At 67.9% G+C, this 100750-nt stretch carries 81 protein-coding genes and 2 pseudogenes (1 of these 83 cut by a window edge); 45 read left to right on the top strand and 38 right to left on the bottom strand.

What is annotated here, in order from left to right; genetic code table 11:
* The 3 genes from AC1RVY_RS24660 to AC1RVY_RS24670 all read left to right on the top strand — a co-directional run.
* A protein-coding gene (locus AC1RVY_RS24660; RefSeq protein WP_492808708.1) for an MFS transporter crosses the window boundary here: on the top strand, positions 1 to 231 show its end. Its footprint begins 999 nt before the window's first position; the window shows 231 of its 1230 coding nt (coding positions 1000–1230); its start codon lies beyond the left edge, outside the window; the stop codon is at positions 229 to 231.
* Between the two features lie 134 nt (positions 232 to 365).
* Complete coding sequence (gene alaC, locus AC1RVY_RS24665; RefSeq protein WP_492808710.1) at positions 366 to 1592, top strand: alanine transaminase; 1227 nt, start codon at positions 366 to 368, stop codon at positions 1590 to 1592.
* A gap of 182 nt (positions 1593 to 1774) precedes the next feature.
* Positions 1775 to 2473: an IPTL-CTERM sorting domain-containing protein gene (locus AC1RVY_RS24670; protein WP_492808712.1), complete on the top strand. Its 699-nt coding sequence runs from the start codon at positions 1775 to 1777 to the stop codon at positions 2471 to 2473.
* A 100-nt stretch (positions 2474 to 2573) separates the two neighbouring features.
* On the opposite strand, the gene AC1RVY_RS24675 is transcribed toward AC1RVY_RS24670, so the two are convergent.
* From AC1RVY_RS24675 to AC1RVY_RS24720, 10 genes are all read right to left on the bottom strand, one after another.
* Positions 2574 to 3404, bottom strand: coding sequence for an urease accessory protein UreD (locus AC1RVY_RS24675; RefSeq protein ID WP_492808714.1), 831 nt, complete (start codon positions 3402 to 3404; stop codon positions 2574 to 2576).
* A 96-nt stretch (positions 3405 to 3500) separates the two neighbouring features.
* A complete protein-coding gene (locus AC1RVY_RS24680; protein WP_218293595.1) occupies positions 3501 to 4046 on the bottom strand; it encodes a nucleoside deaminase in 546 nt (181 codons plus the stop codon).
* A 245-nt stretch (positions 4047 to 4291) separates the two neighbouring features.
* Positions 4292 to 5341, bottom strand: coding sequence for a patatin-like phospholipase family protein (locus AC1RVY_RS24685; protein ID WP_218341478.1), 1050 nt, complete (start codon positions 5339 to 5341; stop codon positions 4292 to 4294).
* A 113-nt stretch (positions 5342 to 5454) separates the two neighbouring features.
* Positions 5455 to 6222, bottom strand: coding sequence for an ABC transporter permease (locus tag AC1RVY_RS24690; protein ID WP_218293597.1), 768 nt, complete (start codon positions 6220 to 6222; stop codon positions 5455 to 5457).
* Positions 6223 to 6242: 20 nt separating this feature from the next.
* The gene (locus tag AC1RVY_RS24695; protein WP_218293598.1) at positions 6243 to 7067 is read right to left on the bottom strand and encodes an ABC transporter ATP-binding protein; all 825 of its coding nucleotides are present in this window, start codon (positions 7065 to 7067) and stop codon (positions 6243 to 6245) included.
* 218 nt (positions 7068 to 7285) lie between these two features.
* Positions 7286 to 8320 (bottom strand): ABC transporter substrate-binding protein, encoded by a 1035-nt coding sequence (locus AC1RVY_RS24700; protein ID WP_492808717.1) that lies wholly within the window; start codon positions 8318 to 8320, stop codon positions 7286 to 7288.
* Between the two features lie 351 nt (positions 8321 to 8671).
* On the bottom strand, positions 8672 to 10978 hold the full coding sequence (locus AC1RVY_RS24705) for an NADP-dependent malic enzyme (RefSeq protein WP_492808719.1): 2307 nt from the start codon (positions 10976 to 10978) through the stop codon (positions 8672 to 8674).
* Positions 10979 to 11353: 375 nt separating this feature from the next.
* On the bottom strand, positions 11354 to 12841 hold the full coding sequence (locus AC1RVY_RS24710) for a nucleobase:cation symporter-2 family protein (RefSeq protein WP_492808721.1): 1488 nt from the start codon (positions 12839 to 12841) through the stop codon (positions 11354 to 11356).
* A 211-nt stretch (positions 12842 to 13052) separates the two neighbouring features.
* The gene (locus AC1RVY_RS24715) at positions 13053 to 13742 is read right to left on the bottom strand and encodes a GntR family transcriptional regulator (RefSeq protein WP_492808723.1); all 690 of its coding nucleotides are present in this window, start codon (positions 13740 to 13742) and stop codon (positions 13053 to 13055) included.
* 38 nt (positions 13743 to 13780) lie between these two features.
* Positions 13781 to 15061: a C4-dicarboxylate transporter DctA gene (locus tag AC1RVY_RS24720; protein WP_218293603.1), complete on the bottom strand. Its 1281-nt coding sequence runs from the start codon at positions 15059 to 15061 to the stop codon at positions 13781 to 13783.
* Positions 15062 to 15304: 243 nt separating this feature from the next.
* On the opposite strand from AC1RVY_RS24720, the gene AC1RVY_RS24725 reads away from it, so the two are divergent.
* A complete protein-coding gene (locus tag AC1RVY_RS24725) occupies positions 15305 to 16645 on the top strand; it encodes a glycerate kinase type-2 family protein (RefSeq protein WP_492244208.1) in 1341 nt (446 codons plus the stop codon).
* Positions 16646 to 16717: 72 nt separating this feature from the next.
* On the opposite strand, the gene AC1RVY_RS24730 is transcribed toward AC1RVY_RS24725, so the two are convergent.
* Positions 16718 to 17647 (bottom strand): LysR family transcriptional regulator, encoded by a 930-nt coding sequence (locus AC1RVY_RS24730; protein WP_218293605.1) that lies wholly within the window; start codon positions 17645 to 17647, stop codon positions 16718 to 16720.
* Positions 17648 to 17768: 121 nt separating this feature from the next.
* Here AC1RVY_RS24730 and gcl point away from each other — a divergent pair, with 121 nt between their 5' ends.
* From gcl to glxR, 3 genes are read left to right on the top strand one after another with little or no spacing between them, the layout of a single operon-like run.
* A complete protein-coding gene (gcl, locus tag AC1RVY_RS24735) occupies positions 17769 to 19559 on the top strand; it encodes a glyoxylate carboligase (protein WP_492808726.1) in 1791 nt (596 codons plus the stop codon).
* Positions 19560 to 19595: 36 nt separating this feature from the next.
* Positions 19596 to 20375 (top strand): hydroxypyruvate isomerase, encoded by a 780-nt coding sequence (gene hyi / locus AC1RVY_RS24740; RefSeq protein WP_492808728.1) that lies wholly within the window; start codon positions 19596 to 19598, stop codon positions 20373 to 20375.
* Between the two features lie 50 nt (positions 20376 to 20425).
* Positions 20426 to 21340 carry a 2-hydroxy-3-oxopropionate reductase gene (gene glxR / locus AC1RVY_RS24745; RefSeq protein WP_492808730.1) on the top strand — a complete coding sequence of 305 codons (915 nt, stop codon included), beginning with the start codon at positions 20426 to 20428 and terminating at the stop codon, positions 21338 to 21340.
* Positions 21341 to 21449: 109 nt separating this feature from the next.
* Here glxR and ggt read toward each other — a convergent pair whose 3' ends face one another.
* Together ggt and AC1RVY_RS24755 are read right to left on the bottom strand one after the other, a co-directional pair.
* Positions 21450 to 23234 carry a gamma-glutamyltransferase gene (gene ggt, locus AC1RVY_RS24750; protein WP_492808732.1) on the bottom strand — a complete coding sequence of 595 codons (1785 nt, stop codon included), beginning with the start codon at positions 23232 to 23234 and terminating at the stop codon, positions 21450 to 21452.
* 237 nt (positions 23235 to 23471) lie between these two features.
* Positions 23472 to 24179: pseudogene (locus AC1RVY_RS24755) on the bottom strand (GNAT family N-acetyltransferase); the annotation flags it as partial.
* A gap of 141 nt (positions 24180 to 24320) precedes the next feature.
* On the opposite strand from AC1RVY_RS24755, the gene pdxR reads away from it, so the two are divergent.
* Positions 24321 to 25835, top strand: coding sequence for a MocR-like pyridoxine biosynthesis transcription factor PdxR (gene pdxR / locus AC1RVY_RS24760; RefSeq protein ID WP_492808734.1), 1515 nt, complete (start codon positions 24321 to 24323; stop codon positions 25833 to 25835).
* A gap of 63 nt (positions 25836 to 25898) precedes the next feature.
* Here the strand turns inward: pdxR and AC1RVY_RS24765 are convergent, their stop codons facing one another.
* From AC1RVY_RS24765 to AC1RVY_RS24785, 5 genes are all read right to left on the bottom strand, one after another.
* Complete coding sequence (locus tag AC1RVY_RS24765; RefSeq protein WP_492808736.1) at positions 25899 to 26576, bottom strand: IPTL-CTERM sorting domain-containing protein; 678 nt, start codon at positions 26574 to 26576, stop codon at positions 25899 to 25901.
* 316 nt (positions 26577 to 26892) lie between these two features.
* Positions 26893 to 28134 carry a M20 family metallopeptidase gene (locus AC1RVY_RS24770; RefSeq protein WP_492808738.1) on the bottom strand — a complete coding sequence of 414 codons (1242 nt, stop codon included), beginning with the start codon at positions 28132 to 28134 and terminating at the stop codon, positions 26893 to 26895.
* A complete protein-coding gene (uraD, locus tag AC1RVY_RS24775) occupies positions 28131 to 29909 on the bottom strand; it encodes a 2-oxo-4-hydroxy-4-carboxy-5-ureidoimidazoline decarboxylase (RefSeq protein ID WP_218293613.1) in 1779 nt (592 codons plus the stop codon). The genes AC1RVY_RS24770 and uraD overlap by 4 nt, the downstream gene beginning before the upstream one ends.
* A gap of 2 nt (positions 29910 to 29911) precedes the next feature.
* Positions 29912 to 30895: an allantoinase PuuE gene (gene puuE / locus AC1RVY_RS24780; RefSeq protein ID WP_218294409.1), complete on the bottom strand. Its 984-nt coding sequence runs from the start codon at positions 30893 to 30895 to the stop codon at positions 29912 to 29914.
* 40 nt (positions 30896 to 30935) lie between these two features.
* The gene (locus tag AC1RVY_RS24785; RefSeq protein WP_218341466.1) at positions 30936 to 31604 is read right to left on the bottom strand and encodes a GntR family transcriptional regulator; all 669 of its coding nucleotides are present in this window, start codon (positions 31602 to 31604) and stop codon (positions 30936 to 30938) included.
* 108 nt (positions 31605 to 31712) lie between these two features.
* On the opposite strand from AC1RVY_RS24785, the gene uraH reads away from it, so the two are divergent.
* Entirely contained in the window at positions 31713 to 32063 is a 351-nt protein-coding gene (gene uraH / locus AC1RVY_RS24790) for a hydroxyisourate hydrolase (protein ID WP_218293615.1), read from the top strand.
* 41 nt (positions 32064 to 32104) lie between these two features.
* Here uraH and AC1RVY_RS24795 read toward each other — a convergent pair whose 3' ends face one another.
* Positions 32105 to 32587 (bottom strand): hypothetical protein, encoded by a 483-nt coding sequence (locus AC1RVY_RS24795; RefSeq protein WP_218294410.1) that lies wholly within the window; start codon positions 32585 to 32587, stop codon positions 32105 to 32107.
* A gap of 127 nt (positions 32588 to 32714) precedes the next feature.
* Between AC1RVY_RS24795 and xdhC the strand changes: the two genes are divergently transcribed.
* The gene (gene xdhC / locus AC1RVY_RS24800) at positions 32715 to 33548 is read left to right on the top strand and encodes a xanthine dehydrogenase accessory protein XdhC (RefSeq protein WP_255594503.1); all 834 of its coding nucleotides are present in this window, start codon (positions 32715 to 32717) and stop codon (positions 33546 to 33548) included.
* Between the two features lie 220 nt (positions 33549 to 33768).
* Entirely contained in the window at positions 33769 to 35028 is a 1260-nt protein-coding gene (locus AC1RVY_RS24805; protein ID WP_369641742.1) for a urate hydroxylase PuuD, read from the top strand.
* A 95-nt stretch (positions 35029 to 35123) separates the two neighbouring features.
* On the opposite strand, the gene AC1RVY_RS24810 is transcribed toward AC1RVY_RS24805, so the two are convergent.
* A complete protein-coding gene (locus AC1RVY_RS24810) occupies positions 35124 to 37001 on the bottom strand; it encodes an EAL domain-containing protein (protein WP_492808742.1) in 1878 nt (625 codons plus the stop codon).
* Positions 37002 to 37231: 230 nt separating this feature from the next.
* On the opposite strand from AC1RVY_RS24810, the gene AC1RVY_RS24815 reads away from it, so the two are divergent.
* Both AC1RVY_RS24815 and AC1RVY_RS24820 read left to right on the top strand, forming a co-directional pair.
* A complete protein-coding gene (locus AC1RVY_RS24815) occupies positions 37232 to 37855 on the top strand; it encodes a Crp/Fnr family transcriptional regulator (RefSeq protein ID WP_218293617.1) in 624 nt (207 codons plus the stop codon).
* A 332-nt stretch (positions 37856 to 38187) separates the two neighbouring features.
* On the top strand, positions 38188 to 40293 hold the full coding sequence (locus tag AC1RVY_RS24820) for a diguanylate cyclase domain-containing protein (RefSeq protein WP_218293618.1): 2106 nt from the start codon (positions 38188 to 38190) through the stop codon (positions 40291 to 40293).
* Positions 40294 to 40405: 112 nt separating this feature from the next.
* Here the strand turns inward: AC1RVY_RS24820 and xdhB are convergent, their stop codons facing one another.
* Both xdhB and AC1RVY_RS24830 read right to left on the bottom strand, forming a co-directional pair.
* On the bottom strand, positions 40406 to 42835 hold the full coding sequence (gene xdhB / locus AC1RVY_RS24825) for a xanthine dehydrogenase molybdopterin binding subunit (RefSeq protein WP_492808745.1): 2430 nt from the start codon (positions 42833 to 42835) through the stop codon (positions 40406 to 40408).
* Positions 42832 to 44457, bottom strand: coding sequence for a xanthine dehydrogenase small subunit (locus AC1RVY_RS24830; RefSeq protein WP_492808747.1), 1626 nt, complete (start codon positions 44455 to 44457; stop codon positions 42832 to 42834). The genes xdhB and AC1RVY_RS24830 overlap by 4 nt, the downstream gene beginning before the upstream one ends.
* Before the next feature lie 191 nt (positions 44458 to 44648).
* Here AC1RVY_RS24830 and AC1RVY_RS24835 point away from each other — a divergent pair, with 191 nt between their 5' ends.
* From AC1RVY_RS24835 to AC1RVY_RS24900, 14 genes are all read left to right on the top strand, one after another.
* Entirely contained in the window at positions 44649 to 45581 is a 933-nt protein-coding gene (locus AC1RVY_RS24835; protein WP_492808749.1) for a LysR family transcriptional regulator, read from the top strand.
* Positions 45582 to 45661: 80 nt separating this feature from the next.
* Positions 45662 to 47263, top strand: a complete 1602-nt coding sequence (locus tag AC1RVY_RS24840) for an ABC transporter ATP-binding protein (protein ID WP_492808751.1) — start codon at positions 45662 to 45664, stop codon at positions 47261 to 47263.
* The gene (locus AC1RVY_RS24845) at positions 47256 to 48329 is read left to right on the top strand and encodes an ABC transporter permease (protein ID WP_218293623.1); all 1074 of its coding nucleotides are present in this window, start codon (positions 47256 to 47258) and stop codon (positions 48327 to 48329) included. The genes AC1RVY_RS24840 and AC1RVY_RS24845 overlap by 8 nt, the downstream gene beginning before the upstream one ends.
* Complete coding sequence (locus AC1RVY_RS24850) at positions 48329 to 49249, top strand: ABC transporter permease (RefSeq protein ID WP_218293624.1); 921 nt, start codon at positions 48329 to 48331, stop codon at positions 49247 to 49249. Before AC1RVY_RS24845 ends, AC1RVY_RS24850 begins: the two co-directional genes overlap by 1 nt.
* 114 nt (positions 49250 to 49363) lie before the next feature.
* On the top strand, positions 49364 to 50530 hold the full coding sequence (locus AC1RVY_RS24855; RefSeq protein ID WP_218293625.1) for a BMP family ABC transporter substrate-binding protein: 1167 nt from the start codon (positions 49364 to 49366) through the stop codon (positions 50528 to 50530).
* Positions 50531 to 50765: 235 nt separating this feature from the next.
* Complete coding sequence (locus AC1RVY_RS24860; protein WP_492808754.1) at positions 50766 to 51743, top strand: aromatic ring-hydroxylating dioxygenase subunit alpha; 978 nt, start codon at positions 50766 to 50768, stop codon at positions 51741 to 51743.
* Positions 51743 to 52795, top strand: a complete 1053-nt coding sequence (locus tag AC1RVY_RS24865) for an adenosine deaminase (RefSeq protein WP_492244195.1) — start codon at positions 51743 to 51745, stop codon at positions 52793 to 52795. Before AC1RVY_RS24860 ends, AC1RVY_RS24865 begins: the two co-directional genes overlap by 1 nt.
* Before the next feature lie 273 nt (positions 52796 to 53068).
* Positions 53069 to 54643, top strand: coding sequence for a methyl-accepting chemotaxis protein (locus AC1RVY_RS24870; protein WP_492808756.1), 1575 nt, complete (start codon positions 53069 to 53071; stop codon positions 54641 to 54643).
* A gap of 114 nt (positions 54644 to 54757) precedes the next feature.
* Positions 54758 to 55888, top strand: coding sequence for a BMP family ABC transporter substrate-binding protein (locus AC1RVY_RS24875; RefSeq protein WP_492808758.1), 1131 nt, complete (start codon positions 54758 to 54760; stop codon positions 55886 to 55888).
* 83 nt (positions 55889 to 55971) lie between these two features.
* Complete coding sequence (gene guaD / locus AC1RVY_RS24880) at positions 55972 to 57270, top strand: guanine deaminase (RefSeq protein ID WP_218293630.1); 1299 nt, start codon at positions 55972 to 55974, stop codon at positions 57268 to 57270.
* A gap of 80 nt (positions 57271 to 57350) precedes the next feature.
* Positions 57351 to 57923 (top strand): dCTP deaminase, encoded by a 573-nt coding sequence (gene dcd / locus AC1RVY_RS24885; protein ID WP_056167817.1) that lies wholly within the window; start codon positions 57351 to 57353, stop codon positions 57921 to 57923.
* 219 nt (positions 57924 to 58142) lie between these two features.
* A complete protein-coding gene (locus tag AC1RVY_RS24890; RefSeq protein WP_492808761.1) occupies positions 58143 to 59264 on the top strand; it encodes a helix-turn-helix transcriptional regulator in 1122 nt (373 codons plus the stop codon).
* 4 nt (positions 59265 to 59268) lie between these two features.
* Positions 59269 to 60378: a helix-turn-helix transcriptional regulator gene (locus AC1RVY_RS24895; protein WP_492808763.1), complete on the top strand. Its 1110-nt coding sequence runs from the start codon at positions 59269 to 59271 to the stop codon at positions 60376 to 60378.
* A gap of 7 nt (positions 60379 to 60385) precedes the next feature.
* Positions 60386 to 61507, top strand: coding sequence for a LuxR C-terminal-related transcriptional regulator (locus AC1RVY_RS24900; protein WP_492245852.1), 1122 nt, complete (start codon positions 60386 to 60388; stop codon positions 61505 to 61507).
* A gap of 84 nt (positions 61508 to 61591) precedes the next feature.
* On the opposite strand, the gene AC1RVY_RS24905 is transcribed toward AC1RVY_RS24900, so the two are convergent.
* Positions 61592 to 61993, bottom strand: a complete 402-nt coding sequence (locus AC1RVY_RS24905) for a hypothetical protein (protein ID WP_492245851.1) — start codon at positions 61991 to 61993, stop codon at positions 61592 to 61594.
* A 49-nt stretch (positions 61994 to 62042) separates the two neighbouring features.
* Complete coding sequence (locus AC1RVY_RS24910) at positions 62043 to 62408, bottom strand: hypothetical protein (protein ID WP_492808766.1); 366 nt, start codon at positions 62406 to 62408, stop codon at positions 62043 to 62045.
* Positions 62409 to 62651: 243 nt separating this feature from the next.
* Between AC1RVY_RS24910 and AC1RVY_RS24915 the strand changes: the two genes are divergently transcribed.
* Genes AC1RVY_RS24915 through AC1RVY_RS24925 form a run of 3 tightly spaced genes read left to right on the top strand, consistent with a single transcriptional unit; the run spans position 62652 to position 66044 of the window.
* Positions 62652 to 63578, top strand: a complete 927-nt coding sequence (locus tag AC1RVY_RS24915; protein WP_492808768.1) for a hypothetical protein — start codon at positions 62652 to 62654, stop codon at positions 63576 to 63578.
* Positions 63559 to 65061, top strand: a complete 1503-nt coding sequence (locus AC1RVY_RS24920) for a hypothetical protein (RefSeq protein ID WP_492808770.1) — start codon at positions 63559 to 63561, stop codon at positions 65059 to 65061. The genes AC1RVY_RS24915 and AC1RVY_RS24920 overlap by 20 nt, the downstream gene beginning before the upstream one ends.
* A gap of 14 nt (positions 65062 to 65075) precedes the next feature.
* Positions 65076 to 66044: a hypothetical protein gene (locus tag AC1RVY_RS24925; RefSeq protein WP_492808772.1), complete on the top strand. Its 969-nt coding sequence runs from the start codon at positions 65076 to 65078 to the stop codon at positions 66042 to 66044.
* A gap of 78 nt (positions 66045 to 66122) precedes the next feature.
* On the opposite strand, the gene AC1RVY_RS24930 is transcribed toward AC1RVY_RS24925, so the two are convergent.
* Positions 66123 to 66497 (bottom strand): hypothetical protein, encoded by a 375-nt coding sequence (locus AC1RVY_RS24930; protein ID WP_369641761.1) that lies wholly within the window; start codon positions 66495 to 66497, stop codon positions 66123 to 66125.
* 350 nt (positions 66498 to 66847) lie between these two features.
* On the opposite strand from AC1RVY_RS24930, the gene AC1RVY_RS24935 reads away from it, so the two are divergent.
* The 5 genes and pseudogenes from AC1RVY_RS24935 (at position 66848) to AC1RVY_RS24955 (ending at position 71386) form a co-directional block, all read left to right on the top strand.
* Positions 66848 to 69688 carry an IPTL-CTERM sorting domain-containing protein gene (locus tag AC1RVY_RS24935; protein WP_492808774.1) on the top strand — a complete coding sequence of 947 codons (2841 nt, stop codon included), beginning with the start codon at positions 66848 to 66850 and terminating at the stop codon, positions 69686 to 69688.
* A gap of 328 nt (positions 69689 to 70016) precedes the next feature.
* A complete protein-coding gene (locus tag AC1RVY_RS24940) occupies positions 70017 to 70178 on the top strand; it encodes a hypothetical protein (RefSeq protein ID WP_492808776.1) in 162 nt (53 codons plus the stop codon).
* 127 nt (positions 70179 to 70305) lie between these two features.
* On the top strand, positions 70306 to 70587 hold the full coding sequence (locus AC1RVY_RS24945) for a hypothetical protein (protein WP_369641764.1): 282 nt from the start codon (positions 70306 to 70308) through the stop codon (positions 70585 to 70587).
* A gap of 111 nt (positions 70588 to 70698) precedes the next feature.
* Positions 70699 to 70881 (top strand): annotated as a pseudogene (locus AC1RVY_RS24950) (dCTP deaminase); the annotation flags it as partial.
* 145 nt (positions 70882 to 71026) lie between these two features.
* Positions 71027 to 71386, top strand: a complete 360-nt coding sequence (locus AC1RVY_RS24955; protein ID WP_492808778.1) for a hypothetical protein — start codon at positions 71027 to 71029, stop codon at positions 71384 to 71386.
* Between the two features lie 74 nt (positions 71387 to 71460).
* Here the strand turns inward: AC1RVY_RS24955 and AC1RVY_RS24960 are convergent, their stop codons facing one another.
* The 3 genes from AC1RVY_RS24960 to pcp all read right to left on the bottom strand — a co-directional run bounded on the left by AC1RVY_RS24960 (position 71461) and on the right by pcp (position 74862).
* Positions 71461 to 73152, bottom strand: a complete 1692-nt coding sequence (locus AC1RVY_RS24960; protein WP_492808780.1) for a sensor domain-containing diguanylate cyclase — start codon at positions 73150 to 73152, stop codon at positions 71461 to 71463.
* A complete protein-coding gene (locus AC1RVY_RS24965) occupies positions 73149 to 74114 on the bottom strand; it encodes a delta(1)-pyrroline-2-carboxylate reductase family protein (protein WP_492808782.1) in 966 nt (321 codons plus the stop codon). Before AC1RVY_RS24965 ends, AC1RVY_RS24960 begins: the two co-directional genes overlap by 4 nt.
* Positions 74115 to 74184: 70 nt before the next feature.
* Entirely contained in the window at positions 74185 to 74862 is a 678-nt protein-coding gene (pcp, locus tag AC1RVY_RS24970; RefSeq protein ID WP_492808784.1) for a pyroglutamyl-peptidase I, read from the bottom strand.
* Positions 74863 to 75016: 154 nt separating this feature from the next.
* Here pcp and ypfJ point away from each other — a divergent pair, with 154 nt between their 5' ends.
* The 3 genes from ypfJ (at position 75017) to AC1RVY_RS24985 (ending at position 79824) form a co-directional block, all read left to right on the top strand.
* Positions 75017 to 75892, top strand: coding sequence for a KPN_02809 family neutral zinc metallopeptidase (gene ypfJ / locus AC1RVY_RS24975; protein WP_218293637.1), 876 nt, complete (start codon positions 75017 to 75019; stop codon positions 75890 to 75892).
* A 72-nt stretch (positions 75893 to 75964) separates the two neighbouring features.
* Positions 75965 to 78160 carry a SulP family inorganic anion transporter gene (locus AC1RVY_RS24980; RefSeq protein ID WP_492808786.1) on the top strand — a complete coding sequence of 732 codons (2196 nt, stop codon included), beginning with the start codon at positions 75965 to 75967 and terminating at the stop codon, positions 78158 to 78160.
* A gap of 161 nt (positions 78161 to 78321) precedes the next feature.
* Positions 78322 to 79824 (top strand): DEAD/DEAH box helicase, encoded by a 1503-nt coding sequence (locus AC1RVY_RS24985; RefSeq protein ID WP_218341446.1) that lies wholly within the window; start codon positions 78322 to 78324, stop codon positions 79822 to 79824.
* A 76-nt stretch (positions 79825 to 79900) separates the two neighbouring features.
* On the opposite strand, the gene AC1RVY_RS24990 is transcribed toward AC1RVY_RS24985, so the two are convergent.
* The 8 genes from AC1RVY_RS24990 to AC1RVY_RS25025 all read right to left on the bottom strand — a co-directional run bounded on the left by AC1RVY_RS24990 (position 79901) and on the right by AC1RVY_RS25025 (position 89343).
* The gene (locus tag AC1RVY_RS24990) at positions 79901 to 80581 is read right to left on the bottom strand and encodes a nitrous oxide reductase accessory protein NosL (RefSeq protein ID WP_255591719.1); all 681 of its coding nucleotides are present in this window, start codon (positions 80579 to 80581) and stop codon (positions 79901 to 79903) included.
* Between the two features lie 15 nt (positions 80582 to 80596).
* Entirely contained in the window at positions 80597 to 81178 is a 582-nt protein-coding gene (locus tag AC1RVY_RS24995) for a nitrous oxide reductase accessory protein NosL (RefSeq protein WP_492808789.1), read from the bottom strand.
* Complete coding sequence (locus AC1RVY_RS25000) at positions 81175 to 81990, bottom strand: ABC transporter permease (RefSeq protein ID WP_010461614.1); 816 nt, start codon at positions 81988 to 81990, stop codon at positions 81175 to 81177. Before AC1RVY_RS25000 ends, AC1RVY_RS24995 begins: the two co-directional genes overlap by 4 nt.
* A 2-nt stretch (positions 81991 to 81992) precedes the next feature.
* Complete coding sequence (locus AC1RVY_RS25005) at positions 81993 to 82937, bottom strand: ABC transporter ATP-binding protein (RefSeq protein WP_492254764.1); 945 nt, start codon at positions 82935 to 82937, stop codon at positions 81993 to 81995.
* Positions 82912 to 84198 carry a nitrous oxide reductase family maturation protein NosD gene (locus AC1RVY_RS25010; protein ID WP_492808792.1) on the bottom strand — a complete coding sequence of 429 codons (1287 nt, stop codon included), beginning with the start codon at positions 84196 to 84198 and terminating at the stop codon, positions 82912 to 82914. The genes AC1RVY_RS25005 and AC1RVY_RS25010 overlap by 26 nt, the downstream gene beginning before the upstream one ends.
* Positions 84198 to 86819, bottom strand: coding sequence for a 4Fe-4S binding protein (locus tag AC1RVY_RS25015; RefSeq protein ID WP_492808794.1), 2622 nt, complete (start codon positions 86817 to 86819; stop codon positions 84198 to 84200). The genes AC1RVY_RS25010 and AC1RVY_RS25015 overlap by 1 nt, the downstream gene beginning before the upstream one ends.
* Before the next feature lie 218 nt (positions 86820 to 87037).
* Positions 87038 to 88963, bottom strand: a complete 1926-nt coding sequence (nosZ, locus tag AC1RVY_RS25020) for a TAT-dependent nitrous-oxide reductase (RefSeq protein ID WP_492808796.1) — start codon at positions 88961 to 88963, stop codon at positions 87038 to 87040.
* Between the two features lie 23 nt (positions 88964 to 88986).
* On the bottom strand, positions 88987 to 89343 hold the full coding sequence (locus AC1RVY_RS25025; protein ID WP_218293644.1) for a hypothetical protein: 357 nt from the start codon (positions 89341 to 89343) through the stop codon (positions 88987 to 88989).
* A 231-nt stretch (positions 89344 to 89574) separates the two neighbouring features.
* Between AC1RVY_RS25025 and AC1RVY_RS25030 the strand changes: the two genes are divergently transcribed.
* Together AC1RVY_RS25030 and AC1RVY_RS25035 are read left to right on the top strand one after the other, a co-directional pair.
* A complete protein-coding gene (locus AC1RVY_RS25030; protein ID WP_218293645.1) occupies positions 89575 to 89991 on the top strand; it encodes a c-type cytochrome in 417 nt (138 codons plus the stop codon).
* 11 nt (positions 89992 to 90002) lie between these two features.
* Complete coding sequence (locus AC1RVY_RS25035) at positions 90003 to 91049, top strand: FAD:protein FMN transferase (RefSeq protein ID WP_492245839.1); 1047 nt, start codon at positions 90003 to 90005, stop codon at positions 91047 to 91049.
* 8 nt (positions 91050 to 91057) lie between these two features.
* On the opposite strand, the gene AC1RVY_RS25040 is transcribed toward AC1RVY_RS25035, so the two are convergent.
* A complete protein-coding gene (locus AC1RVY_RS25040; RefSeq protein WP_492808799.1) occupies positions 91058 to 91900 on the bottom strand; it encodes a symmetrical bis(5'-nucleosyl)-tetraphosphatase in 843 nt (280 codons plus the stop codon).
* Between the two features lie 24 nt (positions 91901 to 91924).
* On the opposite strand from AC1RVY_RS25040, the gene AC1RVY_RS25045 reads away from it, so the two are divergent.
* Both AC1RVY_RS25045 and AC1RVY_RS25050 read left to right on the top strand, forming a co-directional pair.
* Complete coding sequence (locus tag AC1RVY_RS25045) at positions 91925 to 93232, top strand: hemolysin family protein (RefSeq protein WP_218293647.1); 1308 nt, start codon at positions 91925 to 91927, stop codon at positions 93230 to 93232.
* Between the two features lie 157 nt (positions 93233 to 93389).
* Positions 93390 to 93698 (top strand): H-NS histone family protein, encoded by a 309-nt coding sequence (locus AC1RVY_RS25050; RefSeq protein ID WP_218294417.1) that lies wholly within the window; start codon positions 93390 to 93392, stop codon positions 93696 to 93698.
* Between the two features lie 258 nt (positions 93699 to 93956).
* Here the strand turns inward: AC1RVY_RS25050 and AC1RVY_RS25055 are convergent, their stop codons facing one another.
* Positions 93957 to 94838, bottom strand: coding sequence for a helix-turn-helix domain-containing protein (locus tag AC1RVY_RS25055; RefSeq protein ID WP_492808802.1), 882 nt, complete (start codon positions 94836 to 94838; stop codon positions 93957 to 93959).
* Here AC1RVY_RS25055 and AC1RVY_RS25060 point away from each other — a divergent pair.
* The 3 genes from AC1RVY_RS25060 to AC1RVY_RS25070 all read left to right on the top strand — a co-directional run.
* Complete coding sequence (locus AC1RVY_RS25060) at positions 94837 to 95367, top strand: hypothetical protein (RefSeq protein ID WP_492808804.1); 531 nt, start codon at positions 94837 to 94839, stop codon at positions 95365 to 95367. The two genes, AC1RVY_RS25055 and AC1RVY_RS25060, sit on opposite strands and share 2 nt — an antisense overlap.
* 218 nt (positions 95368 to 95585) lie before the next feature.
* Positions 95586 to 98513: an aconitate hydratase gene (locus AC1RVY_RS25065; RefSeq protein ID WP_369641780.1), complete on the top strand. Its 2928-nt coding sequence runs from the start codon at positions 95586 to 95588 to the stop codon at positions 98511 to 98513.
* 161 nt (positions 98514 to 98674) lie between these two features.
* The coding region (locus AC1RVY_RS25070; RefSeq protein WP_492808806.1) for a PAS domain-containing protein at positions 98675 to 100750 on the top strand (2076 nt) is incomplete at its 3' end.

Below are 100750 nucleotides of genomic sequence, written 5' to 3' on the forward strand. Positions count from 1 at the left end.
GACGTGGCGGGCGAAGCGCAGACCCTGGCCGCCGCGCTCAACCACTCGGCCTTCAACGCCGCCAACGCGCTCGGTGCCTGGCTCGGCGGCGTGGCGATTTCCGCCGGCATGGGCTGGACATCCACTGGCTGGGTGGGCGTTCTGCTGGGCATCGGCGGCGTGGGCATGTTCGCGTGGTCGATGGGCAGCGAGCGGAACACGCAGCGCGCCACGGCGGGCCTCAAGGCCTGAGCGTAGCGGCGGCGCTACAGCGCCGCCCTCTGCAGACCGGCCACCGCGTTCTGCGTTACAGTGAACCCGGGCCAACCCCATTGTTGGCCACGTCGCTCGGACGGTTTCGGGCGCTTACGTGAAAGTTCACCAGCATGTCTGCTTCTCAGGGCAAGCGCCGCTTTGCGCGCATCGATCGCCTTCCCCCCTACGTCTTCAACATCACGGCCGAGCTCAAGCTCGCAGCGCGCCGCCGTGGCGAGGACATCATCGACATGAGCATGGGCAACCCCGATGGCGCGACCCCGCCGCACATCGTGGCCAAGCTCACCGAGGTGGCCCAGCGGCCCGACACCCACGGCTACTCCGCCAGCAAGGGCATCCCCCGCCTGCGCCGCGCCATCAGCCACTGGTACAAGGACCGCTACGCGGTGGACATCAACCCCGACACGGAAGCCATCGTCACCATCGGCTCCAAGGAAGGGCTGGCCCACCTGATGCTGGCCACGCTGGACCGGGGCGACACCGTGCTCGTGCCCGACCCGAGCTATCCCATCCACATCTACGGCGCGGTGATCGCCGGGGCCGACATCCGCAGCGTGCCCGTGGCGCCCGACGTGGACTTCTTCGCCGAGCTGGAGAAAGCCATCCGTGGCAGCTACCCCAAGCCCAAGATGATGATCTTCGGCTTTCCCAGCAACCCCACGGCGCAGTGCGTGGAGCTGTCGTTCTTCGAGCGCGTGATCGCCCTGGCCAAGAAGCACGACATCCTGGTGGTGCACGACCTGGCCTACGCCGACATCGTGTACGACGGCTACCGCGCCCCCAGCATCATGGAAGTGCCCGGCGCCAAGGACGTGGCCGTGGAGTTCTTCACCCTCTCCAAAAGCTACAACATGGCCGGCTGGCGCGTGGGCTTCATGGTCGGCAACCCCGACCTCGTGGCCGCGCTCGCGCGCATCAAGAGCTACCACGACTACGGCACCTTCACCCCCCTGCAGGTGGCCGCCATCGCCGCGCTGGAGGGCGACCAGCAGTGCGTGAAAGACATCGCCGCCCAGTACCAGCGCCGCCGCGACGTGCTCTACAAGGGCCTCACGGAGTCGGGCTGGGCCGTGGACTGCCCCAAGGCCAGCATGTACATCTGGGCCCGCATCCCGGAGCCCTACCGCGCCCTGGGCTCGCTCGAATTCGCGCGCCAGCTGCTGGACAAGGCCAAGGTCTGCGTATCGCCCGGCATCGGCTTCGGCGACCAGGGCGACGAGTACGTGCGCTTCGCCCTCATCGAGAACGAGGCCCGCATCCGCCAGGCGGTGCGCGGCATCCGCGCGATGTTCAAGGCCGATGGTTTGCTGAAGGTGCCTGCGGCCATGGCGGCCTGAGGCCTGCCGAAAACGCCCGCCGGGATGGCGGCTGCTTTCGAAGCGGGCTCCTGCGGGACGGGCCGCCGCTGATCGGGCGGCTTCATGGGGGCCCATCGGCGTATAGGTATTGCGGGCGAATGCCTATACGATCCCTCTCCTGTTGTTTCACAAAACGCGGAGGGGGGTCCATGAAGGAATGTATGAAGAATTGGCTCGCGGCGCTGGTGATGCTGTGCGCCGCAGCCGTGGCCCATGCGCAGCCCACGACCTACGTGGCCACCGCGACCGGCAACTACAACCTGTTCATCGATTTCACCCTGTGTGTGACGGGCCCCTGCCAGAACTTCAATACAAGCATGGGCGCATCAGGCTCGTTCACAACCTCCGCCCCGCTGGCGGCCAATCTCTCTGCCGCGAACGTGGCGCCCCTGGTCACGGCCTTCAGCTTCTCGGATGGCATCAATACCTATTCCAGTGCAGACCCGGCCGTCCGCATCTTCTTTTTCAACGTATCCACCAACGCCTCCGGCGCCATCACCACCACGAACATCCGGATCCAGCGCTGGCTGACCGGAACCTCTCCCCATGTGCCGGGTGACCGGCATTCCTGGGTCTTGTTCCTGGCAACAGGGGAAGTCGACCACAACGCGCAGTGCCTCACCGTCGGCGCCTCGCCCGCGGGTGTGCCGGATTCATGCGTTCTCGTCCTGGGTGCCGACACCAGCCGGTCGCTGGCATTTGGTTCCGCCCGGGCCTGGGCCGTGGCGCCCTCTGCCGTCACCGCTGTTCCCACCCTGGCCGAATGGAGCCTGGCCCTGATGGCCGTGTTCATGGCGATTGCCGCCTTGGTGGCACTGCGCCATCGTTCCTGGGCCAGCGCAGGCTCCGTGCCCTCCTGACGGGACGCGGCCTGGCCCCGCTGGGCGCAGCACTGCGGCCGGGTTTCGGCCGTGCCGTGTGTGCCGCCCTGGCCAGGCCGGGCCAGCAGGCCTGCTGGCCCTACATGGCCCAGATGCGGGGCGCTTCGCCCTCCAATTCCCACAGCACCTCCCGCCAGGCCATGCGCACGGCCTTGAGCAACTGCATCGCGGGCTCCACCTGTGGCGCCAGCACGCGCAGCACGACCATCTGCGCATTGGGGCTGGTGGCGCCGGCGCTGGCCTGGAGTGCATGGCCGTCCACCACGGCGCGCGCGGCGTCCAGGGCGGCGTCGCGGCGGGGGCGGTCCAGCGGGGTGCCGGCGGCAAAGAACAGGCTGGCCAGGCAGCGGTGCCCCGCCAGGCCCAGGGGACTGTTCAGCAGGCGCTGGTCGGCCGCGTCGATCACGCCGCGCTCCAGCCACAGGCCGGGCACTTCGAGGTGCTGTGCGAAGCGGCCGGTGTCGAACGGCTGGTTGGCGTGGGGCAGGCCCAGGGCCGTGACGTCCCAGCCCATGCATTCGGCGCCGGGGGCGAGGTTCAGCGTGAGGTGGTTCTCGGCATTGCAGGCGCTGTAGCACAGCGCCTCCAGCGGCAGCCATTCGAGCCGCGCACCCTCGGCCAGGGTGAGGTGGCTGCGCTGCAGCGCCAGCGGGCCGGTGGATCGGTAAAAGCGCGTGGCGCCCGGTGTGGTGACGAGGCCGTGCGCGCCCGGGCCCACGGTGGCGGTGATGTCCAGCGTGTCGCCGCCCACCAGTCCGCCGGGCGGATGCACCAGCACGTTGTGGCAAATCGCGTCGCCTTCGGGGTACAGGCTCTGCAGGATGCGCAGCGGTCCGCTGTGCTCATGGCGCGCCACGGTGCGGGCGTTTTCTACCGAGTAGTTCAGCTGCAGGCGCGCGTGCCAGGGCATGGTGCGGGTGTCTTTTGCTATTAAATAAGTAGCTGATTATGCCCCGTGGGCAAGCGGTGGCGGCCCAGGCGCCGGGCCCTGGCGAAGCCTTCTCGCTCAGGACGACCAGAACCCCACGTGTGGCGCGCTGGCTTCGGCCACGAGGGCGGGGCCGATGCATTCGATGAAACGGGGCGACGCCGCCAGCACGTCGCGCCCCGAGAGGGCTGCTGCTGCCGCTGCTGCCGCATAGGCCTGCCGGGAGCGGGGCACCTGCAGGGCGTGCAGGCGCGCCGCGTCGATGCCGAACACCACGCGGCCGATGCCCGACCAGAAGATGGCGCCCGCGCACATCACGCACGGCTCTGCCGAGGTGTAGAGCGTGGCACCCGCCAGCGTGTCGCGGTCCACGCGCGCGCTGATCTGGCGCACGGCATTGGTTTCGGCATGGCCGGTGCAGTCGCCCGTTTCGGCGGTGTTGCAGTACGCCTCGGACAGCAGCTCGCCCTGCGCGCCGATCACCACCGCGCCAAACGGCGGGTTGCCGCGCGCGCGGGCACGGCACGACCACGCGATGGCCTGACGCAGGTACACGCCGTCGTTGGCGGCAAGGGCGGCTGCTTCGCCGGGCTGGGGGGGCGCTGCGGACATGAGGGCAGGCATGGGCTGTCTCCGGGCATGGTGTGTTGCGCCCAGCGGCATGCATGGGGCATGCCAAGAACATTGTGTGACATGTGTGCATGGCTTTCGCCGTGCTGCCCGAGGCGCGGGGCGGTCCCCGGTGGCGCGGTGGGGGTGTGGTGGGCACGCCGCAGCAAGGAGCCGTTCCCGTGACGTGGGCGATACCGTACCGGGCGCGCATGTCGCGCAGCGGGGCCGGGCCCTCGGGGGCCTGCCGGGCCGGCAGGCTACCTGCCGGGCGCGGGGCAGGGGTCGTCCAGCCCCGCCATGCCCGCCAGCCTTTGCAGGCGCGAGCGGTTGTCCAGGCAGGACTTGTACTCGGCCTCCAGGACCTTTTGCTGGGCTTGCTGCGCCGCGCGGGCGCGCTCGGCCTGCAGCTGCGCGATGCGTTCGCGGATCTGCGGCATGGCGGCCAGGGCGGCCTTCTCGCCTTCCAGGATCGCGCCGGCGCGCTGGCTGAAATCCGCCGGGCCGATGTCCAGCACCTTGGGGCTGATGATGACGTCGGCGCGTGCCAGTTCGGCCTGGCCCAGCTTCTGGCCCATGATGGCGATCGACTGGTTCAGCGCGCCCAGCATGTTGCCTGGCGACTGGCCCCGGGCCTTGTTGGAGATGTCCACGGCGACCACGATGTCCGCGCCCAGCTGGCGCGCCGCATCCACCGGCACGGGGCTCACGATGCCGCCGTCCACGAAGTGGTACTTGCCGATGGTGACCGGCTGGAACACGCCCGGCACGCTGCTCGAGGCGCGCACGGCCTGGCCCGTGTTGCCGCGCGAAAACACGGTGCGCTCGCCGTCCTCGAGCCGGGTGGCCACCACCACGAAAGGCTTGGCCATTTGCTCCAGGGGCTTGCGGCGCACCTGCTCGTTGACGTAGTCCTCGAGCTTCTGGCCCAGCACCAGACCGCCGGACGACAGCTGCAGGTCGCGGATCTTGGCTTCGTCGAGCGCCACGGCTTTTTCCTGCATCTCGAACGCATTCATGCCGCTGGCGTACAGCGCGCCCACCACGCTGCCCGCGCTGGTGCCGGAGACGACGGCGGGGGCGAAGCCATTGGCTTCCAGCATCTTGATCACGCCGATGTGCGCGAAGCCCTTGGCGGCGCCCCCGCCCAGGGCGATGCCCACCTTGATGGGCGCGCCTGGGGATGGGGTGCCGGTGGCGGCCGCGCCCTGCGCGGGCGTGGCGGGCTGTTGCGGGGGCGTGCCGCCGCACGCCGCGAGGCCCAGGCAACCCACAAGCGCCAGGGGGCGCAAAAAGACTTCCAACCGCATGCCAAGGAATCCTGTTGTCGACGGGGCGGCGAGTATAGCGGCAGGCTGTAAAGAAGAGAGGCGCTGCCTGTGGCGCCGGGGCCTTGCAGGCCGCTACCGGCGCGGCCGGGCCTTCACTCTCCCTGCGAGCCCCGGTGGGCCCAGCCGGTGGTGCGCTTTTCAACCCAGCTGAACAGTTCGTACATCACCATCGCCATCGCGCCCACCACCATCAGGCCGGCGAACGCCAGGCCCATCTGCATGGAGGAGCCCGCGCTGATCAGCAGGTAGCCGATGCCTTCGTTGGCGGCGGTCATCTCGCTCACCGTGGTGCCCACGAAGGCCAGCGTGATCGCCACCTTGAGAGAGCCGAAGAAGTAGGGCATGGAGCGCGGCAGGCCGACCTTGGTGAGCACGTCCCAGCGCCTGGCGCCCAGCACGCGCAGCACGTCTTCGAGTTCGGGCTCCAGCGTGGCCAGGCCGGTGGCGATGTTCACCATGATCGGGAAGAAGCTGATGAGGAACGCCGTGAGGATGGCCGGCCCCACGCCGATGCCGAACCACACCACCAGGATGGGCACGAACGCCGCCTTGGGCAGCGCGTTGAAGGCGGTCATCAGTGGATAGACCGCCGCGTAGGCGATGCGCGAACTGCCGATCACGAAGCCCAGCAGCACCCCCACCACGATGGCGATGCCAAAGCCGGCCATGGTCACCCAGAAGGTGCGCCATGCGTGGCCCGCGATGACGCCGCCGAACTCGACCAACTGGGTGGCGATGGCCCAGGGGCTGGGGAAGATGAACTCGGACACGTTGAAGGCCGAGCAGATGATCTGCCAGAGCAGGATGATCGCGACCAGCAGGATCCAGGGAGACCAGCGTTCTACGGTTTTCTTGTGCATGGAAACAGGCTCGGATCAATCTATTGCTGGAGGGGCGCGCCGGCCTTGCGCAGGGCGCCGATGTGGCCGCGCAGCTCGTGCACGATGTCGGTGAATTCCTTGGTGTAGGTGATCTCCAGCTCGCGCGGGCGCGGCAGCTCGATCTCCTTCCTGACGACGAAGCGGCCCGGGCTCTTGCTCATCACGTACACCGTGTCGGCCAGGAAGACCGACTCGCGCAGGTCGTGGGTGACCAGGATCACGTTGAACCGCTGTTCGGTCCACAGGTCGCGCAGGATGCACCAGAGCTCCTCGCGCGTGAACGCGTCGAGCGCGCCGAAGGGCTCGTCGAGCAGCAGCATCTTGGGCTCGTGGATGAGCGCGCGGCAGATGCTGGCGCGCTGCTGCATGCCGCCAGACAGCTGCCAGGGGAACTTGTCCTCGTAGCCGGCCAGGCCCACCTTCTGCAGCAGGCGGCGCGCGCGCTCCTCGTACTCCTTGCGCTTTTGCTTGAAGCTGCTGCGGTACGGCTCCACGATCTCCAGCGGCAGCAGCACGTTGTCCACCGTGGTGCGCCAGGGCAGCAGCGAAGGGGCCTGGAAGGCCATGCCCGAGATCTTGAGCGGGCCGGTCACGGGCTGGCCGTCGATGAGGATCTTGCCCATCGACGGCATCTTCAGGCCCGTGGCCAGCTTCATGAAGGTGGACTTGCCGCAGCCCGAAGGACCGACGATGGCGATGAACTCGCCGCGCCGCACCTGCAGGTCGATGGCCTCGACGGCGAAATGGTTCTGCGCGCGCAGCTCGTCGTTGTAGGCGAGCCAGACGTCACGAAAATCCACGAAATAGGAATCGGCAGCCTGCATCAGGTGTCCGTAAATAAAGGTTGCGCACCGGGCCGGGCGAGCGGCCCATGCATTTCAGTTTTCAATAGCGCCGAGCGCCACCCACCCCGCACGAAACTGGCGAGGCTCAAGCCAGCGCCCCCGTGCAAGGACCGCCCCGCCGCATGGGGGGCGGCCCCCTCCGGGATTGCGAAGCCATGTGAGAGAGGGGAAAGGCGCGAAGCGACTCAGGGTGTGTTTCACTTCTTGGGCAGGATGTTCAGCTCGGCCGCGCCGGGCAGGAAGCTGGCGTTCCACACATCGTCGGCGTTCACGCGCGTCTTGGTGTTGAACGCATCCGACACCTGCGAGGCCATCAGCGACAGGCGGCCGGGCTTGGCCTGGCCAAAGCCCTCGGCGCGCGCGTCGGGGCTGTTGATCACGGTGTCGATGGCCAGTTGCAGGCGGCGCGTTTCCAGCGGCACGTTCACGATGCCGTCGCGCGCCTTCACGTGCTCGATGGCCGCCCCGGGGTTGGCGATCACTTCCTTGGCGCCCTTGGCGAAGGCCGAGAGGAAGGCCTTGATGGCCGCGGGGTTCTCCTTGATGAGCTTCGGCGACGCGATGATCACGTTGCCGTAGAGCTTCACACCGAAGTCGGCATAGGGCAGCACCACCACGTCGGCCGCCTTGGCGCCACGCGCCTCCAGGTTCAGGAGCGAGGTGAAGGTGAAGCCGGTGATCGCGTCCACGTCGCCGCGCACCAGCATGGTCTCGCGCAGGGGTGGGTCCATGGCGGTCCATTGCACGCTGCCGATGGCGTTGGCCTTCTGGAAGATGGGGAACGCGCGGCGGCCCGCGTCGAACACGGGTGCGCCGAGCTTCTTGCCCGCCAGGTCGGCCGGCTTGGCGATGCCGCTCTTCTTGAGCGCCATCACGGAGGCGGGCGTGTTGTTGTAGACCATCATCACCGCCACGGGCTTGTTCTGCGCGTCGGGGTTGTTGGCGTGGAACTCCATCACGGCGGCCAGGTCGGCAAAGCCCATGTCGTAGGTGCCCGAGGCCACGCGCTGCACGGCGCCGCCCGAGCCGTTGCCGGCATCCACCGTCACATCCAGGCCCACCGCCTTGAAGTAGCCCTTGGCCACGGGCTGCAGGAACAGCGCGGCGGGGCCTTCAAAGCGCCAGTCGAGCTGGAACTTGATCGGCGTGGGCGTTTGCGCCTGGGCCAGCGAGAACAGGCCGGTGGCGGCCATCATCAGCACGGTGGTTTGCAAGAACGAGCGTTTTTTCATGGGGGCTCCTGTCAGAAGACGGCAAGGGACGCGGCGAGCGAAGAACAAGGACGAAGAAAGAAGAACAAGAAGGGCAGGCGAGAGGGACGGGCAACACGGCGACCGACCGGTGGGGCCGGGCGCGCGGGGCCCATGCCGTCAGGGTCAGCAAAAACGATGCCCGCTTTGGTGGTTGTAATGTCAGGCAGCGGACCATTGTTCACCGAAGCGGTGCAGGCGCGCATGCAGGGTTTCCCGAAATGGTGCGCCGCAGGCACACCCGCCGGCCGCTCCGGCGCTGAAGGCCCCGCCACGGTGCATGCCAGGGGGGCTGGCAGGCGCCGCGGGCATTGCACCCGCGGCGCGGCGCCCTTACTTGGGGCGTGCCGCCGCGCTGGCCACGGCCAGCGCCGTCATGTTGAACACGCGGCGCACGGTGGCGGCGGGGGTGAGGATGTAGGCCGTGGCCGCACCGCCCATGAGGATGGGGCCCACGGTCACGCCACCGCTGGTCGTGGTCTTGAGCACGTTGTAGAGGATGTTGGCCGCGTCCAGGTTGGGGCAGATCAGCAGGTTGGCCGAATCGGTGAGCGTGGAGTCCGCCATGTAGGCATTGCGGATGTTGGGCTCCAGCGCGGCATCGCCATGCAGTTCGCCGTCGCATTCGATCCCGGGGTGGGCGGCCACGAACAGGTCGCGCGCCTCGCGCATCTTGCGGGCCGAGGCGCGCTTGGACGAGCCATAGCTGGAGTGCGACAGGAAGGCGACCTTGGCCGGCAGGCCAAAGCGTTGCACCTCCTGCACCGACATCCAGGCGATGTCCGCCAGCTGCTGGGCCGTGGGGTTCTCGTTCACATAGGTGTCGGCGATGAAGAGCGTGCCCCGGTTGGTCATCAGCGCGTTGAGCGCGGCGTAGTCGTTCACGCCCTCCTCGCGGCCCAGGATGCTGTGGATGCGTTCCAGGTGCGTTTCATAGGTGCCCACCAGGCCGCAGATCATGGCGTCGGCATCGCCCAGGGCGACCATCAGCGAGGCGATGATGGTGTTGGAGCGGCGCACGGCGGCCTTGGCCACTTCGGGCGTGGCGCCGTTGCGCTTCATGAGCTGGTGGTAGTGCTCCCAGTACTGGCGAAACCGGGGGTCGTCCTCGGGGTTGCACACTTCCACGTCCTGTCCCAGGCGCATGCGCAGGCCGGCCTTCTCGATGCGGGCGGCGATGACGGCGGGGCGGCCGATCAGGATGGGCACGGCGATCTTGTCGTCGATGGCCATCTGCGCGGCACGCAGCGCGCGCTCGTCCTCGCCGTCGGCATAGGCCACGCGCTTTTGCGCGTCCGGCAGGGCCTTGGCCGCGTTGATCACGGGGCGCATCAGCATGCCGGTCTGGTAGACGAAGCGCGACAGGGCCTCCTTGTAGGCCTCCATGTCGGTGATGGGGCGCGTGGCCACGCCCGATTCGGCCGCGGCCTTCGCCACGGCGGGCGCGATCTTGAGGATCAGGCGCGAGTCGAACGGCGTGGGGATCAGGTAGTCCGGGCCGAAGGTGAGCTCCTTGCCCGCATAGGCGCTGGCCACCTCTTCGCTGATGTCGGCCTTGGCCAGGTCGGCGATCTGGCGCACGCAGGCAAGCTTCATCGCCTCGGTGATCTTCGTGGCGCCGCAGTCGAGCGCGCCCCGGAAGATGTAGGGGAAGCACAGGACGTTGTTGACCTGGTTGGGATAGTCCGAGCGGCCCGTGGCGATGATGCAGTCGGGGCGGATGGCCTTGGCGAGTTCGGGGCGGATCTCGGGCTCGGGGTTGGCCAGGGCCAGGATGATGGGTCTGTCGGCCATCGTCTTGACCATCTCGGCCGTGAGCACGCCGGGGGCCGAGCAGCCCAGGAAGACATCCGCGCCGTAGACGGCGTCGGCCAGCGTGCGCGCGTCGGTCTTCTGGGCGTAGCGCGCCTTGGATTCGTCGTAGCCGCCGGGGCGGCCTTCATAGATCACGCCCTTGGAGTCGCACATGAAGATGTTTTCCACCTTCACGCCCAGGCCCACCATCACGCCCACGCAGGCAATCGCGGCCGCGCCCGCGCCCGAGACGGCGATCTTCACCGCGCCGATGTCCTTGCCCACCAGCTCCAGGCCGTTGAGCAGCGCGGCGCTGGAGATGATGGCCGTGCCGTGCTGGTCGTCGTGGAAGACGGGAATGTTCAGCCGGTCGGACAGCTGCTTTTCGATGTAGAAGCACTCGGGCGCCTTGATGTCCTCGAGGTTGATGCCGCCCAGCGTGGGTTCCAGCGCGGCGATGATCTCCACCAGCTTGTCCGGGTCGCGCTCGGCCAGTTCGATGTCGAACACGTCGACGCCCGCGAACTTCTTGAACAGGCAGCCCTTGCCCTCCATCACCGGCTTGCCGGCCAGCGGGCCGATGTCGCCCAGGCCCAGCACGGCGGTGCCGTTGGTGATCACGCCCACGAGGTTGCCGCGCGAGGTGTAGTCGAACGCCTTGGACGGGTCGGCCTGGATGTCCAGGCAGGGGTAGGCCACGCCGGGCGAGTACGCCAGCGACAGGTCGCGCTGGTTGGACAGGGGCTTGGTGGGAGTGACCGAAATCTTGCCCCGGCTGGGGTTGCGGTGGTATTCGCGCGCGGCGTCGCGCAGGGCCTCTTCGGCGGCGGAAAGTGTCTGGGTCATACGGAAATCCTGGAGATGCTCAGCAAAATGCCAAATGAGCTTACCCCATGGCAGGAGGCGCCGGAATGGGGGTTAATGCCTTCATTGCATGGAATCCGCCCCTCGCCGGATACTGGCCGCCCGGGCGCGCGCCGGGCCCGTGGAGGGCCCGCGCAGCGGCAGGGGCAGCGCGGGCCGGGCGTGGGCGGGGCTTGCGCGGGCTGCGGGCTTCCACGTCGCCACCGTGCGCGCCGTTGCGGAGGCACTCTGCGTGGCGCGTTCGGCCGCTCATTCCACCTGCCTTGGTCACAGGTGTTTTGCTGCGGCGGGTGCCGGCTGCCCGATGCCGCCGGCCCGCCCCGGCGCCGGGGTGGCGCGCGGCCGCGGTCCCCTCCATCAATGTGCGTCGGCCTGGCGGGCCGCATTCACGGCGGCCGAGGTGTCGCGGCTGGCGCCATTGAAGAACACATTCAGCGCCACGGCCGTGATCGAGGCCAGCAGGATGCCGGATTCGATGAGGGGGTGGATGGCGTGTGGCATCCACTGGCGGAAGTTGGGAGCGATCAGCGGGATCATGCCCACGCCGATCGACACCGCCACGATCATGGCGTTGAAGCGGTTGTTCTTGAAGTCCACGCCGCCCAGGATGCGGATGCCCGTGGCGGCCACCATGCCGAACATCACCAGGCCCGCACCCCCCAGCACCATGGTGGGCAGGGACTCCACCAGCGCCGCCATCTTGGGCAGCACGCCCAGCACGATGAGGATCACGCCGCCCGCCACGCAGACAAAGCGGCTCTTGACGCCCGTGACCGCCACGAGCCCCACGTTCTGCGAGAAGCTGGTGTACGGAAAGGTGTTGAAGATCCCGCCCAGCAGCGTGCCCAGGCCGTCGGTGCGCAGTCCGCGCGTGAGCGCGTTCTGGTCGATCTTGCGGTCGGTCATCTCGCCCAGCGCCAGGAACATGCCCGTGGATTCGATCATCACGACGATCATCACGAGGGTCATCGTCAGGATCAGGATGGGGTCGAACACGGGGCTGGCGATCTCGAAGGGCAGGACCAGGTCGAACCACTGGGCCTTGGTCACCTTCTCGAACGACATCAGCCCCATGGCCACGGCCACCACGGCGCCGATGACGATGCCCAGCAGCACCGAGATGTTGGCGATGAACCCCTTGGCGAACTTGGCGATCAGCAGGATGGAGACCAGCACCAGGGCCGAAATGCCGACGCCCGTGAGGTCCGCGTAGCGCGGGTTGGGCACCGTGGGCACCACGGCGAATCCCTTGGGGACGGGGGGCAGCGACGAGCCCGGAGCGCCCGCCGCGGACTGCATCTCGGTGAGCCACTTGAGGTGCTCGGGGTTCACCATGCTGGGGGCCGTGGGGCCCACCGGGTTGCCAAAGATCCAGTTGATCCCCACGCGCATGAGGCTGATGCCGATGGTGGCAATGATGGTGCCGGTGACCACGGGGGGGAAGAACCGCAGCATGCGGCTGACCAGGGGCGCGATCAGGATCGAGATGACCCCCGCGCCGATCACCGAGCCGAAGATCAGCCCGGCGCCGGCCGTGCCGCCCGTGCTCTGCGCCATCGACACCATGGGCGCGACGGAGGCGAAGGTCACGCCCATCATCACCGGCAGCTGGATGCCGAACCAGCGCGACGCGCCCAGGGCCTGGATCAGGGTGACGAGCCCGCAGACGAACAGGTCCGCCGAGATGAGCTTGGCCACCTGGTCGGGAGTGAGGTTGAGGGCCCGGCCCACGATGAGGGGCACGGCCACGGCGCCGGCATACATCACCAGCACGTGTTGCAGGCCCAGGGCCGTGAGCCGGCCCACCGGCAAATGTTCGTCCACGGGATGTACGGGCGGGTGCATGGGAGGTTCCTTTGGGTTGACGGGGGTGTGGGGATTCAGGGGTGGAGACGGCGCATCAGATGGTGCACAGTTGTCCATACAAAAATCGTATACACATTAGCCCGGCCGTTGATCAAGGTAAACCCTAGGGCGTGCCAGGGCCTCGCGCGCCGCACGAAAAAAAGGAGCGGTCGGCCGGGGCCGCCGCAAGGGGGGCGGGGTGGCCCGGCCGCTAGGGACCGGCCGGCGCGCGCTTGCCCAGCGGTGTGAGCGAGTCGCGCAGGCGGTCCCTCACCAGGGGCTCGGTGGGGTTCAGCGCGCCTTCCACATGGCCGATGTGCGTGAGCATGCGTTCGCGCGCCAGGGCGGTGTCGCCGGCCTCCAGCGCCTGCACGATGGCCGCGTGTTCGGCGCAGGACTGGCTCGCCTCGTGCCGCGACTGGTAGAGCGACGCCGCCAGCGTGGTGCGCGCCGTGAGGTCGCGCAGGATGTCGCTGAGGCTGCGGTGGCCCATCGCCTCGGCCAGGCAGACATGGAAGTCCGCCAGCAGGAAGGCGCGCGTCGCGGCGTCGGCGCCCTCGATGGCCAACTGTTCCTGCGCGATGTGGGCGCGCAGGCGGCGCGTCACGGACTGCAGCGGCCGGCCCGCGTCCGCCAGGATGCCCGACTCGATGATGCGCCGTGCCGAGAAGGCATCGCGCGCGTCCTCCACCGAGGGTTCCACCACATACCAGCCCCGGCGCGGGCGCACCTCGACGAAGCCGCGCGCCTGCAGCTGCATGAGGGCTTCGCGCACCAGGGTGCGGCTCACGCCGAAGAGATCGGCCAGTTCCTGCTCGCCCAGGCGCTCGCCCGGGGCGAGCTTCTGGGCGAGGATGGATTCCACCACCTGCTGGGTGATCTGGGTCTGGTTGATGCTCATGGCCGGATTGTCGCGTGGTGGGCGGGGGCGGAGCCCTGTCAGGCGCGCGGCAGCGGCGGCTCGCGGCCGTCCAGCACGGCGTGGGCCCGTTCGCGGTCGATGTCGCCTTCCCAGGCCGCCACGGCCACGGTGGCCACGCAGTTGCCGATCAGGTTGCCCAGGGCGCGGGCGATGCCCATGAACCAGTCCACCGACAGCACCAGCACGAGGCCGATGGCCGGGATGGCGGGAATCGCCTGCAGCGTGGCGGCCAGCACCACGATGGCCGAGCCCGGCACGCCGTGCGCGCCCTTGGACGTGACCAGCGAGATCGCCAGGATGGTGAGCAGGTCGGCCATCGAGATCGGCGTGTTCGTGGCCTGGGCGATGAACACGGCGGCCAGCGTGATGTAGATCGAGAAAGCGTCCAGGTTGAACGAATAGCCCGTGGGGATGACCAGGCCCACGGTCGAATCGCGGATGCCCAGGTGCTTGAGCTTGGCCATGATCTGCGGCAGCACGCTGTCCGACGAGGTGGTGGCGAACACCACGGCCAGCTCCTCGCGCAGGTAGCGCAGCAGCTTGAACAGGCTGAAGCCCGAGAAACGCATGATGAGGCCCAGCACCACCACCACGAACAGGAACACCGCCGCATAGAACAGCACCACCAGCATGCCCAGCTGCTTGAGCGAGCCGATGCCGTACTTGCCCACCGTGAAGGCGATGGCGCCCAGCACGCCCAGCGGCGCCAGCTTGATGATCAGGCCCATGGTCTTGAAGAGCACGTGCGACAGGTCTTCGATGAGGGTGGTGACCCGCGCGCCGCGCTCGCCCATCAACGCCAGCGCGCAGCCGAAGACGATGGAGAACAGCAGCACCTGCAGCACGTCGCCATTGGCGAAGGCGCTCACGGCCGTGGTGGGGATGAGCTTGAGCAAGAAGTCGCTGAAGCCGCCGCCGGTGAGCTTGCTCGCGTTTTCCGCATAGGCGCCCATGGCCTTGGGGTCGAGCGCCTTGGGGTCGATGTTCATGCCCACGCCGGGTTCGAACCAGAACGCGAGCGCCAGGCCGAGCACCAGCGCGATGGACGTGACGACCTCGAAGTAGATCAGCGACTTGACGCCCACGCGGCCCACGCGCCTGAGGTCGCCCGTGCCGGCGATGCCGTGCACCACCACGCAAAAGACGATGAGCGGAATCAGCATCTTGATGAGCTTGATGAAGCCGTCGCCCAGGGGCTTGAGCTGCACGGCGGTATCGGGCCAGAACAGCCCGACGGCCACGCCGGCAATCAGGGCCAGGATCACCCGGCCAAACAGGGAGTTGAGGAAGCGGAGCATGGGAAACCCTTTGAAAAGGAAGGAACTTGCATGGCGATCAATCTTGCATACAAGAACTGTAGACAAGTGCGGCCGCCCGGAATATGGGGTTATCCCGGGCTGGGGCCTGCCCGGGAAGGGGCCTCAGTGCGCCCGCACGGGTGCGTGGAGCCCTGCCGCCGGCGTGGGCGGTTGAAGTTCTTTTGACTTGCGCGCGGGGTATCGCCGGGCGTGGTGCGCCACAATCGCCCGCGGAGACCACCCATGACCCGCAACGACCCCGTGCCCGATCCCGTCCGCCAGGGCGGAGACTTCCTCGAATACCTGTACCGCGTGGCCGTGCGCCGCGCGCTGCCGCTGCACAACACCGCAGCTTTCCTGCCCGCGCCGCCCAGCCGCGAGAGCGGCGGCCGCACCCTGGTGCTGGGCGCGGGCAAGGCCGGTGGCGCCATGGCGCAGGCCGTGGAGGCGCTGTGGCCCGCCGACGCGCCGCTGTCGGGCCTCGTGGTCACGCGCTACCACCACACGCCGCCGCGCCCCGAGGGGCTGGCGCAGCGCATCGAAGTGGTGGAGGCCGCCCACCCCGTGCCCGACGCGGCGGGCCTGGCCGCCGCGCAGCGCATGCTCGAATGCACCCGGGGGCTGACCGGGAACGACCTCGTGCTGTGCCTGATCTCGGGCGGCGGCTCGGCCCTGCTCACGCTGCCGGCCGAGGGCCTGACGCTCGAGGACAAGCAGCGCATCAACAAGGCGCTGCTGGAGAGCGGCGCCGCCATCGACGAGATGAACTGCGTGCGCAAGCACCTCTCGCGCATCAAGGGCGGGCGCCTTGCGGCGGCCTGCGCGCCAGCGCGCGTGGTCACGCTCACCATCAGCGATGTGCCGGGCGACGACCCCTCGGTCATCGCCAGCGGCCCCACCGTGCCCGACGCCACGACCTGCGCGGACGCGCTGGCCATCCTGGCGCGTTATCGCATCGACATCCCCGACAGCGTGCGTGCCGCGCTGGAGGCGGGTGATCTGGAAACCCCCAAACCCGGCGACGCCGTGTTCGCAGGCCACGCCGTGCACATGACGGCCACGCCCCAGCAGTCGCTGGAGGCCGCGGCCGAGGCCGCGCGCGCGGCGGGCGTGCCGGCCTACATCCTCTCGGACGAGATCGAGGGCGAATCGCGCGAGGTGGGCAAGGTGCACGCCGCACTGGCACGGGCCGTGGCGCGGCACGGCCAGCCGTTCGCGCGGCCCTGCGTGATCCTCTCGGGCGGCGAGACCACCGTCACCGTGCGGCAGCGGCCACCTGGCGCCCCCAGGGGCCGGGGCGGCCGGGCGGGCGAGTTCTGCATGGGGCTGGCGCAGGCGCTGCAAGGGCAGGCGGGCGTGTGGGCGCTGGCGGCGGACACGGACGGCATCGACGGCGTGGAAGACAACGCCGGTGCCCGCGTCGCGCCCGACACCCTGGCGCGCGCTGCCGCGCAGGGCCTCTCCGTCACGGACCACCTGGACCGCAACGATGCCTATGGCTACTTCGATGCGCTGGGCGACCTCGTCATCACGGGGCCCACGCACACCAATGTCAACGACTTCCGGGCGATCCTGATTTTGTAGCGGCTCGCGCTTGTCCTCCCTGGGTTTCAAGCAAAAAATGCTTGAAACCGTTGACTGGAAAGCGCGGGCAGCTCACTTTTTTGACAAGCCTTCGCGCGGCAAGGACGCCACCCAGTCCTTGCCGAAGCGCCCCTGCAAAAACGCGACGAAGGCCTGCACCTTCTGCGGCACCAGGCGCGGCGACGGGTACACCGCATGGATCTCCTGCTCGGGCAGGCGGCAGGTCTTGAGCACCTCCACCACGCGCCCGGCGGCCAGCGATTCGACCGCCACGTAGTGCGGCAGCGCCGCGATGCCCATGTGCGCGCGCGCCGCCGCCAGCAGGGCCGAGAGGTTGTTGGAGCGCAGCCGCCCCGTGACGGGCACCGACACCGCCTCGCCGCTCGCATTGCGCAGCCGCCACAGGTCGTTGCCCTGCACGCTGCTGTAGATCAGCGTGGCGTGGTCCTTCAGGTCCGACGGCCGGCGCGGCGTGCCGTGGCGGCGCAGGTAGGTGGGCGAGGCCACCAGCACCCAGGGGTTCATGCCCAGCGTGCGCGCACCCAGGGCCGAGTCGGCAAGCTTGCCCAGGCGGATCGCCACGTCGATGCCCTGGGCCACCAGGTCGGTATAACGGTCCTCGAAGCTCAGGTCCAGCTGCACCTGCGGGTTCTGCGCCATGAACTCCAGCGCCAGCGGCACCACCACGCGCCGCCCGAACGCGACCGAGCTGCCCACGCGCAGCTGGCCGTGCACCTGTGTCTGGCGCACGCGCACCACGCTCTCGGCCTCGGCCACATCGGTCACGATGGCCTTGCACTTTTCGTAGTACAGCGCGCCGGGCTCGGTCAGGCTCACGCCGCGCGTGTTGCGGTTGAGCAGCCGCACCTTCAGGTGCGCCTCCATGGCGGCGACCTGCTTGGTCACCGTGGGCTGCGTGGTGGCGAACTCCCGCGCCACCTTGGTGAAGCTGCCGGTCTCCACCACGCGCACGAACATCTGCATGGCATCGAGGCGGTCCATGGTCTGTCTCCTGTTGCGGTCCAGATTTATTCCTGGCTGGAATAAATTTTATGGTCCATCGCCACCTTCCGCCCAACGAGGGGCTTGCCTAAAGTTTGACCATCCACAAGGAGGTCAAGCAATGGCAAGAATGAAGGCAATCGAAGCGGCCGTGAAGGTGCTCGAGAAGGAAGGCGTGAGCGTCGCGTTCGGCGTGCCCGGCGCCGCCATCAACCCGCTGTACGCGGCGATGAAGGCGCATGGCGGCATAGGCCACATCCTGGCGCGCCATGTCGAGGGCGCCAGCCACATGGCCGAGGGCTACACCCGCGCCGTGGCCGGCAACATCGGCGTGTGCATCGGCACCAGCGGCCCGGCCGGCACCGACATGGTCACCGGGCTGTACTCGGCCAGCGCGGATTCCATCCCCATCCTGTGCATCACCGGCCAGGCGCCGCGCGCCCGCCTGCACAAGGAAGACTTCCAGGCCGTGGACATCGCCACCATCGCCAAGAGCGTGACCAAGTGGGCCACCACGGTGCTGGAGCCCGCGCAGGTGCCGCAGGCGTTCCAGCAGGCGTTCCACCTCATGCGCTCCGGCCGGCCCGGGCCGGTGCTCATCGACCTGCCCATCGACGTACAACTGGCCGAGATCGAGTTCGACCCCGACACCTACGAACCCCTGGTGCCCTACAAGCCCGCCGCCACGCGTGCCCAGATCGAGAAGGCGCTGGCCATGCTGAACGACGCGGAGCGCCCGCTGATCGTCGCGGGCGGCGGCATCATCAACGCCGATGCATCCGGCCTGCTCGTGGCGTTTGCCGAGGTGCTGGGCGTGCCGGTGATCCCCACGCTCATGGGCTGGGGCAGCATTCCGGACGACCACCCGCTCATGGCCGGCATGTGCGGCCTGCAGACCAGCCAGCGCTACGGCAACGCCACGATGCTGGCCAGCGACTTCGTGCTGGGCGTCGGCAACCGCTGGGCCAACCGGCACACGGGCTCGGTCGATGTCTACACCCGGGGCCGCAAGTTCGTGCACGTGGACATCGAGCCCACGCAGATCGGCCGCGTGTTCGCGCCGGACTTCGGCATCGTCTCGGACGCGGGCGCCGCGCTCAGGCTCTTCGTGGACGTGGCGCGCGAATGGCAGGCCGCGGGGCGCCTGAAGGATCGCAGCGGCTGGGCCGCCGAATGCCTGGGCCGCAAGCACAGCGTGGACTACCTGCGCAAGACCCACTTCGACAGCGTGCCCATGAAGCCGCAGCGCGTGTACCAGTGCATGAACCGCGCGCTGGGCAAGGACGTGTGCTACGTCTCCACCATCGGCCTGTCGCAGATCGCGGGCGCGCAGTTCCTGCACGTGTACCAGCCACGCCACTGGATCAACTGCGGCCAGGCCGGCCCGCTGGGCTGGACGGTGCCCGCAGCCCTGGGCGTGCGCGTGGCCGACCCGGCACGCAAGATCGTGGCGCTGTCGGGCGACTACGACTTCCAGTTCATGATCGAGGAGCTGGCCGTGGGCGCGCAGTTCAAGCTGCCCTACCTCCACGTGCTGGTCAACAACAGCTACCTGGGCCTGATCCGCCAGGCGCAGCGCACCTTCAGCATCGACTACTGCGTCCAGCTCGCGTTCGACAACGTGAACATGGCCGAGGGCGAGGCGGCGCGCGGCTACGGCGTGGACCACGTGAAGGTGGTCGAGGGCCTGGGCTGCAAGGCCATCCGCGTGCACCGTCCCGAGGAGTTCGCGCCCGCCATCGCCCAGGCCGAGGCCTGGATGGCCGAGTACCGCACGCCGGTGGTCATCGAGGTGATCCTGGAGCGCGTGACCAACATCGCCATGGGCACCGAGATCGACAGCATCGTCGAATTCGAAGCGCTGGCCACGCAGCCGGCGGACGTGCCCAGCGCGCTCGCAGTGCTGGACTGACCCCACCATTTCCTGACTGATACCGGAGACCTGTTCATGCCCCGTTTCGCTGCCAACCTCAGCATGCTGTTCACCGAGGTGCCTTTTCTCGACCGCTTCGAGCGCGCCGCGCGCACCGGCTTCGAGGCCGTGGAGTTCCTCTTTCCCTACGAGTTTGTGGCGGAAGACATCCGCGAGCGCATCGACCGCCACCAGTTGCAGATCGTGCTGCACAACCTGCCCGCGGGCGACTGGGCCGCTGGCGAGCGCGGCATTGCCTGCCACCCCGCTCGCATCGTGGAGTTTCGCGCCGGTGTGGCCCAGGCCATCAGCTATGCCCAGGCGCTGGGCGTGCCGCAGCTCAACTGCCTGGCCGGCAAGGCGCCTGCGGGTGTGGAGGCGCAGGTGCTGCGCCGCACCCTGGTCGACAACCTGCGCTTTGCCGCCACCGAGCTGAAGGCCGCCGGTCTGCGCCTGCTGATCGAGCCCATCAACCCGTTCGACATCCCGGGCTTTTACCTCACCCGCACGGACCAGGCGCTGGACCTCCTCGACGAGGTGGGCGCCGACAACGCCTTCGTGCAGTACGACATCTACCACGCGCAGCGCACCGAAGGCGAACTGGCCGCCACGCTGCAAAAGCACCTGCCGCGCATCGGCCACGTGCAGCTGGCGGACAACCCCGGCCGCCACGAGCCGGGCACGGGCGAGATCAACTACCGCTACCTGTTCGCACACCTGGACCGGCTGGGCTATGGCGGCTGGGTGGGCTGCGAGTACCGGCCCGCGCGTACCACGGAAATCGGCCTCGGCTGGCGCGCTGCGCTCACGGCATGACCCGGCACAGACCCATGGACGAATCACCACAACACAAGGAGAAAAAGAACATGACCGACACCCCCCTCAAACTCGGCTTCATCGGCCTGGGCATCATGGGTGCGCCCATGTGCGGCCACCTCATCGCCGCCGGCCACCAGCTGTACGTGCACACGCGCGGCCGCGTGGCGCCGCAGATCGCACAGAGCAGCGCCACGCAGTGCACCACGGCGCGCGGCGTGGCCGAGCGGGCCGACATCATCTTTCTGATGCTGCCCGACACGCCCGATGTGGAGAAGGTGCTGTTCGGCGCCGACGGCGTGGCCCAGGGGCTGAAGGGCAGCACGGCCAAGGTGGTGGTGGACATGAGCTCCATCTCGCCCGTGGCCACCAAGGACTTCGCGGCGCGCACCGAGGCCGTGGGCGCGCAGTACCTGGATGCGCCCGTCTCCGGCGGCGAGCTGGGCGCCAGGAACGCCACGCTGTCCATCATGGTCGGCGGCCCCGAAGCGGTGTTCGAGCGCGTCCGGCCGCTGTTCGAGCGCCTGGGCAAGAACATCACCCTGGTGGGCGGCAACGGCGACGGCCAGACCGCCAAGGTGGCCAACCAGATCATCGTCGCCCTGAACATCGAGGCCGTGGCCGAGGCGCTGCTCTTCGCCGCCCGCGCGGGCGCCGACCCGGCCCGCGTGCGCCAGGCGCTGCTGGGCGGCTTCGCGTCGTCAAAAATTTTGGAGGTGCATGCCGAGCGCATGATCCGGCGCACCTTCGACCCCGGCTTTCGCATCGGGCTGCACCAGAAGGATCTGAACCTGGCGCTGTCCAGCGCTCGGGCGCTGGGCGTGCCGCTGCCCAATACGGCCATGGCGCAGGAGCTGTTCAATGCCTGCGTGGCGCATGGCGGCCAGGGGTGGGACCACTCGGCGATGGTGCGGGCGCTGGAGAAGATGGCGAACTTCGAGATCGGGCAGGCAGTGCCGGCCTGATGCGGGCCGCCATGAAAAATCCCGCTGGCCTTTCGGCGAGCGGGATCTTTGAAAAAATGGCTGCCAGCGCTTGTCCATCAAGCGCGGTTAGCTATTGATTCAGGAGCAATCAATACCCCAGCGTCTTCCCATCCGGGTTGCGCGGGTCCGAGTATCCGTACAGCGCGCCGCCACGGATCTGGATGGTCTGCGTGCGGCCCATCGACGGCTTCACCGCGATGTTGTGGCCGCGCTGCTTGAGGAGCGCGATGGTATCGGGCGAGAGGCCCTTTTCCACGCGCAGCTCGTCGGGCGTCCACTGGTGGTGCACACGAGGTGCCGCAGCGGCTTCGGCGGGGTTCATGCCGAAGTCGATGGTGTTCACCACCGTCTGCAGCACCGTGGTGATGATGCGCGCGCCGCCAGGGCTGCCGGTCACCAGCGTGGGCTTGCCGTCCTTCAGGACCAGGGTGGGCGTCATGGACGACAGGGGGCGCTTCTTGGCGGCCACCGCGTTGGCGTCGCCGCCGACGAGGCCGTAGGCATTGGCCACGCCGGGCTTGGCCGAGAAGTCGTCCATCTCGTTGTTGAGCAGGATGCCCGTGCCCTTGGCCACGATGCCGCTGCCGAAGTTGGTGTTGAGCGTGTACGTCACGGCCACGGCGTTGCCGGCCTTGTCCACCACCGAGTAGTGGGTGGTCTGGTCGCTCTCATACGGCTGGGGCTGGCCGGGCTTGATGCTCTTGCCGCTGCGTGCGGTGTTGGCGTCGATGCCCTTGGCCAGGGACTCGGCGTAGCGCTTGGAGGTCAGGCCCTTCAAAGGGATCTTCACGAAGTCCGGGTCGCCCAGGTACTCGGCGCGGTCGGCGTACGCGAGCTTCATGCTCTCGGCCATGTAGTGGATGGTCTGCGCGCTGTTGGGGCCCCACTGGGCCAGGGGCAGGGGCTCCAGCATGTTCAGGATCTGCACCAGGTGCGGGCCGCCGGAGGACGGGGGCGGCATGGTCACGATCTCATAGCCACGGTAGGTGCCGCGCGTGGGCACGCGCTCGGCCACCTTGTATTCGCGCAGGTCCTGCAGCGTGAGGGCGCCGGCGTGCGGTGCCATCTCGGCGGCGATCTTCTGGGCGATCTCGCCTTCGTAGAACGCCTTGGCGCCCTGCTGGCCGATCAGGCGCATGGACTGGGCCAGGTCTTTCTGCACCAGGGCGTCGCCCACCTTCAGCGGCGCGCCGTTCCTCCAGAAGATGGCCTGGGTGGCGGGCCATTGGCCCATGTTCTTCTTTTCCTGGTCCAGGATCTTGGCCAGGGTTTCGCTCACCGGGAAGCCCTTGTCGGCCAGCTCGATGGCGGGGGCGATCACGCGCGACAGCGGCAGGGTGCCCCAGGTCTTGAGCGCATGCTCCATGCCGGCCACGGTGCCGGGCACGCCCACGGCGTAGTGGGTATACAGCGACTTGCCGTCCACCACATTGCCCTTGGCATCCAGGTACATGTCGCGCGTGGCCTTGATGGGCGCCACTTCGCGGAAGTCGAGCGCCACGCTCTTGCCGGTCTTGGCGTCGTGCACCACCATGAACCCGCCGCCGCCCAGATTGCCCGCATTGGGCAGGGCCACGGCCAGCGCAAAGCCGATGCCCACGGCCGCGTCCACCGCGTTGCCGCCGGCTTTCAGGATGTCGAGGCCGATCTGCGAGGCCAGCTCCTGTTCGGTGGCGACCATGCCGTTGCGCGCCACCACCGGGTGGAACACGTCCATGTCGAAGTCGTACGCGGCGCTGGCGGCCTGGGCCGAGGCCGTTTGCTGTACGGCGGGCGCGGGCGCCGCTGCCGTGGTGGGTGTGCTGCCGCAGGCCGTGAGGCTGGCCAGCGCCAGCGCCAGGCTGGAGGCCAGCAGCGTGTGTCGGATGTTCATGGGTGATGCTCCTGAGATGGTTTTTTGCTCTGTAGGAAGGGGAGGGCGGGTGGACCCTGCGAAGGGCGCCCGCGGCAAGTGTAGGGTGGGCCCGCGCTGCGTGCGGGCGGCGGGTTATGCCGATTGAGTATGCAGCCTGTGCATGCCCGTCATTCCCGCTTTCTGTGCAGAAGAATGCGCCACGGGGCCGCGCTCCTCGATGCCTCAGCGCGGTGGTTGCGAAGCCCCTGGGCCCAGTGATTCGCGCACCTGGGTCAGCGAGCGCCGTTGGCGCCCCTGCGCATCCTGGTTGTCTTCCGACAGCCAAGCCTCGAACGCCTGCCGCAAACCAGGCCATTCGGTGTCGATGATGGAAAACCAGGCGGTGTCGCGGTTGCGGCCCTTGTAGACCACGGCCTGGCGGAAGATGCCCTCGAACTGGAATCCCAGGCGCGCGGCGGTGCGCCGCGAAGGGGCGTTGAGGCTGTCGCACTTCCACTCGTAGCGGCGGTACCCCAGCGTGTCGAACACGTAGGCCATGAGCAGGAACTGCGCCTCCGTGGAGGCGGGTGTCTGCTGGAGCAGGGGCGAAAACATCACGTTGCCGACCTCGATGGCGCCATGGGTGGGATCGATGCGCATCAGCGCCAGGGTGCCCACGGCCTTGCCCGTGGCCTTGTCCACCACCGCGAAGTGGCGCGGGTCGGTGCTGAGCGCGGCGGTGTGTGCGTAGCGGCCGTAGTCCTCGGGGGTGTCGAACGGGCCGGTGAACATGTAGGTCCAGGCGCGTGGGTCCGGCGCGAGCCGGTAGGCCGCATCCAGGTCGGCCGCGTGGCGGTCGGCCTGCAGCGGCTCCAGCTGGCAGTGGCGGCCCACCAGGGTGACGGCGCCGGGCTGGGGGCGGGGTGTCCAGCCGGGGACGGGGGTACCAATGGGCTGGGCGAGATCATTCATGGAGGTGGACATGGAATTGCGCGGTCGAAGGGTCAAAAAAAGAGAGGTTGAACCGGTGACTCTAGGATTCTTGTGGACCATTCAAAAGATCCACTCATGCAAAATCTGATGGTGCCACCGAGGCTGTGAACTGGTGGTTTTTCACCGGCCACCATGACCCCACGCCTCCCCGCCATCGACCCCGTCCGCCATGTCCTGCTGGAAGCCCCGCTGGTGCGTGACCGGCAGGGCGACTCGCTGCAGCGCCAGCTCCTGACCCGCATCCGCGATGCCATCCTGGATGGGCGCTTCCCTTCGGGCTGCCGCCTGCCGGGGTCGCGGGATCTGGCGGTGGACCTGGGCGTTTCGCGCAATAGCGTGACAGCGGTCTATGAGCAGCTGGGGGCCGAGGGCTACATCGAGCTGAGCCGCCGGGGCACCAAGGTGTCCGCGCTGGACCGCAGTCGTGCCCGGGGCCATGCGGACCCCGCGCGCGCAGCGCCGCCCCGCCTGTCCGAGCGCGGCACGCGGGTGGTCAGCCGCTTTGCCGATGCGGCCGAGACCCTGGCTTTCAGGCCGGGCGTGCCGGCGCTGGCGCGGTTCCCCCTGAGCGCATGGAAGAGCTGTTTTGACCGCGCCTTCAAGGCATCTGGCGTGTCGGCCCTGGGCTATGGCAATCCGGCGGGCGAGGCCGCCTTGCAGGGCGCCATCATGCGGCACCTTGCGGTGGCACGCGGCGTGCGCTGCGAGGCGGGCCAGGTGGTCATCACCGAAGGCGCGCAGGAGGCGCTGAACCTGTGCGTGCGGCTGGTCACCAACCCGGGCGACACCGCCTGGGTGGAGGACCCGGGCTACCGGGGGGCGCAGACCGCCTTCCAGTGCGGAGACCTGAAGGTCGAAGCCCTGCGGGTCGATGGCGCGGGCCTGGTGGTGCCTGCCGATGCCTGGTCGGCGGCGCCGCCCCGGCTCATCTACACCACGCCGTCGCACCAGTACCCCACGGGCGGGGTGCTGCCCGTGGCCCGCCGGCTCGCGCTGATCCGGCAGGCGCAGGCCTGTGGCGCCTGGATCATCGAGGACGACTACGACAGCGAGTTCCGCCACGCGGGCGAACTCATTGGTGCCATGCAGGGCCTGGTGCCACAGGCGCCGGTGATGTACGTGGGCACATTCAGCAAGACGCTGTTCCCTTCCTTGCGGCTGGGTTTTGTGGTGCTGCCGCAGGCCCTGGCCGCAGCGGCCGCGCCGCTGCTCAAGGAGACCCTGCGCGGCGGGCATCGCCATGAGCAGCTGGCGCTGGCGGAGTTCATCGACAGCGGGCAGTTCAGCCGGCACCTGGGGCGCATGCGACGCCTGTACCGGGGCCGGCAGGCGCTGCTGCGCGATGCGCTAGCGCAGCACCTGGCCGTGCCCCATGCGGTGCTGGGGGGCGACAGCGGCATGCACCTCACGGTGCGCCTGCCGCCCGAATACCCCGACCAGGCGATTGCCGAGGCGGCCCGCGCCTACGACATGGCGCCGGCACCACTGTCGCGGTTTGCCCTGCGCGCTCGGCCCGAAGACAACGGCCTGGTGCTGGGCTACGGCAATACGTCCGAATCGCAGTACCCGGCCCTGGTGCAGCGGCTTTCGCGGCTGGCCCAGGCGCGGCGGGCACGGGTCCCTGGAGCCGCAGGGGCACCGGGTTGAACGGGACCTGTTCACGCGGCAAGGGGCACGCCCGCGCGCGCGTTTCGCGCGCGGGGCTCGGGGCTAAAGGGTTCTGCGGCGTACCGCTGCAAGGCCTGCAAGGCCCAGGATGCTGGCGGCGAGGATGAGGCTCCACTCAGAGAGCGTTGGAACGGTGGCCGCCGCCGCAGAGGACCAGGACACCGTCGCGCCGCTCGCACGGGAAGCGCTGCCGTCTGCCACTTCGAGATCGCAGGAATCAGCGGTCCCGGCGGGAGAGGTCCCGAGGGCCGTGCATTGGTAGTTGTGCCCCCCTTGCGAGGTGCCGGTGATCACCATGAGCGAGGTCCGGTCATTGACCGCATGTGGTGACACGCCGGTTTCCCAGCGGCTGATCACGACGGCGGCATCGGTGACCGCGCCCGCCGCATCGGTCGTGACCTGAAACAGGTAGATGCGGGTGGCCGGATCCGCGCTGGAGTACGTGGTCAACCCATCGCTGAAGCTGAAGGATGTCACCAGGGCCGCGATGCTGGCCCCTGCCAGGTTAGCCGGCAAGGGGCTGGCCGTGGTGAACGAACCCGAAACCCCCGTGGCCAGCGTGAAGTTCTGGCACGGGCCCGTGGCGCAGGCCGCGTAGTCCACTTTGCTTGTGTAGTTGCCGGTGGATGCCGCGGTGTGCACCGTGGACTGCGCGTGGGCCCAGCTGGCGAAAAACAGGATGGCGGCCGCGCTGATCCAGCGTTGGAATTTGCTCTGCATTGGTATCCGATCTTGGGTGACTGATGGAGGGCCGGCCTGCCCCCTTTTTTGCTAGTGCGAAGGCACGGGCAATCCACCCTGGGGGTGGTGATGCCCCGAGGGCCAGGCGCTGTGCGGAAAGCGATGCGTTGGCAGCGCCGCGATTGGCCCTTGGGCATCGCAACGCATCTGCCAAGAAGAGGGTGAACAGGCCCTGGTGAATGGGCCAACGCATACTAGGTGATCTGCGCGAATCGCGAAAGCTTTTCCTGCGCGATGGGCTGGAGCGGCGCCAGCGCTTGTGCCGTGAGGCGCCGCGCTGTCTGGGGGCAGGACCCTAGGCCAGCAGGTCGCTCAGCGTGCGCGCGATCACCTTGGTGGCGCGGCGCAGGTCTTCGAGCTGCAGGCGCTCGTCGGCGCGCTTGGCGTGCGATTCGAGCACGGTGCGCGGGCCGGAGCCGTAGATCACGCCGGGGATGCCGCGCTCCACATACAGGCGCACATCGGTGTACAGCGGTGTGCCCACCGCGGGCACGGGCTCGCCGATCACGGCCTGCGCATGCTTCTGGATGGCGTCCACCAGCGGCTGGTTGCCGGCCAGCGGGGTCATGGCGTTGGCCAGCAGCAGGCGCTTGATGTCCACGCTGATGCCCGCGCGCTCGCCCGCGGCCTGCTCGATCACGCGGCGGATGGCGGCTTCGACCTCCACCGGGTTCTCTTCGGGGATCATGCGGCGGTCGAGCTTGAACATCACCTTGCCGGGCACGACGTTGGTGTTGGTGCCGCCCTCGATGCGGCCCACGTTCAGGTACGGGTGCTTGATGCCCGCCACCTTGGACGTCACCTTCTTGTACTCGTCGTTCTGCGCATACAGCGCGTTCAGGATGTGCACCGCGCCCTGCAGCGCGTCCACGCCGGTGTGGGGCACGGCCGCGTGGGCCATCTTGCCGTGCACGGTCACTTCCATCTGCAGGCAGCCGTTGTGGGCGGTGACCACTTCGTAGCTGAAGCCGGCGGCGATCATCAGGTCGGGCCTGGTGAGCCCCTTTTGCAGCAGCCAGCCGGGGCCGAGTTCGCCGCCAAATTCTTCGTCGTAGGTGAAGTGCAGTTCCACCGCGCCCCGCGAGGGCTTGGCGGCGGCTTCCAGCGCGCGCACCGCGAAGGTGAAGCTGGCGAAGTCGCTCTTGCTCACGGCGGTGGCGCGGCCGTACATGGCGCCGTCCACAATTTCGGCGCCGTAGGGGTCGTGCGTCCAGCCTTCGCCGGGGGGCACCACGTCGCCGTGGGCGTTCAGGGCAATGGTCTTGCCGCCGCTGCCGTACGGTCTGCGCACGATGAGGTTGGTGATGGATTCCATGCCGTAGGCCAACACGTCGGCGGCCGGCACGGCGTGCTTCTCGGCGGTGTAGCCAAACTCGGTCAGCAACTCGGCGGTGCGTTCTGCGTGGGGAGCGTTGTTGCCGGGCGGGGTGTCGGTGGGCACGCGCACCAGGGCCTGCAGAAAGCGCACTTCCTCATCGAAGTGCTGGTCGATCCAGGCGTCGAGAGCGGCGTAGGCGGTGGGGGTGTTTGTCGTCATGGTTGTTGTTCCTCGGCAAGTTGGCGCAGGACCTGGGTGAAGGCGTCCACGGCCAGCTGCATGTCGTTGTTGGTGGTGGATTCGAGCGGGTTGTGGCTGATGCCCGAGTTCAGTCCGCGCACGAAGAGCATGGCCTGGGGCATGATTTCGTGCAGCTTCATCGCATCGTGTCCCGCCCCGCTGGGCATGCGGAACACGGGCACGCCCAGCGTGTCCACGGCGCGCTCCCAGTGGTGCTGCCAGGCGGGCGCGCTGGGCGCGGCGGCGGCGCGCATGGATTCTTCCAGCGTGTAGCGCAGGCCGCGCCGGGCGGCGATCCTGGCGAGCTGCTCCCTCACGTCGTTCACCAGCGCGTCGCGCTGGGCGTCGGTGGGCGCGCGCAGGTCCAGGCTGAATTGGCAGCGGCCGGGCACCACGTTGATGGAGCCCGCGGGCACCTGCAGCTGGCCGATGGTGCCCACCGAGTCGCCGTCCTGCGCGGCGCGCTGCTCCACGTACAGCGCGAGTTCCGCCACGGCCACGGCCGCGTCGCGGCGGCGGTCCATGGGGGTGGTGCCGGCGTGGCTGGCGGTGCCGATCATTTCGCACAGAAAACGCACGCTGCCGTTGATGGAGGTGACCACGCCCAGGGGCAGGTCCAGCTCGTTGAGCACGGGGCCCTGCTCGATGTGTACCTCGATGAAACCCAGGTATTGCGCGGGGTCGCGCTGGAGCTTGGGGATGTCGTCGATGCACAAGCCCGCGTGCTGCATGGCCGCGCGCATGGTCACGCCGTCCACGTCCTTCTGGTCGAGCCAGGCGGGGTTGAAGTCGCCAATGAGCGCGCCCGAGCCGAGGAACGTGGCCTTGTAGCGCTGGCCTTCTTCTTCGGCAAAGCCCACCACCTCGATGCCGAAGGGCAGCCGCCGGCCGGCGCGGTGCAGTTCGCGCACGCAGGCCATGGGCACGAAGATGCCCAGGCGGCCGTCGTATTTGCCGCCGTTGCGCACCGTGTCGTAGTGCGACCCGGTGATGAGGTAGCGGGCCCCTTCCGTGGCCGGGTGGTAGCGCCCCACCACGTTGCCCACGGCGTCGATCTCCACCTCGTCGAAGCCGCAGTCGCGCATCCAGTGGCTGATGCGCTGGGCGCAGGCGCGGTGCGCGTCGGTCAGATACGTGACGGTGAGCTGGCCCTTTTCAGCGAAGCCGGGGTCGGAGTGTTCGGCCAGCTTTTCCTGCCAGTCCCACACGTCGTTGCCCAGCACGGGCTCGGCGGCGAACTTGTCGTTCAGGCGGATCTCGGCGATGCGGTGGATGTTGCGCAGGGCCTCGGCCAGTTCGAACTCGGGGTGGTTGTCCAGGCGCCGCGCAAAGGTGTCGATGATCTCCTGCTTGGGCAGGCCCGTGCCGCGCGGCCCGCGCACCGCCAGGATGAACGGGAAGCCGAAGCGCTCGTTGTAGGCGGCGTTGAGCGCCTGGATGCGCGCGAACTCCTCGGGTGTGCACTGGGTGAGGCCCGCCTTGCTCTGCTCGTTGGTGGACTCGGCCGTGAGGTTCTTGGCCACCATCGCTTTGCCCGCCAGTTCCGGGTGGGCGCGGATCAGTGCCAGCTGCGCGTCCTGGCCCGCCGTGCGCACCACCTGGGCCAGCGCGTGCTGCAGGTGGGCCTGCGAGCGGAAGGGCCGCTGCGCCAGCGCCTGCTCGGCGATCCAGGGCGAGTGCTCGTACAGGCCATCGAGCAGCTGCAGGGCCTCGGCGCTGCTGGCGGCGTTGAGTTGTTCCAGTGTCAGGGCCATGGTCAGCCTGCTTTCTGTGAAGGGTAGGGGTGCGCCTGTTTCCAGTGGCGCGCGATGTCGATACGGCGGCACACCCACACGTCGCCGTGCCGCTCGATGTGGTCCAGGAAACGCTGCAGCGCGGTGATGCGGCCGGGCCGGCCCAGCAGGCGGCAGTGCATGCCGATGCTCATCATCTTGGGCGCGTTGTCGCCAGCCGGGTCGCCTTCGGCGTACAGCGCGTCGAACGTGTCCTTCATGTACTGGAAGAACGGGTCGGCGTGCGAGTAGCCCTGCGGCAGCGCGAAGCGCATGTCGTTGCAGTCGAGCGTGTAGGGCACGATGAGCTGGGGCGCGGTGGTGCCATCGCTCTTTTTCACGTCCATCCAGAACGGCAGGTCGTCGCCGTAGTAGTCGCTGTCGTATTCGAAGCCGCCGAAGTCGGCCACGAGGCGGCGGGTATTGGGACTGTCGCGGCCGGTGTACCAGCCCAGGCCATGCACATGGCCTTCCGAGCTTCCTCGGGGGCCCGTCATGCGCTCAATGATCTCCATGGCCTCGACCATGTGGGCGCGCTCGACCTCTTCGGGCACATGCTGGTAGTGGATCCACTTGAGGCCGTGGCAGGCGATCTCGTGGCCCAGCTGCACGAACGCCTGGGTCAGCTCGGGGTGGCGCTGCAGTGCGCTCGACACGCCGAACACGGTGAGCGGCAGCTTGCGCTTTTCGAACTCGCGCAGGATGCGCCACACGCCGGCGCGCGAACCGTATTCGTAGATGCCTTCCATGCTCATGTGCCGCTCGGGGTAGCTCGCGGGGTTGAACATTTCGGACAGGAACTGCTCGCTGCCCGCGTCGCCGTGCAGCACGGCGTTCTCGCCGCCTTCTTCGTAGTTGAGCACGAACTGCACGGCGATGCGCGCACCGCCCGGCCATTGCGCATGGGGCGGGGTCTTGCCGTAGCCGATGAGGTCGCGGGGGTAGGGCTGGGTGGAGTCGTAGATCATGGGCATGAAGGATTCAAGGGGTCTGTCACGCGCTGGGATGTCACGTGCTGAGCGCGGCGGCCAGGTCGCTGGCCGGGCGCTTGCGGTCGAAGGTCAGGCTGGCTTCCACGTGCTCCAGGTGGGCCTGCATGAGGGAGACGGCCAGGGCCTCGTCGCGCGCGGCGAGCGCGGCCACGATGTCGCCATGCTCCTCGTGGGAGTGTTCGGCGGCGCTGGCCGACTGGTACATCAGCGTGATGAGGGCGCAGCGAGAGATCAGGTCGCCCAGCATCTGCGCCAGCACCTCGTTGCCCATGAGCTCGGCCATGCGCACATGGAAGTCGCCCAGCAGCTCGGTGCGGCTGCTGGCATCGGCCGTGCCCATGGCGGCCTTCTCGCTGGCGACGTGGGCGCGCAGCGCCTTGATCTTGGCGGGCGTCACGCTCTGCACGAAGGCGCGCGTCATCTCGGTCTCGAGCATGCGGCGCACGGCGAACACCTGGCGGGCCTCTTCGACCGAGGGGGTGGACACGAACGCTCCGCGCGCGGGCTCCAGCGTGACGAGGCGGTTCTGCGCGAGCTGGAACAGCGCCTGGCGCACCAGCGTGCGCGACACGCCGAAATGGTCGGCCAGTTTCTGCTCGGCCAGCTTGGTGCCCGGCTGCAGGCGGTGCTCGACGATGGCGCGGGTCAACGCGTCGACAATGGCACTGGTGGATGAAGATTCCATGGTTGCATGATACGTTGGATGGCGAAAAGTGTATACACTTTTGGTCTACACGCTGCGATCTGGCAATCCTCGCCGATCGGCCGTGGCCCCCACTTCAGGAGATTCCCTATGGGATTGAGCACCCACGTTCTGGACACCATGAATGGCTGCCCCGCGGCCGGCATGGAGATCGCCCTGTATTCCACCGACGGCGACAACGCCACCCTCATCAAGCGCCTGGTGTTGAACCATGACGGCCGCACCGATGCGCCGCTGTTCGACAATGCGACCCTGCGCGCTGGCACCTACCGGCTCAGCTTCAATGTGGCGGGCTACTTCAAGGCGCGCGGCGTGCAGCTGCCCGAACCCAATTTCCTGAACCTGGTGAGCCTGGATTTCGGCATCGCGCACGCCGACCAGCACTACCACGTGCCGCTGCTGGTGAGCCCGTGGAGCTATTCGACCTATCGCGGGTCGTGAGGGGCGGGGCCCAGCCAGGGCCCGCGCGCACGGGGATGTGCCTACAGCTGCCCTTCGGTCAAGGTATCGAGCTGGAAATGCCCGCTCTTGTCCCACAGCCAGGTGTCGGTGTAGGTGACCTTGCCCAGGCGCGCGGGCACCGGGAAGGGCGCCGCTGCGCGCACGGTGCGCTCGATTTCCGCGACCACCTCGGGGGCATGGCGCGGGGCACGCATCCACCGCAGGCGCGTCACTTTGCCAGCGCGGTCGATATCCACCTCCAGCACGCCGATCGCATACAGCATGGGGGGCAGCTTGCCCTTGAACACGCGCTGCGCGTTCAGGCCGTAGAGGTGGGTGGCGGCGTCCTGCCGGTACGCCCGGGGGGTGGTCGCCGCCGAGGCGCGGGCCGAACCGGCGCTTGCGGGCACGGGGCCCTTGACGCCGCTGGAGGCATCGGTGCTGGGTGCACGGCTGTCCTGCGCGGGCGGCGCAGGTTCGGGAGCCGACTTGCATGCCGCCACCAGCGCTGCGATGGCGGCCATGAGCCCGGCGAGCAGCCAGTGGCTGCGGGTACTGGGGGTGCGCTCGGGGGCTGGGGACGGCATGATGGCTGGTGTGGGCTGGAACGGAACGGGGACCCTGGGACCCCGATGGCGCGAAGGATCTGGATTGACTGATGTGCTTTTACTGCTGGACGGCCTTGCGGCCGCGCCCGCCTGTCTGGTAAGGGTGGAGTCTACCGAAGGCTCGGTGCCGCGTGAAGCCGGGGCCTGGATGGCCGTGTTCGCCGAGCGGATAGTGGGCACCATCGGCGGCGGCCACCTGGAGCACCAGGCCATTGCCGAGGCCCGCCGGCGCCTGGGGGGCGTGCCCGGCCCGGCCCGCATGCGCTATGCGCTGGGCCCGGCGCTGGGGCAGTGCTGCGGGGGCGTGGTGCACCTCGAATTCGAGACGCTGTCCGCACCCGCCGACCAGGCCCTGGCCGACCGCCTGCGCGCGCGCCTGTCGCCGCGCCGGCATCCGGTGGCGCTGTTCGGCGGCGGGCATGTGGGCCACGCGCTGGCCCGGGTGCTGGCGCCGCTGCCGTTCGCGCTGACCTGGATCGACAGCCGCGACGGGATCTTTCCGCAGCCGGCGCCGGACGGCGTGGCCTGCGAACACTCCGACCCGGTGCAGCTGGCGGTGCCGGACCTGGCCTCTGGCACCCGCGTGCTGATCATGAGCTTCAGCCATGCCGAGGACCTGGACGTGGTGGCCGCCTGCCTGCGCCGCCAGCGCGAGCGGCGCGACCTGCCGTTCATCGGGCTCATCGGCAGCAAGACCAAGTGGGCGACGTTCGCAAACCGCCTGCACGGGCGCGGGTTCGCGCAGGAGGAACTGGCGCAGGTCACCTGCCCCATCGGCATCCGGGGCATCGACGGCAAGGAGCCGGAGGTCATCGCCGTGGCCGTGGCCGCGCAGCTCCTGCAGACCCTGGGCGGTGGGGGCGCGAACGGGTTCTGAGGGTAACTCCGCTCCTGCGTGCCTTCGAGGGGGCTGGAATCGAGAACAATTTCTGCATACACTTTTCACTGTCCTGATTCGGTATTTCATGGGTCGCAGCGGTGCCCCGGCAGAATCTCTGCCAAGGTGCGCGACCCCCTTCTTCTGCTCAGAGCGCCCGCAGTGGTGAGCAGGTTGCACAAAGGCGGCGCCTTCGCGCCGCCAAAGTTGAGAGACTTCCATGGAAAGCTACTTTCTCGACTGGGCCAACCTGCTGCTGCGCTGGGTCCACGTCATCACCGCCATCGCCTGGATCGGCTCCTCGTTCTATTTTGTCTTCCTGGACAGCAGCCTCACGCCGCCCGAGGACGAGGACCTGAAGAAGCAGGGCGTGAGCGGCGAGCTCTGGGCCGTGCACGGCGGCGGGTTCTACCACCCGGTCAAGTTCGCCGTGTCGCCCCCGAAGCTGCCTGGCCACCTGCACTGGTTCTTCTGGGAGAGCTACAGCACCTGGATCAGCGGCTTCGCGCTGTTCACGGTGTCGTATCTTTACAGCGCCAGCACCTACCTCATCGACAAGTCGCGCATGGACTGGGCCCCCGCCACGGCCATCGTGGTGGCGCTGGCGTTCTTCGTGGTGTTCTGGCTGTTGTACGACGCGATCTGCCGCCTCTTCGGGCAAAAGAAGAACGGCGACGCCATCGTGGGGGCGCTGGTGCTCGTGCTGGTGTGCATCGCCTCCTGGCTGGCCTGCCACTGGTTCGCGGGCCGCGCGGCCTTCCTGCTGGTGGGCGCGATGATCGCCACGGCCATGAGCGCCAACGTGTTCTTCTGGATCATCCCCGGCCAGCGCACGGTGATCGCGCAGATCAAGGCCGGCGAGCCCGTGGACCCCATCCACGGCAAGCGCGGCAAGCAGCGCAGCGTGCACAACACGTACTTCACGCTGCCCGTGCTGTTCGCCATGCTGAGCAACCACTACAGCTTCACCTGGAGCCACCCGCAGAACTGGCTGGTGCTCATCCTCATGATGTTCGCGGGCGCCGCCATCCGCCAGTTCTTCGTGATGCGCCACGGCCACAAGCTGGGCCGCAACGGCAACCCGCTGCCGTATGCGCTGGTGGGGGTGGTGGTCATCGTGGGCGTGATCGCCTGGATGCGCCCCGCGCCGGTGGCGGCCCCTGCCGCGCCGGTGGCGGGATCTGCTCCTGTTTCAGGAGCTGCTGGCGCAGGTGGGCAAAGCGCTGGAGGTCAAAATGACTATGCATCCCTGCAGCCCGTGCTGGCCCAGCGCTGCTACATGTGCCATGGCGAGCAGGTGCAGATGAAGAACCTGCGGCTGGATGCGCCCGACAGCGTCAAGCAGCATGCGCAGGCCGTCTACCAGCAGGTGGTGGTGCAAAAGCTCATGCCCATGAACAACGCCACGGGCATGACCGATGCCGAGCGGGCGCTGGTCAAGCGCTGGTTCGAGGCCGGAGCGGCGGTGGGCACTCCCTGAGCCCCTGCGCGCTTCACCCCGGGGGACGGCCACCCGGGGTCCGGCCGGACTCGTTCCATGCAGGCACCCGCCGGGGTGCGTGATTTTTGGGCGCCCTACGCCGCCAGCGCGTCTTGCAGCGCGCGGGTGGCGGCCAGTGCGCTCAGGCTCGATTCGGTGAAGCCGCCATGCAGCACCACCCCCGTGGCCGCCTGCTTGGCCTCGTGCTTGGCCACCGCGGCCAGATTGGCCACTTCCTCGGCATGGCGGAAGCGCCCGGGCGTGATGCGCACCGCGCCGATGGCCAGCGTGGTGCACGGAAAGAACCGCTGCACGCCGTGGCGGTCCTCGGCGTCGATGCCGCCGGCCTGCCGCGCAGCGTCGTCGAACAGCGTGAGCGCCTCGCGCGCGAATTCGTCCACGATGTTCTTGCAGCGCTGCAGCCAGTTGCTGCTTTGGAACACGAGCATGAAGTCGTCCCCGCCCACATGGCCCACGAAGTCGCGCCGCGCGTCGCAGTGCGCCGTGGCTAGGCGCGCCACCAGGCGGATCATCTGGTCGCCGCGCCAGTAGCCGTAGTGGTCGTTGAAGGGCTTGAAGTTGTTCAGGTCCGCATAGCAGGCGACGAACTCGGTGTGGTGGTCCAGCAGGCGCTGCATGTGCAGGCTGATGGGGATGTTGCCGGGCAGGAAGGTCAGCGGGTTGGCGTGCCGCGCCGCCTCGATGCGCGTCTCGGTCACGGCGCGCACCAGCTGGTCGCCCGTGCCCAGGCCCAGGTAGCGGCCGTTGTCGGTCACGATGTAGCCGTCGCTCAGGTAGCGCTGGTCCTGCGAGGTGAGGATGCCCACGAGCTGGTCCACGTCGCAGTCCAGTTCCACCACGCGCGGGGCCTGGTTGGCGAAGGCCAGGCATGGCTTGCGGCCATGCACTTCGCGGAAGTACAGCGTGGCGTAGTGGTTCATGAACTGCTGGCGGTTGATGAGCGCCACGGGGCGCGTGCCGTCCACCACGGCCAGCGCATGCAGGTCGGTGCGTTCGTGGAACATCGCCGCCACCGCGTCATTGCTGGTGGCGGGCGCGGCGGTGGGTGCCTGCACCACCAGCACGCTGCGCAGGATGCCCGGGCGCGCCGTCTGCCCCAGGTGGGGCAGCACGGCCACGCGGCGGTCCTGCATCACTTCCAGCGCGGGGCGGTCCACCGTCTCGCGGGGTGTGCGGGCCGGGCGGCCCAGCAGCCAGCCCTGGCCGTAGGGGATGTCCAGGTCGCGCAGCGCGCGCAGGTCGTCGCGTGTCTCGATGCCCTCGGCGATCAGCGTGGTGCCGAACACGTCGGCGATGCCCTTGATGGCCTGCAGCATCTGCAGGTTCTCGGGGTGGTCGCTGATCTCGCGGATGAAATACTTGTCGATCTTCACGAAGTCGGGCTTCACCTCGGACCACAGCCGCAGGCTGGAGCGGCCGTCGCCGAAGTCGTCCAGCGCCATGCGCGCGCCGCAGGCGTGCACGGCCTTGATGGCCTGGCGCAGCAGGGGCATGTCGGACACGCGCTCATGCTCGGTGATCTCCAGCACCAGCATGCGCGCGCTCGCGCCGAAGCTGCGCACCGTCTCGCCCAGTTTCTGGGCGCCGACCAGTGCCACGCCGTGCACCAGCGCGTCGGCGCTGATGTTCACGAACAGGCGGCCGGGGGCCTCCTGCGCACCCCATTGCTGGAGGGCGGTGAACACGCACAGCAGCTCGAAGTCCTGCAGGATGCGCTCGCGCCGGGCCATCTCCAGCAATGCGTCGGGGGTGTGCCAGGGCGTGCCGCGAGGTCCCCGGATCAGGGCCTCATGGGCATAGATGCTGCCTTCGCGCAGGTCGGCCAGCGGCTGGAAAACGCAGTGCAGGCCCCCCTCGCGCATGAGCCCCGCCAGAGGGCCCGTGCCATGGCGCGCGGCCGGCGACAGCAGCGCCAGCATCGCCTCCAGCCGGCTCCAGGGAGTGTTCTGCATTGCGTGGGATGGGTGGTCTCTGGGCAAGGTGCCCACGATAGCGGCGGGCTGTGACAATGTGGTTACAAGCTGTCACGTTTCTGCCGGCCGCCGGCGCCGCGCCCCGGGGCCGGGTAGTGCGCCGCCGCCCGTGTGCTGGCGCAAGGCCCCCGCGCGGCGGGGCCGGCGGCGAGGTTCCGGTTTGATCTTGCTCAATGCTCGGCGGGCGCCGGCACGGCACAGTCCGTCCCATGCTGCCCTCTATCTATTTCTCCCTGCCCGCCGAAACCGAGGTCATTGCCGCCGGTGAAGTGCTGCGCAGGCGCAACGAGGTGCTGACGTCCGTGCTGCACCTGGAAAGCGGTCGCGTGCTGCGCGGCGTGCTGGACGATGGCTACCTGCGCCACCAGCTGGGAGCCGTGGACGGGCCGTTCTGGCTGGACGCCGCGTCGGCGCTGATGGGCCTGCCGTTGCCGGTGGACATGGTGGCCGACACGCGCCTGCAGGTGCGCCGCCTGCCCATCGATGAATTTCACCGCAGCCTGGCCGAAATGCCCGCGGGCGCGCGCGGCCTGCTGCTGGACATGGCGCAGGGCTACCGGCAGCAGTCCGAGCTGGCCGTGAGCCGCCTGGCGCAGGATGCCGAATCGCGCTGCGCGCAATGGCTGCTCAAGCATGCCGAGCAGGACCACAGCGGGGCGATGCAGGTCACGCTGCACCAGCGCAAGCGCCTGATCGCCGCGCAGCTGGGCATTGCGCCCGAGACCTTCTCGCGCGTGCTGCGCCACCTGCGCGAGCTGGGCCTGATCCACGGCACCGGCAACGTGCTGAACCTTCCCCACCCCCGCGCGCTGCAGTCCATGGCGGGTTGCTAGAAAACACGCCCTGAGTCGCTGCGCGCCTTGACCCCGCTCTCGCTGCGCGGGAGGAGGGCGCACCCGGTGGCCTGGCAAAGCCAGTTCCACGGGGGCACTCGCCCCGTCCGCGCCAGTTTCAGAGGCTGGCGCGCGGCGGAAGGGCCGCCGGTGCGGATGGTCCTTTGACCGCAGTGTGGCTCAGGGTTTGTCCTTGGGTTTCACTGAGGGTTCTACCCAAGCCCCGGGCTGCAGGGGCTGCGTATATTTGTTGGGACCTGTCCGGTTTGACCCGTTCCGATGCCCAACGCCACTTCCCGTGCTTGCCGGGGTGCTCCCAGAGCGGAGTGTCCATGAAGCCTCCCGCCCACCCCGCGCCGCCGCACGACGCGCCGGGCTGGTTTGTGCCTGGGACCCTGGTGCTTCGGCTCATGCTGGCGGCGGTGCTGGCGGTGGCCCTGTCGGGCACGGTGTCGGCATGGCTCGTCACGCGGGCGTCCGGGCAGGAGGCCGTGCGGCGCGTGGTGAGCCAGCAGACCGACGAGGTCGAGGTCGTGGCCCGCCTGCTGGCCAGCAAGATCGAACAAAGCCAGAAGGTGCTGCGCACCGTGGCCGCCGGCATCACGCCGGGCATGCTGGAATCCCCGTCCACCCTCGAATGGCTGCTGCAGCAGGGCCTGCCGGCCGTGCAGTTCTTCGATGCCATGCAGGTGGCCCGCGACAACGGCGAACTGCGGCTGAATCTGCGGGCGGGGCGCCTGGAAAAGGCGGCCGACCTGGACCCGGCCGAGCGCGACGCCCTGCGCCGCACGCTCATCGATGGCAAGCCGCTGGTGTCGGAGCTCATCGCGGGCCGCACCGGCGATGCGCGCGTGATGTTCACCATGCCGCTGCACCGCGAGGATGGCGCCGTGCTGGGCGTGGTGGCGGGTGCGCTGCGGCTGCAGTCCCAGGGGCTGCTGCCGCCGTCCATGGCGCTGCCCGCGCGCGATGACTCGCGGCTCATCGTCTTCACGCGCGACGGCACCATCCTGTCGCACTCGGACCCCGCCCGCATCCTGGGCAAGGTGCGCGACGAGGCGGGCCTCGCCCCCGTGTACGCCCGCTGGCTCGACCAGTCCCAGCCGGTGGTGGGGCGGGGCACGACCCACCTGGAGGCCCAGCACATCGTCAGCATGGCGGGCATGCCGCTGCCGCAGTGGATCGTGGCGCGCGTCAGCCCCTCGCAGGCGCTGCTGGCGCCGCTGGAGGGCGCGCAGCGCGAGGCCTGGTGGCTGGCCGCCGCCAGCATGGCGCTGTGCATGCTGCTCGTGGCCGTGCTCATGGCCTGGATGGCCCAGCCCCTGGCGCAGCTCACGCACAGCGCGCGCCAGATGCTGCGCCGGGGCGCGCGGGCCGGGGCCGTGCAGGACATTGCCTGGCCGCGCGCGGACGGCGAGGTGGGCGAACTCGTGCGCGTGTTCCAGGGCATGGTGCAGCAGGGCAGCCTGCAGCAGCAGCACAAGGCCACGCTGGACGGGCAATTCCAGGCCGTTCTGGACAGCGCATCCGTGGGCATCGTCATCTCGCGCCACGGCATCCTGGAGGTGGTGGGCCGCCAGGCCTGCGTGATGCTGGGCTACGCAGAAGGGGAGCTGCAGGGCCGACCCGCCCGCACCCTGTACGCCAATGATTCCGACTATGTGCGCATCGGCGAACGGGTGCAGGCCGAGTTTGCCGCGCACGGTGTCTTCGACGGCGATGTCTGCTTCATGCGCAAGGACGGCTCGCCCGTGTGGGCCCGTGTGCAGGGCCGCGGCGTGCGGCCCGACGAGATGGGTGGCGGCACGGTCTGGATCCTGGAGGACATCACCGCCGCGCGCGAGGCGCAGATGCAGCATGCCTGGGAGCGCACGCACGATGCGCTCACCCAGCTCTACAACCGCAGCGCGTTCGACGAGCGCCTGGGCCTGCTGCTGGCCGAGCGCTCGGCGCGGCCGCGCGCGCCGGAGGGGGACGGCGGCGACACCGCCGGGGACGGCGTGGTGCTGTTCCTGGACCTGGACCACTTCACCGTGGTGAATGACATCGCCGGCCACGATGCGGGCGACGATGTGCTGCGCCATGTGGCCCGCCTGCTCGAATCCCAGGTGCGCCAGGTCGGCTGGGCCGCGCGGCTGGGCGGCGACGAGTTCGCGGTGGTGCTGCCCGGCTGCGCGCTGGCGCGCGGCCAGGCCGTGGCCGAGCAGCTGCGTGCCTCCGTGCAGGACTGGGAGCCTTCGTACCAGGGGCGCAGCTTCACGCTGGGGGTGAGCATCGGCCTCGTGGTGCTCGATGCCAGCCTGCAGGACGTGCCCTCGGTGCTGTATGCGGCGGACATGGCCTGCTATGACGCCAAGCGGGCGGGGCGCAACCGGGTGGAGACACGGCACGCGAACCAGGCGACCGCATCGGGAAGGATGGCGCTGGGGCCTGCATGAAAGGCCCCCCTGAGCCGCCTGGCGTCTTCCCCCCGGGGACACCGCCAGCGGCCTGGCAAAGCCCGTTCCGCGGCGTCTGCCGGCCCAGGCCGGCCAGTGCCCGGGGGCTCACTCAGTCCGTCAGGCGTCCCAACGCCCGCAGCACATTCTCCGCGGTCGCCGGTGCCGTCAGCACCACGGGCCCCGTGGCTTCATCCCCACGCCCCGCCGCCACCGCATTGCGCAGCGCCTCGTACACGCTGATCGCCAGCATGAACGGCGGCTCGCCCACCGCCTTGCTGCCGCCCACGTTGTCCTCGCGGTTCGCCTCGGGCCACAGGTTCACGCGGAAGTGCGCGGGGATGTCCCCCGTCGCCGGGATCTTGTAGGTGCTCGGTGCGTGCGTGGCCAGGGTGCCCTTGTCGTTCCACACCAGCTGCTCGGTGGTGAGCCAGCCCATGCCCTGCACGAAGCCGCCCTCGATCTGGCCGATGTCGATGGCCGGGTTGATGCTGTGGCCCACGTCGTGCAGGATGTCCACCTTGAGCACGCGGCTTTCGCCGGTGAGCGTGTCGATGACCACCTCGGAGCACGCGGCCCCGTAGGCAAAGTAGTAGAACGGCCGGCCCGTGAGCGTGGCCTTGTCGTAGTGGATCTTGGGCGTGCGGTAGAAGCCGTCGCTCCACAGCTGGATGCGGTTGGCGTACGCCTCCTTCACCACGTCGTCGAACAGGCGTACCTTCTTGGGCGAGATCACCTGCCCGCCCTCGAAGCGGATGGCGCCGGCGCCGCAGCTGTCGAGCCCGCACACGAAGGAGGCGAGGTTGTCGCGCACGTTGCGCGCCGCGAACTGCGCCGCGCGGCCGTTCAGGTCGGTGCCGCTGGACGCCGCCGTGGCGCTGGCGTTGGGCACCTTGCTGGTGTCGCTGGCGGTGACGAGCACCCGGGACAGCGGCACGCCCAGTTCGTCCGCCACGATCTGCGCCACCTTGGTGTGCAGGCCCTGGCCCATCTCGGTGCCGCCGTGGTTCACCTGCACGCTGCCGTCGGTGTACACATGCACCAGCGCGCCGGCCTGGTTGAACAGCGTGGCCGTGAAGCTGATGCCGAACTTGACCGGCGTGATCGCCAGGCCCCGCTTGAGCACGGGGCTGGTGGCGTTCCAGGCCGCGATGGCGTGCTGCCGCTCGCGGTAGCCGGCGTCGCGCTCCAGCTGCGGCATCAGTTCGTGCAGGATGTTGTCCTCCACCGTCATCTGGTAGTGGGTGACGTTGCGACCCTCCCCGGCGTCCTTGCCGTACAGGTTGGCCAGGCGCACGTCCTGGGCATCCCGGCCCAGGGCGCGCGCGATGTCGCCCAGGATGGCCTCGATCACGATCACGCCCTGCGGCCCGCCAAAGCCGCGGAACGCGGTGTGGCTCTGGGTGTTGGTCTTGCAGCGGTAGGAGGCGATTTCCACGTCGCTCAGGAAATAGGCGTTGTCGCTGTGGAACACGGCGCGGTCCGCCACCGGCCCCGACAGGTCGGCGCTGAAACCGCAGTTGGCCGCCATGTGCAGCGCGAGGCCGGTGATGCGGCCCGCGCCGTCAAAGCCCACGTCGTACTGGTACGCGAACGGGTGGCGCTTGCCGGTGACCATGAAGTCTTCATCGCGGTCGAGCCGCAGCTTGACGGGGCGCCCGAACTTGCTGGCCGCCACCGCCGCCCACACGGCCAGGTGGCCGGCCTGGGTCTCCTTGCCGCCGAAGCCGCCGCCCATGCGCCGGCACTCCACGCGCACCGCGTGGTTGTCCAGCCCCAGGGCGTGGGCCACCCAGTGCTGCACTTCGCCCGGGTGCTGGGTGCTGGAATAGATCCACCACTGCCTTTGCTCCAGCGGCAGCGCGTAGGCAATCTGGCCTTCGAGGTAGAAGTGTTCCTGCCCGCCCACCTCGAAGGCGCCCTGCAGCCGGTGCGCCGACCGCGCGAGGCCGGCCTGTGCATCGCCCCGGCGCACGAACACGGGCGGCAGCACATAGCTTTCGGCCCGCAGCGCTTCCTTCACGGTGAGGATGGCGGGCAGCGGCGTGATGTCCAGCTTCACGGCGCGCACGGCGCGGCGCGCCTGCATCACCGAGTCGGCCACCACCAGGCCGATCACCTGGCCGACGTGCTGCACGGCGTCGATGGCGAACACGGGCTCGTCGTGCGCGAAGGCGGCCAGCAGCTTGTCGCCGGGCACGTCGGCCGCCAGCACCACGCCGCGCACGCCGGGCAGGGCCAGGGCGGCGCTGGCGTCCACGCTGTTCAAGGTGCCGTGCGCCACGGTGGAGAGGATGGGCGCCGCATAGAGCGTGCCCTTCACCTCGGGCAGGTCGTCGATGTAGTGGGCCGCGCCCGCCACCTGGGCGCGCGCGCTTTCGTGGATGTGCGACTGGCCCATGGCGCGGGTGCTGGCGGGCGCGCTGGCCTGCGGCGGGGCCAGGGGTTCGGCGGCGTGGGCGTCGGCGCTGGCGACCACGGGGTCGTCCACGGCATCGCGGCTCACGGGCAGGCCGCCGGGCAAGGTTTCGCGCTGGTTCATACGGCTTCCTCCAGGCGGAAGTTCTCCACGCTCACGGCCTCTTCGCCCTGGCTCTCCAGCCAGAAGCGCTGCAGCAGGCTGGCCAGCACCGTGCGGCGGTAGGCACCGCTGGCGCGCATGTCCGAGATGGGATTGAACTCGCCCTGCAGCGCTTGCGCGGCGCGGGCGATGGTGTCGGCGTTCCACGGCTGGCCGGCCAGCGCCGCCTCGGTCTGGCGCGCGCGGGCCGGGGTGGCGGCCACGCCGCCCGCGCCGATGCTGGCGCGGCGCACCACGTCGGCTTCGATGTCCAGGTTGATGACCAGGCACACGGCGGAAATGTCATCGTCAAACCGCTTGGAAATCTTGTAGGCCCTGAGCACTTCCGTGACCCCCGGCCTGGGCACCACGATGCGCACCAGCAGCTGGTCGGGCGCCATCACGTTCTGCCGGTAGCCGGTGTACAGGTCTTCCAGCGCCAGGGTGCGTTCTCCCCGCACGCTGGCCAGCACCACCTGGGCGCGCAGCGCGATCAGGAGCGGCATGGAGTCGCCAATGGGCGAGCCGTTGGCCACGTTGCCCCCCAGCGTGCCCGAGTTGCGCACGGGCAGGCCCGCGAAGCGCGTGGCAAAGGTGTGCAGCTGCGGCCACTGCGCCGTCAGTGCGGCAAAGGCCTCGGTCAGCGTGACGGCGGCGCCGATGGTGATATCGTGCGCGCCCTGCTGAATCTGCCGCAGCTCGGCCACGCGGGTTACGTCCAGGATGCTTTCGTATTGCTTGTGCTGCTTGGTCACCCACAGGCCCACGTCGGTGCAGCCTGCCACCACCTGTGCCGCGGGGTGTGCCGCCCGCGCGGCCAGCAGATCAGGCAGTGTGGTGGGTGAAATATAAGAAGAATTGGCCTCTGGCGCTGGATGGGTAAGCGCGAGTAGCTCCAGTTTTTGTAGCAAAAGAGGTTCGTTCACAGCCATTGCGGGCAGGGCGGCCATGTGCTGTGCAGCGTCCAGGATGGGGCGGTAGCCCGTGCAGCGGCACAGGTTGCCGGAGAGTTCTTCCTGCGCCAATTCGCGGGTGATGGGTTGGCCGTGGCGGACGTGGTCGAGCGCCGACGGGCCGCCCCTAGGCGCGAGGGCCCCGGGCGCGCGGGAATCCGGGGGCCCTTCCCCGGATGGGGGCCGCGAACCACACGCAGTGGGGAGCGTGGGGGCGATGTGTTTCTGGTACATCCCAAAGAGGCTCATCACAAAACCGGGGGTGCAAAAACCGCATTGAGAACCGTGGCACTGAACCATCGCCTCTTGTGCGGGATGCAGTGTGATGGGTGGACGAGGAGCCGGGGCGGCATCGCCCACGGGCTGGATCAACGGGTCTTCCGCCAGGTCCTCCACCGTCCACAGCGCCATGCCGTGGACCGAATGCGCCAGCCGGATGCAGCTGTTCACCGCGCTGTAGTGCACCTTGCCGTCCCGTGCCTCGCCCAGCACCACGGTGCAGGCGCCGCAGTCGCCTTCGCCGCAGCCCTCCTTGGTGCCGGTGTGGCCCAGGTCTTCGCGCAGCACCTCCAGCAGCGTGCGATCGGGTGGTACATTGCCCAGCGCCACGGGCTGGCCGCGGCGCAGGAATTGCAAGGGTTGGGTGGTCATGACGGATGCCGCTTCTTCGATTGCTGTCAATTCATGAGGACCTGCGCACATCGGGATGCGACGTCCGCATTGCCTTGGAGCGATGCGGTTTGCCTGAGCCCTGTTTTGCGCAAGTCGTGTTCATCAGAGGGTAGGGCGCCCAATGGCCGCCAGCATAAGTACAAGCTTATGACATCAATGCACGCACTGCTATGAGAGACCACGCCCTTTTCGACAAGATAGACCTCCATCTCATAAGGGTCTTGCACACCGTGCTCACAGAACGCAGCGTATCGAGGGCCGCCGTCCGCCTGGGCATGCACCAGCCGGCGGTGTCGGCCGCGCTCAAGCGCCTGCGCGACCTGGCGGGCGACCCGCTGCTGGTGCGCTCGGGCGCCAGCATGATGCCCACCGACGCCGCGCTGCGCATGGTGGAGCCCGCGGGCGCCATCCTGCGCTCGGCCGAGGCGCTGTTCTCGGATGCGCGCGGCTTCGATCCGCGCACCGCCACCCGCACCTTCCGCGTGGCCGCCAGCGACTACCTCGATCCGCTCTTCCTGCCCCAGCTGGTGTCCCGCATCAAGGTGGAGGCCCCGCTGTGTCCCATCGAGATCCTGCCCCTCTCGGCCGACGCGCACTACCATGCGCACCTGGCGCAGGGCGAGGTGGACGTGGTGATCGGCAACTGGCCCCAGCCGCCGGACGACCTGCACATGGGCCGCCTGTTCGGCGACGAGGTCGTCTGCCTGGTGGGCAGGGACCACCCCGCCGTGCGGCGCGGCTGGGACGTGGAAAGCTGGCTGGCGGCCGAACACATCGCGCCCACGCCCACCCACCCCGGCGCGCGCGGCGTGATCGACGCCCACCTGGACAACCTGGGCATGCAGCGCCACATCACGGCGCGCTGCGCGCATTTCAGCCTCATCCCCAGCATCGTGGCCTCGAGCCTGCTGGTGCTGACCACGGGCCGCCAGTATTGCGAGCGTTATGTGGAGCAGCTGCCGCTGGCCATCCTGCCGTGCCCGGTGCCTTTTCCGCGCCTCATGTACTACCAGTTGTGGCATGCGCGCACGCACCACTCCGCCGCTGCCGCGTGGTTGCGCGAATGTGTGAAAACCGTGGCCTCTTCGCTACGAAAAGAATAGCTGCTTGGGCATGCTGAACAAGCGCAAGAAGGTGTTTCCATTCTTATAACAAGTTGTAAAACTGAGAGACAATCCACCGCATGAGTTCACCTCCTACTCCTCCCGCCCCGGGCGCGCCGCCGCCGCCCCGGCTGCAGCTCATGGGCATCACCAAGCGCTATCCGGCCGTGGTGGCCAACAGCGGCGTGTCGCTCACGGTGCTGCCCGGCGAGATCCATGCGGTGCTGGGCGAAAACGGCGCGGGCAAGTCCACGCTGATGAAGATCATCTACGGATCGGTCAAGCCCGACGAAGGCAGCGTGTTCTTCAACGGCCAGGCCGTGCAGGTGCGCAACCCGCAAGAGGCGCGGGCGCTGGGCATCGCCATGGTGTTCCAGCACTTCAGCCTGTTCGATACGTTGACGGTGGCCGAGAACGTGTGGCTGGGGCTGGACAAGAGCCTGACGCTGGCCGAGGTGACGCAGCGCATCACCGCCAAGGCGGCCGAATATGGCCTCGACATCGACCCGCTGCGCCCCGTGCACACGCTGAGCGTGGGCGAGATGCAGCGCGTGGAAATCATCCGCGCGCTGCTCACCAACCCCAAGGTGCTGATCCTGGACGAGCCCACCTCGGTGCTCACGCCCCAGGCGGTGGAAAAACTCTTCGTGGTGCTGCGCAAGCTGGCCAGCGAGGGCTGCAGCATCCTCTACATCAGCCACAAGCTGCACGAGATCCGCGCGCTGTGCACCGCGTGCACCGTGCTGCGCGGCGGCAAGGTCACGGGCGTGTGCAATCCGGCGGAAGAATCGAATGCGTCTTTGTCGCGCCTCATGATCGGCGCCGAGCCGCCCGCGCTGGAACACCGCGCGCTGCAGACCGGCGCCACGGTGCTGCGTGTGCAGGGCCTGTCGCTGCCGCGTGCCGACCAGTTCGGGGTGGATTTGATCGACCTGCAGTTCGAGGTGAAGGCGGGCGAGGTGGTGGGCATTGCCGGTGTGTCGGGCAACGGGCAAAAGGAACTGCTCTACGCGCTGTCGGGCGAAGACCAGCGGGCTGATGCAGTCAGCATCCAGGTCTCCGGCCAGAACGCGGGCCGCATGGGCCCCGGCCAGCGCCGCGCGCTGGGCTTGCACTTCGTGCCCGAAGAGCGCCTGGGCCGGGGCGCCGTGCCCACCATGGGCCTGGCGCACAACCTGCTGCTCACGCGCACCAACTCGGTCGGGGGCAGCGGCTGGATCAAGGTGGGGGCCTTGCAAAAACACGCCGAGGCCATCATCCAGCGCTTCAACGTGAAGGCGGGCGGCCCCCATGCGGCGGCCAGGTCGCTGTCGGGGGGCAACCTGCAGAAGTTCATCGTGGGGCGCGAGATCGATGCCAACCCGAAGCTGCTCATCGTTTCGCAGCCCACCTGGGGCGTGGACGTGGGCGCGGCCGCGCAGATCCGGGGCTCCATCCTGGCGCTGCGCGATGCGGGCTGCGCCGTGCTGGTGGTGAGCGAGGAGCTGGACGAATTGTTTGAAATCTGCGACCGGCTGCACGTGGTCGCCAAGGGGCACCTGTCGCCTTCGGTGCCGCGTGCCGAGGCCACGGTGGGCCTCATCGGCGAATGGATGAGCGGCCTGTGGCATGCCGACGTGCAGGCGCACCTGGCGCAGCAGCACCAGCAGCAGGCGCGGGCCGGGGAGGTGCAGCATGCTTAAGCTGGAACCGCGTCCCCAGGCGTCGAAGCTCTGGACCTATGGCTCGCCGCTGCTGGCGCTGGCCATCACGGTGCTGATCGGCGTCGCGCTGTTCGTGGCGCTGGGCAAGGACCCCGTGCGCGGGCTGCAGGTTTTCTTCTGGGAACCCGTCAAATCGCAGTACGCCATCGGCGAACTCATGGTCAAGGCCACGCCGCTGCTGCTCATCGCGCTGGGGCTGGCCGTGTGTTTCCGCTCCAACGTGTGGAACATCGGCGCCGAAGGGCAGTTCGTCATCGGCGCCGTGGTGGCGGGCGGCGTGGCGCTGCTGGCCGACAAGACCACCGGCCCCTGGATCGTGCCCGCCATCCTGCTCGCCGGGGTGCTGGGCGGCATGGCCTGGGCGGGGCTCACGGCGCTGCTGCGTGACAAGTTCAACGCCAATGAAATCCTGGTCAGCCTGATGCTGGTCTATGTGGCCACGCTGGTGCTGGGCTACTTGGTCTACGGCCCGTGGAAGGACCCCATGGGCTACAACTTTCCGCAGACCAAGACCTTCGAGAAAGTGACGCAGATCCCGCGCCTGATGCAGGGTTCGCGGGTGTCCATCGGCCTCTTGCTGGCGCTGGCCGGGGCGGCGGCGCTGTGGGTGTTCCTGTTCCGCACGCGGGCCGGTTTCGCGCAGCAGGTCGGCGGACTGGCCCCGGCGGCGGCGCGGTACGCCGGGTTCTCCTCGCGCAAGGCGCTGTGGACGGCGTTGCTGATCTCGGGCGGCGCGGCAGGCCTGGCGGGAGCGCTGGAAGTGGCGGGGCCGATTGGCCAGCTCACGCCCTACGTGCCGGCGGGCTACGGCTTCGCGGCCATCATCGTCGCCTTCGTGGGGCGCCTGCACCCCGTGGGCATGATCCTCTCGGCCATCCTCATGAGCATGTTCTATATCGGTGGCGAGCTGGCGCAGTCGCGCATGGGGCTGCCCAAATCGCTCACGGGCGTGTTCCAGGGCCTGCTGCTGTTCACGCTGCTGGCGTGCGACACGTTGATCGCCTACCGCGTGCGCTGGGTCGGCACCAGGAAAGGAGGTGTCTGATGGAGTCCTATGCACTGCTCATCGGCGCCACGCTCAGCGCGGGCACCGTTCTGGCCATTGCGGCCCTGGGCCTGCTCATCAACGAAAAGGCCGGCATCGTCAATCTTGGGGCGGAAGGCATGATGCTGTGCGCCGCCATCGCGGGCTTCGCCACCGTGGTGCACACGGGCAACACCTGGCTCGGGTTTGCGGCGGGCATGGCCGCCGGCGCCGTGCTGGCCGCCATCTTCGGCGTGCTGGTGATCTGGCTCAACACCAACCAGTACGCCACCGGGCTGGCGCTCAGCCTGTTCGGCGTGGGGTTCTCGGCGTTCGCCGGCATCAGCTACGTGCAGGCCAAGCTGCCCGAGCTGCCCAAGTACGCGGTTCCGGTGCTGGGCGACGTGCCGCTGCTCGGGCCCGCGCTGTTCCAGCAGCATCCGCTGGTGTACCTCACCATGCTGCTGGTCGCGGGGCTGATCTGGTTCCTGTACCGCTCGCGCGCCGGGCTCGTGCTGCGCTCGGTCGGCGAGTCGCCCGAGTCGGCCCACGCGCTGGGCTATCCGGTGCGGCGTATTCGCCTCGCGGCGGTGGTGGCGGGCGGGGCGCTGTGCGGGCTGGCGGGCGCCTACATCTCGACGGTGTACACGCCCCTGTGGGTGGAGGGCATGGTCGCCGGCCGGGGCTGGATCGCCCTGGCCCTCACCACGTTCGCGACATGGCGCCCGGCACGGGTGTTGCTTGGTGCCTATTTGTTCGGCGGCGTGACCATGTTGCAGTTCCACCTGCAGGCCACGGGGGTGCAGGTGGCCAGCCAGTTGCTGAGCATGCTGCCGTATGTGGCCACCATCGTCGTGCTGGCGCTGATTTCGCGCAATCCGGCGTGGATCCGCATCAACATGCCGGCGTCGCTGGGCAAGCCGTTCTATCCGGGCTCCTGAAATGGGCGGGCCGGTGCGTCAAAAACTGGTTACCCCACGGTAGATCGCCCCATAATTGCTGCTTTCGTCCCCAACCTTTGCAAGTCTCACTCTTCATTCAACAAGGAAACCGACATGACTGATCTGCAGAAACGCTCCATGCTCAAGGTGGCAGCGCTCTCCGCCGTTGCCGCCGCCGCGCTCGTGGGCTGTGGCAAGAAGGAAGAACCGGCACCGGCCCCCGCGCCCGCACCGGCCCCTGCGGCAGAAGCGCCGGCACCCAAGCCCGAGCCTCTGAAGATCGCGTTCGCCTATGTCGGCCCGGTGGGTGACGGCGGCTGGTCGTTCGCGCACGACAACGGCCGCAAGGCCATCGAGAAGGAATTCGGCGACAAGGTGGTCACGAGCTTCGTGGAAAGCGTGCCCGAGTCGGCCGACGCCGAACGCGTGCTGCGCGACCTGGCCGGCCAGGGCAACAAGCTGATCTTTGGCACCACCTTCGGCTACATGGAGTCGATGCTCAAGGTGGCCGAGGACAACAAGGGCATCAAGTTCGAGCATGCCACCGGCTACAAGACGGCCGAGAACATGCGCACCTACGACAGCCGCACCTACGAAGGCGCGTACATGGCGGGCGTGATCGCCGGCGCCATGACCAAGACCAACACGCTGGGCGTGGTGGGCTCGGTGCCGATTCCTGAAGTGATCCGCAACATCAACAGCTTCACGCTGGGTGCGCAGTCGGTCAACCCCAAGATCAAGACCAAGGTGGTCTGGGTGAATGAATGGTTCAGCCCGCCCAAGGAAACCGAAGCCGCCACGTCGCTCATCAACGGCGGCGCCGACGTGCTGTTCCAGAACACCGATTCGCCCGCCGTGCTCAAGACGGCGCAAGAAAAGGGCAAGCGCGCCTTCGGCTGGGATTCCGACATGACCGCCTACGGCCCCAAGGCCCACCTGGCATCGGCCGTGATCAACTGGGGCCCGTACTACATCAAGGCCACCAAGGACGCGCTGGAAGGCCAGTGGGCCACGGGCCAGAGCTGGTGGGGCGTGAAGGAAGGCGCGATCGACATCGTCTCCATCGCCGAAGACGTGCCTGCCGACACCAAGGCCAAGGTCGAAGCCGTGAAGAAGGGCCTGGCCGATGGCTCGTTCCAGATCTGGAAGGGTCCGATCGTGGGCCAGGACGGCAAGGAAGTGCTCGCCAAGGATGCGGTGGCCGACGACAAGTTCCTCGGCGGTGTCAACTTCTATGTCAAGGGCGTGGAAGGCAAGATCCCCGGCGGCGACAAGAAGTAAGAAGCCGCACGGGCTTCCCGGCGCTGGCGCCGGGAGCGCTCCCCTGAAAAAGGCCGCCCCCGGGCGGCCTTTTTGCTGGGCGTACTCCACGCCCCCGCGCGGCCGGCACGCCGTGCTGCCGGCGCTGGGCATGCGGCGTGCGGCAGCGCTTGCGTATATGCTCGACCAGCGCCCTCGCACAAGAGAGGAGGGGGCGCTGCCACAACGACACGCACCACGAGATTCCCTGCCCACCATGATCGAAGCCACCCTCTGGCATCCTGTCGCGCCCTCGGAGGATGTCGTGCAGGCCCCGCTGGCCGCGCGCCTGCTGGAGCGCGACATCGTGCTCTGGCGCGATGGCGAGGGCCATGCGCAGGCCTTCGCGGACCAGTGCCCGCACCGGGGTGCGCGCCTGTCGCTCGGCCGCGTGCACGAGGGCCGGCTTGAATGTCCCTACCACGGCTGGCAGTTCGCCGCGAACGGCCAGTGTGTGCACGTGCCCGCGCTGCCGCATTTCACCCCGCCCGCCACGCACTGCGCCCACCGCCATGCCGTGCACGAGGCCCACGGCCTGGTGTGGGTGCGGCTCGAGGCCGGCGATGCCGCGCCGCCCGCCTTTGCCGCCGAGGACGATGCGCGCCTGCGCAAGCTCAACTGCGGCCCCTATGACGTGGCGGCGAGCGCGCCGCGCATCATCGAGAACTTCCTGGACATGTCGCACTTCGGCTTCGTGCACGAAGGCTGGCTGGGCACGCGCGAGGCCACGGCCATCGACGACTACCGCGTGGAGTCCCTGCCCACGGGCCTGCGTGCCACGGGCTGCAAGGCCTGGCAGCCCCAGTCCAACCTGCATTCGACCGCCCCGGCCCAGGTGGAGTACACCTATGAAGTCACGGCCCCCTATGCCGCGGTGCTGACCAAGGTGCCCGAGGCCGGCACCACCGCGGTACGGGATTGGCGCGAGGCGATCGCGCTGTTCATCTGCCCCGTGACGCCCGTGCGCAGCCGCGTCTGGTTCCGCCTGGCGGTGGCGGATTTCGAGTCGCCGGCGGAAAAGCTGCAGGCGTTCCAGCACACCATCTTCATGCAGGACCAGCCCGTGCTGGAGTCGCAGGTGCCCCGGTGCCTGCCGCTGGACCTGCGGGCGGAGTTGCATACCGCCGCCGACAAGGCATCATCCTTCTACCGCCGCTTTCTGCGCCACAGCGGCATCACCTTTGGAGTCTGCTGATGTTTAAAGTGCCTCCCATCTCCACCGAACGCCTGCCCGAACTGCTGCGCGCCATGCCCAAGGCCGAGCTGCATATCCACATCGAGGGTTCGCTGGAGCCCGAACTCATCTTCGCGCTGGCGCAGCGCAACGAGCTGGCATTGCCCTATGACAGCGTGGACGCGCTGCGCAGCGCCTACGCGTTCACCAACCTGCAGAGCTTTCTGGACATCTACTACGCGGGCGCCAGCGTGCTGCTGCACGAGCAGGACTTCTACGACATGGCGCGCGCCTACCTGGGGCGTGCGGCGCGCGACAACGTGCTGCACGCCGAGATCTTCTTCGATCCCCAGACCCACACCGCGCGCGGCGTGGCCATGGAGACGGTCATCAACGGCCTGCACCGCGCCTGCCAGGACGCGCGCACCGAACTGGGCATCAGCGCGACCCTGATCCTGTGTTTCCTGCGCCACCTGAGCGAGGAGTCCGCGTTTGAAACGCTGGAACAGGCCATGCCGCTCATCGACAAGATCGTGGGCGTGGGGCTGGACTCCAGCGAGGTGGGCCACCCGCCCGAGAAGTTCGCGCGCGTGTTCGCACGCTGCCGTGAACTGGGCCTGCACCTGGTGGCGCATGCGGGCGAGGAGGGGCCTCCCGCCTACATCTGGAGCGCGCTGGAGGTGCTCAAGGTCGAGCGTATCGACCACGGCGTGCAGGCCGTGCACGATGCCGCGCTGATGCGGCGCCTGGCGCAGGACCGCATCGCCCTCACGGTGTGCCCGCTGTCCAACCAGAAGCTGTGCGTGTTCCCCAACCTCGCCGACCACAACCTGGGCCAGCTGCTGGACGCCGGCCTTGCGGCCACGGTCAATTCGGACGACCCGGCTTACTTTGGCGGCTACATCAATGAGAACTTCACGCAGGTGTTCGCGGCCGCGGGCCTGACAGCCCGCCATGCCTACCAGCTGGCGTTCAACAGCTTCGAAGCGAGTTTTGCCGGCAACGCCGACAAGCGCGTGTGGGAACACAAGCTCAAGGAAGCCTTCGAGCGGTGCGTGGAGCACGACTACTGAACGCAGGCGCACGCTCCCCGAGCGGCAGGCGGAGGCTGGCCATGCCGGCCCTTCGCGGGAGCAGCCGTTTTTGAGGGGATTTCGCTGCGCGGGGGCGCCGCGTGCGCCGGACCGTCGCACACGTTGCAGGTGAAATCCGGGTAAACCCTAGAATCATGGGTTTCTGTAAGCATTTGTTGGCATCCACCGGATGCCCGCGTGCCCTGAAACGGCCCTGCGGGGCCCTAATTTTTTGTGCAGGCGTCTGCGCTGTTTCCTACCGGAGTGTTTTCCATGTTTCTCAATCAGTTGTCCATCGGCAAGCGCCTTACCCTGGTGCTCGGTGTGATCCTCGCGCTGTTCCTGGCGAGCAGCATCGTGGCGGTGGTCCGGCTGGGCCAGCTTGGCGCCGAGATCGACACCATGGTCAACGACAACGTCAAGACCGAACGGGCGGGCTCGGACTGGCTGCGCCACACCACGTCCGGGGTGCAGCGTGCCGCGGCCATCGCCAAGAGCAGCGATGCCAGCCTGATCCCGTACTTCGCGCCCGCCACGGCGGCTTCCATCCGCGACACCAATGAACTGCAGAAATTCATCGAGTCGAAAATGGACACGCCCGAGGAAAAGCAGCTGTTCACCAAGGTGGGCGAACTGCGCAAGAGCTATCTGGCCGCGCGGGAAGAGGTGAGCAAGTTCAAGCAGGCGGGTGACGCCGAGAACGCGAACAAGGTGTTCACCGAGCGCTTCGAGCCCACCTCGCGCAGCTACCTGGCCGGCGTGCAGGAAATGGTGGATGCCCAGCGCGCCCAGTTGGACGCCGCCGGCAAGCGCAGCGAAGAGCTGCGCGCGCAGACCACCTTGCTGCTGCAGCTGTGCACGGCCATCTCGCTGGTGCTCGGGGGGCTGCTGGCCTGGCTGCTGGCCACCAGCATCACGCGTCCTTTGCGCCACGCCGAGGCCATTGCCGAATCCATCGCCGACATGGACCTGACCGGTGCGCCGCAGGCCAGCTACGCCAACGACGAAACCGGCCGCCTGCTGCGGGCGCTGGACCTCATGCGCAGTGCGCTGCACGGCTCGCTGCAGCAGGTGCGTGGCGTGGTGGACAGCATCTCCACCGCCAGCACGCAGATCGCCATCGGCAACCAGGACCTGAGCGCGCGCACCGAGCAGACGGCCGCGAACCTCGAGGAAACGGCGAGCTCCATGGAAGAGCTCACCAGCACCGTGCGCCAGAGCGCCGACTCCGCCGTGCAGGCCAACCAGATGGCCGCATCGGCCGCCCAGGTGGCGCAGCGCGGCGGCGAGGTCGTGGCCCAGGTGGTGAGCACCATGGACGCGATCAACGCCAGCAGCAAGAAGATCAGCGACATCATCGGCACGATCGACGGCATCGCCTTCCAGACCAACATCCTGGCGCTGAACGCGGCGGTGGAAGCCGCCCGTGCGGGCGAACAGGGCCGCGGCTTTGCCGTGGTGGCCAGCGAAGTGCGCAGCCTGGCGCAGCGCAGCGCCGAAGCGGCCAAGGAGATCAAGAACCTGATCGGCCAGTCGGTCGAGAAGGTGGAATCGGGCGCCGCGCTCGTGCAGAACGCGGGCAGCACCATGGACGAGATCGTGAGCTCCGTGCGCCGCGTGACCGACATCATCGGCGAGATCAGCGCCGCCGCGTCGGAGCAGAGCCAGGGCATCAGCCAGGTGAACGTGGCGGTGAACCAGCTGGACCAGATGACGCAGCAGAACGCCGCCCTGGTGGAGGAGTCCACCGCCGCCGCCGAGAGCCTCAAGGACCAGGCCGCACGCCTGGCGGACGTGGTGGGCGCGTTCCGCCTCGGCGCGCCGTCGAACGCGCCGCGGCTGCGCTGAGGAAGCGCTGCGCCAGCGCGGGCGCCCCCGCTGGCTACAATACCGCCCTTGCAAAGGCTGCTGTCCCGGCAGCCTTTTGCTTTTTCTGTCATCGGGACCATGTAGAGGAACACCATGTACAAAAACCTCGCCACCGCACTGCGTGCGGCTTGTGTGAGTGCGCTCGCGGGCGCCGTTTTCATCTCCCCCGTTTTTTCCCAGACTGGCGCGGCCGCTCCCAGGGCGGCGCCCGCCGAACCCGTCAAGGCTGGTTTCGTCTACGTCTCGCCCATCACCGAGGCGGGCTGGACGCGCCAGCACGAAGAAGGGCGCAAGGCGGTGGAGGCCGCGCTGGGCAGCCAGGTCAGGACGACCTTCGTCGAGAACGTGGCCGAGGGGGCCGATGCCGAGCGCGTGATCCGCGACCTGGCCGCCACGGGCCACCAGATCATCTTCACGCCCAGCTTCGGCTACATGGAGCCCACGCTCAAGGTCGCGCAGGACTACCCGAACGTGAAGTTCGAATCCATCACCGGCTACAAGACGGCCGCCAACGTGGCCGTGGCCAATGCGCGCTACTACGAAGGGCGCTACCTGGCGGGCATCGCGGCGGGCCGCATGAGCAAGACCGGCGTGGCGGGCTACGTGGCGGGATTCCCGATCCCCGAGGTGCTGCAGGGCATCAACGCGTTCACGCTGGGCATGCGTTCGGTGAACCCCCAGGCCACCGTGAAGGTGGTGTGGATCAACGTGTGGTTCGACCCGCCCAGGGAGCGCGATGCGGCCATGGTGCTCTTCAACCAGGACGTGGATGTGATCGCCTTTCACACCGGATCCACGGCCGTGATGGCCGCCGCGCAGGAGCGCGGCAAGATGGCCGTGGCCTACCACTCGGACATGCGCCGCACCGGGCCCGATGCCCAGATCGTGGCCGTGACCCACCAGTGGGGCCCGTACTACACCGAGCGCGTGCGCGCCGTGCAGAGCGGCACCTGGAAAAGCGCCGCCCTCTGGGGCGGGGTGCGCGAGGGCATGATCCGCGTGGGCGACTTTGGCTCCCGGGTGCCGGCGGCCGTGCAGCAGGAGGTGCTGGCCGCGCAGAAGGCCATTGGCGCGGGCAGGCTGCAGCCGTTTCGCGCGGGCAAGGCCCCGGTGCGGGACAACGAAGGGCACGAAGTGATCGCTGCGGGCCAGGCACTCTCCGATGCGCAGATCCTGCAGATGAACTGGCTGGTGGAAGGGGTGCAGGGCAAACTGGCGCGGTGATCCTGCCGTCTCGCCGGCGCGTGCTATAGCCACTATGGGGCGCGCCATATGCAAGCCGCCGTCCCTGCCGCTAAGCTTGCGCCATGCCTGTCTACCGATCCGCCCTCCTGCGCTTTGCCGATGACGGCACGGCCCTCTACGATGAAGACGGCCTGCTGGCCGTGGGCCCCGACGCCGGCGGCCGCCAGCGGGTGCTGGCGGCGGGCGGGTGGCAGGCCTTGTCGCACCGGTACGCCGGCGAGCCTGTCGTCCACCTGCCGGGGCGCATTCTGGCGCCGGGCTTCGTGGACATGCACATCCACTTTCCGCAGACCGATGTGATTGGTTCCCCCGCCGAGGGCCTGCTGCCCTGGCTGGAGAACTACACCTTTCCGCACGAGTCTCGATTTGTCGATCCGGCCTACGGCGCCGAGGTGGCGGGCTTCTTCGTCGACGAGCTGCTGCGCAACGGCGTGACCACGGCGCTGGCGTTCGCCACCTCGCACCCCGCATCCGTGGATGCGCTGTTTGGGGAGGCGCAGCGCCGGCAGATGCGCCTGATCACCGGCAAGGTGCTGCAGGACCGCCACTCGCCCGACGGCGTGCGCGACGAGACAGAGCAGAGCCTGCTCGACACCGAGGCCCTGATCCAGCGCTGGCACGGTGTGGACCGCCTGGGCTACGCGATCACGCCGCGGTTTGCGCCCACCAGCACGCATGAACAGCTGCGCGGCGCGGGCGAGCTGGCCGCGCGCTATCCGGATGTATGGATCCAGTCGCACGTGGCCGAGAACCGCGACGAGATCCGGTGGGCGCGCGAGCTGTTTCCGGATGCGCGCAGCTACCTGGCGGTGTATGACGGCTTTGGCCTGATGCGCGAGCGCGCGGTGTACGCCCATTGCATCCACTTCGACGACGACGACCGGGCGCTGATGCGCGACACCGGCACCGTGGCGGCCGTCAGCCCCACCAGCAACCTCTTTCTGGGCAGCGGCTTCTTCGACTACGCGGGCGCGGACCGCGTGGGCTTTGGCTACGGCCTGGCCAGCGATGTGGGCGGGGGCACCAGCTTCAGCCCGTTCCACACCATGCTGGCGGCCTACTATGTGGGCCGTGAAGGGCAGAGCAAGCAGGGCCTGAGTTTGTCGCCCCGGCAGCTGTGGTGGCGGCACACGGCGGGGGCCGCGAAGGCGCTGGGCCTGGCGGGCGTGGTGGGCAATCTGCAGCCGGGCTGCGAGGCCGATTTTGTGGTGCTGAACCCTGAGGCCACCCCCCTTTTGGCGCGCAAGACCCGCCAGGCGCGCAACCTGGATGAGCTTTTGTTTGCGCTGATCGTGCTCGGCGACGACCGGGTGGTGCAGGAAACAGTGATTTCTCAAGCAAAATACGGCTCTAGCGCTTGATATTCATGCGCTACCAGCTACGTATTTAATAGCGCCCGGCAGTCCACCACTGTGCGGGCCACAGCGCAGGGAGTTCTGCTATGAGCATCAAGAGCGACAAATGGATCCGCCGCATGGCGGCCGAGCACGGCATGATCGAGCCTTTCGAGCCCGGCCAGGTGCGCGAGGCCGAGGGCCGCAAGATCATCAGCTACGGCACCAGCAGCTATGGCTACGACATCCGCTGCGCGCCCGAATTCAAGGTGTTCACCAACATCCACAGCACCGTGGTGGACCCGAAGAACTTCGACGAGAAGAGCTTCGTGGACTTCCATGGCGACAGCTGCATCATCCCGCCCAACAGCTTCGCGCTGGCCCGCACGATGGAGTACTTCCGCATCCCGCGCAACGTGCTCACCATCTGCCTGGGCAAGAGCACCTATGCGCGCTGCGGCATCATCGTCAACGTGACCCCGTTCGAGCCCGAGTGGGAAGGCTACGTGACGCTGGAGTTCTCCAACACCACGCCGCTGCCCGCGCGCATCTACGCGGGCGAGGGCTGCGCGCAGGTGCTGTTCTTCGAGAGCGACAAGGACGACGTGTGCGAGGTGAGCTACCGCGACCGTGGGGGCAAGTACCAGGGCCAGGTGGGCGTGACCCTGCCCAAGGCCTGACATCGGCCGCCTGCGCGGCCGGCGGGCCGCCAGGGGCCGCGTCCTAAGCGCGTATTACCCTATAACGGTGTCTAAGCGCTGCGCGGACGTCAAACTGCAGAGCTCCTTGGCGATGCAATGCGGGTGCCAGCATGCTGTGCTGCAGGAGCAGATCCATGGCCTGGGAGGAGGGGCAACCATGGTTGGCGTGATGGACACAACTGTTACTAGAATTCCTGCATGAGGGAAGAATCCATCCGCCGCATCGCTGGATTTCTGTACGACGGCGTGCTGTCTCCGCAAGGCTGGTATGACGGTCTCGATGCCCTGCGCGGGTCGCTAGGCGCCGGGCTGTTCGACTACTTCACGTTGGACACCGCCAGTTCCCAGGTGTTCAACGGCGTGGACAACCAAGGCAAGGCGGGCCTGCTCGCCGAGAAACTGCGCGAGTACCAAGATCATTACATCGGCCACGATCTGCGCATGGCCGCCCTGGCGCAAATGCCCATGGGGCAAATCATGCTGGACCACGAGCACATCAGCACGCGCGAGATGTCGCGCAACATCGTGTACACCGACTTTCTGCGCCCCCACGGCTTTCAACATACGCTGGGGGCGCTGGTGCGCGACGAAGGCGGCGCGCGCGATTTCCTGGGATTCATACGCCCGGCGGACCATGCGCCCTATGGAGCGAATGACAAGGCGCTGGTCCACCAACTGATGCCCGACCTGCGCCGCGCCGCCGCACTGCGCGCCCGCGCGAGCCACATGGCTCGGCAGGCCGCATTGGGGCTGGCGGCGCTCGACACGCTGCCGCAAGCCCTCGCCGTGGTCGATGCGCAATGCCGCATACAGTACGGCAACCCTTCAGCCCACCGCCTGCTGGCCAGCACCGATGCGCTGCGGGTGCGCCATGGACGGCTGCATTGCAGCGACGCTCCGGACCATGCGCAACTGCTGCAGCACATTGTGCAGGCTTGCGGATGCCAAGGGCCGGCCGCTGCTGGCGTGCAAAGCCTTGCGGGGGAGCATGGGCGGCTGGTGGTCACGGTTCTGCCGCTCCAGGCCAGCCACGCAGCGGCCGCGCATTGGCAAATGCCGCTGGCCCTGGTGGTGATCACCAACCCTGCGGCGCCTGGCGGCCTGAACCCGGACCTGATCGGCGAAGTGCTGGGCCTGTCGCCCGCCGAGGCGCGCCTGGCGTTGCTGCTGGCATCGGGCAAGACCGTCAAGGACTTCGCAGCCCTGCAGGGCTGCACTTGGAACACCGCCCGCGCGCACCTGGCGCAACTCCTGCGCAGGACGGGCTGCCGCCGGCAGACGGAACTGGTCGGGCTGCTGCAGTCATTGCGGCTGGGTTGACCCTATGCAGAGGCGGATCAAAACCATTGCCGGCCTGCTGTATGACGGCGTGCTGTCGCCCGAAGACTGGCATGGCGCCATGGACGCCTTCAACCATGCCGTCGGCGGTTTCAAGTTCCACCAGCTTGCGCTGGACCACCAACTGGGCACGGTCGTGGACAGCGTTGCCAGCGGTGGCATTGACGACGCAGAAGCGGTCGCCACCTATGAACAGCACTACGCCATGACGGATGAGCGGTTACCCGTGGTCATGGGGCTGTGCCAAGGGCAGGCCATGCTCGACCATGAACACTTCAGCGCTCGCGACATGTCGCGCAGCGCCATCTACGCGGAATGGTTGGCCTCGCTGGGCATGAAGCACACCATGGTGCTGATGCAGCGCGTGGAAGGAACCGTGCAGGAATACGTGGGTTTCATGCGCCATCGGGACCAGCGCCCGTTCAGCGATGCCGACCGCCGCCTCGCGCAACAGCTCATGCCCGACCTGCTGCGCGCCACCCGCCTGCGCGCGCAGGCCAGGCCGCTGGCCCGCCAGGCGGCCCTGGGCCTGGCGGCGTTGGATGCCTTGCCGCACGGCATCGCGGTGGTGGATGCGCAATGTCGCGTGCAGCATGGCAATGCCGCCGCCGCCCGGCTGCTTGCTCGGGACGGTTCGATAGGCGTCCGGTACGGGCGGGTGCACTGCCGTGATGGCGCGTCCCAGGCCCGGTGGCAGGCTCTTGTGGCCGCTGCGTGCGCCAGTGCAGGACCCACCGCTGCAGGGGCAATACGGCCTGAAGGCGGCTTGTCTCGCCTTGTGGTCACGGTGCTACCGCTTAAGGCTGATCATGCAGCAGCGCTTCGCCAGGTGCCCATGGCCTTGGTGGTCCTGGTAGACCCGGACGCCCCTGGCGGCCTGACCCCTGGCCTGCTGGCCGACATGCTGGGTCTGTCGCCCACGGAAGCGCGTCTGGCGCTGCTGCTGGCATCGGGCAAGACCGTCAAGGACTTCGCCGTCATCCAGGGCTGCACCTGGAACACCGCCCGCGCGCATCTGGCGCAGCTTCTGCGCCGCACGGGTTGCCGCCGCCAGGCGGAGTTGGTGGGCCTGCTGCAGTCGCTGCGCATGGGTTGAAAAGCACATGCGCCATCAGGAACCTGAAGCCATCGCCGGCCTTTTCTACGAGGGTGTGTTGCAGCCCCATGCGTGGCACGCGGGCATGGATGCCATGCGTGCCCGGCTGCAGGCAGGCGTGTTCCATTGCTTCACGCTGGACGCCAGCGGTGCGCCCACGCCCGAGAGCGTGGGCAACCTGGAGAGCTTTGGCCTGCATGCCGGGCACATGGCCGAATACGAAACACAGCACGCGGGCTGCGACCTGCGCCTGGCAGCGACGCTGGGTCTCGCGCCGGGTGGGATCATGTTGGACCACGAGCACTTCAGCCAGCGCGAAGCGCTGCACAACCCCGTGTACGCGGACTGGCTTATCCCCCTGGGCCTCCGGCACACGGCGGGCATCGCCGTGCGCAAGGAGGGCAGTGCGTCAGACCTCATCAGTTTCATGCGCCCCCGGGACGCCAAGCCCTATTCGGCGCACGACAAGCGCTTCATCGAGCGGCTGGTGCCCGACATCGCCCGCGCAGCCCGCCTGCGCGCGCGCATGCTCAGCCTGGCGCGCAACGCCACCCTGGGCATGGCAGCGCTGGACAGCCTGCGCCAGGGCATCGCCGTGGTGGATGCGCAATGCCGCATCCACCACGCCAATGCCGCCATGGAGCGGCTACTGGCGGCACCCGGAGCATTGCGCACCCGGCAGGGGGGCATGGGCTGCGCCGACGGCGCGGCGCATGCGCAACTGCGCCAACTGGTTGCCGCCGCCTGCGCCAGCCCGGGCCGGGCCGCCGTCCTGGCCCTGCCGGAAGAGGGGCCGCAGCGGCTGGCCGTCACCGTGTTGCCGCTGCAGGCCCACCACGCCTGGGCCGCACTGCGCCAAGTGCCCATGGCACTGGTCGTGGCGGCCATACCCGGGGGCGCCATGGCCGGCATGGACCACGCGCTGGTGGGTGACATGCTGGGCCTGTCGCCCACCGAAGCCCGGCTGGCCCTGCTGCTGGCATCGGGCAAGACCGTCAAGGACTTCGCCGCCATCCAGGGCTGCACCTGGAACACCGCTCGCACTCACTTGGCCAATCTGTTGGGCAAGACAGGGTGCCGCAGGCAGGTGGAGCTGGTGCAATTGCTGCAGGCTCTGCGGGTCGGGTAGGGCGGTGGTCAAAGGGAAAATGACCTGCAGCGCTTTCGCAGTCAGCGAAAAGTGCTATTAAAAATCTAGCATCTTGGCGACGTGTTAGTCGCGCGTGATGGTCGCCGCCGTTTTGCCGAACGAGCCCATCATGTTCTTGTCGTCGACCTTCTTGATCTTGAGCTTTCTGTCGGTGCAGCCGTGAAGCGCTTCTGAAAACTTCAGGAGCACTGTGGCCTCCTCGCCATCGACGTCTTCGAGCACGATGGGTACTTGCTTGCCCACGCAGGGGTCGTCCCTCGAGGTTGCATTGCTTTTGTAGGTGCCCCCGGACTCGGTGATGACAAGCCGCGCCTGCTGGGGTGTTCGCACGCCTTGCCACGCCACCGTCCAGATGCCCACGAAGGGTGCGGGCGTCTGAGCGTGCGCGATGGTGGCGATGCCGGCCGCGCCCCACAGCGTGGCGACGGCGAGGCAGGTGGGGAGGGTGTGTTGAACGTGACGCATGGCGATGAAGGATGAACGAATGAGTGAATGAATGAGCGAGGTGGCTGGATCACTGTGGCTTGAAGGTCAGCAGTTCACCGTTGTCCCGCTTGAGGTACAGCACGCCGTCTTTTTGCCGCATCGGGTTGCAGCCGGTGGTCTTGCCCGTGTCCTGGCACACGGTGCTGTCCTTGGTGCTCCACTTTCCGGAATTGGTGTAGCTGCCCGCGTTGAAGAAGAAATAGCCGTTGTTGTCGAACTGCCAGCGCCAGTCGGGTCCTTTCACTGGGGTCATGGAGAACACCTTGCCAGCCAGGGCCTCGCGCAAGGCTTCTTGCGTCAACTGTTCGGCGCCTTCGGGGAAGTCGGCGGTTTGGGCGAGGGCGTTGGTGCTCAAAACCATTGCGGCTACGGAAGTAAGGAGGAGTTTTTTCATGGCTGGCAGCCTTTTTTTCTTGCGCTGGGCATCTGGGTTGATAAGTGATTGCAGCGGAGGCGGTCCACGCCGCGTTCCTTGCTGCAGATAAAGCCTACGTGCATGCCAATGCCTGCGCCATCCTACAAATGCAGGATGGTGGCGGTGTGGTGTTTTTGGCTCAATCGGTGCGAACGGGGGAGGCGCAGCGTGCAAGCAGTGGCGGCCTCTTTGGAATCACTAAATCAATTCAGGAGCGCAGAAATGCAGCAGGTCAAAAGATTCTCCGTCATCGCATCCGCCGCCGTCCTGGCCGCATGTGGCGGTGGCGGCACAGACAACAACGAGGCGCCTTCCGAGGGGGCGTCTCAGCAATACCGGGTATTCACCGGCAATGCAAACCAGCATGTTGTGCTGGACGGTGCATCCACGCAGTTTGCAGTTCGCAAGAGCGACGACAAATTTGTGCATCTGTCCAGCGGCTCGGCGCTCAATGGGCTGCTGTTTGTCGAGGGGGGCAGCATTCTGCGCGATGGGCAGAAGATTGGGGCGATCGTTCTCACCGCGGGGCAGGAAGGCAAGACCATCGCTACGTTAGCTTGTTCTGGCCCGGCGCCTGACTTCGGTGCAATGACGATTGTGGTCACGTCTTCGTCGTGGACGCATAGTTGTGCATCCAACACGGGTGGTACAGGTGGTACAGGTGGTACAGGTGGTACGGGTGGTACGGGTGGTACGGGTGGTACAGGTGGTACGGGTGGTACGGGTGGTACGGGTGGTACGGGTGGTACGGGTGGTACGGGCGGTACGGGCGGTGCAAATATCGCTGGTCAGAGTGCAGATCAATGTGTGAGATTGTCGCCGTATCAATATGGGGGGCTCGGAATCACGAATACATGCAACGTGACTATTAAGTATAGCTATTGTAATTTGCGACCCGATTCGAGTAATTCAACGCTTTTTCAATGCAAAGCGCAGCGCGCTTCTTTTAGTCCAACTGGGTATACATACAGCCAAGGAATGGATGGTTTGTCGCCAGGGAGTACGCACCAAATTATTGGCACCAGTGGGGTTGATAATCAAAAAACCTGGGTTAAGGCCTGCGTGTCACCAGATTCGCCATATATTTCCGATTTCAACACAAGCACGATAACTGGCAACTCCAGTGCCTATGGGTTTTGCACAAAATAGCAATGATGGAGGTGAAATGCCAAAGATAAAAAAAATATTCGTGCAAGTGTTCATGGTGCTTTGTGGTGCTATGAATCTTTTCGGTTGCACTTCATTTTCTGAAGTTTCAAAACTAAGCGGAGATATCAATCCATCCATCCAAAATTTCCCGCGTGATCTGTCGGCTGGGAGTGTCGTCAGTATTCAATACCCCATGCTGTCGAGCGAAGTGGCCAAGCGCCAACTGGTGGATCGTTACCCCTGCAAGCTGAACTCCGTCTATGGCAATGACACTTCCGCCGGGTGTGGCCATAGTGCATTCACGGGCGAATTTGCTCCCATGCTTTTTGAACAATCCACGTACTACGCGGCGGAGCTGAAAAAAATCATGGCAAGGTATGTCAATGAAAGAAACATATATCTTGAGCCTATGTATGTCGACTACAGGGATGGTCGATTCGTTGTGGCTCCGGCCATGTCCACCAGCATTCCCAGCAGTTTAGTGGTGGAGCTGTTCGATTTTCCTGGGGTCGTGAAGGCGTCTGTCGGTGCAGGCGCCGTTATTACCGCCAGCATTCGCAGTGCTGGGCCAACGTCTGCCGCTACATGCGGCCATATTTTCGCGACAGGAAGGCATTTGACTTTCTACGGCAGTGGCGAAGTCCCCTGTGTGCAGCAAAGCGCTAGGGAGGTACCACGCTTTTCCCCCTTGCAATATTTCGCAGATTCGGAAATTTCCTCTGTCGATTTTCCAAAGCATGAGGGCAGGCCGGTAGCACCGGGGTCTGTCATGGTCACGGGCGCATTGTGGGAGGCTAACAACGATGAATATTTGAAGAAGACGGCAGAGCCGGGTTTTCAAGTCACTGCTGACAATATCCGCAGTCCTGCGGTGGAGTGGCTGGCGCGCGCAGCAGCCAATGCACTGCTGAAGATCGACACTCGGGCCGCATTCGACGCAGGTTTTGCCGTGTACCTGCAAGACTACGACGCAGCGCTGGCCAACCGGTTTCGGCAGCGCACCCCGGCGCCTGGCGACGACCGCAAGATCGCCGTTGCACGCAAGCTGCTCGATGCGGAGCGCGATTGGCTTGCCACCCAGAACGCGGCCATGACTGAGGGCATCCTGAACGGCAACTATGGCAAGAGCTTCCGCCAGACGCGCTGGGTGCTGGCGCAGGCATACAACAAGTCCCAGGCTTTGGGATGGCTTGAGGTGGGCGCTGTCTTGGTGGGTGGCTTTAGCTCGGGCCTGTTCGGCGGGGCGGGCGCCTACAACCCCAGCATGTTGATGATGACTACCTTGCAGAACGAACAGCGGTTCTCGTCCATGCAGAACGAGATCGAGCAGGCCCTGCTCGACAGCTTGGCCCCTGGGGTTGAGATGCGTAGCAAGGTGGTGCAAGTCAGCCTGGATGGCATGAACACCTCGCTTAGCGGTGCATCGCACAGCGAAATCCGCGCGCAACTGCTATCGCTCTACAAGAAGCTGACAGGCGCATGAAGTCAGGGCGAACCGTGCGGACGGCGCTGGAACTGTGCGTGCTATGGGGTTGGGGCGTGGCGGCTGCGGCGGACTGCCCAAGCAATGTCCGTGAATTCGCCCTGCTGGCCCACATGCACATGGAAGCGGAAGGCTTGGCCGCGTACCAGGTATTGCAAAAGGATTGCGCTGCTGCATTGCAACAGGCATGGGGCGACACGCAGCCCCGTCCTGACGATATGCAGCAGGTGCTGACCTTGGGTCGAAAGCTGCATGCCCAGGCGCGGGATCAGCACGCCCGGCAGGCGAGCAGTGCCTTCAGCGAAGGGCAGATTCCATTGGCCTCTGCGGACGCATTGCGCGGCCTGGGCCCGGAGAATGCCGTGCGCGCTTTGGGTGGCATGGCGTTGGATGTGCTGGCAGCGGGGCTGAACAGCCGCCAGCGCATATCCCAGGCGCAGACGGCGCGACAAGCGGCCGATGCGTTCAGGGGCGATGAGCCGCGCTGGGACGCCGCGCCCAGCCGGGGCGGCCCGGAATCCATGGCGCCACCGCAGCCCGAGATTGCGCTGGACACGAGTGCCGTGAACGCGGCAAGCTGCAGCGGAGCCTACGGCTTTCTTGCCCCCCAACTGCGGCCATACATCGACTCCTCCCTGGCCGATGTGCGACAGGCCATATTGCGCGAATCCGTGTCTGCCATGCTGGCGGGCGCCCGCCAGCAGGCAGGAAGCAAAGCGCAAACATTGCGGCTGTTGGACGAGCAGGTCAAGGAATACAACCGCGCAGCCAACGAAGCTGCGCAAACCGCCAACCAGACCGATGGCAACAGCGACTCGGCCAGCACTGCCAAGGTGGTATCCGACACCCTGGAGCTGAATTTCCCGTGTTCGCAAGGCCCTGCGGTTCACGCTTCAGCCGTCTGCGCCTACATCGGGTACCGCTGGGGTAGCTTGGCAACCCGGGCCTCGGCCGCCATGGTCGAGCGCTGCTGGGAGCCATGAACAACGGTGGTTCGCCAATGGCTCTGTGCGCAGCCAGCCATCAGCTTTTTCTTAGGTTGTGCCGATTTCTCAGTTGAACTACTGTGGCTTGAACGTCACGATCTCTCCGCTGTCGCGCTTCAGGTACAGCGTGCCGTCCTTCTGCCGCATCTCATTGCAGCCCATGTTCTTGCCAGTGTCCTGGCACACGCTGCTTTCCTTGGTGCTCCACTTGCCGGAGTCGCTAAAGCTGCCCGCATTCAAGAAGAAATAGCCATTGCCCTTGAACTCCCACCGCCAGGTGGAGCCCTTGGCGGGGGTGATGGAAAACACCTTACCCGTAAGGGCTTCGCGCAGCGCTTCTGGCGTCAGCGGTTGGGCGCCTTCGGGGAAGTCGGTGGTTTGCGCGGTGGCGCTGGCGCCTGCAGCCATGGCGGCGGCTGAAATCAGGAGCAGTGGCAGCAGTTTCTTCATGGCAAATGCCTTTCTTTCATCGGGTAGGAGGGTTGTTTGGGTGACCGGGCATCGGCCCGGAGAAGTGAGGAGAAAAAGTGTGCGGCGCCAGTAGGTGCCGCATGTCCACGCGCGCCTGCGCAGCGTTCACCACCCAGTCAGCCTACGCATTAGGCGATGGCTATGCCATCCTACAAATGCAGGATGGCGCGCGGCTGCGGCAGCAGGGATATTGGGGCGCATTCGTTTATCCAAAAAACACTATGAAAATGAGAGCTGCTACCGCATGTCCAGTGAGTGCTGGAGCCCTAAAAAACTCCAATCTTTGTTGGTGGGGCCGCTGGCTGCTGGCGCTCTGGCTGCTGGGCGGCTTGAGCCTGTCTTCTGCCGCGTGGGCGGTCAATGCGTGGCAGCCAACCAGCGGGCCGCAAGGGGGCAGCGTCAGCGCGCTGGCCATCGACCCCGCTACACCGGCCACCGTGTATGCGGGCACGGAGTTCATGGGCGTGTCCAAGAGCACGGATGGCGGCGCCACCTGGGCGGTGGCCAATAGCGGCTTGCCGAACACCCGCGTGTCGTCCCTGGCCATCGACCTGGCGACCCCAGCCACGTTGTACGCAAGCACCAGTGCGGGCGTGGCCAAGAGCACCGATGGCGGCGCTACCTGGGCATTGGCGGGCTCCGGATTACAGGGCTACTCGGTGTATTCGTTGGCCATGGCCCCCGGTGCGGCCAGTCTCTACGCCGCAGGAACGGAGTCCGTCTGGCACGGCAACGGATTCCACGCGGAGGGCCGCGTGTTCAGGAGCCAGGACGCAGGCGCAACCTGGGCGATTTTCATGAATGGCTTGACGGGCACGCAAGGCGTTCAAACCCTTGCCATCGACCCGGCCACGCCCACGACGCTGTACGCAGGCACCGATAGCGGTGCATTCAAGAGCATCAATGGAGGCGTCAGTTGGTCATCGTCCAGTGCGGGGCTGAACAACAACAACGTGCTTTCGCTGGCGATGAACCCGGCAACGCCTGCAACGCTGTATGCGGGCACCGCTGGCGGTGGCGTATTCAAGACGACCGACGGCGGCGCAAACTGGTCGGCGGCCAATACCGGGCTGGCAAGCCTCTACGTGCTGTCTCTGGCAATCGACCCCGCCACGCCCACGACACTGTATGCAGGAACCGTTGGCGGCGTATTCAAAAGCACCAACGGCGGCACGACCTGGTCGGCGGCCCATTCCGGGTTGGCCAACGCCATCGTGCAGGCCCTGGCCATTGACCCCGCCACACCCACAACGCTGTACGCAGGCACCAACGGTAGCAGCGTTTTCAAGAGTACCAACGGCGCCGCTTCCAATGAATCCCGCTTACTGGACCTGGTGCTGGACGCAGGCAGCGGCCCCGTGGCCCTGTCGCCCGCGTTCGATACCAACCAGTTCACCTACCACACCCTCACCGTGCAGGCCGCCAGCATCGCCGTCACGCCTACGGCGTGGGCGAGCGATGCGGCCATTCTGGTCAACGGTGTGCCGGTGGCGTCGGGCAGCGCGTCGGCGCAGATTCCACTCAACCCAGGCAGCAACACCTTGAGCGTGTCGGTCACCTCCGCTGACGACATCTCTACACGCAGCTTCACGATCACGGTGGCACAGGCGCAAACGCCTTCCGTCTGCAGCTTCAACGGAGCATCCTTGAGCGAAGGCCAGAGCGTGACGGCGTACAAGTGGTCCGCAGTTCCGACCGGCCAAGTTTGCGTGTCTGAGCAAAGGCAATGCGTGGGAGGCGGGCTCTTGACGGGTGCCTACGCCTATGCGTCTTGCGGGGTCAACGTGCCTTCCTCCTGCCTTTTCAATGGACTGACTATCGGACACAGTCAGAGTGTCACTGCGTATCAGAGTTCGAACGTTCCTTTTGGAAGCAGTTGTACCTCTCAAGCGCGCACATGTACTAGTGGCTCTCTGTCGGGCTCCTACAACTATGCGTCCTGTACTGCCGGCGCTCCAGCCAGTTGCTTGTTCAATGGGCAACTCATTGGCCACGGGCAAAACGTTACCGCGTATATGAGCGCTTCGACACCTGCCGGCGGCAGTTGCGTTTCTGAGTCCAGAGCCTGCACCAACGGCTCCCTGTCGGGCTCCTACAACTTTGATGCCTGCCAGGCCACGCCCCAAAACACGCAGACCATCACTTTCGGTCCCTTGCCCAACCGCAGCTTCGGCGCCACCGTGCCGCCGCTATCGGCCAGCGCCACTTCCACCTTGACGGTGGGTTTTGCCAGCAGCACGCCGGCGGTCTGCACAGTGGCGGGCACGACGGTCACGCTGGTAGCGGCGGGCACCTGCACCGTCACCGCAACCCAGCCCGGCGACACCACCTGGGCCGCCGCGCCGCACGTGCCGCAGAGCTTCACGGTCAATGCCGTGGCACCCGGCGCACCCACCAACGTGCAGGCCACGCCTTCGGGCAGCGGCCAGGTCACGGTGAGCTTTACGCCGCCCGCCAGCGATGGCGGCGGCATCACGCAGTACACCGTGACGGCACTGGCCAACGGCCAGCCCAGCGGCCAGACCTGCACCGCCACGCCGCCCGTCACCAGTTGCACCGTCACCGGCTTGCAGGATGGCACCACCTACACCTTCTCGGTGGCGGCTACCAATGGCGGCGGCAGTGGCGTGGCACCAGTCCCCACCAACCCGGCAACGCCGCTGGCCGACAGCAAGGCTTTCTCGGCCCCGTCGTCCACGGGCTCGGGCCCCGTCGCGGTGGCGGTCTCGGGCGGTGGAGCCACCTGTGCGTTCGAGAGCGTGCGGCTGCTTTCCGCCGCCAGCGCGGGTGCGCCTGCGGGCCCGAGCTTTCCGCACGGCGTGCTGGATTTCGTGCTGAACGGCTGCGATACCTCGCCCGTCACCGTGGACATCACTTACCCCGGCACACTGGCGCAGGGCGCGCAATACTGGAAGCGCCAGGGCGGCGCGTGGGGGCCGTTCGCGGGTGCCGCGCTGGCCGCGAACAAGGCGGTGCTCACGCTGGTGGACGGCGGCGCGGGCGACGATGAGGGCGGCGCGCCCAATGGGCGCATCGTCGATCCGGGCGGTGTTGCGGTGCTAGCGGCGCCTGGCCCCGGCGGGGCTGCGGCGATCCCCACGCTGGGCGAATGGGGGTTGGTGCTGCTGGCGGCACTGCTGGGCTTGCTGGCGTGGCGCCGCAGGGTTTAGGTGAGAAAGGTTGCCAGCGCACTGTTGATTTTTCTACTTGCTATGAAAATGAGAGCTTCTGGCGCTTGTCCACAAAGCGCCAGGGCCAAACTGAATCCATAGGAAATAGAGTCCCATTCATGAAACAAGCCTGTATTGCTACCCTGGGCGCGCTGTTCGCGTCCATCGCCCTCGCCCAGTCGCCAGAGCCTTTCCACGGGACCTGGAAGGTCACTTGGCAGGGCGCCAAGAGGTCGCAAGAAGCCAAGCTGCAACTCGGCAAGGGGGCAACACGTGGCGAACGTTCACCAGCAACAGGGACGACCCCTGCGCAGGCCGGGAGGTCCTGGTGGCGCTGGAGCTCAAGAGCGAGGCGGAGGCCCTCGTCACACTCAAATTCTCCGATGCGCTCCCAGGTGGCCGCGACGGTACCGTCCAGATGACGTTGACTTCGCCCACCACGGCCAAGGGCAAGCGTGGTCAGGTGGACTTGGACATGGCCAAGGAGTAGCCACACCACCTCGGGCGGTAAGACAAGTTTCATTGCAAACAACTGTTGTTTGCGTTAACTGCCAACTGTTGTCCGCACGGCGGATTCATTGAAACACCGAGGCGAGGCATGGCAGAAACAATCGACCATGGCACTCTGTCTTGCGGAGACAGGAGTCATCACGGGGGCGCATATCCTGGGCCAGGACGGCGGCTGGTCCGCGGTGGTCAAGTACGGCACGACCGAGCAGCCATTGGCCGCGCAGCGCAGCCGGCAGGTGCGGCTGTTCCGCAAGTACTTTAAGCCGGGCGGCAAGCTCGATTCCGGTCCTGAAGGAGGTCACTACGTCGGCAAAAGCTGGAAGTTCAAGAGCGATCAAGTGTGCCGCGACTACTACCAGAACTCCGTCGTGCATTGCGGCGCATTTTGAATTGCAGGGTACGAGCTTGTACCTGGTGGGTGACGATGGCAACCGAAGCCTAGTGAATTCGCTGGAATTCACCCAGCCCTGAGCAATTCCCAATGCAACTTGTTTCCAAGGGAAGGTTACGGGACGCTGGAGTTTTTTAACACCACGCCGCTGCCCGCGCGCATCTACGCGGGCGAGGGCTGCGCACAGGTGCTGTTCTTCGAGAGCGACAAGGACGACGTGTGCGAGGTAAGCTACCGCGACTGCGGGGGCAAGTACCAAGGCCAGGTGGGCGTGACCCTGCCCAAGGCCTGACATCGGCCGCCCGCGCGGCCGGCGGGCCGCCAGGGGCCGCGTCCTACAGCGCGTCAGCCCGTTGGCTGAAGTGCAAGCGCAGGTAAGGTTCTTAGCATCGTGTCATGCCACGCCGATGTCGCGGTGGGCAAGAAGGAGTCCTCCCATGCTGACCTTTGCTGCGCCGTTCACACCCGCCAAGGCCCGGGGTACGGGCCTTTCCCTGCACGCCGCCTGTGGCGCGGGCGACCTCGGGTTCGCGCCCTCGCAGCCGCACGGCGGGCCGCAGGCGCATTATTGGCCGTGCGAATCGCTCAATGCCTTCGTCCTCAAGATGGCGGCGGCGGGCCATTGCGTGAACACCGCGATGATGCTGGGACACCGGCCCTACGCACTGGAACAGCTTGCCATGGCGCGCGCCGCGAACGACGGCGGCCTGAGTGCATTGGCCGAGCGGCTCCAGGCCTATTTCGACGCGACGGCCCCGCAAGGCTGCGCCGTCGTGGCGGACATCGACGGGGCCTAGGTGGCACCGGGCCACGCGCCAGCGCGGCACCATCCATCTACCCACCATCCACCCATCCACCCACACTCCGTTTCTCAGGCCTCCACGCAGACCCGGTTGCGTCCCTGTCCCTTGGCTTCGTAGAGCGCGGCGTCGCCCCGGCGCAGGAGGTCCGTGCCGTTGTCCTGCAGGCTGCGCATGCTGGCCACCCCGGCGCTCACGGTGATGAGCCCGACCACCGGGTCCTGCTGCGCGGCCATGGCCGCGACCAGGGACTGGGCAATGGCCTGGGCGCCCGCCAGGTCGGTATCGGGCAGCAGCGCCACGAACTCTTCCCCGCCCAACCGCGCCACCACGTCCGAGTTGCGCAGCCGCACCTCCAGCGTGCGTGCCAGCCGGCGCAGGACTTCGTCGCCCGCCTCGTGGCCGTAGGTGTCGTTCACGCGCTTGAAATGGTCCACGTCGATCGTGATCAGGCTCAAGGGGCGGCCGCTGCGCCGGGCCAGCGCCAGCGCAAACGCCATCTGCGTTTCGAAGCCCCGGCGGTTGAGCAGGCCGGTCAGCGCATCGGTGCGGGCCTGCAGGTCCAGCGCGCGGTTGGCCGCCTCCAGCTCCAGCGTGCGCACGCGCACCTTCTCTTCCATGGCCTCGCGGGATGCCAGAAGCCGGTGCGTCATGCGCCCGAGGGCACTTGACAGCTGGCGCACCTCGCGGCTGCTGTGCGCCTGCGGAATGCGGGCCCCGGCCTTTTCGGCTTCCACGGCGCTGGCGGCATCGGCCAGCGCGTACAGATCGTCGCTCAGCCGGCGTGCCGCCAGCCAGGCCAGCACCGAGGCCAGAAGCGCGGCAGCCAGCCCGATGGCCAGGGCCATGCGCACGGTGCGGCTCGCCTCGGCGAAGGCCAGCTCCACGGGCTCACGGGCGACGACCCGCCATCCGAGGTCGCTGGCGCTGCTGCGCGCCCGCAGCGGCACCATCGCCGTGAGGTAGCTGCGGCCGTCCCTCCACGGCACCACGGCCGCCGGGCTGGCGGCCCGGTCTCCGGGCGCCGCGGCCCCGGCCGGCAGGTGCTGCCCGGCCTCCCGCAGGGCCTGGGTCTGGCCGCCGGGGGCATAGATGAGCTGGCCCTCGCGGTCAAAGACAAAGAGTTCCACCGCGCTGTCTTCGGTGTGCGCGGGCGTGAGGCTGACCATGACCTCGCGGGTCCATTCCCAGCTGCCATGGATGCCCACCACGCCCACGGTGGTGGGGCCGATGCGGATGGGGGCCGCGAAGTCGACGAGCCGGTAGGGTTCGCCCGAGGGGTTGGGGGGCAGCAGCTTTTCCAGCAGCTTGGCAGCGTGCACGTCCCCCACGTGCAGTTTCTGCAGACCTTCCTGGAACCAGGGCCGCTGCGCCACGCTCTGGCCCACGAGCAGGCCGCCCGTGGCCGTGCGCACCACCCCCTGGGCGTCGGCCACGCCGATCCACACGCTGTGGGGCTGGGTGGCCTGGCTGCGGGCCAGCATGTGGTGGCCTTCGGGGGTGTCCAGCCCCTTGACCCAGACCACTTCGGCGGCGGCCAGCACCTCGGCTTCCCGGCTGCGTTCCAGCAAGCCGTTGGCCAGCAGCTTGCCGGCGTTCTCGGCGATCACCTGCAGGGCGGTGCCGGCATCGCGCTCGATGCGCCGCTTGAGCAGCTCTCCGAAGGCAAGGGACAGCAGCACCGCCAGGCCCACCACCAGCGCGCCGAACACCAGCGCGATCTGGGCGCGCAGGCTGTGGTCCGAGAAGCGGAGGAGGGTCATGGCGTGGCCTGCGGGGCGTGCCCTGTCGACACCGGCGGGTGCACCGCGAGGCGTGCCGCCGCCAGGTCCCAGCCTGCCCAGCCGCAGCTCTTGAACAGCACGGGGCCTTCCGGGGGGATGGGCCGGCCGTGCAGCACGTCCCGCAAGGTAGGCAGCACGCCCACATCCATTCCTGCCTGCAGCAGATCGCCGGCCTCGTGGCGCGCATCGTCGCTGTCCAGCACGATGTGTCCCCGCAGCGCCACGTGGCGGCACAGGGCCGGCGCCAGCTCGGCCATCGCGGGGGTGTAGGCGCCCACCGCCGCCACGAAGGCATCGGGTCGTGGCGGCGCGGCCAGCACGACGGCGTGCGCGGGCGTGCAGGTGGCGATCAGCGGGCAGTGCGGCACCGCGTCGTCCGCGTTCGCCACCACGCGCGCCCGGGCGCCCAGCGCATGGGCGCGCCGGACCAGCGCCTCGGCGCTGGCCGCGCTGCGCGAGGCCACCCACACCTCGCGCACCGCCATGCCCAGAACAAACGCCTCCAGGTGGGCCAGGCCCTGCACGCCGGCACCCACGATGAGCAGTGGCCCCTCGGGCGCGCGCGCGAGGTGCCGTGCGGCCAGCAGCGACACCGCCGCGGTGCGCCGCGCGGTGATCGTGGGGCCGTCGAGGACCAGGCGGCGCTCGCCGGTCGCGACATCAAACACCACCACATCCCCCTGGATCGCGGGGCGGTGGGTTCCCGCGTTGCCTGGTGTCAGTGTGATGAGCTTGGCCATGGCCACGCGGCTGTCGGCCGCGGGCATGACGAACAGGTTGGCGCCCCCGGCCAGCGCCACCACCGTGCGCGCAGGAACCGCCACCGAACCGTCCCGCAGCAGGGCCGCGATCTCGTCGGCGAGCGCATCCCAGGGAAGGCATGCCGCGGTGGCCGCGGCGTCCAGCGCGCGGGGGGATCCGGAAAGAAGGTGGGAAGGCATCGCGAGACTTTATACAGGGCCATGGTGCCGGGGAAGCGGGCAAGCCCGTGGTGCGGAGACCGGCATTCAGTCAGTGCGTGGCGCCGGCGCCCAGCGCGATGTCCTGGCGCACCAGCATGGCGGCCCACAGGGCGGCATGGATGCCGCGCACCATCTCCCGCAGCGCCAGGTGGGGCATGCCCTGGCCTGGCAGCCAGGGCACGTGCACGAAGCCGCCGCGGGTGCCCGGAAGGTCCGCGTCCTGCGCCTGCAGCATGTGCATCAGCCCGTACAGCACATGGTTGCAGACAAAGGTGCCCGCCGTCTGCGACACCTCGCAGGGCACCCCCGCGCGCTGCACGGCGCGCAGCATGGCCTTGACGGGCAGGCTCGCGAAGTAGGCGGCGGGGCCGCCGGGCACCACGGGCGTGTCGACGGGCTGGCGGCCGGCGTTGTCGGGAATGCGGGCATCGTTGATGTTGATGCCCACCCGTTCCAGCGACAGCGCGCCGCGCCCGCCCGCCTGGCCCAGGCAGACGATCAGCGCGGGCCGGTGGGCCTCGGCCAAGGCCCGCAGCTGCTGCAGCGATTCCCCGAACACGGTCGGCAGTTGCGCGGCCACCACGCGGTGGCCGGCGATGTGCTGCCCGTGCAGGGCCTCGGCGATGAGCCAGCTGGGGTTCAGGGCGTCGCCCCCGAAAGGGTCGAACCCGGTGAGCAGGATCACCCCGCCCGCGAGGGGGGCGTAGTGCGATGCGTCGTGGAGCATGGAGGGAGTGCGGGCGGGTTGTGGCCAGGTCGATGGTGGAGCATGCCCGCGGGGCGCGGACAGGCAGGCCATCGTAATCTGCCCTTGGAGTTCCTGCCGGGCGCGTAATATGGCGGCAATGCCTTCCGCAGGGCGAGGGCGCTGGAGATACGGTATGAAATGGGAAGGCAATCGCGAATCGGACAACGTGGAGGACCGCCGCGGCGAAGGCGGCGGCGGATCGCCGGTTTTTGGCGGACGCAGCATCGGCATCGGCACCATCGTCATCGCCCTCGTGGGCGGCTGGGTGCTGGGCATCAACCCGCTGACCATCCTGGGGCTGCTCAGCGGTGGCGGCCCCCCCGCGCAGGTGCAGTCGCAGGGGCCCGCCCAGCGCCCGCCGGCGGACGACACCATGGCCCGTTTTGTCTCGACCGTGCTGGCGGATACCGAGGACGTGTGGAAGGCCGTGTTCCGCCAGGGTGGCGGCAGCTACCAGGAACCGCGCCTGGTGCTGTTTCGCGGAGCCACGCCCACGGCCTGCGGCACGGGCCAGGCGGCCATGGGGCCGTTCTACTGCCCGGCCGACCAGAAGGTCTACATCGATCTCGGTTTCTACGAGACCCTCAAGAGCCGCCTGGGCGCCCCGGGCGATTTCGCGCAGGCCTACGTGATCGCGCATGAGGTGGGCCACCACGTGCAGAACCAGCTGGGCATCAGCGGCAAGGTGGACCAGATGCGCGGGCGCGTGAGCAAGACGGAATACAACGCGCTGTCGGTGCGCCTGGAACTGCAGGCCGACTGCTTCGCGGGCGTGTGGGCCCACCATGCGCAGAACGCGCGCCAGATCCTGGAGCAGGGCGATGTGGAGGAGGCCATGAACGCGGCCGCCAAGATTGGCGACGATGCGCTGCAGCGCTCGAGCGGCGGCGCGGTGGTCCCCGAGAGCTTTACCCATGGCACCAGCGCCCAGCGCCAGCGCTGGTTCAACAACGGGCTGCAAAACGGCAGCGTCAAGGCCTGCGACACCTTCTCGGCCCGCAGCCTGTAGCGCGCTGGCCGCCGCGGCGGGTTGCACCCGGTGTCCGGCGGCCCGCAAGCCCTGAGAAAAAACACGGTTGTCATGTCCGCCACCGCCTTGTCTTCGACGGCTTCGGCCCACGGTCCCTCCGGCGGCGCCAGCAGCGGGGTGGCCGGGCCCCTGCCGCAGCCGCCCTCCTCAGGGGTCGCGGCGGCATGGTCGGCCGCGGCGGTCACGGTGCCCCATGCGGTGGGGCTGGGCCTGCTGGCGTTCGCACCGCTGGCGGGCGACTACCCGCTGGCGGCCCTGGCGCTGTGGTCCGCCGCGCTGCCGGGGCTGCTGCTCACGCTGGCCGCGCCGCGCGCCGGCGTGGTGTATGCGCCCACCACCGTGGTCGCGCTGCTGTTCGCGGCGGTGCTGGCCACCGCCCACGGCGCGGCCCCCGCGCTGGGCCTGAGCGCGCGCCAGGTGCTGGCCGTGAGCGGGGCGACGGTGGGGCTGGCCTTCGTGTTCCAGTGGCTGCTGGGTGTATTGCGGCTCGCTTCCGTGGCGCGGTTCCTGCCGATCTCGGTGACCCACGGCTTCGCCGCGGGGGTGGGCTTGTCCATGGTGGTGGGCCAGGTGCGCAATGGGTTTGGCGCGGGGCCCGACGCGCTGTGGGACGCGCGCACCGGCTGGCATGCGCTGGCCGCCGCGGCCGTGGTGGCCATCGCCTGGGCGCTGCGCCACCGCTGGCCCCGTTCGCCGGGCCTGCTGTCCGCGGTGGTCCTGGTCGCGCTGGGGGTGGCGCTGGCCGGGCTGTGGGGCGGCGGCCTGGGGGCCGTGTTCGCACCCGCCGTGCAGCCCAGCAGCTTCGCCGGGCCGCTGTGGCCCGACTGGACGGGCATCCCCTGGATGGCGCTGGCCCAGCAGGAGGGCTCGGCGCTGGTCGTGCTGGCCTTGCTGATGGCCCTGGTCAACAGCCTGGAGATCCTGGTGTTCAACCAGGAGCTGGAACTGGAGCACGGGCTGCGCGGCAATCCCAACCTGGCCCTGCGCCGCGAGAGCCTGCTCGGAGCGCTGTGCGGCCTGGCCGGAATGATCCCCGCATCGACCAGCGCATCGCGTTCGCGCATCGTGCTGGCGCAGGCCGGGGCCTCGCGCGACGCGCCGCGGTGGCATGCGGCGATCATGCTGGGCGTGGCCGCCACGGGCGCATGGTGGCTGCACTGGGTGCCCATGGCCTGCCTGGCGGGCGGCCTGGTGCTGGCGGGGCTGCTGCAGGTGCCGGGCCTCATGTGGTCGCTGCGCTATGCGCGCAGCTCGCGCGTGACCTGGGCGCAGAGCTGGCTGGTGGCGCTGGTGTTCGCCGTCATGGGCGGCGTGGGCGCGCTGGTGGCGGGCCTGGTCGTGGCCACGTTCGTGCTGCTGCACGACTCGGCCGCCAAGGTGCTGCGGCATGTGCGGCTCGATGGCGAACTGCGCTCGCGCCGCCTGCGCCGGGCCGTGTCCGACACCTGGCTCGTTCCGCGCATGAACCAGATCGCCGTCTTTGAGCTGCAGGGGGTGATGTCGTTTGGCGTGGCCGCCCACCTGGCCGAGCAGGTGCGTTTGCTGCTGCAGCCGCGCCACCGGTGGGTGATCCTCGATGCGGGGCGCGTGCCCGCGTGGGACAGCACCGCGCTCGCGCAGCTGCGCGCCCTGGTGCGCGACCTGGGCCACCAGGGCATCGCTGCGGCCGTGGCGGCGCTGGACCCCCTGGCCGCCGAACAGGCCAGGGACCATGTGCGCTCCTTTTCCGATGTGGACCGGGCCCTGGAATGGGCGGAGGCCGGCATCCTGTCGCAGCGGCCCATCGAGCAGCGCCCGGCCCATCCCGCCCGGGACCTGCTGGGCGAGATCGGGGAAGGCGTGCCGCGCGCGGCGAGCGACGCCCTGCTGGCCTTGCTCGAGCGCGAGACGGTGCCGGCACGCGGCGTGGTCTTCAATGCGGGCGACACCGACCACGACCTGCTCGTGGTGCAGTCGGGCCACATCACCCTGGTCACGCAGTGGCCCCCGGAAAAGGGGCTGCGCCTGGCCACCGTCGGTCCGGGCATGGCATTTGGCGAGATGGCGTTCCTCAATGGGGCGGCCCGCAGCGCCAGCGCCGGGGCCGAGCGGGGCAGCGCACACCTGGTGCGCCTGTCCCGCGCGCATTTCGACGCGTGGGCCCGCCAGTACCCGGAGGCGGCGCTCACGGTGATGAATAACCTCGCCCAGATCGGGGCGAGGCGCCTGGCGGCCACCACCCGCCAGCTGCGGGCGGTGCTGGAGTAGTTTTCCGTCCAGATGGCATGCAGCGCTTGTCCCTTATGCGCTAGCAGCTATCAAAAACATAGTGAATGGCCGCCGTGCGTGCCCTGCACCACGGCTGCCGACGTGCCGCCAAAACGCTAAAAATGGCATTTTGGGCCACCGGTGCGACAATAGAGGGCTAAATGACAAGTTCCTTTTCCAATCTATCGCTGGCCGAGCCGCTGGCGCGCGCCGTGGCCGAAATGGGCTACGAGTCCATGACGCCTATCCAGGCGCAGGCCATTCCGGTGGTGCTCACCGGCCAGGACGTGATGGGCGCGGCCCAGACCGGCACCGGCAAGACGGCGGCGTTCTCGCTGCCCCTGCTGCAACGCCTGCTCAAGCACGAGAGCAGTTCCACCTCTCCCGCCCGCCACCCCGTGCGTGCGCTGGTGCTGCTGCCCACGCGGGAGCTGGCCGACCAGGTCGCCCAGCAGATCGCGCTGTACGCCAAGTACACCAAGCTGCGCAGCACCGTGGTGTTCGGCGGCATGGACATGAAGCCGCAGACCATCGAGCTCAAGAAGGGCGTCGAAGTGCTGGTGGCCACGCCGGGCCGACTGCTCGACCACATCGAGGCCAAGAACGCGGTGCTCAACCAGGTCGAGTACGTGGTGCTCGACGAGGCCGACCGCATGCTGGACATCGGCTTCCTGCCCGACCTGCAGCGCATCCTGTCCTACCTGCCCAAGCAGCGCACCACGCTCTTGTTCAGCGCCACGTTCTCGCCTGAGATCAAGCGCCTGGCCGGCAGCTACCTGCAGAACCCCGTCACCATCGAGGTGGCCCGCCCGAATGAGACGGCCTCCACGGTGGAGCAGCGCTTCTACAGCGCCAACGACGACGACAAGCGCCGCGCCATCCACCAGGTCCTCAAGACCCGGGGCTTGAAGCAGGCCTTCATCTTCGTGAACAGCAAGCTCGGCTGTGCCCGCCTGGCGCGCAGCCTGGAGCGCGAAGGCCTCAAGACGGCCGCGCTGCACGGCGACAAGAGCCAGGACGAGCGCCTGAAGGCCCTGGAAGCGTTCAAGAAGGGTGAAGTCGACCTGCTGGTGTGCACCGACGTGGCCGCCCGCGGCCTCGACATCAAGGACGTGCCGGCGGTGTTCAACTTCGACGTGCCGTTCAACGCCGAAGACTACGTGCACCGCATTGGCCGCACGGGCCGTGCGGGCGCCTCGGGCCTGGCGGTCACGCTGGTGTCGGGCAGCGATGCCCGCCTGGTGGCCGACATCGAGAAGCTGATCAAGAAAAAGATCGAACTCGAAGCCATCGAATACGAGGAAGACCAGCCGCGTGGCCGCATCAACGACGGCCGCCGCGCCTGGCGCGAAGCGGGCGAGACGGGCGACGGGCGCGATGCGATCTCGGCGGGCCCCCGCCGCGAGCGTGAGCGCGAGCACCGTGGCGGCCGCGAATCCCGCGAGACACGCGAGCAGCACCGGGGCTTCCGTCCTGCGGTCGCTTCGCGCGATCCCTTCTTCGAGAAACCGTACGAGGCCAGCACCGCCGCCGATGCGGCCCCTGCCTGGGAAGCCGCCAAGTCGGCGCCGCGCAGCAGCGTGTCGGCCAACATCAAGCCCAAGCGCAAGGTGGCCGCGCTGTTCAAGGCAGTTCAGCCGCAGACCGAGACGTCGGCACAATAATTGGGTGAAATTGGCCGCTGGCGCTTGATGAGCAAGCGCTGGATGCTCTATTTTTGATAGTGCATTGAGATCGTGGCTACGGCTGCGGTGGGCCTGCATGGACGGCGTGGTCCTGCCGCCTGCCCGGGGCCAATGACCGCAGCAGCGCCGCGTCGATGGCGCTGAACCCCAAGACCCGCCCACCACGCCGCTGCGCAAAGTGCTGCGCCGCGGCAGCGTCGGCAAAGGCCGGCAGGTTGCCCGCGCGCATGGGCCCTCGCGCGGAAGATCCATGGACATACAGCGCCTGCCGGGCATCCAGCCACGCGCCGGTGTCCGCATCGGTGACGTAGCGGGCCACGATGGCCTGCGCCGTGCGCCCACGCGCATAGTGGCCCACGTTGCCCAGGTACATCATCAGGCTCAGGGGCGAATCCAGGAACTGGGCGTCCCCGTCCGCAAAAATGACCTGCGCCGCCCAGTCGCGCGCGCGGGCCGGGAACATGCCGCACACGGGGCAGCGTGCCTCGGGGGGCACTTCGCGGGCGGCCTGTGGCGGCTGGCCCAGCGCGGGGTCGTACGGCGTCGTCGGGGCCACCACGCACACATCGTCGCCCACCATCGCGGCATCGGCGGCTGCCGCCGGGGCGCGGCGCCACCTCGGGGGCCATTGCCAGGCCCCCAGGCTGGCGGCGCCCAGCAGCACCGCCGCCAGCGCCATGCGCCGCGTGGGCGCGCGGGACGGGGCTTGGGCCGAGGGGGCCGGCCGTGGGGGCATGGGGGGCTGCATCGCCTACATCCGCGTGTCGTGCAGCGCCCCGCCGCTCAGGTCGACCATGGCGGGCTTGATCTCGGCAAAACGCAGTACCTTGCCACCGTATTCGGCGGCGAACTTCTTCGCGTCGGCCTCTTGCGCAAAGCTGCCGATGGTGGGGCCCATGGAGCCATGGCGCTTGCCGCCCACCACGTAGATGGCGGTCTTGCCGTCGATCCAGTGGCCCTGCGGGGCATTCCAGTCGGCCTGGCCCATGTCCTGCACATACACGGCCTGCACGGCGCGCACCTGCTCGCCGGCCAGCAGGGTGCTGAAAAGCTCCACCGTGTCGCAGAAGAACGAGGGCCTGTCCTGCCCCGCAAAGCGCACCTGCGCCTTGGGGCCGGGGTAGTCGGCCAGCAGCATACCGTCGAGTTCGCAACTGGTGGTGCGGTCGATCTCCACGGGCTGCAGGGACTGCGCGCTGTTGTCCGCCTGGCTGCAGCCGGTCAGGCCTGCGAGGCTGGTGAATGTGCCCAGCGACGCGAGGGTGGCCCAGCCCAGCAGTTGGCGCCGCGTGGCGCAGGCGCATTGGTATGGGTGATGGGATTTGTTCGTCATGGCTTGAATCTCCAGCTCGCCAGGCCCAGCGGCACCACGATCCAGCCCGCCATCACCGCGCCCATCAGCCATGGCTTGGCCAAGGCTGGGGGCACGATGCTGGTCAGGCCGTACAGAGTGCGCACGTCGTCCAGCGAGAACACGTTGAGGATGCGGAAAACGTCGGCCGGGTTGAGCAGCAGCAGGTAGGCCATGGCCTCGCCGCCCACGCTGCCGCCCGTGGCCACCAGGGCGCCCAGCAGCAGCAGGTCAAACACCAGCACAAAAAAGAACCAGGCGGCAATCGCCAGGCCCGAGGCGCGTGTGCGCTCGTGCGTGAGCACCGAGAGCAGCACCGCCATGCTCAGGAACGCCAGCCCCAGCAGCACCGAGCTGATCATGAAGCCGCCGTAGTGGAACAGCGCAGCCCCGCTGAACTGCCGCACCAGCAGCACCGCCACCAGACCGAACCCCGCCAGCGTCGAGAGCGTGAGCGCCGCCGCCAGCCCCAGGTACTTGCCCAGCAGCAGCTCCAGCCGCGTGATGGGCAATGACAGCAGCAGATCGAGCGAGCCGCGCTCGCGCTCGCCCACGATGGCGTCAAAGCCCAGCAGCAGCGCGATCAGCGGGATGAGGTAGATGACCAGGCTGACCAGGCTGGCGATGGTGAATTCGATGGAACGAAAGCCCACCGTGCCCTGCTGCGCGCCGCCAAAGTAGGCGATGGCCAGCGAGAACACGGTGAACACCAGTGCCACGGCCAGTACCCAGCGGTTGCGCATGCGGTCGCGGAACTCCTTGCCCGCGATGGTGAAGATTTGTTGGAATTCCATGGCTAGCCCTTGCGCAGGTCGAAGTACACATCCTCCAGCGAGGGCTCCTGAATCTGCAGGTCCTGCAGCGCGGCGCCCAGCGGTGCCAGCGCACCCAGCACGGCCATCTTGCTGCCGCGCGGGCAGTCCACGTGCAGGCCTTCCGGCGTTTCCGTCCCGGTGACGCCGGGCACGGCAGCGAGCAGCCCCAGCGCGGCAGGCCGGTCGGCTGCGGCCAGCGTGAGGTGGATGGTCAGCGGCATGTGCGCCTGCTCGCGCAGCGCCTGCACGCTGCCCAGGGCCTGCAGCTTGCCGGAGGCCAGGATGGCCAGGCGGTCCACGCGCTCCTGCAGCTCCGCCAGGATGTGCGAGGTGATGACGATGGTCACGCCACCCGCCTGCAGCCCGCGCAGCGTGGCGTAGAAGTCGCGGATGGCCTGCGGGTCCAGGCCGTTGGTGGGCTCGTCGAGCAGCAGCACCCGGGGCTCGCCCAGCAGGGCCTGTGCAAACCCCAGGCGCTGGCGCATGCCCTTGGAGTATTCGCGCACGGCGCGGTTGCCCGCGTGGGCCAGGCCCACGCGTTCCAGCAGCGCGGGGCATTGCGTGAGGGGCGCACCCTTGAGGCGGGCGAAGAAACGCAGCGTTTCCAGCCCGTTCAGGTTGTCGTAGAGCACCACGTTCTCGGGCAGGTAGCCCAGGTGGCGGCGGGCGGCGCGAAAGTCGCGGCCCTGCACCGTGGCGCCGCCCACCCGGATCTCGCCCGAGGTGGCGGGCGTGAGGCCCAGGATCATCTTGAACAGCGTGCTCTTGCCCGCGCCGTTGTGGCCGATGAGGCCGAAGATCTCGCCGCGCGCGATGCGCAGGTCGATGCCGTCCACGGCGTGCAGTGCGCCGTAGTGCTTGTGCGCGCCCCGCACCTCGATGGCGGGGGGCTCGCTCAGGTCAATGGGGGGAGGGTTGCGTGTCACGCTGAAAATTCCGTTGGGGTTGGTTCGGTTGCATGCGGGGTTTTGGGTCCACCACGGTGGGCACGCGCAGCACCGGAAACTGCTGGCCCACCAGGCGCAGCGCCTGCACGGCAGGGCTGGCCAGCAGCAGCTTGATGGCGGGGTGGCGCCAGGTCAGGCGGTCCACCATGTCGTTGGCCTCGTAGGGCACGTCGCCCACGCCGTTGCCGTCGCGGTCCCAGCCGAGGTAGTTGCTCCAGTGGTTGCCGCCCTCGGTGCCCCAGCGCTCGTCGCGGGCGCCCACATAGCGCACCTGCTCGCGGTTGCCGATGAAGTCGTTGCCTTCGACCTTGTTGTTTTTGGAGCCGGCCGACAGGTGCACGCCCACCGTGTTGCGGGTCACGAGGTTGCCGCGCAGGGTGATGTACTCCACGTCGTAGATGAAGAACCCCCGGGCGTTTTCGGCCACCACGTTGTTCTCGATCACCGAGTCCTGCAGGGTGCGCAGCATGATGCCGTGGTCGCTGTTGCCCCACGCGCGGTTGTTGCGCACCACCTGGTCGCGTACCTCCATCAGCGCCAGGCCGCCACGGTTGAGGTAGGTATCGTTGTCCTCCCACAGGTTGTAGTAGGAGTTCATGTAGTGCGTGCCGTAGCGGCTGTGGTGCAGCCGGTTGCCGCGAAACACCGCGTGGTGCGACACGTCCACATACAGCGCGTCGCGCACAAAGCTGATGTGGTTGCCCTCGATGCGTGCGCCCGTGGTGTTGTACAGCTGTACGCCGTTGCCGCGCTGCGACGAGTTCACATCGCGCAGGCCGGTGATGGTGTTGTGCAGCACCTGGACGTCGTTGGCCTTCTCGATCCACAGGCCGAACAGGTTGTAGGTGAGGTCGTTGTGGCGCACCACGGCGCGGTGCGCGCCAGGGAAGATGTAGATGCCCGCGTTCTGGTCCTTGAGGCTGGTGCCCGAGTCGCGCACGATCAGCCCCTCGATCACCACGTCGGGCGCGGTGACGCGGATGGTGTCGCCCGCCTGCCCGCCGCTGAGCGTGGGGCGGTCGATGCCGCGCAGGGTCAGGGCCTTGTCGATGCGCAGGTTCACGCGGTAGAAGCCCCGCTGCACCTCCACCGTGTCGCCCGGCGCCGCGGCCGTGATAGCGGCCTGCAGGTCCTGGCCGGGGCGCACCAACACGGTGGCAGCGTGGGCGGGCAGGGCCAGCAGGCACGCAGCCAGCGCCACGCATGCGGCGAATGCGGTGGCAGCAAGGGGGGGCTTCATCACGCCAATCCCACCACGGCCTTGATGGCCAGGAAAAGCGCCGCGCCGATCAGCAGGTTCTTGAAGCCCACGTAGCTCAACATGTCCATCACGCCCGCCCGGCGGTACTGGCCCTGCCACCAGGGGCCGTCCTTCACATAGCGCTTGCCCGACAGGCGGATCAGCACCTCGTACACGCTCCAGCCAAACCACCAGCCGATGATGGCGCCCGACGACAACGTGCCCAGGGCGGTCATCACCCAGGCCACGCTGGCGGCCACGGCCAGCGAGAAGCCTGCCATTTGCAGGCCACGGCCTGATGCCCAGCCTTCGCGGCTCCAGGGCCACAGGTGGTCCACCAGCTCCAGCCAGAGCCAGCGCAGGCCTTGGCTTCCAGCCTTGTGGGCGGGGTGTGCAGGCGTTGTGGGCATGCGCGGGTCGGGCCCCTGGGCGGCCTTGGCCGAGATCTGGTCCTGCACCGTGGCGGGGTGGATCGGGATGAAATAGCCGTTCTTGCCGATGGGCGTGATTTCCAGGCCGTCCTTTTCGCGGCGTTTGCGCTCCTTGGCCAGGGGCGGGCAGCCCTTGGTGTCGGTGTAGAGAATCATGCAGTCCAGGCAGTGCAGGCACTCGCGGTGGTCGATGCGGCCATCGGCGTCGATGGCCTGGGCGCCGCAGCCCACGGCGCAGGCCTTGCAGCTGTTGCAGTCCTGCTTGCGCTTGAGGCCAAACCAGCGGAACGTGCTGGGCATGGCCAGCGAGGCGCCCAGCGGGCAGATGTATTTGCAGTAGGGCCGCTCGATGAAGATCGACACGCCCAGGATGGCCGCCACGAACAGGCTGTAGGGCCAGGCGCGGTTCATCACACCGACCAGGAAGGTTGTCTTGAACGGCTCTACCTCGGCCAGCTTTTCGGCCAGTCCCATGGAGAACATCGACACCACCAGCAGCCCGAAGAACACCGCGTACTTGACCCACTTGAGCCGGTCGTGCCACTTTGGCGGCAGCTGGGTCTGAAAGCGCTTGAGGCCCAGGGCGCGTGCGACCTTGTAGATGCCCTCCTGCAGCGAGCCGAACGGACACATCCAGCCGCAGAACAACCCGCGCCCGAACAGGAAGACGGTGACGATGATGAAGATCCAGAACAGGAAGATGAATGGGTCGGACAGGAACAGCGACCAGGTCCACTGGAACAGCAGCGAATGGAACCAGGTCAGCACCTGCGTGATGGAGGGCTGCGCCATGGCGCCAAAACCGATCCAGCCAATGCTGAGTGCCCAGAAGCTGTACTTGAAGCCGTTGACGGGCCATTTGTTCTTGTGGGTGGACAGGCGCGTGAGCTTCTCGCGCAGGGCGTACACCACGGTCACGGCGATCAGCAGCACGGCGAACAGCGCGATCTCCACCGCGCGCGACTTCCACACGCGCACCCAGGGGGCGTCGGGCTCGTCGAGGGTGGGGCGCCCGTCTTGCAGCATGGCGGCGGGCAGCCAGTAGGGCGTGTCGAAGCTGGTGAAGCTGCGCGCGCCCGTGGCGCGGTCCACGCGGTTGCCCAGAAAGCTCAGCTTCCACGGGTAGGCGGCCGAGAACGCGGGTGAGCGGATGATGAAAATGACCGACTCGTTGTAGCTGGGCGCGCCTGCGGCCTCGATGCCGTACAGGTTGAGCGCGTCCAGGTCGCGGAATGTGAACGAATCCGCCCCCTGGCGCACCTGCACGCGGTCGTAGATGCCGCCGCGCACGAAGCCCGAGCCCTTGAACGATTCCTTGCCGCCGGTGCGGATGATGAAGAAGGCGTGTTCGCCCTCCTTGAGCTGCAGGCGCAGGTTGTTCCAGCCGTTGTCGCCCAGCAGGCTCTTGCCAATGTCGGGGTGGTTCAGGTCGCCAAACCACAGCTCGATGAAGGGCTCGGGGCCCTTGTCCAGCCCCACTTGTTCGGGCGCCACCCGCAGGCGCTGTACGGTGCCTTGCTGCACCAGCTCGGCCCAGCTCAGGCGTTTGCCGGTTTCCGCATAGCGGGCCGGCTCGCGCACCGTGGGCGCGAGGATGCCCACCTGCCGCGCCACGGCCGAGCCCGAGGCCATCATGACCTGGTTCTGCGCGATCACGGTGACGGTGGCGCCGGAGATGGCGTCGAGGCCCAGCACGTTTTCATCGGGGCGCGACTGGCCCACCTCGATCTTGTCGGCCACCGACTTGCCCAGGTACTGGGCGTTGAACTTGAGCAGTGCGGATTCCGGAATGCCCAGCAGCAGGATGGGCTCGGAATGCTTGAGCACCTTCACGCCCACGAAGCGGCCCTCCTTGTCCATGCCGATCAGCGTGACCACGGGCTTGCCCGAGTAGGCGGGGGTGTCCGTGATGTCGGTGGACAGCATCACATAGCCCAGCAGCTTTTTCTGGGCACTGTTGTTGTCGTAGGCCTCCACATAGGGCGGCTGGCCCTTGCGTTCAGAAAAATGACTGGCGCCGGGAAACACGTCCTTGCACGGCACCAGCGCGCACATGTCGCGCGCGGTAGCGAGTTCCGCAGGCAGCTCGGCCTCGTAGGCGCCTGCCGCAGCATGCGCGCGCGGCGCCAGCCAAAGTGCTGCCAACAAGACCAGAAGAAGCGTGGCGAACTGCCGACGAAGGGAAATCATGGGACTATCTTTTTGATAGCTGCTAGCGCTTATTGATAAAGCGATAGAGCAACATTTGGCATAAAAATGGGGCGCCATCGACGCAACTGGCGCGCCCCCAGACCAGGGATGCAGAGCAAGGGCCGCCCCGCAGCGAGTGCATCGTCCCCCTTCCCGGAGCGCGAAGCGCGCAGAGAGAAGGGGGAAGGCGCGCAGCGCCTCAGGGGGATGCCGCCTGGCTATGCTTCCACAATCATCCGCGTGCGCATCTCCAGGTGGAGTGCATGGCAGAAGTGCGTGCAGTAGCACCAGAACACACCGGGCTTGTCGGCCACGAAGGACACGGACGCGGTCTCCAGCGGGTTCACGATGAAGTTCACGTTGTAGTTCGGGATCGCGAAGCCGTGCGTCAGGTCTTCGATCTTGTCCAGGTTGGTCAGGATCAGCGTGACCTCGTCACCCTTCTTGAGCTTGAACTCGCGCAGGCTGAAGGCCGGGGCTTGCGAAGTCATCTTCACGGTGACCTTCTTGCCGCTGCGGAACACGCCGGACTCCTTGGGGTCCTTGACCGCCAGCGGGAACTCGTCGAGCGTGTAGACCTGCTTGGGGCGCACCAGGTCGCGCTTGAAGATGATGAAGTCGTGCGGCTCGCCGCGCACGGGGTGGTCGGCCATCAGCACCATCTTCTCGCCCGAGATGTCGATGAGCTGCTCGTTCTCGGGGTGCAGCGGGCCCACGGGCAGGAAGCGGTCCTTGGAGAACTTGCAGCCCACCGCCAGGAACTTGCCGTCGGCGGCCTTGGTCTCGGACTGCGAGGCGTTCAAGTGGCCCGGCTGGTACTGCACATCGAGGCGGTCCACCACGTACTTGGCGGTCTTGTCGCCCGCGTGGAACTTGATGGCGGCCTCCACGTTCCACTTCACGACCTGGCTGTCCAGGAAGAGCGTGGTATAGGCATTGCCACGGCCGTCGAAGGCGGTGTGCAGCGGACCCAGGCCCAGCTCCACCTCGGCCACGATGGCGGAGTCCAGCTTTTCGAGCTTGCCGTCGAAGTAGTCGAGCACCTTGGCCAGCTCGATCACGGTGCCGGTGGGCGAGAGCTTGCCGGCGCAGATGAAGTACTTGCCATCGGGGCTGGCGTTCACGCCGTGGGGGTTCTTGGGCACCGACACGTACGCGGTAAGCGCCGTCTTGGGGTCCTTGTTCGCCTCGTGGGTGCCGTCCACCACGGGCACCTTGCTGGTGCCGATGGTCTTGAACTTGCCAGCCTTCACGGCGGCCTCGATGCGGCCCACGTTGAAGAACAGGCAGGCGTCGCGTTCGGCGGCCATCATGTCCTCGTACTTCGCGCCCATCTCCACGTTGTACTGGTTGGTGGCCGCGAGCTTGCCGTCGTACGACGTGGCGACCAGGTCGCAGTTGCCGTCGATCAGCACTTGCCAGCGCACTTCCATCGTTTCTGCATCGACGCAGCTGAACATGGAGCGGTACTTGCTCGAATCTTCCGTGCCGGTGTTGGGCATGGGAATGGCGAATTCACCGCCGCAGAACACGCGCGTGGTGTAGTTGATGGCCGGGTCCACCGGGTCGGCCTTGTCCGGGAAGATGCCGTGGAAGCCCTGCACGTTGGGCAGCTCGGTGATCTTGTCGCAGATGAAATAGTCAAGGCGGATGCGCGCGATGCGGCTGTTGATCTTGTCGTTGATCCAGGCGTAGCGGCCGTCGTAGTTGCCGTCCTTGTACGAGGCGTGCGTGTGGTGGGTGTCGGCCACCGTGTACTTCAGGCTGCCATCGGGCTTGGTGCCCATGATCTTCTTGCTCTCGTTGGTCACGCCCCAGCCCACGAGCGCGTCGGGCACGAAACAGGGGATGCGTGTGATCTCGCGGCCCGAGGGCAGGCCCAGCACGCGCATGTCGCCTGTGTGGCCACCGCTCCACAGGCCGTAGTACGTGTCCAGCTCGCCGGGCTTGAGGTGCGGGTTCGCGCCGGTGCCGGCATGGCCTGCCGCGGACGCGGCCGGAGCGGGTGCCGCGGGGGTGGCCGCATTGGGCTTTTCGGTGCAGGCGGCGACGCCGGCGGTCAATCCGACCAGGGCCGCCGTGTTGATGAAGCTGCGTCGGCCCATGCCGGCGGCGGGTTGCGGACTGTCTTTTCTCTCGTTCATGGTTTTTCCTCTTTTGGGATGGCTCAGTTGAAAAAGGGGGGCGCCCGGGCGGGCGGGTGGGTCCGTGCGCTGGCGGCCATGCAGCGGCGCAGGGGCGCGCGGGGCGTGCCATCGGGCGGGGCCGTGAAGGCCTGTGCGGCGGCGGGTGCCACGGGCGGCGCGTCGGCGGCCAGGCACAGCGGGCATTGCATGCCGGCGGAGTCGGTGGAGACCAGCCCGTCGGCGGTCCGCAGGAAAAGCTGGGCGCCGCCACTGCCCGCGCAGATGAGTTCGACGGCCTGTGGCTGCAGCATGGGCGAGGCCACCGCGGCACCGAGCGCCATGACGAACCACGCCAGCACCCACAGGCGCAGTGATCGGAGGGCGTGGTGATCTTGCATGGCCTGGATAATAGATTCACATAATATGAATCAATTTGATCTGGATCATGCTTCGGCGGGGCCCGCACCTGCCCAAAACTGCCTCTTGCACCTACAGTCAATACGCCAGCCTGAAGAGGGCCCGGGCATGGCCCGCAGGGCTGCTTTCAGGTTGCACCGTGGACGCGTTTCGCGCGGGGCCACGGGCTCTTTGGACTGGTTGTTTCAATGACGAAGAACAGGATGTATGCGATGCAAAAGAAAACCGTGATGGTCGCCGTGGCGATCCTGGCTGCGCTGCTGGCCGGCTGTGGCGACAAGAAGCCGGAGCCCGCCCCGGCCGCGGCCCCCGCTGCCACGGCGGCACCGGCCCCCGCGCCCGCGGCGGCCCCTGCCGCCCCGGCCGCCGCAGAGAACGAACTGGGCAAGAGCGTGTTTGGCAAGACCTGCGCCATGTGCCATGCCGCTGGCGTGGCCGGTGCCCCCAAGCCGGGCGACAAGGCCGACTGGGGCCCGCGCATCGCCCAGGGCAAGGACACGCTGTACAAGCATGCGATCGAGGGCTTTACCGGGGCCAAGGGCATGATGCCCGCCAAGGGGGGCTCCGCCAACCTGACCGATGCCGAGGTCAAGGCCGCCGTGGACTTCATGGCCGACAAGTCGCTCTGACCGGAGGCGCCATGCAGCAAGCATCTGTGCGCCCCCACGGCCTGTCGCGCCGCCGCCTGGTGATGGCGCTGCCCTTGCTGGGCGGCGCGGTCTGGAGTGCGGGAGCGGCCGCAGGTGGACGGGGGTTGTCTGAACGCAGCTCGCGGCCCCTGATGGGCACGCAGGTGGACATGGCGGTGGAGGGCGTTGACCGCGCGCTGCTGCGCCAGGCCATGGACCGGGCCTATGCGGAGATGCAGAGGCTGGAGGCGCTCATGAGCCGCTACCAGCCCCGCAGCGTGGTCAGCCGCATCAACCTCGCGGCGGGCATCATGCCCGTGGCGGTGCCACCCGAAGTCATGGCGGTGCTGCAGGGCGCGCAGCGCGTGTCGGCGATGAGCCGTGGGGCCTTTGATGTGACCGTGGGGGCTTTCAAATCCTGGAACTTTGGTCCCGGCGACAAGGTGGTGCCCGGCGCCAGCGAGATCGCGCGGCAGCTGCCGCTGGTGGATGCGCGCGGCCTGGTGCTGGATGGGGCCGCAGGCACGGCCTTCCTGGCCCGTCAGGGCATGGCGCTGGACCTGGGCGGCATCGCCAAGCTCCCGATCCTGGAAGCCGGCATGAACATGCTGCGCTCCGAGGGGGTCGAGAACGCCATGATCAACGGCGGCGGCGATGTGCTGACCCAGGGGTTGTGGCAGGGCCGGCCCTGGCGCGTGGGGCTGCGCGACCCGCGTTCCCCGGAGCATCTGCTGGGCGTGGTGGCCGTGGCGGGCACCGGTGTGGTGGCCTCGTCGGGCGACTATGAACGTTTCTTCTTCCACGAAGGCCGGCGCCAGCACCATGTGCTCAATCCGCGCACCGGCCGCCCGTCATCGGGCGTGCATGGCGTGAGCCTGGTGGCGCGGGATGTGGCGGCCGTCAACGGCCTGGGCGCCGCGCTGATGGTGCGGGGCCCGCAGGCGGGCAGGGCACTGGCGCAGCGCATGCCGGGGCTGGCCGTGCTGATCGCCGGGCAGGACGGTGGGGTCTGGCAGTCGGCGGCCATGTCGGCCCTGCTGGAGCCCGTGCCGTCCTGAGGGTGCATTCAGCCCGGGGCCTGGGCCTGCTCGCAGTGCACCTGCAGCAGTTCGCGCTCCGCCAGCGTCGCGCCAAAGCGCACGGCGCTCAGGCAGCCGCCCCACACGCAGCCCGTGTCCAGCCCCAGCAGATCGTTGCGGTGGAGCCAGCCCAGCGTGGACCAGTGGCCGAAGGCCACCAGCGTGCCCGCGGTGCGCCGGCCCGGCACGTCGAACCAGGGCATCAGGCCGGGCGGTGCGGCATCCGCGCTTTCGGTGCTTTCGAAATCCATCACGCCGTCGGCTGAGCAAAAGCGCAGCCGGGTGAGCGCGTTCACGATCACGCGCAGGCGGTCAGCGCCTGTCAGGTCGTCCCGCCACTGGTCGGGGGTGTTGCCATACATCGCGTGCAAAAAACCGGGCAGATCGGGGCCGCGCAATACCGTGTGCACTTCATCCGCGTATCCCAGGGTATCTGCGGCAGACCAGGCGGGCAGCACGCCCGCGTGCACCATCAGCAGCGCCTGCCCGGCATGCGTGTGGGCACGGGCCAGTGGCTGCTGGCGCACCCAGTCAAGCAACGCAGCGCGGTCGGGGGCGTCCAGCACGGTGCCCAGCGTGTCGCGCCGCGAGGGCTTGCGCGCGCCGTGTGCGGCGGCCAGCAGGTGCAGGTCGTGGTTGCCCAGCAGGCAGCGCAGGGCGTCGCCCGGGGCCATGCAGCGGCGCAGGACCGCGGCGGAGTCCGGCCCCCGGTTGACGAGGTCGCCCAGCAGGTAGACGGTGTCGCGGCTGGGCGAAAAGCCGATCACGTCGAGCAGGTGCCCGAGGGCGCTGTCGCAGCCCTGAATGTCCCCGATACAGTAAAGTGCCATGGTGTGTTTCTTATCCGGTGAAGCATGGATTTTCTGCTGATCGCGCTGCTGACCTTGCTCAATGGCGTGTTCGCGATGTCTGAACTCGCCCTGGCGTCCAGCCGCAAGTCGCGCCTGGCCACCATGGCCGAGGCCGGTGACAAGGGCGCGCAGGCGGCCCTGGCGCTGCTGGACAACCCCACGCAGTTCCTCTCGTCCGTCCAGGTGGGTATCACGTCCATCGGCATGCTCAACGGCATCATTGGCGAGGCGGCCTTCAGCGACGGCCTGGGCATCTGGCTGCAGGAGGCCGGAATGCCCGCCCGCCCCGCCGGCATCGCGGCCACCGCGCTGGTGGTGACGGTCATCACCTTCATCACCATCGTGTTTGGCGAGCTGGTGCCCAAGCGCATCGGCCAGCTTTATCCGGAAACCGTGTCCCGGGTGGTCGCGCGCCCCATGGCCTGGGTGGCGAAGGTGGCCAAGCCATTCGTGCGGCTGCTCTCGCTCTCGACGCAGGGCGTGCTGGCGCTGATGCGCGTGGACAACGCGGCGGGGCGCGCCGTCACCGAGGAGGAGATCGTGGCCAGCCTGGAAGAGGGCCGCGATGCCGGGGTGATCGAGCACCATGAGCACCAGATGGTGCGCAACGTGTTCCGGCTCGATGACCGGCCGCTCACGTCGCTCATGGTGCCCCGCAGCGACGTGGCCTGGCTGGACGCCGGACTGACGGTGGCCGAGGGGTTGCGCATGGCCGGCAGCGGCGGGGAGCAGGGCGCGCATTCCTGGTATCCGGTGTGCCGGGGCTCGCTGGATGAGGTGGTGGGGCTCCTGAGCGTGGCGCGCCTTCTCGAACTCGGCCCGCAGGCGCAGGGGCTGCTCGAGCGCCATGCGCAGCCCGCGGCTTTCCTTCCGGAAACGCTGAGCGGCATGGAGCTGCTGGAGCAGTTTCGCGCGCGCTCGGGGCGCATGGTGTTTGTGGTCGATGAATATGGCGTGGTGCAGGGCATCATGACCCCGCGCGATTTACTCGAAGCCATTACCGGCGAATTGCAGCCGGGCGCGGCCACGGACGCATGGGCCACCGCGCGGGGCGATGGCACCTGGCTGCTCGACGGCCTGGTGCCGGTGGCCGAGCTCAAGGCGCGGCTGGATATTCGGGATTTACCCGGTGAAGGGCGGGGGCGCTATAACACCTTGGCCGGCCTTTTGATGGCGGAAACCGGACATTTGCCTGCCATTGGCGAGAGAATCGGCTGCGCCGGATGGATATTTGAAGTGCTCGAGCTCGACGGCAAGCGCATCGACAAGGTATTGGCGCAGCCGGAGCCACCGGCCGCCTCCAGTCTCTGAAAGGCCCGGCACCAATACCCCGCCGCCGGGTGCCATTCATTATGGGCATGGCGGGTAATATGGAAATTCCATGAATTTGAAGGGATGGATGGCAAAGGCGGCAGATTATTCATATAATTCATCCGTCACACTTTCCTCCACCCTGAACCCTGACACCATGACCACCAGCTATAAAGAACTGTTGAAGCAGCGCGAAGCCCTTGAGCAACAAATCAGCGAGGCCCGCCGGCGTGAATTGTCGGACGCGGTGTCCCAGGTTCGTTCCCTGGTGGCCGAATATGGCCTGACCGCCCAGGACGTGTTTCCCGCGGGCAAGGCCGCTGGCAAGGCCACGGGGCGCAGCTCCACCGCTGGCACCAAGGTGGCTCCCAAGTACCGCAATCCCGCCACGGGCGAAACCTGGACGGGCCGTGGCAAGGCGCCCAAGTGGATTCAAAACGAGAGCCGCGAGAAGTTTGCCATTTAAAAAGGCGGCAAACCGCTGCCGCCAGGAATTCTTCAGGCATATCGGATGGCCTGATTCGCCTGAAGGCCCGGTACGGCATGGCTGCACAGCCATCGCACAGAAAATAAAGCCCGCACCCGCGGGCTTTTTTTATGCGCCATTTACTTCGTGCATTCAGCGAATGAGTCCGGGTACCCCGGGGCCTCTTGGGGCAGCGGCGGCGGGGCAGGGATTTTTTATGGGCTCGCGGCCGCTGAAGGCCCTTCGAGCCCATTGGTATCACGCGGGTTCCTGCGGATGTGGTTGCGAGGCCACCTTGCGCAAAACCTCCGCCGTGAAATCGTCGGCCGGAAAGAATGATTCCACGGCCAGTTCCTGCAGGGTCACGTCCACCGGGGTGCCAAATATCGTGGTCGTGCTGATGAGCGAGAGCATTCCGTGCACGCTTTCAAAGCAGAACGGCATTACCACGCCCAGCATTTCACCCGCCAGAACCGGCGCGCCCGGTGCCTGCGGCGCGGGATATTCCTGTAACTCGGCCTGCAGGGCGATCAGCGCCGGGTCGGCGGTGGCCTGTATTTGCTGGCGCAGGCGTTCAAACAGGTGGGCCCGCCATTGCGGCAGATTGGCGATGCGGGGGGCCAGGCCCTGGGGATGCAGGCTCAGGCGAAACACGTTGATCGGGGGCGCGAGCAGTTCCGGGCTCACGTGCGAGGCCAGCAGGGCCTGGGCGGCCTGGTTCGCCGCCACCACGTTCCAGCAGCGGTCGAGCGCGATGGCGGGGCAGGGTTCGTGCCCCTTGAGCACCAGCTCGACGGCCTGGCGCGCCGCCGCGAGGGCGGGGTCGTTCAGTGCGCGCTCACGGTACATCGGCGCGTAGCCGGCCGCCACGAGCAGGGCATTGCGCTCGCGCAGCGGGATGGCCAGCCGTTCGCACAGGCGCAGCACCATGTCGCGGCTCGGGTTGGTGCGTCCGGTTTCCATGAAGCTCACATGCCGCGTGGAGATGTCGGCCTCGTCGGCCAGTTCCAGCTGGCTCAGGTGCCGCTGCTGGCGCCAGGTGCGCAGATGGTCGCCAAACGATGCGGGCCCCGGCGGCGCCGCGCGGTGCGGCAGGCTGGGGCGCACAGGGCGGTGCGAAGGGGGGGATGTGGAGGTCATGGGCCACATCCTAGGGGGAAAGAGCGTGCAGGCCATTACCTGCCAGGTCATCGACGCGGTGCACCGGGACGGGAACGATGCAGGCCTGTTCTTCATTTTTTTACCCACCAAGGAGTCTTCCATGTTCAACCTGATGTCTTCCCCCCGATTCCTGCGCGCCGTGGTCTGGTTCGATGCCTCCACCGGTGTGCTGCTCGGTGCCCTGCACCTGCTGCTGACGGCGCCGCTGGCCGGGTGGCTGGGTCTCGCGCCGGGGCTGCTGCAGGCCTCGGGCGTGCTGCTGCTGGGCTACGCCGCCCTGGCCACCGCCATCGCGCGGTCCGAGTCCATGCCCCGTGGCTGGCTGTGGGTGCTGATCGTTGGCAACTTCGCCTGGGCGCTGGCCAGCCTGGCGCTGCTGCTGGGCTCCGCGGCCGCGCCCACCCTGCTGGGCCAGGCCTATCTGCTGGTGCACGTGGTGTCCGTCGCCCTGCTGGCCGAACTGCAGTGGATGGGCGTGCGCCGCCTGCCCGCATGGGCCGCCGCTTGACGGGTATTCATCTTTTGCTCTTGAATTAATAGCCCCTGGCGCTTGTCGCACAAGCGCCAGGGGCATTCTTGATTCATCTTCCATGCGGCGGCGGCGTGGGCCGGAGCACCGGCCTGCGCCGCACCGGCACCGGGGCCCGGCGGCCCGCATAGCCCCACGATTGCACCGTCACGCAGGACTGCCAGAATAGGCCTTGTTGCCTTTCACAGGAGTTCGCCATGGCCTCATCGCCCAAGCCCGCCCGTCACGCGTTTGCCAACACCCTCAAGAGTTTCAGGACAGCGTCCGGCAAGGAGGGCCAGTTCTACTCTCTGCCCGCGCTGGCCCGGCAGTTTCCCCAGATCCACCGCCTGCCCGTGTCGATTCGCATCGTGCTCGAATCGGTGCTGCGCAACTGCGATGGCCGCAAGGTGACCGCCGAGCATGTCAAGGAGTTGGCCCACTGGGTGCCCAAGGCAGACCGCAAGGACGAAATTCCCTTTGTGGTCTCGCGCGTGGTGCTGCAGGACTTTACCGGCGTGCCGCTGCTGGCCGACCTGGCCGCCATGCGCAGCGTGGCCGTGAAGCTGGGCAAGAACCCCAAGAAGATCGAGCCGCTGGTGCCCGTGGACCTGGTGGTGGACCACTCGATCATGATCGACCACTACGGCAAGAAGAATTCGCTCGACCTGAACATGAAGCTCGAGTTCCAGCGCAACCGCGAGCGCTACGAGTTCATGAAATGGGGCATGCAGGCGTTCGACACCTTCGGCGTGGTGCCTCCGGGCTTTGGCATCGTGCACCAGGTGAACCTCGAATACCTGGCGCGCGGCGTGCACAAGCGCAAGGACGGCGTCTACTACCCCGACACCCTGGTGGGCACCGACAGCCATACCACCATGATCAACGGCATCGGCGTGGTGGGCTGGGGCGTGGGCGGCATCGAGGCCGAGGCCGCCATGCTGGGCCAGCCGGTGTATTTCCTCACGCCCGACGTGGTGGGCTTCGAGCTCACGGGCCAGCTGCGCGAGGGCGTGACGGCCACCGACCTCGTGCTCACGGTGACCGAGATCCTGCGCCAGCACAAGGTGGTGGGCAAGTTCGTGGAGTTCTTTGGCGAGGGCACGCGCACGCTGTCGCTGCCCGATCGCGCCACCATCGGGAACATGGCGCCCGAGTACGGCGCCACCATGGGCTTCTTCCCGGTGGATGAAAAGACCATCGACTACTTCCAGGGCACGGGCCGCACCAAGGGCGAGATCGAGGCCTTCGAGGCGTACTTCAAGGCCCAGGGCCTGTTCGGCGTGCCGCTGGCGGGCGAGATCGACTACTCTCAGGTCGTGCGGCTGAACCTGGGCGACGTCACGCCCAGCCTGGCGGGCCCCAAGCGCCCGCAGGACCGCATCGAGCTGGGCAAGGTCTGCAGCCAGTTCGCCGACCTGTTCAGCAAGCCCATCGCGCAAAACGGCTTCAACCGCCCGGCCGAGCTGCTGCACACCCGCCACCATGTGCGCCCGTCCGACGCGCCGGCCGAGGTGAGCGCACCCGCCGAGAAGCCCCTGCCCTCGGGCGCGCCGCGCTTCGTGGTGGAGATGGAGCACAACAAGCCCACCCTGGCCGCCGCGCACGCCGAGGTGCCCGCCCAGCAGGCCAGCCGCGCTGGCGACGTGACCCTGGGCAACGGCGACGTGCTGATCGCCGCCATCACCAGCTGCACCAACACCAGCAACCCCAGCGTGCTGCTGGCCGCGGGCCTGCTGGCCAAGAAGGCGGTGGAGGCGGGGCTCAAGGTCAAGCCGCACATCAAGACATCGCTGGCGCCCGGCTCGCGCATCGTCACTGAATACCTCACGCAGACCGGCCTGCTGCCCTACCTGGAAAAGCTGGGCTTCGCGCTCGCCGGCTACGGCTGCACGACCTGCATCGGCAATGCGGGCGACCTCACGCCCGAGCTGAATGAGGCCATCACCAGCAACGACCTCGTGTGCGCGGCCGTGCTCTCGGGCAACCGCAACTTCGAGGCGCGCATCCACCCCAACCTCAAGGCCAACTTCCTGGCCAGCCCGCCGCTGGTGGTGGCCTACGCCATCGCGGGCACGGTGCTCAAGGACCTGATGACGGAGCCCGTCGGCAAGGGCAAGGGCGGGCGCGACGTCTACCTGGGCGACATCTGGCCGACCAGCGACGAGATCCACCAGCTGATGAAGTTCGCGATGAACGGCAAGGCCTTCCGCGAGAACTACGCCAAGGTGGGCTCCGACCCCGGCAAGCTCTGGGAAAAGATCAAGGGCGTGGGCGGCAATGCCTACACCTGGCCCGCCAGCACCTACATCGCCGAGCCGCCGTTTTTTGCCCAGTTTGCTCTTGAAAAAGGAGCTGCCAGCGCAGATGCATCAAGCGCTGGCGGCCAAAATGACGCAAAACTTCCGTCCGTGCTGGGTGCGCGCATCATGGCGCTGTTCGGCGACTCCATCACCACCGACCACATCTCGCCCGCCGGTTCCATCAAGGAAAGCTCGCCCGCGGGCCAGTGGCTGCTGCAGCACGGCGTGATGAAGCAGGACTTCAACAGCTATGGCGCGCGGCGCGGCAACCATGACGTGATGATGCGCGGCACCTTCGCCAACGTGCGCATCAAGAACCTCATGATTGCCCCCACGGCCGACGGCTCCCGAGAGGAGGGCGGCGTCACGGTGTTCCAGAACGAGGGCGCGCTGCAGGGCGAGAAGATGTTCATCTTCGACGCCGCCATGCAGTACATCGCCCAGCGCACCCCCACGGTCATCTTCGCCGGCGAGGAATACGGCACGGGCTCCAGCCGCGACTGGGCGGCCAAGGGCACGCAGCTGCTGGGCATCAAGGCCGTGGTGGCGCGCAGCTTCGAGCGCATCCACCGCTCCAACCTGGTGGGCATGGGCGTGCTGCCCCTGCAGTTCCGGGCGGGCGAGTCGTGGGAGACGCTGGGGCTCACCGGCAGCGAGGTGATCGATGTGGTGCCGGACCCCGCGCTCACCCCGCAAAGCGATGCGCAGCTCGTCATCCGTCGCGCGGACGGCTCGCGCCAGGAGGTCACGGTCACGCTGCGCATCGACACGCCGATCGAGGTGGACTACTACCAGGCGGGGGGCATCCTGCCCTTTGTGCTGCGCCAGCTGCTGGCCGGCTGAAGATGATGCGGGGGGGCCGGCGCTGCGGCGTCGCGCCCCGGGGGCCGCGCGCCCAGTCAGCCGTGTGCCAGGGAGACCGTAAAGAATGTGAATGCCTGCTTACTCGCCGATACACTTGTGACGTTGTGTCGAAATAGAGTCCTGCACTGCCTCACGCCCGTATGCCCCCTTCCACCCGCTTCAGGCCCTATCGCGCGCTGCTGACGGACACACCAGCCGTCACGGTGGTGCTGGTGGTGGCCGCGCTGGCGGCCGTGATGGTGCCGCTGGCGCAGATGATGGGCGATGGTGCGGGTTCCCAGCACGGCCTGGAGCCTTTCATGGAACTGGTGGCCGTGCTACTCGGGCTGCTGGTGGTGTCGGTATCGCTGCACACTCTCGAAGCCCCCGAGCAAACCCGTGCCAACGTGCTGGTGGCGGGTTTCGGCGTGGCGGCGGCATGCAATTTTCTCCACGGCGTGCTGGCGCATTCGACCTCGGTCCACATGCCCACGGGCACGGCCGGCATCTCGCTGTGGCTCAGCAGCTGGGCCCGGGTGGCGGAGACGCTCACCCTGCTGCTCACGGCGGTGCACCTCACCGCCGCGGGCCCTGCCAAGGCGTGGCTGGCCGCCTCCGCCGGCATGGCGCTGCTGCTGCTGGGAACGGCGCTGGGGCCGCTGCCCGCATCGTTTGCGCAGGCCGCGGGCGGAGCCTTGCGGCAGTACCTGGCGTTCGGGCTCGTGCTGGTGCTGGCGGCGGTGGCCCTGCTGCTGCACCGCGATGCGGTGCACCGGGGGCAGGCGCGCGAGCGCGTTTTCGCCTGGGCGGCGGCGGCCTTCGCCTGCGGTGAACTTTCGGTGGGCCTGCTGGGCGGCCATTCTCCCGTGGGCGGCCCGCTCGCCCACGGCTGGCGCATCGTGGCCTATGCGCTCCTGTACCAGGCGGTGTTCAACGCGGGCATCCGCCAGCCGTTTGCGCGTGTGCAGGAGGCCGAGCGGCTGCTGCGCGAAAGCCAGGGCCGCCTGTCGCTGCTTGGGCGCAACCTGCCCCACAGCGTGTTGTACCAGGTGGTGCGCGAGCACGACGGGCGCACGCACTTCGTGCACATGGGCGAGGCCATTGCCCGCCTCAACGGTGTCAGCGTCGAGGACGTGGTGCGCAACCCCAGCGTCCTGTACGGGCAGATCCTCGAGGAAGACCGCGCGCGCCTGCTGCGGGCCCAGGAGAACTCCTTCGTGAACATGGCGGCGGTGGAAGAGGTCTTCCGGATGCGCCGCCCGGACGGCCAGCTGCGCTGGATGCACCTGAGCGCCTCGCCGCGCCGGCTCGACGATGGCCGGGTGATGTGGGACGGTGTGCAGACCGATATCACCGCGCACCACCTGGCCGAGGAAGCCTCCCACGCCCATGAGGCCCTGATGGCCAACATGCTGCGGCAGGTGCCTGGCGGGGTGGCACGGCTGGACCGCGATTTGCGCGTGCTCTACGTCAACGAACAGCAGGCCCGCTGGCTGCACCGCGAGCCCGCGCAGCTGCAGGGGCAATTGCTGAGGGATGTGCTGGAGCCCGAAGTGATGCAGCGCATGCAGCCTCATTTCGACAAGGCGTTCGCGGGCGAGGCGGCGGTGTTCGAGAACCGCATCGACGGACCCGGCGGCACCCAGTGCCACCACACCACCATCGCCCCCGAAAGCGTGACGGACCAGGGCGTGCCCGCCGTGGTGCTGTTCGCCTACGACCTCACCGAGCTCAAGCGCATCGAGGAAGAGCTTGCGCACCAGAAGGCACACCTTGCGCGCGTGGTCAACGCTATGCCCGACATGGTGTTCCTCAAGGACGCGCAGGGTGTCTACCTGTCGGTCAACCCCGTGTTCGAGCGCTTTGCCGGGCGGCCGGAGCGCCAGATCGTGGGTTGCAGCGATTTCGATCTGGTGGCGCAGCCCGAGGCCGAGCGGTTCCGCAACTACGACCTGCGCGCCATGCAGGCCTGGCAGCCGCTGGTGTACGAGGAAACGCTCACTTTCGCCGAGGATGGCTACCAGGGCCAGTTCGAGACCATCAAGACCCCCATCCGCGACCTGCACGGCCGCGTGACCGGCGTGCTGGGCGTGTGCCGCGACATCACGGACCGCAAGCGAGCGGAGCAGGAGATCGAGCGCCTGGCGTTCTTCGACGCGTTGACGGGCCTGCCCAACCGGCGGCTGCTGCTCGATCGCCTGCAGCGCTCCATCGCCGCGTGCCAGCGCACCAGGAAC

The sequence above is a fragment of the Acidovorax sp. GW821-FHT11A03 genome (assembly GCF_058809075.1).

Excerpts from the sequence above, each read along its gene's own strand:
- AC1RVY_RS25055 (WP_492808802.1), bottom strand. The coding sequence starts at position 94,838 with ATGACCTCCACATCCCCCCCTTCGCACCGCCCTGTGCGCCCCAGCCTG.
- AC1RVY_RS24865 (WP_492244195.1), top strand. The coding sequence starts at position 51,743 with ATGTTTAAAGTGCCTCCCATCTCCACCGAACGCCTGCCCGAACTGCTG.
- AC1RVY_RS24875 (WP_492808758.1), top strand. The coding sequence starts at position 54,758 with ATGTACAAAAACCTCGCCACCGCACTGCGTGCGGCTTGTGTGAGTGCG.
- glxR (WP_492808730.1), top strand. The coding sequence starts at position 20,426 with ATGACCGACACCCCCCTCAAACTCGGCTTCATCGGCCTGGGCATCATG.
- AC1RVY_RS24985 (WP_218341446.1), top strand. The coding sequence starts at position 78,322 with ATGACAAGTTCCTTTTCCAATCTATCGCTGGCCGAGCCGCTGGCGCGC.
- AC1RVY_RS24845 (WP_218293623.1), top strand. The coding sequence starts at position 47,256 with ATGCTTAAGCTGGAACCGCGTCCCCAGGCGTCGAAGCTCTGGACCTAT.
- AC1RVY_RS24785 (WP_218341466.1), bottom strand. The coding sequence starts at position 31,604 with ATGGAATCTTCATCCACCAGTGCCATTGTCGACGCGTTGACCCGCGCC.
- AC1RVY_RS24910 (WP_492808766.1), bottom strand. The coding sequence starts at position 62,408 with ATGAAAAAACTCCTCCTTACTTCCGTAGCCGCAATGGTTTTGAGCACC.
- AC1RVY_RS24700 (WP_492808717.1), bottom strand. The coding sequence starts at position 8,320 with ATGAAAAAACGCTCGTTCTTGCAAACCACCGTGCTGATGATGGCCGCC.
- AC1RVY_RS24870 (WP_492808756.1), top strand. The coding sequence starts at position 53,069 with ATGTTTCTCAATCAGTTGTCCATCGGCAAGCGCCTTACCCTGGTGCTC.
- AC1RVY_RS24965 (WP_492808782.1), bottom strand. The coding sequence starts at position 74,114 with ATGCCTTCCCACCTTCTTTCCGGATCCCCCCGCGCGCTGGACGCCGCG.
- AC1RVY_RS24900 (WP_492245852.1), top strand. The coding sequence starts at position 60,386 with ATGCGCCATCAGGAACCTGAAGCCATCGCCGGCCTTTTCTACGAGGGT.
- pdxR (WP_492808734.1), top strand. The coding sequence starts at position 24,321 with ATGACCCCACGCCTCCCCGCCATCGACCCCGTCCGCCATGTCCTGCTG.
- AC1RVY_RS24945 (WP_369641764.1), top strand. The coding sequence starts at position 70,306 with ATGGCACTCTGTCTTGCGGAGACAGGAGTCATCACGGGGGCGCATATC.
- AC1RVY_RS24815 (WP_218293617.1), top strand. The coding sequence starts at position 37,232 with ATGCTGCCCTCTATCTATTTCTCCCTGCCCGCCGAAACCGAGGTCATT.
- AC1RVY_RS24810 (WP_492808742.1), bottom strand. The coding sequence starts at position 37,001 with ATGCAGAACACTCCCTGGAGCCGGCTGGAGGCGATGCTGGCGCTGCTG.
- AC1RVY_RS24890 (WP_492808761.1), top strand. The coding sequence starts at position 58,143 with ATGAGGGAAGAATCCATCCGCCGCATCGCTGGATTTCTGTACGACGGC.
- alaC (WP_492808710.1), top strand. The coding sequence starts at position 366 with ATGTCTGCTTCTCAGGGCAAGCGCCGCTTTGCGCGCATCGATCGCCTT.
- AC1RVY_RS24990 (WP_255591719.1), bottom strand. The coding sequence starts at position 80,581 with ATGCCCCCACGGCCGGCCCCCTCGGCCCAAGCCCCGTCCCGCGCGCCC.
- AC1RVY_RS25015 (WP_492808794.1), bottom strand. The coding sequence starts at position 86,819 with ATGATTTCCCTTCGTCGGCAGTTCGCCACGCTTCTTCTGGTCTTGTTG.
- gcl (WP_492808726.1), top strand. The coding sequence starts at position 17,769 with ATGGCAAGAATGAAGGCAATCGAAGCGGCCGTGAAGGTGCTCGAGAAG.
- AC1RVY_RS24690 (WP_218293597.1), bottom strand. The coding sequence starts at position 6,222 with ATGCACAAGAAAACCGTAGAACGCTGGTCTCCCTGGATCCTGCTGGTC.
- puuE (WP_218294409.1), bottom strand. The coding sequence starts at position 30,895 with ATGATCTACGACTCCACCCAGCCCTACCCCCGCGACCTCATCGGCTAC.
- AC1RVY_RS24715 (WP_492808723.1), bottom strand. The coding sequence starts at position 13,742 with ATGAGCATCAACCAGACCCAGATCACCCAGCAGGTGGTGGAATCCATC.
- AC1RVY_RS24920 (WP_492808770.1), top strand. The coding sequence starts at position 63,559 with ATGGGTTTTGCACAAAATAGCAATGATGGAGGTGAAATGCCAAAGATA.
- AC1RVY_RS24725 (WP_492244208.1), top strand. The coding sequence starts at position 15,305 with ATGACCCGCAACGACCCCGTGCCCGATCCCGTCCGCCAGGGCGGAGAC.
- AC1RVY_RS25045 (WP_218293647.1), top strand. The coding sequence starts at position 91,925 with ATGGATTTTCTGCTGATCGCGCTGCTGACCTTGCTCAATGGCGTGTTC.
- AC1RVY_RS25035 (WP_492245839.1), top strand. The coding sequence starts at position 90,003 with ATGCAGCAAGCATCTGTGCGCCCCCACGGCCTGTCGCGCCGCCGCCTG.
- dcd (WP_056167817.1), top strand. The coding sequence starts at position 57,351 with ATGAGCATCAAGAGCGACAAATGGATCCGCCGCATGGCGGCCGAGCAC.
- nosZ (WP_492808796.1), bottom strand. The coding sequence starts at position 88,963 with ATGAACGAGAGAAAAGACAGTCCGCAACCCGCCGCCGGCATGGGCCGA.
- AC1RVY_RS24670 (WP_492808712.1), top strand. The coding sequence starts at position 1,775 with ATGAAGAATTGGCTCGCGGCGCTGGTGATGCTGTGCGCCGCAGCCGTG.
- AC1RVY_RS24675 (WP_492808714.1), bottom strand. The coding sequence starts at position 3,404 with ATGCCCTGGCACGCGCGCCTGCAGCTGAACTACTCGGTAGAAAACGCC.
- AC1RVY_RS24830 (WP_492808747.1), bottom strand. The coding sequence starts at position 44,457 with ATGACCACCCAACCCTTGCAATTCCTGCGCCGCGGCCAGCCCGTGGCG.
- AC1RVY_RS24765 (WP_492808736.1), bottom strand. The coding sequence starts at position 26,576 with ATGCAGAGCAAATTCCAACGCTGGATCAGCGCGGCCGCCATCCTGTTT.
- AC1RVY_RS24705 (WP_492808719.1), bottom strand. The coding sequence starts at position 10,978 with ATGACCCAGACACTTTCCGCCGCCGAAGAGGCCCTGCGCGACGCCGCG.
- AC1RVY_RS25065 (WP_369641780.1), top strand. The coding sequence starts at position 95,586 with ATGGCCTCATCGCCCAAGCCCGCCCGTCACGCGTTTGCCAACACCCTC.
- AC1RVY_RS24895 (WP_492808763.1), top strand. The coding sequence starts at position 59,269 with ATGCAGAGGCGGATCAAAACCATTGCCGGCCTGCTGTATGACGGCGTG.
- AC1RVY_RS24840 (WP_492808751.1), top strand. The coding sequence starts at position 45,662 with ATGAGTTCACCTCCTACTCCTCCCGCCCCGGGCGCGCCGCCGCCGCCC.
- AC1RVY_RS24850 (WP_218293624.1), top strand. The coding sequence starts at position 48,329 with ATGGAGTCCTATGCACTGCTCATCGGCGCCACGCTCAGCGCGGGCACC.
- AC1RVY_RS24680 (WP_218293595.1), bottom strand. The coding sequence starts at position 4,046 with ATGCCTGCCCTCATGTCCGCAGCGCCCCCCCAGCCCGGCGAAGCAGCC.
- AC1RVY_RS24955 (WP_492808778.1), top strand. The coding sequence starts at position 71,027 with ATGCTGACCTTTGCTGCGCCGTTCACACCCGCCAAGGCCCGGGGTACG.
- AC1RVY_RS24915 (WP_492808768.1), top strand. The coding sequence starts at position 62,652 with ATGCAGCAGGTCAAAAGATTCTCCGTCATCGCATCCGCCGCCGTCCTG.
- pcp (WP_492808784.1), bottom strand. The coding sequence starts at position 74,862 with ATGCTCCACGACGCATCGCACTACGCCCCCCTCGCGGGCGGGGTGATC.
- AC1RVY_RS24710 (WP_492808721.1), bottom strand. The coding sequence starts at position 12,841 with ATGCACCCGCCCGTACATCCCGTGGACGAACATTTGCCGGTGGGCCGG.
- AC1RVY_RS24960 (WP_492808780.1), bottom strand. The coding sequence starts at position 73,152 with ATGACCCTCCTCCGCTTCTCGGACCACAGCCTGCGCGCCCAGATCGCG.
- ypfJ (WP_218293637.1), top strand. The coding sequence starts at position 75,017 with ATGAAATGGGAAGGCAATCGCGAATCGGACAACGTGGAGGACCGCCGC.
- AC1RVY_RS25000 (WP_010461614.1), bottom strand. The coding sequence starts at position 81,990 with ATGGAATTCCAACAAATCTTCACCATCGCGGGCAAGGAGTTCCGCGAC.
- AC1RVY_RS25025 (WP_218293644.1), bottom strand. The coding sequence starts at position 89,343 with ATGCAAGATCACCACGCCCTCCGATCACTGCGCCTGTGGGTGCTGGCG.
- uraD (WP_218293613.1), bottom strand. The coding sequence starts at position 29,909 with ATGGCCCTGACACTGGAACAACTCAACGCCGCCAGCAGCGCCGAGGCC.
- AC1RVY_RS24695 (WP_218293598.1), bottom strand. The coding sequence starts at position 7,067 with ATGCAGGCTGCCGATTCCTATTTCGTGGATTTTCGTGACGTCTGGCTC.
- AC1RVY_RS25030 (WP_218293645.1), top strand. The coding sequence starts at position 89,575 with ATGCAAAAGAAAACCGTGATGGTCGCCGTGGCGATCCTGGCTGCGCTG.
- xdhB (WP_492808745.1), bottom strand. The coding sequence starts at position 42,835 with ATGAACCAGCGCGAAACCTTGCCCGGCGGCCTGCCCGTGAGCCGCGAT.
- AC1RVY_RS24905 (WP_492245851.1), bottom strand. The coding sequence starts at position 61,993 with ATGCGTCACGTTCAACACACCCTCCCCACCTGCCTCGCCGTCGCCACG.
- AC1RVY_RS25010 (WP_492808792.1), bottom strand. The coding sequence starts at position 84,198 with ATGAAGCCCCCCCTTGCTGCCACCGCATTCGCCGCATGCGTGGCGCTG.
- AC1RVY_RS24795 (WP_218294410.1), bottom strand. The coding sequence starts at position 32,587 with ATGGCCGCCATCGCAGCGCTGGTGGCGGCATGCAAGTCGGCTCCCGAA.
- guaD (WP_218293630.1), top strand. The coding sequence starts at position 55,972 with ATGCCTGTCTACCGATCCGCCCTCCTGCGCTTTGCCGATGACGGCACG.
- AC1RVY_RS24980 (WP_492808786.1), top strand. The coding sequence starts at position 75,965 with ATGTCCGCCACCGCCTTGTCTTCGACGGCTTCGGCCCACGGTCCCTCC.
- AC1RVY_RS25060 (WP_492808804.1), top strand. The coding sequence starts at position 94,837 with ATGGGCCACATCCTAGGGGGAAAGAGCGTGCAGGCCATTACCTGCCAG.
- AC1RVY_RS24730 (WP_218293605.1), bottom strand. The coding sequence starts at position 17,647 with ATGGACCGCCTCGATGCCATGCAGATGTTCGTGCGCGTGGTGGAGACC.
- AC1RVY_RS24820 (WP_218293618.1), top strand. The coding sequence starts at position 38,188 with ATGAAGCCTCCCGCCCACCCCGCGCCGCCGCACGACGCGCCGGGCTGG.
- AC1RVY_RS24720 (WP_218293603.1), bottom strand. The coding sequence starts at position 15,061 with ATGCTCCGCTTCCTCAACTCCCTGTTTGGCCGGGTGATCCTGGCCCTG.
- AC1RVY_RS24860 (WP_492808754.1), top strand. The coding sequence starts at position 50,766 with ATGATCGAAGCCACCCTCTGGCATCCTGTCGCGCCCTCGGAGGATGTC.
- AC1RVY_RS24855 (WP_218293625.1), top strand. The coding sequence starts at position 49,364 with ATGACTGATCTGCAGAAACGCTCCATGCTCAAGGTGGCAGCGCTCTCC.
- AC1RVY_RS25050 (WP_218294417.1), top strand. The coding sequence starts at position 93,390 with ATGACCACCAGCTATAAAGAACTGTTGAAGCAGCGCGAAGCCCTTGAG.
- AC1RVY_RS24995 (WP_492808789.1), bottom strand. The coding sequence starts at position 81,178 with ATGACGAACAAATCCCATCACCCATACCAATGCGCCTGCGCCACGCGG.
- AC1RVY_RS24805 (WP_369641742.1), top strand. The coding sequence starts at position 33,769 with ATGGAAAGCTACTTTCTCGACTGGGCCAACCTGCTGCTGCGCTGGGTC.
- AC1RVY_RS24930 (WP_369641761.1), bottom strand. The coding sequence starts at position 66,497 with ATGAAGAAACTGCTGCCACTGCTCCTGATTTCAGCCGCCGCCATGGCT.
- AC1RVY_RS25040 (WP_492808799.1), bottom strand. The coding sequence starts at position 91,900 with ATGGCACTTTACTGTATCGGGGACATTCAGGGCTGCGACAGCGCCCTC.
- uraH (WP_218293615.1), top strand. The coding sequence starts at position 31,713 with ATGGGATTGAGCACCCACGTTCTGGACACCATGAATGGCTGCCCCGCG.
- AC1RVY_RS24835 (WP_492808749.1), top strand. The coding sequence starts at position 44,649 with ATGAGAGACCACGCCCTTTTCGACAAGATAGACCTCCATCTCATAAGG.
- hyi (WP_492808728.1), top strand. The coding sequence starts at position 19,596 with ATGCCCCGTTTCGCTGCCAACCTCAGCATGCTGTTCACCGAGGTGCCT.
- AC1RVY_RS24685 (WP_218341478.1), bottom strand. The coding sequence starts at position 5,341 with ATGCGGTTGGAAGTCTTTTTGCGCCCCCTGGCGCTTGTGGGTTGCCTG.
- AC1RVY_RS24770 (WP_492808738.1), bottom strand. The coding sequence starts at position 28,134 with ATGACGACAAACACCCCCACCGCCTACGCCGCTCTCGACGCCTGGATC.
- ggt (WP_492808732.1), bottom strand. The coding sequence starts at position 23,234 with ATGAACATCCGACACACGCTGCTGGCCTCCAGCCTGGCGCTGGCGCTG.